103 protein-coding genes and 1 tRNA gene (2 of these 104 running past the window's edge) are annotated in these 112,734 nt (G+C 66.8%); 52 read left to right on the plus strand and 52 right to left on the minus strand.

Going from position 1 to position 112,734, the window contains the following annotated elements; genetic code table 11:
* Positions 1-1,833, minus strand: the 5' portion of a protein-coding gene (locus ACW9UR_RS07225) for a PhoX family protein (protein ID WP_458916288.1). 81 nt of this gene lie to the left of the window's left edge; only the first 1,833 of its 1,914 coding nucleotides appear in the window; the start codon lies at positions 1,831-1,833; its stop codon lies off the left edge, out of view.
* 259 nt (positions 1,834-2,092) lie between these two features.
* On the opposite strand from ACW9UR_RS07225, the gene gatB reads away from it, so the two are divergent.
* The gene (gene gatB, locus ACW9UR_RS07230; RefSeq protein WP_458916289.1) at positions 2,093-3,604 is read left to right on the plus strand and encodes an Asp-tRNA(Asn)/Glu-tRNA(Gln) amidotransferase subunit GatB; all 1,512 of its coding nucleotides are present in this window, start codon (positions 2,093-2,095) and stop codon (positions 3,602-3,604) included.
* A 79-nt stretch (positions 3,605-3,683) separates the two neighbouring features.
* Here the strand turns inward: gatB and ACW9UR_RS07235 are convergent, their stop codons facing one another.
* Positions 3,684-4,670, minus strand: a complete 987-nt coding sequence (locus ACW9UR_RS07235) for a sulfotransferase (protein ID WP_458916290.1) — start codon at positions 4,668-4,670, stop codon at positions 3,684-3,686.
* A 187-nt stretch (positions 4,671-4,857) separates the two neighbouring features.
* Positions 4,858-6,504 carry a Ppx/GppA phosphatase family protein gene (locus tag ACW9UR_RS07240; RefSeq protein ID WP_458916291.1) on the minus strand — a complete coding sequence of 549 codons (1,647 nt, stop codon included), beginning with the start codon at positions 6,502-6,504 and terminating at the stop codon, positions 4,858-4,860.
* Positions 6,505-6,517: 13 nt separating this feature from the next.
* Between ACW9UR_RS07240 and ACW9UR_RS07245 the strand changes: the two genes are divergently transcribed.
* On the plus strand, positions 6,518-7,081 hold the full coding sequence (locus ACW9UR_RS07245; RefSeq protein WP_458916292.1) for a hypothetical protein: 564 nt from the start codon (positions 6,518-6,520) through the stop codon (positions 7,079-7,081).
* A 1-nt stretch (position 7,082) separates the two neighbouring features.
* On the plus strand, positions 7,083-7,496 hold the full coding sequence (locus ACW9UR_RS07250; RefSeq protein WP_458916293.1) for a secondary thiamine-phosphate synthase enzyme YjbQ: 414 nt from the start codon (positions 7,083-7,085) through the stop codon (positions 7,494-7,496).
* Between the two features lie 4 nt (positions 7,497-7,500).
* Here the strand turns inward: ACW9UR_RS07250 and ACW9UR_RS07255 are convergent, their stop codons facing one another.
* Positions 7,501-7,971 carry a cupin domain-containing protein gene (locus tag ACW9UR_RS07255; protein ID WP_458916294.1) on the minus strand — a complete coding sequence of 157 codons (471 nt, stop codon included), beginning with the start codon at positions 7,969-7,971 and terminating at the stop codon, positions 7,501-7,503.
* Positions 7,972-8,153: 182 nt separating this feature from the next.
* On the opposite strand from ACW9UR_RS07255, the gene ACW9UR_RS07260 reads away from it, so the two are divergent.
* Positions 8,154-8,651 carry a hypothetical protein gene (locus ACW9UR_RS07260; RefSeq protein ID WP_458916295.1) on the plus strand — a complete coding sequence of 166 codons (498 nt, stop codon included), beginning with the start codon at positions 8,154-8,156 and terminating at the stop codon, positions 8,649-8,651.
* Here the strand turns inward: ACW9UR_RS07260 and ACW9UR_RS07265 are convergent, their stop codons facing one another.
* Positions 8,652-9,332, minus strand: coding sequence for an SDR family oxidoreductase (locus tag ACW9UR_RS07265; RefSeq protein ID WP_458916296.1), 681 nt, complete (start codon positions 9,330-9,332; stop codon positions 8,652-8,654).
* 174 nt (positions 9,333-9,506) lie between these two features.
* Between ACW9UR_RS07265 and nrdR the strand changes: the two genes are divergently transcribed.
* Positions 9,507-9,989: a transcriptional regulator NrdR gene (gene nrdR, locus ACW9UR_RS07270; protein ID WP_458916297.1), complete on the plus strand. Its 483-nt coding sequence runs from the start codon at positions 9,507-9,509 to the stop codon at positions 9,987-9,989.
* Positions 9,990-9,993: 4 nt separating this feature from the next.
* Positions 9,994-11,106, plus strand: coding sequence for a bifunctional diaminohydroxyphosphoribosylaminopyrimidine deaminase/5-amino-6-(5-phosphoribosylamino)uracil reductase RibD (gene ribD / locus ACW9UR_RS07275; RefSeq protein ID WP_458916298.1), 1,113 nt, complete (start codon positions 9,994-9,996; stop codon positions 11,104-11,106).
* A 72-nt stretch (positions 11,107-11,178) separates the two neighbouring features.
* Here the strand turns inward: ribD and ACW9UR_RS07280 are convergent, their stop codons facing one another.
* Both ACW9UR_RS07280 and ACW9UR_RS07285 read right to left on the minus strand, forming a co-directional pair.
* Complete coding sequence (locus tag ACW9UR_RS07280; RefSeq protein ID WP_458916299.1) at positions 11,179-11,955, minus strand: SseB family protein; 777 nt, start codon at positions 11,953-11,955, stop codon at positions 11,179-11,181.
* On the minus strand, positions 11,952-12,545 hold the full coding sequence (locus tag ACW9UR_RS07285) for a uracil-DNA glycosylase family protein (RefSeq protein WP_458917161.1): 594 nt from the start codon (positions 12,543-12,545) through the stop codon (positions 11,952-11,954). Before ACW9UR_RS07285 ends, ACW9UR_RS07280 begins: the two co-directional genes overlap by 4 nt.
* Positions 12,546-12,622: 77 nt before the next feature.
* On the opposite strand from ACW9UR_RS07285, the gene ACW9UR_RS07290 reads away from it, so the two are divergent.
* The 6 genes from ACW9UR_RS07290 (at position 12,623) to ACW9UR_RS07315 (ending at position 17,499) form a co-directional block, all read left to right on the plus strand.
* Positions 12,623-12,970 carry an ArsR/SmtB family transcription factor gene (locus ACW9UR_RS07290; RefSeq protein WP_458916300.1) on the plus strand — a complete coding sequence of 116 codons (348 nt, stop codon included), beginning with the start codon at positions 12,623-12,625 and terminating at the stop codon, positions 12,968-12,970.
* Positions 12,963-14,006, plus strand: coding sequence for a permease (locus ACW9UR_RS07295; RefSeq protein ID WP_458916301.1), 1,044 nt, complete (start codon positions 12,963-12,965; stop codon positions 14,004-14,006). The genes ACW9UR_RS07290 and ACW9UR_RS07295 overlap by 8 nt, the downstream gene beginning before the upstream one ends.
* A gap of 203 nt (positions 14,007-14,209) precedes the next feature.
* The gene (locus ACW9UR_RS07300) at positions 14,210-14,863 is read left to right on the plus strand and encodes an ABC transporter ATP-binding protein (protein ID WP_458916302.1); all 654 of its coding nucleotides are present in this window, start codon (positions 14,210-14,212) and stop codon (positions 14,861-14,863) included.
* A gap of 41 nt (positions 14,864-14,904) precedes the next feature.
* Positions 14,905-16,518, plus strand: a complete 1,614-nt coding sequence (locus ACW9UR_RS07305; RefSeq protein ID WP_458916303.1) for a capsule biosynthesis protein — start codon at positions 14,905-14,907, stop codon at positions 16,516-16,518.
* Complete coding sequence (kdsA, locus tag ACW9UR_RS07310) at positions 16,515-17,369, plus strand: 3-deoxy-8-phosphooctulonate synthase (RefSeq protein WP_458916304.1); 855 nt, start codon at positions 16,515-16,517, stop codon at positions 17,367-17,369. The genes ACW9UR_RS07305 and kdsA overlap by 4 nt, the downstream gene beginning before the upstream one ends.
* 55 nt (positions 17,370-17,424) lie before the next feature.
* Positions 17,425-17,499: transfer RNA gene (locus ACW9UR_RS07315), tRNA-Gln, on the plus strand.
* Between the two features lie 173 nt (positions 17,500-17,672).
* Here the strand turns inward: ACW9UR_RS07315 and ACW9UR_RS07320 are convergent.
* Positions 17,673-18,512, minus strand: a complete 840-nt coding sequence (locus ACW9UR_RS07320; protein WP_458916305.1) for an NAD-dependent epimerase/dehydratase family protein — start codon at positions 18,510-18,512, stop codon at positions 17,673-17,675.
* Positions 18,513-18,525: 13 nt separating this feature from the next.
* Positions 18,526-19,182, minus strand: a complete 657-nt coding sequence (locus tag ACW9UR_RS07325) for a GntR family transcriptional regulator (RefSeq protein ID WP_458916306.1) — start codon at positions 19,180-19,182, stop codon at positions 18,526-18,528.
* A 214-nt stretch (positions 19,183-19,396) separates the two neighbouring features.
* Here ACW9UR_RS07325 and ACW9UR_RS07330 point away from each other — a divergent pair, with 214 nt between their 5' ends.
* The 7 genes from ACW9UR_RS07330 to ACW9UR_RS07360 all read left to right on the plus strand — a co-directional run bounded on the left by ACW9UR_RS07330 (position 19,397) and on the right by ACW9UR_RS07360 (position 27,177).
* Entirely contained in the window at positions 19,397-20,887 is a 1,491-nt protein-coding gene (locus ACW9UR_RS07330; protein ID WP_458916307.1) for an extracellular solute-binding protein, read from the plus strand.
* Between the two features lie 67 nt (positions 20,888-20,954).
* Positions 20,955-21,926, plus strand: a complete 972-nt coding sequence (locus ACW9UR_RS07335) for a carbohydrate ABC transporter permease (protein WP_458916308.1) — start codon at positions 20,955-20,957, stop codon at positions 21,924-21,926.
* On the plus strand, positions 21,923-22,774 hold the full coding sequence (locus ACW9UR_RS07340) for a carbohydrate ABC transporter permease (RefSeq protein WP_458916309.1): 852 nt from the start codon (positions 21,923-21,925) through the stop codon (positions 22,772-22,774). The genes ACW9UR_RS07335 and ACW9UR_RS07340 overlap by 4 nt, the downstream gene beginning before the upstream one ends.
* Before the next feature lie 18 nt (positions 22,775-22,792).
* Positions 22,793-23,887 carry an ABC transporter ATP-binding protein gene (locus ACW9UR_RS07345; RefSeq protein WP_458916310.1) on the plus strand — a complete coding sequence of 365 codons (1,095 nt, stop codon included), beginning with the start codon at positions 22,793-22,795 and terminating at the stop codon, positions 23,885-23,887.
* Between the two features lie 107 nt (positions 23,888-23,994).
* Positions 23,995-25,194 carry a mandelate racemase/muconate lactonizing enzyme family protein gene (locus tag ACW9UR_RS07350; RefSeq protein ID WP_458916311.1) on the plus strand — a complete coding sequence of 400 codons (1,200 nt, stop codon included), beginning with the start codon at positions 23,995-23,997 and terminating at the stop codon, positions 25,192-25,194.
* Positions 25,191-25,934, plus strand: coding sequence for a ribonuclease activity regulator RraA (locus ACW9UR_RS07355; RefSeq protein WP_458916312.1), 744 nt, complete (start codon positions 25,191-25,193; stop codon positions 25,932-25,934). Before ACW9UR_RS07350 ends, ACW9UR_RS07355 begins: the two co-directional genes overlap by 4 nt.
* A gap of 43 nt (positions 25,935-25,977) precedes the next feature.
* Entirely contained in the window at positions 25,978-27,177 is a 1,200-nt protein-coding gene (locus ACW9UR_RS07360) for a mandelate racemase/muconate lactonizing enzyme family protein (RefSeq protein WP_458916313.1), read from the plus strand.
* Between the two features lie 206 nt (positions 27,178-27,383).
* On the opposite strand, the gene ACW9UR_RS07365 is transcribed toward ACW9UR_RS07360, so the two are convergent.
* The 11 genes from ACW9UR_RS07365 to ACW9UR_RS07415 form a co-directional block, all read right to left on the minus strand.
* Positions 27,384-28,514 (minus strand): serine hydrolase domain-containing protein, encoded by a 1,131-nt coding sequence (locus tag ACW9UR_RS07365; RefSeq protein ID WP_458916314.1) that lies wholly within the window; start codon positions 28,512-28,514, stop codon positions 27,384-27,386.
* Positions 28,515-28,637: 123 nt separating this feature from the next.
* Positions 28,638-29,522: a transglutaminase family protein gene (locus ACW9UR_RS07370; RefSeq protein ID WP_458916315.1), complete on the minus strand. Its 885-nt coding sequence runs from the start codon at positions 29,520-29,522 to the stop codon at positions 28,638-28,640.
* A gap of 10 nt (positions 29,523-29,532) precedes the next feature.
* Positions 29,533-31,929 (minus strand): circularly permuted type 2 ATP-grasp protein, encoded by a 2,397-nt coding sequence (locus ACW9UR_RS07375; RefSeq protein WP_458916316.1) that lies wholly within the window; start codon positions 31,927-31,929, stop codon positions 29,533-29,535.
* On the minus strand, positions 31,926-35,345 hold the full coding sequence (locus tag ACW9UR_RS07380; RefSeq protein WP_458916317.1) for a transglutaminase family protein: 3,420 nt from the start codon (positions 35,343-35,345) through the stop codon (positions 31,926-31,928). Before ACW9UR_RS07380 ends, ACW9UR_RS07375 begins: the two co-directional genes overlap by 4 nt.
* A 107-nt stretch (positions 35,346-35,452) precedes the next feature.
* Entirely contained in the window at positions 35,453-35,725 is a 273-nt protein-coding gene (locus tag ACW9UR_RS07385; protein ID WP_458916318.1) for an amphi-Trp domain-containing protein, read from the minus strand.
* Positions 35,726-35,740: 15 nt separating this feature from the next.
* Positions 35,741-37,045: a metallophosphoesterase family protein gene (locus tag ACW9UR_RS07390; protein WP_458916319.1), complete on the minus strand. Its 1,305-nt coding sequence runs from the start codon at positions 37,043-37,045 to the stop codon at positions 35,741-35,743.
* Positions 37,046-37,070: 25 nt separating this feature from the next.
* The gene (locus ACW9UR_RS07395; protein ID WP_458916320.1) at positions 37,071-37,754 is read right to left on the minus strand and encodes a histidine phosphatase family protein; all 684 of its coding nucleotides are present in this window, start codon (positions 37,752-37,754) and stop codon (positions 37,071-37,073) included.
* Positions 37,747-38,823: an HprK-related kinase B gene (locus ACW9UR_RS07400; protein ID WP_458916321.1), complete on the minus strand. Its 1,077-nt coding sequence runs from the start codon at positions 38,821-38,823 to the stop codon at positions 37,747-37,749. The genes ACW9UR_RS07395 and ACW9UR_RS07400 overlap by 8 nt, the downstream gene beginning before the upstream one ends.
* Entirely contained in the window at positions 38,820-39,701 is an 882-nt protein-coding gene (locus tag ACW9UR_RS07405) for a GAK system ATP-grasp enzyme (protein WP_458916322.1), read from the minus strand. The genes ACW9UR_RS07400 and ACW9UR_RS07405 overlap by 4 nt, the downstream gene beginning before the upstream one ends.
* A complete protein-coding gene (locus ACW9UR_RS07410) occupies positions 39,694-41,325 on the minus strand; it encodes a phosphotransferase (RefSeq protein WP_458916323.1) in 1,632 nt (543 codons plus the stop codon). Before ACW9UR_RS07410 ends, ACW9UR_RS07405 begins: the two co-directional genes overlap by 8 nt.
* A complete protein-coding gene (locus ACW9UR_RS07415; RefSeq protein WP_458916324.1) occupies positions 41,312-41,764 on the minus strand; it encodes an NUDIX domain-containing protein in 453 nt (150 codons plus the stop codon). Before ACW9UR_RS07415 ends, ACW9UR_RS07410 begins: the two co-directional genes overlap by 14 nt.
* 76 nt (positions 41,765-41,840) lie before the next feature.
* On the opposite strand from ACW9UR_RS07415, the gene ACW9UR_RS07420 reads away from it, so the two are divergent.
* The gene (locus tag ACW9UR_RS07420; protein ID WP_458916325.1) at positions 41,841-43,022 is read left to right on the plus strand and encodes a GAK system CofD-like protein; all 1,182 of its coding nucleotides are present in this window, start codon (positions 41,841-41,843) and stop codon (positions 43,020-43,022) included.
* Between the two features lie 10 nt (positions 43,023-43,032).
* Here ACW9UR_RS07420 and ACW9UR_RS07425 read toward each other — a convergent pair whose 3' ends face one another.
* Entirely contained in the window at positions 43,033-43,941 is a 909-nt protein-coding gene (locus tag ACW9UR_RS07425; RefSeq protein WP_458916326.1) for a LysR family transcriptional regulator, read from the minus strand.
* Between the two features lie 66 nt (positions 43,942-44,007).
* Here ACW9UR_RS07425 and ACW9UR_RS07430 point away from each other — a divergent pair, with 66 nt between their 5' ends.
* The 12 genes from ACW9UR_RS07430 (at position 44,008) to ACW9UR_RS07485 (ending at position 56,433) form a co-directional block, all read left to right on the plus strand.
* Complete coding sequence (locus tag ACW9UR_RS07430; RefSeq protein ID WP_458916327.1) at positions 44,008-45,009, plus strand: LLM class oxidoreductase; 1,002 nt, start codon at positions 44,008-44,010, stop codon at positions 45,007-45,009.
* Positions 45,010-45,194: 185 nt separating this feature from the next.
* Positions 45,195-46,655, plus strand: a complete 1,461-nt coding sequence (locus tag ACW9UR_RS07435; RefSeq protein ID WP_458916328.1) for an aminotransferase class V-fold PLP-dependent enzyme — start codon at positions 45,195-45,197, stop codon at positions 46,653-46,655.
* Positions 46,652-47,992, plus strand: a complete 1,341-nt coding sequence (locus ACW9UR_RS07440) for an MFS transporter (protein ID WP_458916329.1) — start codon at positions 46,652-46,654, stop codon at positions 47,990-47,992. The genes ACW9UR_RS07435 and ACW9UR_RS07440 overlap by 4 nt, the downstream gene beginning before the upstream one ends.
* 12 nt (positions 47,993-48,004) lie before the next feature.
* Positions 48,005-49,519, plus strand: coding sequence for an NAD(P)-binding domain-containing protein (locus ACW9UR_RS07445; protein ID WP_458916330.1), 1,515 nt, complete (start codon positions 48,005-48,007; stop codon positions 49,517-49,519).
* Positions 49,516-50,004, plus strand: a complete 489-nt coding sequence (locus tag ACW9UR_RS07450) for a hypothetical protein (RefSeq protein WP_458916331.1) — start codon at positions 49,516-49,518, stop codon at positions 50,002-50,004. The genes ACW9UR_RS07445 and ACW9UR_RS07450 overlap by 4 nt, the downstream gene beginning before the upstream one ends.
* Positions 50,004-50,591, plus strand: a complete 588-nt coding sequence (locus ACW9UR_RS07455; RefSeq protein WP_458916332.1) for a peroxidase-related enzyme — start codon at positions 50,004-50,006, stop codon at positions 50,589-50,591. Before ACW9UR_RS07450 ends, ACW9UR_RS07455 begins: the two co-directional genes overlap by 1 nt.
* Positions 50,588-51,694 carry an NAD/NADP octopine/nopaline dehydrogenase family protein gene (locus ACW9UR_RS07460; RefSeq protein ID WP_458916333.1) on the plus strand — a complete coding sequence of 369 codons (1,107 nt, stop codon included), beginning with the start codon at positions 50,588-50,590 and terminating at the stop codon, positions 51,692-51,694. Before ACW9UR_RS07455 ends, ACW9UR_RS07460 begins: the two co-directional genes overlap by 4 nt.
* A 71-nt stretch (positions 51,695-51,765) precedes the next feature.
* On the plus strand, positions 51,766-52,872 hold the full coding sequence (locus ACW9UR_RS07465; RefSeq protein WP_458916334.1) for an ABC transporter substrate-binding protein: 1,107 nt from the start codon (positions 51,766-51,768) through the stop codon (positions 52,870-52,872).
* Positions 52,873-52,963: 91 nt separating this feature from the next.
* Positions 52,964-53,962 (plus strand): ABC transporter permease, encoded by a 999-nt coding sequence (locus ACW9UR_RS07470; RefSeq protein ID WP_458916335.1) that lies wholly within the window; start codon positions 52,964-52,966, stop codon positions 53,960-53,962.
* The gene (locus tag ACW9UR_RS07475; RefSeq protein WP_458916336.1) at positions 53,959-54,744 is read left to right on the plus strand and encodes an ABC transporter permease; all 786 of its coding nucleotides are present in this window, start codon (positions 53,959-53,961) and stop codon (positions 54,742-54,744) included. Before ACW9UR_RS07470 ends, ACW9UR_RS07475 begins: the two co-directional genes overlap by 4 nt.
* Before the next feature lies 1 nt (position 54,745).
* Complete coding sequence (locus tag ACW9UR_RS07480) at positions 54,746-55,840, plus strand: ABC transporter ATP-binding protein (RefSeq protein WP_458916337.1); 1,095 nt, start codon at positions 54,746-54,748, stop codon at positions 55,838-55,840.
* A 101-nt stretch (positions 55,841-55,941) separates the two neighbouring features.
* The gene (locus ACW9UR_RS07485) at positions 55,942-56,433 is read left to right on the plus strand and encodes an ion channel (RefSeq protein ID WP_458916338.1); all 492 of its coding nucleotides are present in this window, start codon (positions 55,942-55,944) and stop codon (positions 56,431-56,433) included.
* A gap of 15 nt (positions 56,434-56,448) precedes the next feature.
* On the opposite strand, the gene ACW9UR_RS07490 is transcribed toward ACW9UR_RS07485, so the two are convergent.
* The 5 genes from ACW9UR_RS07490 to ACW9UR_RS07510 all read right to left on the minus strand — a co-directional run bounded on the left by ACW9UR_RS07490 (position 56,449) and on the right by ACW9UR_RS07510 (position 62,289).
* On the minus strand, positions 56,449-58,806 hold the full coding sequence (locus tag ACW9UR_RS07490) for a Tex family protein (protein WP_458916339.1): 2,358 nt from the start codon (positions 58,804-58,806) through the stop codon (positions 56,449-56,451).
* A 205-nt stretch (positions 58,807-59,011) separates the two neighbouring features.
* On the minus strand, positions 59,012-59,389 hold the full coding sequence (locus tag ACW9UR_RS07495; RefSeq protein ID WP_458916340.1) for a GFA family protein: 378 nt from the start codon (positions 59,387-59,389) through the stop codon (positions 59,012-59,014).
* Complete coding sequence (locus ACW9UR_RS07500) at positions 59,386-60,015, minus strand: 3-oxoacid CoA-transferase subunit B (protein ID WP_458916341.1); 630 nt, start codon at positions 60,013-60,015, stop codon at positions 59,386-59,388. The genes ACW9UR_RS07495 and ACW9UR_RS07500 overlap by 4 nt, the downstream gene beginning before the upstream one ends.
* Complete coding sequence (locus ACW9UR_RS07505; RefSeq protein WP_458916342.1) at positions 60,012-60,665, minus strand: CoA transferase subunit A; 654 nt, start codon at positions 60,663-60,665, stop codon at positions 60,012-60,014. The genes ACW9UR_RS07500 and ACW9UR_RS07505 overlap by 4 nt, the downstream gene beginning before the upstream one ends.
* 10 nt (positions 60,666-60,675) lie before the next feature.
* Positions 60,676-62,289, minus strand: a complete 1,614-nt coding sequence (locus tag ACW9UR_RS07510; protein WP_458916343.1) for an alkaline phosphatase family protein — start codon at positions 62,287-62,289, stop codon at positions 60,676-60,678.
* A 153-nt stretch (positions 62,290-62,442) separates the two neighbouring features.
* Between ACW9UR_RS07510 and ACW9UR_RS07515 the strand changes: the two genes are divergently transcribed.
* Positions 62,443-62,964 (plus strand): MarR family winged helix-turn-helix transcriptional regulator, encoded by a 522-nt coding sequence (locus tag ACW9UR_RS07515; RefSeq protein ID WP_458916344.1) that lies wholly within the window; start codon positions 62,443-62,445, stop codon positions 62,962-62,964.
* A 3-nt stretch (positions 62,965-62,967) separates the two neighbouring features.
* On the opposite strand, the gene ACW9UR_RS07520 is transcribed toward ACW9UR_RS07515, so the two are convergent.
* Genes ACW9UR_RS07520 through hppD form a run of 3 tightly spaced genes read right to left on the minus strand, consistent with a single transcriptional unit; the run spans position 62,968 to position 65,306 of the window.
* Positions 62,968-63,324 carry a Rieske (2Fe-2S) protein gene (locus ACW9UR_RS07520; protein WP_458916345.1) on the minus strand — a complete coding sequence of 119 codons (357 nt, stop codon included), beginning with the start codon at positions 63,322-63,324 and terminating at the stop codon, positions 62,968-62,970.
* A 15-nt stretch (positions 63,325-63,339) separates the two neighbouring features.
* On the minus strand, positions 63,340-64,203 hold the full coding sequence (phhA, locus tag ACW9UR_RS07525) for a phenylalanine 4-monooxygenase (protein ID WP_458916346.1): 864 nt from the start codon (positions 64,201-64,203) through the stop codon (positions 63,340-63,342).
* Positions 64,200-65,306, minus strand: coding sequence for a 4-hydroxyphenylpyruvate dioxygenase (hppD, locus tag ACW9UR_RS07530; RefSeq protein WP_458916347.1), 1,107 nt, complete (start codon positions 65,304-65,306; stop codon positions 64,200-64,202). The genes phhA and hppD overlap by 4 nt, the downstream gene beginning before the upstream one ends.
* 225 nt (positions 65,307-65,531) lie before the next feature.
* On the opposite strand from hppD, the gene ACW9UR_RS07535 reads away from it, so the two are divergent.
* Complete coding sequence (locus ACW9UR_RS07535; RefSeq protein ID WP_458916348.1) at positions 65,532-66,314, plus strand: TIM barrel protein; 783 nt, start codon at positions 65,532-65,534, stop codon at positions 66,312-66,314.
* Here the strand turns inward: ACW9UR_RS07535 and ACW9UR_RS07540 are convergent.
* From ACW9UR_RS07540 to ACW9UR_RS07555, 4 genes are all read right to left on the minus strand, one after another.
* A complete protein-coding gene (locus ACW9UR_RS07540) occupies positions 66,311-67,270 on the minus strand; it encodes an oligopeptide/dipeptide ABC transporter ATP-binding protein (protein ID WP_458916349.1) in 960 nt (319 codons plus the stop codon). The genes ACW9UR_RS07535 and ACW9UR_RS07540 overlap by 4 nt on opposite strands.
* Positions 67,267-69,153: a dipeptide/oligopeptide/nickel ABC transporter permease/ATP-binding protein gene (locus ACW9UR_RS07545; protein WP_458916350.1), complete on the minus strand. Its 1,887-nt coding sequence runs from the start codon at positions 69,151-69,153 to the stop codon at positions 67,267-67,269. The genes ACW9UR_RS07540 and ACW9UR_RS07545 overlap by 4 nt, the downstream gene beginning before the upstream one ends.
* Positions 69,150-70,097: an ABC transporter permease gene (locus tag ACW9UR_RS07550; protein WP_458916351.1), complete on the minus strand. Its 948-nt coding sequence runs from the start codon at positions 70,095-70,097 to the stop codon at positions 69,150-69,152. The genes ACW9UR_RS07545 and ACW9UR_RS07550 overlap by 4 nt, the downstream gene beginning before the upstream one ends.
* 76 nt (positions 70,098-70,173) lie before the next feature.
* Positions 70,174-71,757, minus strand: coding sequence for an ABC transporter substrate-binding protein (locus tag ACW9UR_RS07555; protein WP_458916352.1), 1,584 nt, complete (start codon positions 71,755-71,757; stop codon positions 70,174-70,176).
* Between the two features lie 100 nt (positions 71,758-71,857).
* Between ACW9UR_RS07555 and ACW9UR_RS07560 the strand changes: the two genes are divergently transcribed.
* Positions 71,858-72,535, plus strand: coding sequence for a DUF1028 domain-containing protein (locus ACW9UR_RS07560; protein WP_458916353.1), 678 nt, complete (start codon positions 71,858-71,860; stop codon positions 72,533-72,535).
* Between the two features lie 3 nt (positions 72,536-72,538).
* Here the strand turns inward: ACW9UR_RS07560 and ACW9UR_RS07565 are convergent, their stop codons facing one another.
* Positions 72,539-73,249, minus strand: a complete 711-nt coding sequence (locus ACW9UR_RS07565) for a FadR/GntR family transcriptional regulator (protein ID WP_458917162.1) — start codon at positions 73,247-73,249, stop codon at positions 72,539-72,541.
* Between the two features lie 114 nt (positions 73,250-73,363).
* Here ACW9UR_RS07565 and ACW9UR_RS07570 point away from each other — a divergent pair, with 114 nt between their 5' ends.
* Positions 73,364-74,596, plus strand: a complete 1,233-nt coding sequence (locus ACW9UR_RS07570) for a M20 family metallo-hydrolase (protein WP_458916354.1) — start codon at positions 73,364-73,366, stop codon at positions 74,594-74,596.
* A 3-nt stretch (positions 74,597-74,599) separates the two neighbouring features.
* Here ACW9UR_RS07570 and ACW9UR_RS07575 read toward each other — a convergent pair whose 3' ends face one another.
* The 9 genes from ACW9UR_RS07575 to ACW9UR_RS07615 form a co-directional block, all read right to left on the minus strand.
* Complete coding sequence (locus tag ACW9UR_RS07575) at positions 74,600-74,767, minus strand: hypothetical protein (protein ID WP_458916355.1); 168 nt, start codon at positions 74,765-74,767, stop codon at positions 74,600-74,602.
* 217 nt (positions 74,768-74,984) lie between these two features.
* A complete protein-coding gene (locus ACW9UR_RS07580) occupies positions 74,985-75,908 on the minus strand; it encodes a Gfo/Idh/MocA family protein (RefSeq protein ID WP_458916356.1) in 924 nt (307 codons plus the stop codon).
* 66 nt (positions 75,909-75,974) lie between these two features.
* Positions 75,975-77,033 (minus strand): DUF1513 domain-containing protein, encoded by a 1,059-nt coding sequence (locus ACW9UR_RS07585; protein ID WP_458916357.1) that lies wholly within the window; start codon positions 77,031-77,033, stop codon positions 75,975-75,977.
* A 1-nt stretch (position 77,034) separates the two neighbouring features.
* Positions 77,035-78,138, minus strand: coding sequence for an imelysin family protein (locus tag ACW9UR_RS07590; protein ID WP_458916358.1), 1,104 nt, complete (start codon positions 78,136-78,138; stop codon positions 77,035-77,037).
* Complete coding sequence (locus ACW9UR_RS07595; RefSeq protein WP_458917163.1) at positions 78,135-79,640, minus strand: di-heme oxidoreductase family protein; 1,506 nt, start codon at positions 79,638-79,640, stop codon at positions 78,135-78,137. The genes ACW9UR_RS07590 and ACW9UR_RS07595 overlap by 4 nt, the downstream gene beginning before the upstream one ends.
* Before the next feature lie 19 nt (positions 79,641-79,659).
* Positions 79,660-80,145, minus strand: coding sequence for a bacterioferritin (gene bfr, locus ACW9UR_RS07600; RefSeq protein WP_458916359.1), 486 nt, complete (start codon positions 80,143-80,145; stop codon positions 79,660-79,662).
* A 4-nt stretch (positions 80,146-80,149) separates the two neighbouring features.
* Positions 80,150-80,428: a (2Fe-2S)-binding protein gene (locus ACW9UR_RS07605; protein WP_458916360.1), complete on the minus strand. Its 279-nt coding sequence runs from the start codon at positions 80,426-80,428 to the stop codon at positions 80,150-80,152.
* Between the two features lie 52 nt (positions 80,429-80,480).
* Positions 80,481-81,749, minus strand: coding sequence for an imelysin family protein (locus ACW9UR_RS07610; RefSeq protein WP_458916361.1), 1,269 nt, complete (start codon positions 81,747-81,749; stop codon positions 80,481-80,483).
* 145 nt (positions 81,750-81,894) lie between these two features.
* The gene (locus ACW9UR_RS07615) at positions 81,895-83,451 is read right to left on the minus strand and encodes an alkaline phosphatase PhoX (protein WP_458916362.1); all 1,557 of its coding nucleotides are present in this window, start codon (positions 83,449-83,451) and stop codon (positions 81,895-81,897) included.
* A gap of 201 nt (positions 83,452-83,652) precedes the next feature.
* Between ACW9UR_RS07615 and ACW9UR_RS07620 the strand changes: the two genes are divergently transcribed.
* Positions 83,653-84,654, plus strand: coding sequence for a formylglycine-generating enzyme family protein (locus ACW9UR_RS07620; RefSeq protein WP_458916363.1), 1,002 nt, complete (start codon positions 83,653-83,655; stop codon positions 84,652-84,654).
* 24 nt (positions 84,655-84,678) lie between these two features.
* Here ACW9UR_RS07620 and ACW9UR_RS07625 read toward each other — a convergent pair whose 3' ends face one another.
* The gene (locus ACW9UR_RS07625) at positions 84,679-85,266 is read right to left on the minus strand and encodes a YdeI/OmpD-associated family protein (protein WP_458916364.1); all 588 of its coding nucleotides are present in this window, start codon (positions 85,264-85,266) and stop codon (positions 84,679-84,681) included.
* Positions 85,267-85,354: 88 nt separating this feature from the next.
* Positions 85,355-87,157, minus strand: a complete 1,803-nt coding sequence (locus ACW9UR_RS07630; RefSeq protein WP_458916365.1) for an IlvD/Edd family dehydratase — start codon at positions 87,155-87,157, stop codon at positions 85,355-85,357.
* A 254-nt stretch (positions 87,158-87,411) separates the two neighbouring features.
* Between ACW9UR_RS07630 and ACW9UR_RS07635 the strand changes: the two genes are divergently transcribed.
* Positions 87,412-88,305 (plus strand): MBL fold metallo-hydrolase, encoded by an 894-nt coding sequence (locus ACW9UR_RS07635; RefSeq protein ID WP_458916366.1) that lies wholly within the window; start codon positions 87,412-87,414, stop codon positions 88,303-88,305.
* Between the two features lie 21 nt (positions 88,306-88,326).
* On the opposite strand, the gene ACW9UR_RS07640 is transcribed toward ACW9UR_RS07635, so the two are convergent.
* Positions 88,327-89,010 (minus strand): type 1 glutamine amidotransferase domain-containing protein, encoded by a 684-nt coding sequence (locus ACW9UR_RS07640; RefSeq protein ID WP_458916367.1) that lies wholly within the window; start codon positions 89,008-89,010, stop codon positions 88,327-88,329.
* A gap of 224 nt (positions 89,011-89,234) precedes the next feature.
* On the opposite strand from ACW9UR_RS07640, the gene ACW9UR_RS07645 reads away from it, so the two are divergent.
* Together ACW9UR_RS07645 and ACW9UR_RS07650 are read left to right on the plus strand one after the other, a co-directional pair.
* Positions 89,235-90,215, plus strand: coding sequence for an ABC transporter substrate-binding protein (locus ACW9UR_RS07645; RefSeq protein WP_458916368.1), 981 nt, complete (start codon positions 89,235-89,237; stop codon positions 90,213-90,215).
* 4 nt (positions 90,216-90,219) lie between these two features.
* Positions 90,220-91,923 (plus strand): ABC transporter permease, encoded by a 1,704-nt coding sequence (locus ACW9UR_RS07650; protein WP_458916369.1) that lies wholly within the window; start codon positions 90,220-90,222, stop codon positions 91,921-91,923.
* On the opposite strand, the gene ACW9UR_RS07655 is transcribed toward ACW9UR_RS07650, so the two are convergent.
* The gene (locus tag ACW9UR_RS07655) at positions 91,920-92,951 is read right to left on the minus strand and encodes an ABC transporter ATP-binding protein (protein ID WP_458916370.1); all 1,032 of its coding nucleotides are present in this window, start codon (positions 92,949-92,951) and stop codon (positions 91,920-91,922) included. The genes ACW9UR_RS07650 and ACW9UR_RS07655 overlap by 4 nt on opposite strands.
* Before the next feature lie 94 nt (positions 92,952-93,045).
* A complete protein-coding gene (locus ACW9UR_RS07660) occupies positions 93,046-94,131 on the minus strand; it encodes an alpha/beta hydrolase (RefSeq protein WP_458916371.1) in 1,086 nt (361 codons plus the stop codon).
* A 135-nt stretch (positions 94,132-94,266) separates the two neighbouring features.
* Between ACW9UR_RS07660 and ACW9UR_RS07665 the strand changes: the two genes are divergently transcribed.
* The 10 genes from ACW9UR_RS07665 to ACW9UR_RS07710 all read left to right on the plus strand — a co-directional run bounded on the left by ACW9UR_RS07665 (position 94,267) and on the right by ACW9UR_RS07710 (position 107,426).
* Positions 94,267-95,295, plus strand: coding sequence for a LacI family DNA-binding transcriptional regulator (locus ACW9UR_RS07665; RefSeq protein WP_458916372.1), 1,029 nt, complete (start codon positions 94,267-94,269; stop codon positions 95,293-95,295).
* Positions 95,296-95,394: 99 nt separating this feature from the next.
* Positions 95,395-96,399, plus strand: a complete 1,005-nt coding sequence (locus ACW9UR_RS07670; RefSeq protein WP_458916373.1) for a hydroxyacid dehydrogenase — start codon at positions 95,395-95,397, stop codon at positions 96,397-96,399.
* A complete protein-coding gene (locus tag ACW9UR_RS07675; protein ID WP_458916374.1) occupies positions 96,396-97,202 on the plus strand; it encodes a sugar phosphate isomerase/epimerase family protein in 807 nt (268 codons plus the stop codon). Before ACW9UR_RS07670 ends, ACW9UR_RS07675 begins: the two co-directional genes overlap by 4 nt.
* 1 nt (position 97,203) lies before the next feature.
* Entirely contained in the window at positions 97,204-99,096 is a 1,893-nt protein-coding gene (locus tag ACW9UR_RS07680) for an ABC transporter substrate-binding protein (protein WP_458916375.1), read from the plus strand.
* A gap of 66 nt (positions 99,097-99,162) precedes the next feature.
* Complete coding sequence (locus ACW9UR_RS07685; RefSeq protein WP_458916376.1) at positions 99,163-100,155, plus strand: ABC transporter permease; 993 nt, start codon at positions 99,163-99,165, stop codon at positions 100,153-100,155.
* A gap of 14 nt (positions 100,156-100,169) precedes the next feature.
* A complete protein-coding gene (locus ACW9UR_RS07690; RefSeq protein WP_458916377.1) occupies positions 100,170-101,321 on the plus strand; it encodes an ABC transporter permease in 1,152 nt (383 codons plus the stop codon).
* 8 nt (positions 101,322-101,329) lie between these two features.
* Positions 101,330-103,012 (plus strand): ABC transporter ATP-binding protein, encoded by a 1,683-nt coding sequence (locus tag ACW9UR_RS07695; protein ID WP_458916378.1) that lies wholly within the window; start codon positions 101,330-101,332, stop codon positions 103,010-103,012.
* Positions 103,013-103,027: 15 nt separating this feature from the next.
* Positions 103,028-104,878: a DUF2264 domain-containing protein gene (locus ACW9UR_RS07700; RefSeq protein WP_458916379.1), complete on the plus strand. Its 1,851-nt coding sequence runs from the start codon at positions 103,028-103,030 to the stop codon at positions 104,876-104,878.
* A 198-nt stretch (positions 104,879-105,076) separates the two neighbouring features.
* Complete coding sequence (locus tag ACW9UR_RS07705; RefSeq protein WP_458916380.1) at positions 105,077-106,561, plus strand: SulP family inorganic anion transporter; 1,485 nt, start codon at positions 105,077-105,079, stop codon at positions 106,559-106,561.
* Positions 106,562-106,571: 10 nt separating this feature from the next.
* Positions 106,572-107,426, plus strand: coding sequence for a universal stress protein (locus ACW9UR_RS07710; RefSeq protein WP_458916381.1), 855 nt, complete (start codon positions 106,572-106,574; stop codon positions 107,424-107,426).
* A 122-nt stretch (positions 107,427-107,548) separates the two neighbouring features.
* On the opposite strand, the gene ACW9UR_RS07715 is transcribed toward ACW9UR_RS07710, so the two are convergent.
* Complete coding sequence (locus tag ACW9UR_RS07715; RefSeq protein ID WP_458916382.1) at positions 107,549-108,442, minus strand: AraC family transcriptional regulator; 894 nt, start codon at positions 108,440-108,442, stop codon at positions 107,549-107,551.
* A gap of 170 nt (positions 108,443-108,612) precedes the next feature.
* Here ACW9UR_RS07715 and ACW9UR_RS07720 point away from each other — a divergent pair, with 170 nt between their 5' ends.
* Positions 108,613-109,560 (plus strand): SDR family oxidoreductase, encoded by a 948-nt coding sequence (locus ACW9UR_RS07720; RefSeq protein ID WP_458916383.1) that lies wholly within the window; start codon positions 108,613-108,615, stop codon positions 109,558-109,560.
* A 107-nt stretch (positions 109,561-109,667) separates the two neighbouring features.
* Here the strand turns inward: ACW9UR_RS07720 and ACW9UR_RS07725 are convergent, their stop codons facing one another.
* Both ACW9UR_RS07725 and ACW9UR_RS07730 read right to left on the minus strand, forming a co-directional pair.
* On the minus strand, positions 109,668-110,573 hold the full coding sequence (locus ACW9UR_RS07725; RefSeq protein WP_458916384.1) for a pirin family protein: 906 nt from the start codon (positions 110,571-110,573) through the stop codon (positions 109,668-109,670).
* 106 nt (positions 110,574-110,679) lie between these two features.
* A complete protein-coding gene (locus ACW9UR_RS07730; RefSeq protein ID WP_458916385.1) occupies positions 110,680-110,973 on the minus strand; it encodes a hypothetical protein in 294 nt (97 codons plus the stop codon).
* A gap of 117 nt (positions 110,974-111,090) precedes the next feature.
* Here ACW9UR_RS07730 and ACW9UR_RS07735 point away from each other — a divergent pair, with 117 nt between their 5' ends.
* Positions 111,091-111,579: a hypothetical protein gene (locus ACW9UR_RS07735; RefSeq protein WP_458916386.1), complete on the plus strand. Its 489-nt coding sequence runs from the start codon at positions 111,091-111,093 to the stop codon at positions 111,577-111,579.
* Positions 111,580-111,665: 86 nt separating this feature from the next.
* Here the strand turns inward: ACW9UR_RS07735 and ACW9UR_RS07740 are convergent, their stop codons facing one another.
* Positions 111,666-112,734: the 3' portion of a Glu/Leu/Phe/Val family dehydrogenase gene (locus tag ACW9UR_RS07740; RefSeq protein WP_458916387.1), read on the minus strand. The gene runs 362 nt beyond the window's last position; 1,069 of the gene's 1,431 nt are visible here — the last part of the coding sequence; its start codon lies off the right edge, out of view; it ends in the stop codon at positions 111,666-111,668.

Genomic DNA, 112,734 nt, shown 5'->3' on the forward strand with positions numbered 1-112,734 from the left:
CGCGCCCGGGTGCTGAATGCCGACGAACATTGTGCGGCGGTCCGAAGACCAGCATATGCCGGTGACTTCCGAGCCGTTCGGGCCGGTCAGGAAGCGGCGGATCTCGCCCGTCACCGGGTCGCCCGCCAGCATCTGGTTGTTGCCCATGCCGGCGAAGTCGCCCTCGTTCGAATCGTCGCCGTCTGTCTGGATCCAGATCAGGCCGGTCGTATCGATGACCATGCCGTCGGGCGAGTTGAACAGGTTGCCCGCGTTGATGTTCTCGGTGCCGGCATAGGGGCCGTCCTTGTGAACTTCGGGGTTGCCGGCCATGACGTAGAGATCCCAGTCGAACGTGTCGGACGCATGGTTGCTTTCATGCGGCCGCCAGCGGACGATCTGGCCATAGTCGTTGGTCTCGCGCGGGTTCGGCGCGTTGACCTCCATCGCGTCGCCACCCGCGTTGGTCCGGATCGAACCGTCATCGTTCTTGGCGCCGCGGCGGCTGTTGTTGGTCAGGCAGCAATAGGCCTCGGTCGCGGTCGGGTTGACGGCGATCCACTCGGGCCGGTCCATCGTGGTGGCGCCGACGGCCGAAGCGGCGGTGCGGGTGAAGATCGCGATGTGCGCCGCGTCCATGCCGGTCGCTTCGGGGGTCAGCGCGACCCACTCGCCGGTCATGTCGTCGTTGAACTTCGCGACATAGAGCTGCCCTTCGCTCAGCAGCGTCGAGGTGTCGCCGCCCGGCACGTAGATGTCGCGGGACAGCCACTTGTACATGAACTCGCCACGCTCGTCGTCGCCCATGTAGACGACCACACGGCCATCCGGCGCCAGCGCGCATGCGGCGTTTTCATGCTTGAAACGGCCCAGCGCGGTGCGCTTGACCGGGGTCGAGGCAGCGTCGGTCGGGTCGATCTCGACGATATAGCCGGCGCGGTGCGGCTCGTTCGGCGTCTTCGAGACGTCGAACCGGGCGTCGAACTGGTGGTAGTTGTAGTCGAAGCCGGTCTCGTTGATGCCGTAGCGCTTGTAGCCGGCGGCGACGGTCTCGTCCTCGGGCAGGCCGGCGGTCGAGCCGAAGTAGCCGTTGAAGTTCTCTTCGCATGTCAGGTAGGTGCCCCAGGGCGTCCGGCCCGAGCCACAGTTGTTGAACGTACCAAGGCTCTCGGTGCCGGTCGGGTCGGCCTCGGTCTTCAGCAGGTCATGACCGGCGGCGGGGCCGTCGATGGTCATCGGGGTGTTGTGGTGGATGCGGCGATTGAACGGGCTGTCCACGACGACCGACCAGCCATCCTCGCCCTCGGCGATCTCGATGACCGACACGCCCTGCATGTTCTGCAGACGCAGCACGTCCCCGGCCGAGGTCGGCAGGCCGTCATCGGTGTGCGGCAGGTTGATGTCGTTGTTGGTGTACTCGCTGTTCACGACCAGGATCTCGCGGCCGCCGATGTTGAACAGCTCCATGCCGTCGGTGTTCTCGCCGAACACACGGTCCGAGCCTTCGGTCGGAACTCCGGTCGCCGGATCGAAGGCCGGCGCGTCCGAAAACAGCGCATCGCCCCAGCGCACAAGGGTCTTCCAGTTGTAGCCCTCGGGAACGTGCACGGTGCCGTCGGTCTGCGCGGCGATCTGCTGGAAGGCGAAACGATCGGCCTGCTGCGCGAGCGCGGTCGAGCCCTTCAGGAAGGCCGAGCCCATGACCGCCGCGCCCGAGCCGAACGCCAGCGTGCCGCCAAGGAAGCCCCGGCGCGAGATGGCACGCTCGACCACGCGGTCGAACTCCTGGACCTCGGGGCGCGGGAAATTGATCTCATCCCATTCATCGGCAGAGATTTTGCTGTGATCGGACATCTGTGGATTCCTGCTGGTTGGGCGCACGTCCCGAACCGGGCCGCGCGCAATCTGGCGGGCCGGACCCTAATGCGTGCCCGGCTACAGATTTGTGACACCCGGCGGACAGGTAGAATGTTCGTGAACGCCCCGCTCTCGGGCCAGTTTGCGCTTGACGCGGCGCCGCACCGCGCGCGACCGATCCCGGCAGGCGCCGCACCCCTTGCCGTTTGCGCGCCACCGCTCTAAACCCGCCCCGACGTATCGATACGGGGTTTCCATGACCGAGCTGTCCTACACCGAACCCAAGCCCAAGATGATCGCAGGCGCCCGCGAGGACTGGGAGCTGGTCATCGGCATGGAGGTGCACGCCCAGGTCAAGTCGACCGCCAAGCTGTTCTCGGGCGCCTCGACCGCCTTCGGGGCCGAGCCGAACACCAATGTCGCGCTGGTCGATGCCGCGATGCCCGGCATGCTGCCGGTGATCAACGAATTCTGCGTCGAGCAGGCGGTCCGCACCGGGCTGGGCCTGAAGGCCGAGATCAACCTCTTCAGCCAGTTCGACCGCAAGAACTACTTCTACCCGGACCTGCCGCAGGGCTACCAGATCAGCCAGCTCTACCACCCGATCGTGGGCGAGGGCGAGGTGATCGTCGACATGGAACCCGGCGTCGCCCGCCGCGTCCGGATCGAGCGCATCCACCTTGAGCAGGACGCCGGCAAGTCGATCCACGACATGGACCCGACCATGTCCTTCGTCGACCTGAACCGCACCGGCGTCGCGCTGATGGAGATCGTCTCGCGCCCCGACATCCGCGGCCCCGAAGAGGCCGCCGAGTATGTCCGCAAACTGCGCCAGATCCTGCGCTACCTCGACACTTGCGACGGCAACATGCAGGAAGGCTCGATGCGCGCCGACGTGAACGTCTCGGTCTGCCGCCCCGGCGACTACGAGAAATTCCGCGAGACCGGCGACTTCAGCCACCTCGGCACGCGCTGCGAGATCAAGAACATGAACTCGATGCGCTTCATCCAGCAGGCCATCGACTACGAGGCGCGCCGCCAGATCGCAATCATCGAGGATGGCGGCACCGTCGACCAGGAAACCCGCCTCTACGACCCGAACAAGGGCGAGACGCGGTCCATGCGCTCCAAGGAAGAGGCGCACGACTACCGCTATTTCCCCGATCCCGACCTGCTGCCGCTGACGATCCAGCAGTCCTGGGTCGACCAGATCAAGGCCTCCCTGCCCGAACTGCCCGACGCCAAGAAGGCCCGCTTCGTGCAGGACTACGGCATGACCGAATACGATGCCGGCGTGCTCACCGCCGAGACCGCCAACGCGGTCTTCTTCGAGGAAGTCGCAATGGGCCGCGACGGCAAGACCGCCGCGAACTGGGTCATCAACGAGCTTTTCGGCCGCCTGAACAAGGAAGGCCACGGCATCGGCGACAGCCCGGTCTCGGCCGCGCAGCTTGGCACGATCATCGACCTGATCGCCAAGGGCGACATCTCGGGCAAGATCGCCAAGGACCTGTTCGAGATTGTCTGGTCCGAAGGCGGCGACCCGGCGCAGATCGTCGAGGAGCGCGGCATGAAGCAGGTCACCGACACCGGCGCCATCGAGGCCGCCGTGGACGAGGTGATCGCCGCCAACCCCGACAAGGCCGAGCAGGCCAGGGAAAAGCCGTCCATGGCCGGCTGGTTCGTCGGTCAGGTGATGAAAGCCACCGGCGGCAAGGCCAACCCCAAGGCGGTGAACGAGATCATCCGCGCCAAGCTGGGGATCTGAGGGGGCCCGACGTCGATTCGGGACCCGAATGGCAGCGCGGTAGACCAAGCATCATACCGCGCGCGCCTACGGGGAGGGCTCACACGAACCAGTGTCGCAAATCCAACCCGGTCTGTGCCTCAATCCGGCTTCGCTCTCCGCGATATCTGTCCGCAAGTGCTTGCCGCGTTTCTGCCCGGAGAACCGGGGCCGGCCGGCCGCGACCTTCAAGCGCCTGCCGAAGCTTCGATCTCACCGCAGGCGGCACCATCGACTTCAGGCGGCTCTGGACCGCGCCGGGATGCCTCAGGCGATGTGACAACCAAGGACGGCGCGAGACCCGCGCCAGCCCGGCGGTGGCGTTGACCCGGTCGTTGCGGTCCAAGCGGCGTTGTTCCAGTCCGAGATGCGTCAAGATCCGCTGCCAGCAATCCCCCGGATCGGTCTGCAGGTCCCGGTAATCCAGAAACAGGATCTGGTCCCGCGGAAAGACGGCGAGATAGCGCTCGATCTGCGAGGCATAGTGCCCGTGGGTTGCATAGCCGAACCCCCAACTCCAGCCTTCGCGCAGTCGCCGATGTTCCAATTCGAGCCCGTCCTCGAACGTCTCGCCGGTCTCGAGGCTGTCCCGCACGTGATGCAGAAACTGCGAGAAAGCTCGCTCGACCGGATCCCGCAACAGGACGAGGATCCGCGCGTCGGGCCGCGCCTCCGCGATCCGCGCCGCGGCATTCTCATCCAGAAGATAGACCGGAGAAACATCGCCGGTTAGCCGGGGCCCGGGCAGTTCGTAGAGGTCGGCGTAAGCCCCTCGATGCACAGCGATATGCCTGACGTACTCCGGATCGTGCGGCCCGGCTGCGGGCACCGCCGAGCCCCCGGCATAGGCGAAATAGCCGGGCTCCTTCACCGCCGGCAGGAAGACGTCGGGATGCGTCTGCAGCCAGGAGTAGACGGCTGTCGTGCCAGCCTTTGCGGCACCGACAACGTAGAAGTCCGGGGCGAAATCTGTGCGGTCCATGGTGAGGAAGCATAGCGCGTCGCGGCGAAGGAAACGCGTGCGCAGCGGGATGGGTGTCCGCCTCATCCGGTGTCGACGCCACCCTTTCGGATAGGCGGGGTCGCCGCAAGGCCTGAGACGGGCCGGAAACTCGACGAAAAACTCGCCTCCAGCGGCATTTACGAAGTATTCACAAAGTTTTCACTTTAAATTTCATGAGCTTAAGGGGGTTTTCACGATGAAATCCCCTGATTTCACGCTGAAACCCGGTCCTTCAGTCCTCGGTCAGGACCACGTCGCCGGTCAGGTTCCGCAGGCTGGCCAGCGCCTTCAGCCGCCGGTCCACGGCTTCGCCCGCCAGCGCCCGCGCGGGGCCGCGCAGGGTCAGGACCAGCCGGTCGTCCTCGACCGAGAGCCCGGTGTTCTCCAGCGCCCCCGGCGCCGCGCCCGACAGCATCGCGCCCAGCCGGATCGCCTTGCCCAGTTCCTCGGCCCGCGCGCGCCGCTCTTCGGACAGCAGCGGCGTCAACTCGGGCAGCAGCCCGTGATCCGGCGTGCCCTTGTAGCGGTGCAGGATCGCGATCCCCAGGAATACCCGGCCCTCGTGATCGACGCCCGAAAGGTTGGCGCGGGTCACGGTCTCGAAGCAGACGTCGGCCCGGTAGTCCGGGTGCGCCCGCCAGGTGATGTCATGCAGATAGCAGGCCGCCCGGATCAGCCGCAGCGTCTCGTCGTCGGCCTCGCGGAACAGCGGCCGGACCCAGGCATGCAGCGCCGCGCCGAAACCGGGGAACCGCGCGCGGGTCATTTCCATGTGCCGCGCCGCCTCCAGCAGCGGATCGCGGGCCCGCAGGCTTTGCGGCATCCGCTCGTAGAGCATCCCCTCGCGCAGCCCGTAGGACGAGATCGCGATGCTGCCGGGCTTCGCCTCGGCGATCAGGGCCCGCAGCACCCGCGCCGCCAGCGGCACCAGTTCCAACCGCGCCGAGGAGGTATCGGTCAGTCCTTTCAGCGTGGGAACATCCTGGTCCACCGCCCAGTCGCAGGTCTCGATCAGCTGCTCGGGCGTCATCGAGTACTCGTGCAGCACCCGCAGCGGGTAATCCCGCCGCTCCATGTCGATCCGCGCGATCGCCCGCCACGAGCCGCCCACCAGGAAGATCCGCCCGGTGCCCGAGGCCTCAACCGCCGCGACGATCTTCTTGACCTCCTTGGCGATGGTCTTCTCGATCTGCTTGGTACTGCCAAGGTTCGACAATCGCAGAGGCCCGAGCGGCGAGGTCGCCGCCTTGCCCACGGTGCCCCGGTCGACCTGCGCCAGTTCCATCGAGGCGCCGCCGATATCGCAGACCACGCCGGTCGCCTGCGGCCAACCCAGCAACACGCCCTTGGCCGACAGCAACGCTTCTTCCTCGCCGCTTGCAACCTGCAACGCGAGGCCGGTCATCGCCTGGACGTCGCGGCAGAACTCCGGCCCGTCCTCGGCATCGCGTACCGCGGCAGTCGCGATGCCGGTCAGCGAGGACACCTGCATCGCCTCGGCCAGCGCCCCGAAGCGCCGCAGCGCGTTCATCGCGCGCACCCGCCCCTCGGGGTTCAGCCTGCCGGTTTCCTGCAGGCCCTTGCCGAGCCCGCAGAGGATCTTCTCGTTATAGAAATATGCCGGAGACCGGGCTACGCCGTCGAAGACGACCAGCCGGACCGAGTTCGAGCCCACGTCCACCACGCCCACGCGCCGCACGTCCTCGCCCTCGATCGGGGACCAGTCCGCCTTGGCGCGCCGGGCGAAGCCGTTCTCGGTGACCTTGCTGTCCGTCAGGGGTCCGCTCCCGTTTCGCTGGGCGCTCCATCTGAACACGGAACGTGCCGCTGTCAATGCGTCGCCCGCCGGAAGGCTTTGCAGGCCGCTCGGCTTCGGCATAGGGTCCGCCGCCATGAGCATGCCCCCCGACCCCAGCTTCACCCTCGCCATCGTCGCCTCGGCCGACGGGTTCATCGCCCGCGCCAAGGATCACCCGCCCTCCGACTGGGCCAGTCCCGAGGAACAGGCGGTCTTCTTCGCCGAAGTCGAGGCCGCCGACTGGGCGATCATGGGCCGACACACCCACGAGGCCGCCGACAAGCCCGAGCGGCGGCGGATCATCTTCTCGTCGCAGGCGGGCGCCGGAGACTGGCGTCGGCCAACCCAGCTCTGGCTGGACCCGGCAGGGCTGACCCCGGCGGCGCTGGCGCCGAAGGTCTCAGCGGTGCGCCCGCTGCGGGCCGGGCTGATCCTCGGCGGTACGGCGGTACACGACTGGTTTCACCATGCAAGGGCGATCCACAGGCTCAGCTTGACCATAGAGCCGGTACGCTTCGGAACGGGCCTGCCCATGCTTTCGGACCAGCCCGAGGCCGAGCCCGAGGCGATCTGGCACCGCGCCGGCTATCGCACTGTGGAAGAGCGTGCCCTGAACGCCCGGGGCACCCGCCTGCTGACCCTGGTTCCGGAGGCCTGAGATGCAGACCCGCCTGACCATCGAGACCCACGGCCCCGGCCTCTACGAATTCACCGACCAGGTCCGCACCGCCTGCGCGGGCATCTCCGAGGGCCTCGCGACGGTATTCGTGCAGCACACTTCCTGCGGGCTGCTGATCCAGGAGAACGCTGACCCGGACGTGCAGTCAGACCTCGAGGGCTTTTTCCGCCGGCTTGTACCGGACGCGGACGACGCCTCGATGCGCTGGTTGCGGCACACGCTGGAAGGGCCGGACGACATGCCAGCCCACATAAAGGCGGCACTGGTCCCGGTCTCGCTCCAGGTGCCGATTGCTGGGGGTCGCCCGCTACTGGGCACCTGGCAGGGCATCTATCTGTGGGAATTCCGCCACGCACCGCACCGGCGGCGCGTGGTGATCCACGTCTCGACCTGACGCGTCAGGCAGGCGCTCCTTCGGGCGGGACGATGGTCATTCCCTGCGCCTCGGCGACCGTCATCACCGCACCGACGTCGACCGGTTTCGGAGCTGGAAATTCGGTGGTCCCCGCAGGCACAGGCTCACCCGCCTCCGAGAAGAACCGGTCGTGCATCAGCCCCGGCGCATTCAGTATCAGCACCCGCCCTGGCGAGTCTGAGAGGCAGCGGAACGCATGCAGCGCGCCATCCGGGACCACGACCATCTCGCCCGGCCCGTGTCGCGTCTCGACGCCATCGATCATGAAGCCGAACTCCCCCTCCAGCACATAGAACGACTCCTGCTCGCCCTTGTGGTGGTTCGGAGGCGCGCCGGCCCCCGGTGCGGTCCGCGCCTCGACCACGGTGTACGCCCCGTTGGTCTCGTCGCTGAAGGCATGGAAGTGCAACAGGTTACCCAGCAGGTGAAAATCGCGGTGCCGCGCCTCGTTCATGATTACCCCTTTCCCAAAATCAGCATGTCGTTTACGATACCATTATCTCATGATGAGACTTGAGTCTCAAATTTTTTTTTCCGGAGACCGTCTTGGCACCACGCACCGCCCAGCGATACCGAACCAGAGCCGCGCTCCTGCAAGGCGCGAGGCAGGTACTTGCACACGGCGGGCACCTTACGGTGCCAGCAGCGGCCGAAGCGTCGGGTATTTCGCGGGCGACGGCCTACCGCTATTTCTCGGACGCGACCACGCTTGCCGCCGAGGCCGCGCTGGATCTGGCGGTCACACCAACCGAGGTTCTGCTCGAAGGCCTTGTCGCCCCGCGCGAGCGCGCGCACGCTATCCGGCGCTACTACCTCGGCTTCGCGGTCAAGAACGAGACCGCGTTCCGCGCATTCCTCGCGCGCACCATGCAGGACTGGCTGGACGCGCCGCCGGGCACCCGCCCCCAACTGCGCGGCGCACGGCGCATCCCGGCCTTCGAGACAGCACTGCTCAGCGAAAGGCCCCGGCTTGGAGCCGCGGCCTTCCGGCAGATGATCCTGTGTCTGACCGCCGCCACCGGGCTGGAACAGCACATCGCGCTGAGCGATGTCTGCGCGTTGGACCCGGAGGCCGCCGAGGCGGTTTCGGTCACGACGACAGATGCGATCCTCGACCGCTTCGGAGTGCGTTGATCAGCCCTCGGGGTTCGGCATCAGGTAGACCTCGCCAACGTTGACGTTGCCCGGCTGCTCGAGCGCGTAGACAACGCCGCGGGCGACATCCTCGGGGCGCAGGGCCTTCGGCTTGGCCTCGTCGAAGAAGGGCGTATCCACCATGCCCGGCGCGATCACCGTGCAGCGCCCACCCCACTCGCGCATCTCCTCCAGCAGGTTTGCGGCCCAGCCGTGGATGAACCACTTGGTCGCGCCATAGACCGACCCCTTGATCGTCGAGCGCCCCGCTCGGGAGCCGGTCACCAGGAACTGCCCCTTGGTCTTGCGCAGTTCCGGCATCGCCATTTTCGCCGTGACCAGCGCCCCCCAGAGGTTCACGTCCAGCATCTTGCGCCAGCCGTCCAGATCGCCGCACTCGGTCCCGGCAGAGCCCGCGCCCATGCCGGCGTTGGCGAAGGCCGCATCGAGGCGTCCGGTCCGCTCGACCAGCGCGGCGATGGCCTTCTCCTGCGCTTCCGGTTCGGTGACATCGCCGGGCAGCGCCACGCCCTTGTCGCCCAGTTCCTCGGCCAGCGCTTCCACCTTGTCCGCCGAGCGAGCGAACAGGCCGACTGTCCAGCCGGCCTCGGCCGCGGCGCGGGCAGTGGCGGCGCCAATGCCGCTGGACGCGCCGGTCAGAAACAATGTCTTGGTGGTCATGAAGAAACTCCTTTCGCGGTTCGCGCGGGCAGATAGCGCATATGGCGCGGCTGTCAGTGGTGTGGCCATTGTGTCAAATTGGCAAGTGATGCGGCCATGCCATGATGTAGTGGGTTTACGGTACAATCCCGCTAAGGCTAGATGCATTTTACTGGTGTTTGAGGGAGCCCGCTCATGCGTTGCCCGTTCTGCGGAAATGTGGATACCCAGGTGAAGGACTCGCGCCCGGCCGAGGATCACGTGGCGATCCGTCGGCGGCGCTATTGCCCGGCATGCGCGGGGCGTTTCACCACCTACGAACGCGTGCAACTGCGCGACCTTGTGGTGATCAAGAAACAGGGCAAGCGCGAGCCTTTCGACCGCGACAAGCTGGAACGCTCGATCCGTATCGCCCTGCAGAAGCGCCCGGTCGAGCCCGAGCGCATCGACCAGATGATTTCGGGCATCGTGCGACGGCTGGAAAGCATGGGCGACAGCGACGTGCCCTCGGACAAGATCGGCGAGATCGTGATGGAAACCCTGGCCCGGATCGACACCGTGGCCTACGTCCGCTTCGCCAGCGTCTACAAGAACTTCCAGGCAGCGGATGATTTCGAGGACTTCGTCTCGGAACTGCGCCCGCCCGCCGCCGCGACCGCCGACGACGACAAGTCCTGATCCGATGACCGAGGCCGACGCGCGCCATATGGACCGCGCGCTGGAACTGGCCGCGCGCGGGCTGGGGAACACTTGGCCCAACCCGTCGGTCGGCTGCGTTCTGGTGCAGGGCGACGAGGTCGTCGGCGAAGGCTGGACCCAGCCCGGCGGCCGCCCCCATGCCGAGGTCCACGCATTGGCGGATGCCGGACCCCGCGCCCGCGGCGCCACTGCTTATGTCACGCTCGAACCCTGCGCCCACCACGGTCGAACCGGCCCTTGTGCCGTGGCGCTGGCCGAGGCCGGGATCGCCCGCGTCGTCGTCGCGCTGGGCGATCCGGATCCGCGCGTCTCGGGGCGTGGGCTGAAGATCCTGCGCGACGCCGGGATCGCCGTCGAAACCGGGCTGCGCGCCGACGAGGCCGAGCGCCTGAACGCCGGCTTCCTGAACCGGGTCCGCACCGGCAAGCCGCGGGTGACACTGAAGCTCGCCAGCACGCTGGACGGTCGCATCGCGCTCGCCAACGGGCAGAGCCGCTGGATCACCGGGCCCGAGGCACGAGGCTTCGTCCACGGCCTGCGGGCCCGCTCCGATGCCGTGCTGATCGGTGCGGGAACGGCGCGTGCCGACAACCCGCGGCTCGACGTACGCGAGGGACACAAGACCCCGCGCCCGCCGGTGCGCATCGTCGCCGACCCAGGCCTGTCGCTGCCGCTGACGGGGCACCTTGCCGAAACCGCCGGGGAGCAGCCGCTTTGGCTGCTCCACAGCGGCCATGACCACGCACCGGCGCGGGCCGAGGCGCTGCGCGGGCTGGGCGCGGAACTCATCAAGGTGAAACGCGACAGGAATGGTGCGCTGGACCTGCACGCGGCACTCTCCGCGCTCGGCGACCGGGGCCTGACGTCGATCCTTTGCGAGGGCGGCGGACGACTAGCCGCCGGGCTGATCCACGAAGGCCTGGTCGACGAGTTGATCCTGATCACCGCCGGCAAGATCATCGGCGCCGAGGGCATTCCCAACGTCGGCCCGCTCGGCGCCACCGACCTTGGCCGCGTGCCCCATTTCCGCCCGGTCGAGCACCATCTGCTGGGCGAGGACATCCTCACCCGCTGGGAGCCGCACCCCGAAGGCTAGGCCCCGCCTTCCATTTTCCCCAAATATCCCCGCCGGAGGCCCCCGGCCGCCGCACGCGCGTGATCGGACAGATCAGCGCAGATTCGGCGGACGGTCCGGATCCGCACCCGGGATCGCGGGCGCGGCCTCGGGCAGGTCAAGCACCAGCGCGTGCGGCTCCATCCGCGCCAGCAACATTCCTTCGTCCAGGTAGACCAGGTCCAACGGCTGCTCGGCGAAACCGGCAAGTCCCAGCGCCTCGGCCAGGGCCGTACCGCAGGCGGCGCGAAACTCCTCGCCAACGCCTTCGAGCCCCAGAAGCGGGCCGCCGCCGCCGTCCACCCGCGCCGCATGGACCAGTAGTGCCCGGCGTGGGCGTCCCGGCAGGCGCGACAGGACCAAGGCCAGCACGTCGGTCAACCCGTCAGGCAGATCGCGCGGCGCGGCGATCCCCGCAATGTCGGCGGCGGGAACCTCGGCGGCGACCGAGGCGGCCTCGGCCAACCAGGCCATCGCCTCGGCAGGCAGCAACATGGCCGAAGGTGCTACCTCGAGATTCAGGCCAAGGCCCAACCCCTGCCCTGCCAGCAACTCGGCAAGATCCCGGCCGGGCAGCGTCGCCATGGCGGCGGGACCTTCCATGAACCCGGCCAGCCGCGCGGCACTATCGAAGGCCAGCACGATCGCCCCGGCCTCGCTTTCCACCGTCAGGGGGCGGACGCGGTCGCTACCCTGCTCCGGCTCGTCCTCAAGCACGACGGAAAGCTCCGATGCCGCCAGTGCGGCGAAGAAGGCGCGGCGCGCTGCCTCGGTCTCGTCGGCATCGATCATCCGGGCGTGCGCCCGGTCGAGGGCGGTCTCTGCGCTCATGCCAGAAGCTCCGTGATGCGGGTGCGGAGCCAGGGGACGACCTCGGCCTCGAACCAGGGGTGTTTCTTGAGCCAGCCGGTGTTGCGCCAGCTTGGGTGCGGCAGCGGCAGGACCTCGGGAAGGCTGTCGCGCCAGAGGGCGACCCGGTCCGAGACGCTCAGCTTGTCCTTCCAGTGCCATTTGTGGGCGTAACCGCCGATCAGCAGCGTCAGGCGGACCTGCGGCATCGCCTCCAAGGACCGCGCACGCCATGTCTTGGCGCAGATCGCGGGCGGCGGCAGGTCGCTGCCCTTGGCATCGTAGCCGGGAAAGCAGAAAGCCATCGGCAGGACGGCGACCTTTTCGCGATCGTAGAACACGTCCTCGCCGATCCCCATCCAGTCGCGCAGCCGTACGCCCGACGGATCGTCGAAAGGCCGCCCGCGCTCGTGCACCTTCATCCCCGGCGCCTGCCCCGCCACGAGGATCGGTGCTGTGGCCGACAGCCACGGCACCGGGCGCGGCTCATGCCCGGTCGCGGTGGCGGCGAACCGGTCGGCGCAGAGTCGGCAGGCATGGATCTGATCCGTGAGGCGGGAAAGCTCTTCCATTCCGCTCATGTAGACCTGCGCAAGGGTCGGAGCAAACCTCGCTTGACTCAATTTTATAATTATAGAAATATCGAAGAATGAATCAGGTAACCGACAAGATCATCGACCTGCCCCTCGCCGCACAGAGCTTTGCCGCCCTGGGGTCCGAGCAGAGGCTTTCCGTCCTTCAGGCACTTGTCGCAGCGGGCCCCGATGGGCTGGCCGCGGGCGTATTGGCGGAGCGTGTTGGCCTGGGGGCATCGACGCTGACGCACCACCTGCGCTTTCTGACCCAGTCCGGCCTGGTCCGGCAGGAAAAGCAGGGCCGCAGCGTCCGCTCGTTCGCGGATTTCGAGGCGGTGCAGCGGCTGTCGGCCTACCTTCTGCTCAACTGCTGTGCCGAGGCGCATGCCGCATGCAAACACCAGGAACACGACCATGACTGACATCGGCCTCCCGGCGCCGATCTCGCGCGGGCTGGCCCGGATCGACCGGGTCTGGCTGCTGATCGGGGCCATTCTTGCACTCGTCGCCATACTGACACCGGCTGACCTTGGCGGCGTGGTCGCCGACGCCTTCGGGTCTCTGGGGCATACGGCGATCTTCATCGCCTTCGCGGTCTCGGCGGTCGCCTACCTGCGCGCCACCGGTGCGGAGTCGCTGTTGGCCAAGGCATTCGAGGGCCGCGAAACCCGGATGATCCTGCTGGCGGCACTGGCCGGCGGGCTGGCGCCATTCTGTTCGTGCGAGGTGATCCCGTTCATCGCGGCGATGCTAGCCGTGGGCGCGCCCCTGTCGGCTGCGATGGCGTTCTGGCTTGCCTCGCCGCTGATGGACCCGGCGCAGTTCATGATCACCTCGGGGACGCTGGGGGTGGAGTTCGCCATTGCCAAGACTGTTGTCGCGATCTCACTGGGCCTGTTCGGCGGCTTCGCCACTCGCGCGCTTTCGACGACGGCCACGTTCGCGGACCCGCTGCGCGCCGGGCGCAAATCCGCCGGCGGGTGCTGCAGCAACAGTTGCGGCGCCCCGGACCTCGGCGGCAAGCCGGTCTGGCGGTTCTGGACCGAGGCCGATCGCCGCGCGACCTTCGCTGCCACGGCGCGAGAAAACGGCCTCTTCCTGCTGAAATGGCTCGCGCTTGCCTACGTTCTGGAGGCGCTCATGGTCCGACATATCCCGGCCGACTGGATCGCCTCGACCCTCGGCGGAGACGGACCCGGCACGATCCTGCTGGCAACGCTGGTCGGTGGTCCGGCCTATCTGAACGGCTATGCCGCGCCGGCACTTCTGGCCGGCTTCGTCGAGCAGGGCATGAGCCAGGGCGCCGCGATGGCCTTCGTGATCGCGGGCGGTGTCAGTTGCATCCCGGCGGCGGTCGCGGTCTGGGCGCTGGTCAAGCCGCGGGTCTTCGCGAGCTATATCGGCTTCGCGACCGTAGGAGCGCTGACAGCGGGGCTGATCTGGGGTGCCATCGCCTGATCGTTCTGCGAACGGGCGCAGCATCCCGCGCGCATGTACAACACTGCAATTGCCTGCCCTGCCCGGCGGGCAATTACGGTTTGTTTCCCCCGCGCTTGCAGGATAATGTGCGGCAGCACCGCAGAGCAGACCCGCAGCACGCGTTCGGGGCGGCAGCAGAGGAACGGCGAGAGACAGCGCCGAAAACGCGCGAACGGATCGAGATGATCGAATTCAGGAACGTCAGCAAGTCCTTCTGGACCGGGAAGACCCGCAAGGTCATCCTCGACCAGGCGAATTTCCAGGTCGAACTCGGCCGCAGTATGGGCATTCTCGCGCCGAACGGCACCGGCAAGACGACGATCATCAACATGATGGCCGGGCTCGAAAAGCCGGACGAGGGCAAGATCATCCGCACCTCGAAGATCTCGTTCCCGCTGGGTGTGGTCAGCGGCATCAACAAGTCCCAGTCCGCGCAGGAGAACGCGCGTTATATCGCACGGCTCTACGGGTTGGATCCGGACGAGGTTGAATCCTTCTGCCGCTATCTCTGCGACATCAAGGAATACTTCGAAATGCCCGTGGCGACCTACAGCCAGGGCATGCGGTCGCGCTTCATGTTTGCGCTCATGCTGAGCCTGGAGTTCGACATCTACCTGATCGACGAGGGCATGCCCTCGACGCTGGACGCCGAATTCAACCGGAAGGCAGGTGCGATCCTGCACGAGCGGCTGACGACGGCCACGGTGGTGATCGTCTCGCACTCGTCGAAGATCCTCGAACGCTATTGCAGCTCTGCCGCCGTATTGCGAAACGGACGCCTGCACATGTTCGACTCGCTGGCCGAAGCCAAGGCAATGTACAACTATGAAGACTGATCCGAGCCGCCTCGTCGTTCGCAACCGTACGGAGTATCCGCATGGCCGATGACGGCACCCCGTCGGACGACGGGCAGAAGCGCAAGTCCGACCGCAAGCGCCAGGGCCCGCTGGAGCCCACACCGGGCAACCTCGGGGCGCCGGTGCCAGAGTATGGCAAGGGCAAGGGCCAGCTCGACCTCGACGATCCCGAGAACCTTCCCGAGTATCTTGATCCGCACGGCCGGACGATCATGCCGCGCCACAAGCGGCAGGCGCTTCGCACAGCGCGCGAGATGAACCTGCAGCCGAAGGGGCACAATCATGCCATGCACCTGCTGGCGTCCCGCGGCGTGGAGTTCATCGGTGACGACAATTCGATGCTGAGCGTCGCTGACAAGGTCGGCAACGACCGTGGGGACCGGAACTTGCCCGTGCTTCAGGATCCCAACGACCACAACATGCTGGCCGAGCGGGCGAAATCGGGCCAGATGACCCCCTCGCCCGCGCAGGAAGCACGGGCCGAGCGCGAGATGTCGGTGGCCCGGATCCAGCGCGACCTCGTGCGGCGGCGGCGGCGCCGGCTGTTCGCGATGCTGTTGCGGCTGGCGGTCTTCGTCCTGCTGCCGACGGCGGTCGTTGGCTGGTACTATTTCAACATCGCTACCCCGATGTACGAGACCGAGTCCGAGTTCGTGATCCAGACGTCGGACAATCCTTCGGGCGGCGGCGGTTTTGGCGGCATCCTCGCCGGGACCGGCTTCGCCACCTCGCAGGACAGTATCGTGGTGCAGGGCTACCTTGGCTCGCGCGAGGCGTTCCAACGCCTGGACGCGGACCACGACTACATCCAGCATTTCCAGGACCCGCGGATCGACGACCTCCAGCGCCTGCCGGCGGACGCGACGCTCGACGAGGCCTACGAGTATTTCCGGACCAAGGTCGAGATCGGCTACGACCCGACCGAGGGAATTATCCGGATGACGGTGGTCGCCGCGACGCCCGAGGTCTCGCAGTCCTTCTCGGAGGCGCTGGTCGGCTATGCGGAAGAGCGCGTCGACGGCCTGACCCAGGAAGCCCGCGGCGACCAGCTGGAGACCGCGACCGAGAACTACCTGGAAGCCGAGGCGAAAATGCTCGAGGCCGAGCAGCGGGTCCTGGAGCTGCAGCAGCAGCGCGGCGTGCTGTCGGCGGATGTCGAACTGCAATCGCAGATGACGATCATCAACTCGCTGGAACTGGAGCTTGAGAACAAGCGCCTTGCCCTGCTCGAGATGAAGGACAACGCGCGCCCCAACGAAAGCCGCGTCGCCGTTCAGGAGAAGGAGATCGAGCGCCTCGAGGCTCGCATCCGAGAACTGCGCGGCGACCTGACCCAAACCAACGACAGCTCGGTCTCGCTGGCCCGGATCAGCGGCGAGCTGCGCATCGCCGAATCCGAACTCGCCACCCGGCACACCATCCTCCAGCAGGCGATCGCCTCGATGGAAACGGCGCGGCTCGAGGCTTCGCGCCAGGTGCGCTACCTGTCGATGGGCGTTGCCCCCGTGGCGCCGGTCGAACCGACCTATCCGCGCAAGATCGAGGGAACCATCCTCGCCTTCGTGCTGTTCGCGGGCATCTACATCCTGTGCTCGCTGACCGTTTCCATCCTGAGAGAACAGGTAAGCGTATGACGACTCCCGCCCAGACCGCCGTCGACATTCCCAATTCGAATGTCGTCTTCGGCAACGATTCCCCGCTGACGGTGATCGCCGGCCCCTGCCAGCTGGAAAGCCTCGAGCATGCCCTGATGATTGCGCGCCGCATGGCCGAGGCCTGCGCCGAGGCGGGCGCAGGGTTCGTCTTCAAAGCCAGCTACGACAAGGCCAACCGAACCTCGCTCAAGGGCAAGCGCGGCCTCGGGATGGAAAAGGGGCTCGAGATCCTGGCCGAGGTCCGTGCCCAGGTCGGTTGCCCCGTGCTGACCGACGTGCATGGACCCGATCAGTGCGCAGTGGCGGCCCAGTCGGCGGATATCCTGCAGATCCCCGCCTTCCTCTGCCGACAGACCGACCTGCTGCTGGCCGCCGGCGAGACCGGCGCGACGATCAACATCAAGAAGGGTCAGTTCCTGGCCCCCTGGGACATGGATCACGTCGCCGACAAGGTCGCCTCGACCGGCAACAAGCGCATCATCCTGACCGAGCGCGGCTCCAGCTTCGGTTACAACGCGCTGGTGGCGGACATGCGCGGCCTGCCCCGCATGGCACAGACCGGCTGGCCGGTGGTGATGGACGCGACCCATTCGGTGCAGCAGCCCGGCGGCCAGGGCGGCTCGTCAGGCGGCCAACGCGAGTTCGCGCCGGTGATGGCCCGCGCCGCCGTCAGCCTCGGCATCGCGGGGGTGTTCATCGAGACGCACGAGGATCCGGACAATGCACCTTCGGACGGGCCAAACATGATCCAGCTCGACCGCATGCCTGCCTTGGTTGCCTCGCTGATGAAATTCGACGCTCTGGCAAAGGCGGATCCACTGCGGATCTAAGCGTCTTTTTGGGGTTGCAGCGTCCCCCGGCCTGAGGCTAAACACACGCTGCTGCTGGGGTGTAGCCAAGCGGTAAGGCAGCGGTTTTTGGTACCGTGTACCGTAGGTTCGAATCCTACCACCCCAGCCACTTTGCTCAAGATTTCTGCCCCCTGTGACGGGATTGTAGTCTGCCGCATGGACAGACGGCGGCCTTCCTCGTGAAAGTGGTTCGCGGTGGACCTAGAGACCGCGACCTCTCAAAGGACCCTTGTTCCTTCAGCCATAGCCGTCCACCAACGCCATTCCAGTTTTCGCGTCCGATCAGGCTTGCGAGCCAACTGTATCCGGCAGCCGGTGGCTCCAGCCCAGCATCCGTTGCGCTTTCTCTGTCGAGAAGAAACTGTTGCGACCGGACAGATCGCCAGTGACCGGCACATGAGGCAAGTACTCTGCCGCGAGGTCCAGGCTGGGTCGGTGATGCACCGTATCGCGCGCGACGATGTAGAAGGCCTCGTGCCCGTCGAACGTGTATTCGAGAGATAGCAGGCAGGATCGGGCTGCTTCGTCGGTCAAGGTGTAGCCCCAGAGATGCTTGTCGGCGTCCTGCGGTCTGGGAACATAGTTCTCCACTGCCAGTTTTCGGTCGGGCACGGTGTAGTGGAATCTGAGGCTCGCGATCCGAGTGCCGTCGAAACGGCGGGCGATATTGTCCGCTTGAACTTCGCAGATCCATTTCGACAAGCTGTATGGGTCTTCCCCATAGTTGGGATGCGACTCATCGAGCGGGAAATAGTCGAACCGGGTGCGCCGTCCGAATGCCAGCCCGATCGCGTTAACGCTGGATGCCTGGCACATCCTGCGAATTCCATGATCCGCGGCCGCGCGCAACGCGTTGTAGCTCGTCACCACGTTCCGGTTGTGCACCACGTGATCCGGGTCCTTCCCCGGTGCCGGTATCGCCGCAAGGTGAACGAGCGCGTCGCACCCCCGCATCGCATCGTGAAGCGCGTCATAGTCGCCGCAATCCGCCGGTCGGAAATCCCCTTGCGGGGCCCGAGTGCCCGGCAGGTCGATCGCGACCACGTCATGTCCCTGATCGAGCGCCAGCTTCGCCACTGCCGAGCCAATTCGGCCGCAGGCGCCGGTAATCGCAATCCGCATTCGTATTCCCTGTTCAATTCATGTCGAGATAAAATCTGAGGGCGCGTCCGGCCCCGTCGATATGTCGCTGGATCACCTCGGTGGCGCGGGCCACGTCGTGGGCGCGAAACGCTGCGATCATTTCGTCATGTTCCTGGATGATTTCCTGGTGCCGAGTGCGGGTTAGGCCGTTCCGGCGGGTCAGGATGTTCAGCAGCCTGCGTTGGGTCATCCAGATCCGCACGGCCCGGTCATTGTAATGCTTGGTGACGATCGCAAGATGGAATTCCATGTCGATGGCAGTGAACTGCGGCTTGTCCATCGGCGGCACCGCCTTGAGCCGTTCCTGGATCGCCTCGACCTCGCGGATGTCCGCTTCGGTGCAGCGCTCGGCGAAACCTGCGACCAGGTGCGGCTCGATCACTGTGATCAACTCGTAGATGTTCTCAACCGCAGCGCGGTCGAGTTCGGTTATCGTCGCGCCACGGTTCAATTCGAAGCGGACGAGGCCCTCTCCCTCCATCCTCCGCAAGACTTCTCGGATCGGATTGATACTGGTTCCGTAGCGCTTGGCGATCTCGTGAATCCGAAGCCGCGTGCCGCTTCCGTAGGTCCCACGCGCGATGTCGTCCAGCAACTGACGGTACAGCGGAGAGTCCTCGTCGGTGTAATTTTCAGGTAGCGCGATCATCGCTGCTTCGCCTATTCCATTGACCGACCGCCAATGCGCCAAGGGGCGGCGCCTGTCAAATCCGCACAACTTCCGACTCCGCCGAACACCTGTTCTGCTCAGGGACCGGGTAACTCTTCACAGGTGGCTTCGTAGCCCAGAAACTCCTTGACAGGATTGCTAACTCCCATTTTGATGTATCAAAAATGTATTATAATTACAATGGGAGGAGTGAATGTTTACAATTAATGCTGCAAAGCAGCATAATCTGAAAGGTTTCGCCTGCGCCTTGCTGACATCCTCGGCGCTGGTCTTGCCGGGATCTGCCGTCGCGCAGGGGACGAAGACAGGGGTGGATCCGGAGACCTGGACGCCTGAGCATGTGATGAGCATCGCGGGCACGGAGACCGTGGATACCGCGGCGGAGTGCTCGCAGATCGTGCCGCTCGACTACGAGGGCAACGTCTCCTACTGGTACTACGGCACGACCGAGGCCAGCCCCGAGATAGATCGCCAGATGGAGCGGGCGTTCTTCGAGGCCTTCTCGGAGACCTATCCGAACATCGAGGTCGACGCGCAGAACATCAATTACAACGACCTGCTGAACAAGCTGCGCACTGCGGCGCTCGGCAACGCGGCCCCTATGGTGGCGCGCCTGCCAATCCTCTGGGGCTCGGAATTCGCCTCGAAGGGTCAACTGAGCGAGCTGAAGCCTGAAGATGTCGGCTACGACACCGCCGATTACTGGCCCGGAGCAATGAAGTCGGTCACGCTGAACGGCAAGACCTGGGGCATCCCGACCAACAACGAGACGATGGCCTTCATCTGGAACGCCGGCATTTTCGAGGAAGCCGGACTAGATCCGGAAAAGGCGCCGGAAACCTGGGATGACGTGATCGCCTACTCGAAGCAGATCAAGGAGAATACCGGCAAGAACGGCTATGGCCTGGTGGCCCGTGTCAACGCCGGCAACACGCCATTCCGCTTCATGCCGATGATGTGGGGCGAAGGTGGCGGCGCTCTCGACGAGGCCGATGCTGAGCCGACTTTGCAGGAAATCCAGATCAATACGCCTGGTGCCCGCAAGGCTGTGCAGAACTACTACGACATGTATGTTCGCGACAAATCGGTGCCCGTCTCGGCCCTGACCAACACCCAGACCGAGAACCAGGACCCGTTCCTGGCGAACGAGCTGGCGATGGTCATCGCGCACCCCAGTGAGTACGGCTACATGCTCGATCGTGCCAATGCGGCGACCGGCAGCGACAAGGAAGCGGCCATGGAGGTCGTGAACAACATGCGCTACGGCAAGATCCCGCGCGGGGCCGAGCGGCGCGCAGTGGTGTTCGGCGGCGGTAACGTCCATATGATGAACCCGGATCTCGTCGATGGCGAGATGGACCGCGAGGCGGCGCTGGCGCTGATCTGCTTCATGACCGGGCCGGAATGGTCGACGAAACTGCACTGGACCTCGTCGAACCCCGGCAACATCCGCGGTTTCCGGACCGAGGCGATGAAGGAGCGGCTCGACACCATCAAGTTCCTGGACGTGTCGACCTCGATGTTGCCCAGCGGCATCCCCTTCCCGGTAGTCGCGGAAAGCACCGAGATCATGAACATCATCATCCCGGAAATGCTTCAGAATGTGATGACCGAGAAGATGACGGTCGAAGAGGCGACGGCCGAAGCCGAGGAGCGCATCCAGAGCCTGCTTGACGGCATCTGACAGCACCCAAGCGAAAGCTGCCCGGCCGAACCCCGGCCGGGCACTCATTTCCCACGGAGAGATACTCGTGAGCAATACCGTCCCGGATGATCCAGGGGCCGGCTCCCTGCGCCCTGCCCGCCGCAATGACAGCCCCGGTCTTTTGGGCCGGATATGGCAGGGCCGTTGGGACTACATGTACATCGCGCCAGCCCTGATCGTGATGTTGGTGGTCATCGCCTACCCGATTTATTACACGATCGTTCTTTCATTCTACAAAACGCCACCAAGCCTCGCGATGTCCGACAAGATCTTCGTCGGCGTCGACAACTATGTGCGACTGCTGAAGTCGAGCAGCTTCCACGAAGTCACGATGAACACGCTGGTCTGGACGGTGTGGTCGACGTTCTTTGCAGTCGTTCTCGGCTTCGGCGCGGCCCTGGTTCTCAATCGGGAGTTCATGGGGCGCGGCCTGCTGCGCGGAATCCTTCTGGTCCCTTATGTCATCAGCGCCGTCGCGGCGTCCTATGTCTGGCGCTGGATCTATCACAGTGACCTCGGGGTGCTTGGCTCGGTGCTGATCCGGCTCGGGCTTACTGACGAGAAACTCAACCTTCTGGACAATGTCGACCGGGTGCTGCCGGCGCTGATCGTGGTCAATGTCTGGAAGGAGTTTCCCTTCGCGATGATCATGATCCTCGCCGGGCTTCAGACCGTGCCGGACCAGCTTTTGCGGGCGGCGCGGGTCGACGGTGCCGGTCCACTGAACCAGTTCATCCACGTCACGCTGCCGCATCTCAAGGGCGTGCTCATCATCACCGTCCTGCTGCTCTTCGTGGCGAACCTGAACCACTTCACCATTCCCTGGATCATGACGGGCGGCGGTCCTGCCGGGGCAAGCGACATCTGGATCACGCAGATCTACCAGATCGCCTTTGGCCGGATCCGCTTTGGTATCGCCAGCGCCTATTCGGTGATCCTGTTCGTCGTGATGGTGGTGATCGGCTACTTCTACGTCCGGGCGCTGACTGCGGGCGACGAACGCAGGAGGCAGTCATGAACAACAAGCGTATCGGCGGGTGGAGCGTCACCGGCTGGATCTTCCTGATCCTGCTGCTGCTCTTCTCGATCCTGCCCATGCTGTGGATGCTGATCACCTCGGTGAAGAGCCAGTTCGCCGCAATCCAGTATCCGCCCACGTTCATACCGGAGAACCCGACCCTCGAGCAGTACTATCGCCTCCTATCGCCGACGAGCGAGGTGGGGGGCCAATTCCTGCGCTACATGTGGAACTCGATCCTCGTCTCGACGCTGACGACGATCTTCGGGGTCGCGGTGGCGGTGCCGGCGGCCTATGCGTTTGCCCGGTTCCGCTTTCCGGGGCGGCAGGCGCTGTTCTTCTCGGTGCTCTTCCGCAACATGTTCCCGGCGGTGGTGTTCCTGATGCCGCTGTTCATCATGATGCGCTGGATGGGGCTGGTGAACTCCCATGCCTCGCTGGTCATCACCTACCTGACTTTCGGGCTGCCGCTGTCGATCTGGCTGCTGAAAGGGTTCTACGACAACATTCCCGTGGAGCTGGAGCAGGCGGCGCGCATGGATGGCTGCACGCGGTTCCAGGCGTTCTTCCTGATCGTGATGCCGCTCTCGGCGCCGGGCATCATTGCGACGGCGATCTACTCGTTCATCACCGCGTGGAACGAGTACGTATACGCGCTGACCTTTCTGAACAGCGACGAGAAGCTGACGCTGCCGGTCGGGCTGCAGCGCTTCTTCACGGAGTACGCGACCAACTGGCCGGGACTGATGGCAGCCTCGTTCATCATGAGCGTGCCGGTCGTCGTGATGTTCCTCATCCTCCAGAAATATTTCGTTCGTGCCCTGACCGAAGGCGCGGTGAAGGCATGACAATAGGCAGGACTTTCAATGGCGCAGGTTGAATTCATCAAGGTTGAGAAGAACTACGGGGCGTTCCAGGCGGTCAAGGACGTGTCCTTCACGGTCGGGGATGGCGAGTTCGTCGCGCTCGTCGGCCCCTCGGGCTGCGGCAAGACGACGACGCTGAACCTGATCGCGGGACTGCTGGAGATCAGCGGCGGTGAGATCCGGGTCGGCGGGCGGCAGATCAACGATCTGGACCCGAAGGACCGGGACATCGCGATGGTGTTCCAGAACTACGCGCTCTACCCGAACAAGACCGTGGCGCAGAACCTGGCCTTTCCCCTGCGGATGCGGAAGATCCCCAAGGCCGAGATCGCGAAGAAGGTCGACGACGCCGCGCGCCTGCTGGATATCACGCACCTGCTGGACCGCCGCCCCCGCGAGCTGTCGGGCGGCCAGCAGCAGCGTGTCGCGCTGGGGCGCGCGCTGGTGCGCGATCCGCAGGTCTTCCTGATGGACGAGCCGCTGTCGAACCTCGACGCAAAGCTGCGCGTGCAGATGCGGGCCGAGTTGAAGCGGTTCCACCAGGACCTGAACGCGACGGTCATCTACGTCACGCACGACCAGCTCGAGGCGATGACGATGGCCGACAAGATGGCCGTGATGAGCGGCGGCGTGCTCCAACAGTACGACGCGCCCGAGCGGGTGTTCGAGGAGCCAGCCAACGTCTTTGTCGCCGGCTTCGTCGGCAGTCCGGCGATGAACCTGCTGCCGGCAAAGCTCGTCGAGCGGGACGGCGCGGTCATTGCCACCGGCGACGGCTGGGAGCTGGCACTCGCCCCGCGCAACGTCGCGAGTGCGCGGCAGGCGCGCGGCGGCTCGGTGATCCTGGGCGCGCGGCACAGTAGCCTGATCCTGCACGAGCAGGCTGCGCCGGGCTGTATCGCAGCGAAGATCTACACGGTGGAGCCGACGGGGGATCTGACCTACGCACATGTCGAACTGGGCGGCCAGACCTTCGTGATCAGCACCGATCCCCAGCGCAAGATCACGGCCGACCAGCCTGTCTGGATCGAGTTCGACCAGGACCGGTTGCATCTATTCGACGCGGAAACCGAGCAGAGGCTGCCGCCCGGCTGAAAGCGACAGCCGGTTTCCGGCATTCAGGGACAAGAACCGCCCTCCGGCGGCAGGCAGTATTGTGGCCTGCCCGGTCGGTTAGGGCCCAACAGAACGGGATAGGGACCATGAAGATAATCGACGTGAAATGCGCGGTGATCGGGGACAACCCGATCATCCGGATCATCACCGACGCAGGCATCTCGGGCTATGGCGAGGGGGAGTATTTCAAGCCCTTCCTCAAGCCCTTCGTGCTGCATTTCAAGGATGCCATCGTCGGCGAGGACCCGACCGACGTCGAGCGTGTCATGATGCGGATCCGCCGCCGGGGCGCATTCAAGCCTTGGGGCGCGGCGATCAGCATGATCGAGCACGCGCTATGGGACATCGCCGGCAAGGCGGCTGGCGTGCCGGTCTACAAGCTGCTGGGCGGCAAGGTCCGGGACGAGGTCCGGGTCTACAACGGCGCGATCCGAACCGAGATGAAGGGCACCACGCCCGACGACTACGCCGACGCCGCACGGCAGATGAAGGCGCTGCCGCACGGATTCTCCTTCGTGAAGATGGGCGTCGCCTTTCACAGCCCGATGAAGGACCAGTTCCCGAATTTCCACTATGGCGAGACGCAGAAGCCCAACCCGTTCCACGGGTTCAACACCAGCGGCTTGCTGACCGAGCGCGGAATGGCGCACCTGATCGACTGCGTGGCCGCCGCGAAAGAGGTTCTGGGCGACGAGGTCGGGCTGGCGCTGGACTGCGGCCCCGGGTTCACGCCGATCGACGCGCTTCGCTTTGCCAAGGCGGTCGAGCCGTTCAACCTGATGTGGCTCGAGGACATGATCACCGGCGATTACACGCCCTGGGTCAACGCCGATGTCTATCGCGATGTCACGCACAACACGACGACGCCGATCCACACCGGCGAGCAGATCTATCTGCGGCAGAACTTCAAGGCGCTGATCGAGGGGCACGCGGTCAACGTCGTCGGCCCCGATCCCTGCGACGTGGGCGGGCTGGCCGAGATCAAGTGGATCGCCGAGTACGCCGATCTGCACGGCATCATGATGGCCCCGCACGGCACTGGCAACGGTCTGCTGGGCCTGGCGGCGCTGGTCCAGGTCAGCTGCACCATGCCGCTGAACTACATCGGGTTCGAGCTGCCCACCGGCCGGCCCGACTGGTGGTTCGACATCGTCGACGGCCTGCCGGACCCGCTGGTCAAGGACGGAATGATCCAGGTCTGGGACAGCCCCGGCATGGGCGTCGAACTGAACCGGGACAAGACCGAAAAGTATCTCAAGGAAGACGACAAGGATTTCTTCGAATGACCCACACGCCGGATATCACCCGCCCGGACCCGTCCGTGATCGAGGCCCTGCGCGGCATCGGCGCGGCGACCGCCAGCGCGGAACTGCACCGTCTGGGCATCAGGAACACGCATATCGAGGGCGTGACCACATGGACGCCGGGCAAGTCCATCGTTGGACCGGCGCTGACCCTCCAGTTCATGCCGATCCGCGAGGATGTCTACGAGGACAGCGAGTACAAGGACCCCGAGTCGCAGCTGCACCGTCACGCGCTCTATCATGCGCAGTCGGGCGACGTGGTGGTCGTGGACGCGCGTGGCAAGATGGACAGCGGCGTCTTCGGCGAGATGATGATGACCTATCTGCACGGCCGCGGCGGGCTGGGGGTCATCATCGACGGCTGCCTGCGCGACTGGCCGAACATCCAGGAGATCGACATCGGCTGCTGGATCAAGGGTGTCACGCCGAACTACCACACCCAGCGCAGCATCTTTCCCTATGCCGTCAACGTGCCGATCGCCTGCGGCGAATGTTACGTCGCGCCCGGTGACATCATCATCGCCGATGACGACGGCGCGGTGGTGGTGCCCATCGGCCATGTCGACAAGCTGCTGGGCCGGGCCAAGGGCCATGTCGAGTGGGAAGAATTCTCGCGCCAGAAGCTCAGTGAGGGCGGGGACCTGCGCCGCTATTACCCCATGCGGGAAGGCACCGACGCCTGGGCCGAGTACGAGGCCTGGAAGGCCGAGAACGGCAAGTAGGTAGCCTTCCCCCCGAACATCAAATCATGAAGAGGAATGCGCGGTGAAGATCACCGACCTGAAATGCGCGATCATCGCAAGCAGCCCCGTCATCCGCATCACCACCGACGAGGGCATCACCGGCTGGAGCCAGATCGAGACGCCCAAGCCCTATCTGCACCCCATCGTCCTGCAGTTGAAGGACTGGATCGTCGGGCAGGACCCGAGAAACGTCGAACGGGTGATGCGCCGGATCCGCGTGCGGGGCGGGTTCAAACCCTTCGGCTCGGCCGTCAGCGCCATCGAGCACGCGCTTTGGGACATCGCAGGCAAGGCGGCGAATGTGCCGGTCTATCGCCTGCTGGGCGGCAAGGTCCGCGACCAGGTGCGGACATACCGGACCCTCTATCACCATGAACTCGGCGTGGGGCACACACCCGAGGACTACGTGAAATGGGCCGAGTACGGAAAGTCGCTGCCCGAGGGCTTCCGGATGTTCAAGCTGCCGACCTCGTTCCACTCGTCGATGGTCCGCGACGTGCCGGATTTCTTCTACGGTGACGTGCAGCCCGACGCGCCGTTTCCCTATCCGCACAAGGGAGTGATCACCGAAGACGGCATGAGCCACGTGGTCGATTGCGTCACCGCCGCGAAGGAAACGCTCGGCAGCGGCTATGGTTTGGCGGTCGATGCAGGTCCCGGCTACATGCCGCAGGACGCGCTGAAATTCGCACGGGCGGTCGAAAAGCTGAACCTGCTGTGGATCGAGGACATGATCACCGGCGACTACTCGCCCTTCGTGAACCATGACGTCTATCGCGACGTGACCCACGCGACGACGACGCCGATCCACACCGGCGAGCAGATCTACCTCCGGCAGGGCTACAAGCATCTGATCGAGAGCCATGCGGTCAACGTGGTCGGCCCCGACCCCTGCGACGTCGGCGGTCTGGCCGAGATCAAATGGGTCGCGGAACACGCCGATCTGCACGGCATCGCGATCGCGCCGCACGGGACGGCGAACGGTATCTTCGGCCTTGCCGCCCTGGTGCAGGTCAGTGCGACGCTGCCGGACAACTTCATCGCTTTCGAGTATCCCGCCCGGTTCGAGCCGTTCTGGTACGACATCACCGAGGGCTTCGATGGGGTTCCGGTCCAAAATGGCCTGATCGACGTCCCCGACCGACCGGGACTGGGCTTGAACTTCATCGAAAAGGAAGCCAGGAAGCATCTCTCTGATGGCGACAGCGACTTTTTTGACTAACGCCGCAGGTTTGGTGGCTCGCGACTGGTCACAAAGAGCACGTTTCTCTTGTTGAACATCTCGATCCGTCGCACCCGAACAAGCCGGCATTCACGGTCAAGAAGCATTGTGCTCGTCATTGGCTTGCGCTGTCACGTTTTCAAGCCGAGAGGGGATGCGCGCCGAGCCCGATCCAGAGGCCGTGCAACAGTATCCCCCGGCCAACATCAGCGGGCGCCTTCCAAGTAGCCCTCGTTCAGCAATCCTTCCACTAGGTCGATGACGGCGCCGAGCCCGTCTCGCTCCAGTGCCACAGCGCAGACCACGGTGTGCAGCGCAGGTACGGCCCATGCTTCGAGCCCCCAGAAGCCTCCGTGTCCGTAGGCCTCGTGGCCGGCCAGATCCCGAACGAACAACCCCATGCGATAAGGGCTGCGGTCCGGGTGCCCTGGAGCTTCTGTCATCAGGGCAAGAGTTTCAGACGACGCGAAGACCTGTCCCGAAAACAGAGCAGCATAGTAGCGAGCGACATCTTCGACATGCCCGATCAGGCCACCTCCACCAAAGGCGTCAATACTGCCGTGAATGCCGAGAGTGTCCCGACCACCCATGTATTGGTGGGCGCGCTCAATCTGCCCTGCTCCGCCCGAGGGCTCGCCCTCCCATCGAAGATGCGTAAGTTCGAGGGCATCGAACCGGTTGAGTTCTCTGACCGCAGCGCCGAGGTATTTTCCCGTGACGCGTTCGACGATCTCGCCAAGCAGCAAGTAGCCGGTGTCCGAGTAGTGGAAGCCTTGCCCGGGTGCGCCGACCGGATCCGTATGCCGAACCATAAGTTCGAGTTGATCGGTGCGGGTCCAGGTTCGTCCCGGCTCTGCCAGAACAGCCCCCAGAAAAGCGTCAAGCTCGGAGTGGTCGTTCATACCGGACGCATGCATCAGGAGATGCCGGATCGTAATGGCGCCGATGTCGTAACCACCGCCAACCAGAATGCGGACATGTGGCTCGGACACCTGACCTAGTAGGGGCGCATCGAGGTCGACAGATCCTTCTTCCCAAAGCTTCAGCATGGCTGCAGCCACGAAGGTCTTGGTGATCGAGGCCAGGCGGACCGGGGTCTTTGGCGTCATGGCCCTGCCGTCAGGCGCGGCAGAACCCACGGCAGCCGACGCTATGCCCCCGTCGCGCAGCACTGCGACGGCATACCCAGGTATATCTGGATGATCGGCGAGCAGAGACTGAAGCCTCTGCCCTAGCGCGCCAACGCAGCCGTCGGGTTCGTCTCCAAAGGACGAGGTTTTGAATGCCGCAACAGAGGTTGAGGTGAACCCGCAAGTGTCAGCATGCTTCCGCGTCACGAGATGGCGCTCCTTCGAAAGGGGTTGAACATCTCCGCGCGTTCCAATTGGAGGGCAGAACCCACCCTTGGCTTCCTTACGCTCGTCGCAATCCGCGGAGAACCCGGCGGCAACCCTTATGCCTCACATCTCCCCCTCAGGGACAATATCCACGCTATGCTGGCTGTGTTGAACACCGGACGTGCGCAGCACGCCCTTGACCGGCGCCACGTCCGCGTAGTCCCGGCCATAGGCGACCGATATGTGGTCCTGCCCGACAAGGCATGCGTTTGTCGGATCGTACTCGATCCAGCCGGTTTCCGAGCCGCACCAGGCCGTCACCCAGGCGTGCATCGCGTCTGCCCCAGCAAGGCGTGGCTGGCCTGGCGGGGGAAGTGTCCTGAGGAACCCCGAGACATAGCCTGCGGGCACTCCCAGCGCCCTGAGTGCCGCGATCATGATGTGCGAAAAGTCCTGGCAGACGCCGTGCCGATTGGCGAAGGCGTCGGAGATCGGCGTGTGCACGTCGGTCGCTTCGGCGTCGAAGCTCATCTCGCCGTGCAGCGCCACGCCTACCGCCTGGACAATCTGCATCGCGGTCATGCCGGGGGCGCTCACGGCGCGTGCGAACTCGGCGATTGCTGCGTCCTGCGGCACGCGCACCGAGGCGGGCAGAAAATGATGCGGCGCCGCGGCACCTAGACCTCGATGCTGCGCGATCTCGGCGCCGAGCCCCGCAAGGCCCGGCGACAGATCGAGACTGGCGGCCGGGGCAAGCCGCTCGGCCTTCGCCGTCAGCAGCAACTCGATCCGGTCGATCGGCGCATGAAAGGCCAGCGCGGTCATCAGGTTACCGAAGAAATCCGTCGAGTCGTGACGCTCGCCCGGCAGCGGATCGACGGTGAGCTGCCGCGCCGAGACCACCTGCCGCCCGGGCAGATCGCAGGGCAACAGTCGCACCAGGGTCCGGGCGTGGTCCGACGGCGCGCCATAATCGTAGGCAATGGAGAGCTTTACATCGTAGCGCATCGACCGCCTCTCAGACCAGGTAACCCGCCGACAGGCGGTGCGAGATGTCGGTCAGCTTCTGGCGGATGTCCATCAGGCGCTCGGCCGTGATGTCGCCGGGGTCCGCGACGACCAGTTCGGTCTCCAGCGGCAGCAGTGCGCGCAGAACCGGCGATACCCGGCCCTCGACCCGGGCGAAGGGCAGGTCCTCGGCGATCTGCCGCATGGCGGTGACCTGGAAGCGGATGCTGCGCGGGTTGTGAGCGTCCAGCGCCAGCAGGTCGGTGACGGTCTCACGGGTGGGGTCGATCCGGTAGCGCCGCTGGTGCGTCGTCTTGCTGTCGCCGTACTCCAGCGCGGCATCGTAGAGGCCCGGGGCGCCGGTCTCTCCGGCGAAGGCAGTCAGCACCGCCGCCGCGCTGTCGGCCCGCTCGTTCGCGTAGCCGAAGGTCAGGAAGCGCCATGCCGAGGTGCGCTGCATGTTCTCGTGCACGAGACCCTTGAAGCCGGTGATCTTGCGTAGCAGAACGCCCAGCGCCCGCGCGCTGTCGTCGCCCGGACGCAGAGTGCCGGACATCTCCTCGAGACTGCTCGTCAGGTCGGCCAGCGCCGCCCAGCCATCGACCGAGAAGCGGTCCCGCACCTTTCCGGCGCTGGTCCGTGCAGCCCCAAGCGAGGGCTCCAGCGCATCCCGCATCGGGGCGGTAACATCGAGCGACAGCGCCGCGAGGAAATCGCCGATCTGCGCCAGCCGCTCGTCAAGGGCCCCGCCGGCTTCGGCCAGCCTGAGGTGATAGGCACGCAGCAGCCGGATCGCACCCTCGGTGCGTTCGACATAGCGCCCCAGCCAATAGAGGTTGTCGGCGGCTCGGCTGGGCAGAAAGCCGGTGTCCTCTCGGCGGACGTCCCCGGCGTCGAACAGCGTCTCCGACTGGGCCGGGCTGTCCCGCATCACCCACACGTCCGCGACCGAGCCGCCCTGCTGCATGGCCAGCGCTGTCGCGTCGCCGCCACGACCGATCCTCGCGTAGCCGCCGGGCAGGAAGATCCAGCCGGTCGCCGTACGTGCGGCGAAGACTCGGATGCTCATTGGGCGCGGCAGCAGGCGGCCGTCGACCCAGGCCGGTGTCGTCGAGAGCGTCGCAGCCTCCTGCCCCACCAGCCCGGAGGCGTTCGCGTCGATCCAGTCCGCCAGCGGCTGCCCTTGCGGCGTGCGGAAGGTTCCGCCCAGCGCCGCGCCTTCTCCGACGTCGAAAGGCAGCGCGCAGCTGAGCGCGTCGCCGATCAGCATCGCTTCGGCGTTGTCCTTGACGTAGGCCCGCTCGGTCGGCTGGCCGCACCACCAGGTGGCGATGTTCGGAAGTTTCAGCGGCTCGCCCAGCAGCACGTCGGCCAGCTTCGGCAAGAAGGCCATGAACGCCCGGGTTTCGAGGATGCCCGCGCCCAGCGCGTTGACCATGTTCACGTTCGACTGCCGGATCGCGTCGACCAGCCCTGGCGTGCCGATCTGCGAGCTCTCGTCCAACTCGAGCGGGTCCGCGTAAGCCGCATCGAGCCTGCGCCACAGCACCCCGACCGGCTGCGGTCCCGAGACCGTCCGGACCTGCACAGCGCCGTTCTTGACTATCAGATCCTCGCCCTCGAGCAGCGCCAGCCCCAGGTAGCGGGCGATGTAGGCATGTTCGAAATAAGTGTCATTGCCGGGTCCGGGCGTCAGGATCGCGGTCCTGCGCCTTTCTGCCCCCGGCAGCGCATCCATCGCGTCGCGAAAAGCCCGGAAGAACCCGGCAAGACGGCGGACGTTGGCACGAGGGAACGGCTCGGGGAAGACACGCGCTGTGGCCATCCGGTTCTCAAGCGCGAAGCCTGCGCCAGATGGAGCTTGAGCCCGGTCGCCCAGCACCAGCCAGGACCCGTCCGGGCTGCGCCCTATCTCGAAGGCCAGGAAGTGCAGAAAATGCCCCGAGGCCGGCGCTATGCCGACGAGCGCCCGGTGCCATTCCGGGTTCCGCGCGACAAGCTCTGCCGGTAAGTGCCCGTCCCGCACCAGCCGCGCCGGGCCGTAAAGGTCGGCGACGAGGCGCTCGAGCAGCTCGGCGCGCTGGGTCAGCCCTTCGCAGATCCCGGTCCATTCGTCCTCGCGCAGGAGCACGGGGATATGGCTGAGCGGCCAGTCGCGTTCCTGCTGCGCATCTGCGCTGTACTGCCGGTAGAACACGCCCGCATCGCGCAGGTACTGGTCGCCGTGCGCGAAATGCGTGGCAATGTCCTCGGGCGAGAGCTGCGCGAGCTGGTCGATGAACGGCGCCCAGACCGGGCGCATTCCGCCCGAAGCGTCGAACAACTCGTCGGCGACGCCCGCCCGTGGCTCATAGTCCGCGAGCAGCGCAGACAGCGTCTCAGGCAGATCGCGCACGGCTTCCGTCATGCCAGTCGGGCCGGACGGCGCAAGTCCAGCGTCATCGGGAACTCGGGATGCGGGATCTCGGTCACGGGGCTGTAAGCGCCGGTCGAATGGCCATGCGCCTCGAACCGGGCGAGCCGGCGGGCCTCGGCCTCGTTGCCGTTCACCGGGAAGGTGTCGTAGTTCCGCCCGCCCGGGTGCGCGACGTGATAGACGCAGCCGGCGATCGGCCGGCCGGTCCAGGTGTCATAGATATCGAACGTCAGCGGCGCACTGACCGGCAGGACCGGGTGCAGCGCCTCGGCAGGCTGCCAGGCCTTGAACCGGACGCCGCCGACGGTCGCGCCGGACGTGCCGGTTTCCGCAAGCGGTACGGGTCTGCGATTGCACATCACCTGGTATCGATCCTTGAACGCCGTCGTCATCTTCACCTGAAGCCGCTCTACGGAACTGTCGGTGTAGCGAACGGTTCCCCCGATGGCGCCAGTTTCACCGAGAACATGCCAGGGCTCCAGCGCCTGGCGCAGATCCAGGTGCACACCTTCGGCCTCGACCGCGCCGCAGAACGGGAAGCGGAACTCGGCCTGCGCCTCGTACCAGACCGGATCGAGCGCGAAGCCGTGATCGCCCAGATCCCGCAGCAGGGTCAGGAAATCCTCCCACAGGAAGTGCGGCAGCATGTATCGGTCGTGCAGCACCGTGCCCCAGCGCACCGGACGGCCCTCGACCGGATCGGCCCAGGCCCGCGCGATGATTGCCCTCAACAGAAGCTGCTGCGCTAGGTTCATGCGCGGATGCGGAGGCATCTCGAAGCCGCGGAACTCCACGAGGCCAAGCCGGCCGGTCGGCCCATCGGGCGAATAGAGCTTGTCGACGCAGATCTCGGCCCGGTGCGTGTTGCCGGTGACGTCCGTCAGCATGTTTCGCAGCAGCCGGTCGACCAGCCAGGGCGGCGGCGCTTCGCCCTGCCCCGGCTTCGGGATCTGAGAGAGCGCGATTTCAAGCTCGTAGAGCGTGTCGTGCCGTGCCTCGTCGATCCGCGGCGCCTGGCTGGTAGGTCCGATGAACAGGCCCGAGAACAGGTAGGACAGCGACGGATGCCGCTGCCACAGCAGGATCAGCGACTTGAGCAGATCCGGCCTGCGCAGGAACGGGCTGTCGTTCAGCGTCGCACCTCCGACGACGACGTGGTTGCCGCCCCCGGTGCCGGTATGCCGACCGTCGATCATGAACTTGTCGGCGCCAAGCCGGCAGTTTCGAGCTTCTTCGTAGATCGCCTCGGTGGTCGAGACGCAATCCTCCCAGCTGTGCGCGGGATGGATGTTCACCTCGATCACGCCGGGATCGGGGGCGACGCGGATCACGTTGAGCCGCGGGTCGTGCGGCGGCGTGTAGCCCTCGACATGCACCGGCACGCCCATCTCGGCGGCCGTCTCCTCGGCGGTTGCCAGCAGTTCCAGATAGTCCTCCAGCGTTTCGACCGGCGGCATGAAGATGCAGAGCCGACCGTCGCGCGGCTCGATGGCTAGTGCGGTGCGCACGGCGCCATCCGACGGGTCCGCGCCGCCCTGCAGCACCATCTCCTGACGATTGCCCGCCGAGTGCTGCCCCTGTTGTACCGGCTGCTCGTGCTCTGCACTGACCTCGGGCAGCATCGCCGCGCGCTCGGCGTCCTCTGCGGCCAGACGGTCGACCTCCTCCTGTACGGCCTTGCGGCGCCTCTCGGCGGCGGCGTCATGGAAATCCGGCAACTCGCCCACTGGGACCGAGGGGTCGGCCGTGTAGGTATAGGGATAGTTCGCAGGCGGGATATATGGCAGCGACCCCAAGGGCAGCCGGAAGCCCGCCGGGCTGTCGCCGGGCACCAGGAAGAGGTGCCCGCGCCGCGCCCGCCAAAGCTCCGACTGCCAACGCGGCCCGGTGGCCTTGCTCTGCCAGCGCTGGATCGGCAGTGCATAGCCGGCCGGCTTGTCGAGGCCCCGCCCGAAAACCCGCGCGAACCGCGCCCGCTCTTCCACGTCCTTCAGCTTGGGGTTCTCGGGCGACAGGTTGTCGGGGAGTTGCGCCTCCTTCAGCACCCACTCGGCAGGATCCTCGTAGACCGGCTGCGCGTGCTCTGGCGGCACGCCAAGACGCTCCGCCATCTGCTCCAGGAACTTGCCTGCTGTCTCGGCATCCGCCCCGGTCTTGCTGTCCTCCCGCGCGATCAGTTCCGGGTTCTTCCAGACCGGCTTGCCGTCCGTCCGCCAGTAGAGCGAGAATGTCCAGCGCGGCAGGCTCTCGCCCGGATACCATTTGCCCTGCCCGTAGTGCAGGAAACCGCCCGGCGCGAACCGGTCGCGCAGCCGCCGGATCAATTCGTCCGCCAACCCCCGCTTCATCGGCCCGACTGCGCCGGTGTTCCACTCAGCGCTCTCGAAATCGTCGATCGAGACGAAGGTCGGCTCGCCGCCCATGGTCAGCCGAACGTCGCCCTTCTTCAGCGCCGCATCCACCGCGCGCCCGGTCTCGTTCAGTTTGTCCCAGGCCTCGCCCGAGAACGGCTTGGTGATGCGCGGATGCTCGGAGACCCGCTCGACCTTCATGTCGAACCCGAACTCGGTCTCGGCAAAGGTCGCGGTGCCCGAGATCGGCGCGGCATTCTTGTAATGCGGCGTCGCGGCCAGCGGGATGTGGCTTTCGCCGGTCAGCAACCCCGAGGTCGGGTCCAGACCGATCCAGCCCGCGCCAGGGATATAGACCTCGACCCAGGCATGCAGGTCGGTGAAATCATGGTCGGTCCCCGATGGCCCGTCCAGTGCCTTCACGTCCGGCTTCAGCTGAATCAGGTAGCCCGAGACGAACCGTGCCGCAAAGCCCAGGTGGCGCAGGACCTGCACCAGCAGCCAGCTCGAGTCCCGGCATGAACCCGAGCCCTTCTCAAGCGTCTCCTCCGGGGTCTGCACACCGGGCTCCATACGGATCGTGTAGGTGATCTCCTGCGAGACGCGCGCGTTCAGGCCGACGAGGAAATCCACCGTCCGGGTCGTGTCGAACCCGATCGAGCCGATGAACTGCGCCAGCCGCGGGCCTTCTGCCTCGGGCGTCCGGTAGATCACCAGGTCGTCCTTCAGGTCGACCGGATAGTCGAAGGGCCACTCTTCGGCTGTTTCGTCGACGAAGAAGTCGAACGGGTTGTAGACCGTCATGTCGGCGACCAGGTCGACCTCGATCTTGAACTCGCACACCGGCTCGGGGAACACGAAGCGCGCCATCCAGTTGCCGTAGGGGTCCTGCTGGTGGTTCACGAAATGCCCGCCGGGCGAGACCTTCAGGCTGTGCGAGATCACCCGCGTGCGGCTGTGCGGTGCCGGTCTGAGCCGCACGATCTGCGGTGACAGGGTGACCGGGCGGTCATAACGATAGTGTGTAAGATGATAGAGGCTGGCGTAGATGGACATTCGGGACTTCCTGCTGGTGCAGTGCAATAAAGCGCACTATTGCAGCTTTCGACCGACCCGCACAGTGGCCAGTGTCCCTAGCTGATCTTCCGGCCCGGAACGCCGGATCAACTCTCGATACGGGGGGTGCCTTTCCTCGGTGCCGGGTGCGCCGGATCCGACCAAGTGACGCGCAGGCTGACTTCGGACTGGCCGTCCTCGCGTCCCCCCTTGATGCGTACGGTCATCAGTCCGCCGGTCTTCAGCACCAGTTCGTCATCGTCGTCGCCCAGCGTCAGCTCGCCCTTCGAGAACCCCTTGGCCAGCGCCGTCAGAAGGGTCTTGATGGATTTCGCGTCCTGAAGCGACTCGTGCTTGAAGCGCCCGTTCGAACCGGCCATGCGGTGCCTTTCGTCTCAGCTCATGCGATCCGGGGCGAAATGCTTGGCCCGCGGATAGTCCCGGCTCAGACCGATCACATCTCCGCTCGGCAAGATCAAGGTCGCACCGGCGCCGATCCCGTCGAGGCCCTCCAGCCGGCGCGAGGCGCGGTCCAGCGTCACGTCGCCTTCTAGGTGCAAAAGGCCGCATTTTGCGCGCAGCCGCTGGCCCTCGTGGTTGTTCACGTGCCCCTGCACGACCATGTGGATCCCCGCCCGGTGCAGCGCGGTGACACCGGCTTCCGTCAGATCGCCGTCCGAGGCGCGGTACTTGGTCCGCACAAGGTTCGCGAGCGGGCCGAAGTAGAACCCAAGCGAGGCCCGCGCACCTTCCGCGCGGTAGCGGGCATTGACCGCCTCGGGGCCGCCGGTTGCCAGCAACGCGCACATCGCGTCGCACAGACCCGCGTGAACGAAGAGGATCGAGCCACTCCGGCTGACCACGTCCATCCCGTCGTAGAACCAGGCATAGGCGCCGCCGGACTCGAAGAAGACCTCGTGGCATTTCAACGCGGCGGCCAGGATCTGCCGGTGGTTCAGGCCCGATCGGACGCACTCCCGGTCGAACTTCTCGAGCTTTTCCTCCAGCTTGCGAACTTCCCTGGCGATCACCGCCGGGCGCAGGTCCGCCCCTGCGGCGGCAGCGAAGCGGCTGGGCCAGTCGCGGCGCGGCAACAGCCGGTCGCGGCAGGCGGCGTCGTCCGGCAGGTCGGCCATGTCCTCGGCGGTGACGAACCGCTCGTAGACCTCACGCAGGGCGGGCAGGATCTTGCGCCCCATGCGCGCGAACAGATGCTCGTTCAGCGCCGAGCGCGGACCGCGCAACGCGGCAATCGCCATCCGCATCCGCAAGTCGTGGTTACCCGCAAGGATGTGCAGATCCGCCCCTGTCGCCCGCACCGCGCCCAGCGCATCAAGCAGCGCGAGGTTGCTCGGACCTTTGTCGAGGCTGTCGCCACCCAGGATGATCCGTGCCTGTCGCCCGAAACCGGTCAGCGTTATCCGCGCGCCATCGCGGCGGATCACTCCGGCGGCGATCAGCGAGCGCAGGAAGCCTTCGGCATCTGCATGAGGGTCGCTGACGAAGATCGTCGGGCGCTCGGGCCAGCGCCAACCGCCGTGGCGGCGGGCTCGGTCGAGACATTCCGAGATCTGCGGATGCGTCCCGGCGCCGGGCCAGGGCTCGATCTCGCGCGGCAGATCGGGCAGGCAGGCGTCCGCGTCGAACACCGGCGGCAGAAGATCGGCAGCAGAGCCGTGGCGATGGTAGGCGTGATCCAAGACGCGGCCTTTCGCTGGGGCCGGCTCAGTCGATCGGATCCTCCTTCGGGGCCCTCACCTTCCAGTCGCCGGCCAAGTGCAGCCATCTATCATGGGGTCCATGACAGAACAGTAACGGTTCGGCATGGTACATGGAGTAGCGGGCGATATCGTCACGGCTCAGCAGGCCCAGATGATGGCTGGCGTGACGGAAAGACGCGCCGTGGCCGACATGCACGGTCAGTAGGCCCGGCTCGGCGGTGGCCTGCAAGTGCCGCGCAACACGTGCCCCGGCCTCCATCAGGCTCTCCGCGCCTTCCAGCGGAAGGCGGTAGTCGCTGTCCGCCTTCCACCCTGCGGGCGGGACGTCGTAGCGGGGATCGTCGCGCAGCACGGCCTCGATCTCGGCGACGGTCAGATTGGCGGCACTGCCAAGGCCCCGCTCGGCCAGATCGGATGTCTCGGCGATACGCTGAACCGAATGCCCAAGCGCCGTCAGCCGGTCCGCGATCTCGGCGGCCGTCTGCCAGGCGCGCAACTGCCGCGAGCTGTGGATGAACGGCGCAAGACGCAGCCCGCGCTCGTCGATCATCCGGGCCAATGCCTCGGCCCCGGCCCGCGCCTGCGCGATGCCCTTCGACGTCAGGGCAAACGGCTGCCGGGCCGAGGGCACGCCAGCCCGCTGGTGGTAATCGCCGTGGCGCAACAGCGCGACATGGGCCTCAGCCATCGAAGATCCGCCGCCCCTCTGCCGCGAGCGCGTCGAAGTCGATCCGGCCCGAAACCTCGCAGACACGCACCGCCGCCAGCGCCTGCAGGTATGGCGCGGGATCGGGCGCGTTTCCGTTGGGCTCGAAGCTGCCGTCGGGGCGCTGATAGAAAGGCCCCGGGCTTTTCATGATTGCCGACAGCAGGTCCGGACGCGCGTCCAATGCGACCTCGGTCACGGAAGTCGGCGCGTCGCTGTCATGGCTCCAGTTCAGAACCCAGAAATCGGTCAGCGCGGCGGCATAGTGAACACGGCCGGGGCCATAGACCTCGGGGATCAGCAGGTCGTGCTTCTCTTCAAGCGACCAAAGCGCGTCGGCAGGCATCGCCAGAAGTTCCGCGCGGCGCGCAGGCGCCAGCATATCCTGTAGGCGCGGATTGCCGAGGATCGTACCGGGGTTGATGCGCGGATGCTTCGGAATACCCAGCATCCGCGGCGGCGCACCGGCCTGCACAAGGACACGGTCGTTCGAGACAAAGGACACACCGTCGACGTCCATCATCCGCAGGATCGAGGTCGACTTGCCGCCCCCCGAAAGCCCGGAAATCGCCAGCCCCCGCCCGTTTCCGGTTACCGCCGCCGCATGGCACAACTGCCAGCCTTCGCGCAGGCATGCGTTCAGGATCTGCGTGTTGATGAAGTTAATGACCGTGCTGACGTTCGCCTCGAGCGGACCCCAGGCGATCGCCGCTTCAGGGGCCTGCAGGAACGTCACCCCGCTGCGGACCTTGCGCACCAGCCGGGCGTCGTCGAGATCGCGAATGGCGTCCTTGCGCCCGCTCTTGCCGCCCTCGCGCAGCCAGTCGGTCCACTCCGGCTCGGGGGTCAACGTCTGTCCCGGCAGCAGCCGCACGGTGATCCCGCCGGGCGTATCGCTGAGCGCGTCCGCGAAATAGGCGACGAGTTCCGCCCGCAGCGTGCCGGGACAAAGCACCGAGACGCCGACATGCCCGACCGACAGGTGAAACGGCTCCGCCGCCTCGGCGGGGGTGAGGTCCAACCGGGCAAGCACATCCCCCGCACACCTCATGCCGACACCTCTGCCAGAACATGCTCGGCCACCAGCGCTGCGGCATCGATGCCGCAGCCCTTCTGCGCACCCGAGTAACCGCCGAAGGCCGAAACCTCGAACACGATCGGCCCATCTGGCGTCAGCGCAATATCGACCGTGGTGAAGGTCAGCCCGAACGGGGCCTGTGCCTTGCGGCCCAGCTCGATCAGCGCGGCGTCAGGCTCGAACGGGGCGTATCTGCCGCCCGAGTGGATCGTGGTGTTCCAACTATCCGTCTGGCTGACCCGCGCGTAGGTGCAGATATACTCACCGTTCAGGAACACCATGCCCAGATCATGGCCGGACAGATCGGCCTTCTTCTGGATGTACATCACCGGGTTCGCCGCCTTGAACGCGGCGATCTGCGCCTCGGCATCGGGTGCGTCGCGGTCCAGCAGCACCATGCCCCGCGCCTTGGTCGAGAACAGCGGCTTGAATACCGCCGAGCCGTAGCGCGCCAACGCATCGCGGGCGGCGGAAACATCCTCGGTGATCGTGGTCGGCGGCATCGGCACGCCGGCGGTCGACAGCGTGACCGTGCAGGCCAGCCGGTCCATCAGGCGCAGCACCCGATCGGCAGAGCTGAAGATCCGCACGCCGCGCGCCTCGGCAACGCGCAGCATCTCCAACCGGTCAAGTGCGTCGGGGCTGTAGTCCTCGGCCACCTTCTTCAGCACCAGCCCGTCAAGCGCCGCAAGGTCCACGCCGTCGCACAGCAGCGTCCCCGCCTCGAGGTCCAGCGTCACGCGGCTCATATCGATGACCTGCCGATAACCGGTGCGCGCGGCGAACGCTTCGGCCAGCGCTTCGGTCGACCATTTTCCTGGGGTGCCGATGACCCCGATCCTCTCAGTCACTGAACAGCATCCTTATGGGCAGTCTGAACCGCGGCTCCTTGCCCTTGGGCACGGCAAGCGCGGTTTCCAGGATATAGCGGGCCCGCAGCATCATGCGGCGCGCGTGTTTCTCGTCGACCACGAACCGTGTGGAACTGGCAAAGCTGCGCGCCAAGCCCAGCGCCAGCCGGTACTCGAAGGTCGGATCCTTCTCGCGGCGGGCAAACTTGGCGGCCGTGTCGTGCATGTCGATAGCGACCTGTGCGATCCGCGCCCGAGTGCCCGCGTCGAGCACCTGCAAACGGTAGTTCGAGACCATGAACACCGACACGTCCTGCACGTAATCCATGTAGCGCGAGCGGTGCAGGTCGATGAACCGGATCTTCTTCGCCCCAGCATCGTAGATCACGTTGTCGAGGTTGAAATCGCCGTGGATGTAGACCGAAAACGGCGCGGCCAGTTTCTCCTCGCGCCTCGCGGCGGCGCCCACAAGCGCGTCAAAGGCTTGCACGGCCACCCCGTTCACCGTCCGCGGCCCGTGATCGAAGCGCGGGTGCAGCCGGTAGACGTCCTTGATCCGCTTCGACAGCTGCTCCATCGCGCGCATCTCGGCGGGCTCGTCCGTGCGCGTCTGCCGCCAGATGTCCCGCACGGTCTTGTGCAGGGCCTTCTGCGCCGCCGCCAGGGCCGCATCGCTGCCGCCCAGAACGATGTCCTCGAACACCTCGCCGTCGAGATGCTCGATCAGCAACGCCGCCGAGGCGCCACGTTTTTCGTAAGACAGGATCTCGGGGGCGAGGCCGGGATAGACCGAGTTCCAGCTTTTCACCCCGACCCGCTCTTCTTTCACCTTGCGCCGGTCGCCGTCCTTGAACACCGCCGAGACCGTCTCGCCCTTGCGGTTGCTCATGCTGACCGACGAAATCGCGCTGCCCGAGCGGGTCTCGGCCAGCGGCTGCAGCTTGATGTCCTCGTCGCGGCCGACCCCGGCCAGCACGCTGCGCAAGGTGAAATAGCGCTCGAATTGCACCGACTGGCCGATGTTGATCGACAGGATCGCCTCGCTGATCGCCCGAAGCGCTTCGCCCATGCGGTGTATTTCGTTCAGCGCCAGCAGGCCGTAGGCAAGGTCCTCGGTGTGCCGGGTGCCCTGCATGTCGCGGGTGTAGGTGCGAAACAGACGGTCGTGGAAAACCTCCAGCTCGGCGCTCGACTGGCCGATCTGCACCGCCAGCTTGCTGTTGCCGGTCTGGAGCGCCTCGGAGATGCCGGCGACCGAGCCGCGCACCATCTTGACCGGCGCGACGTAGGCGTCCGCCCGCAGCAGCTTGCGCCGCTCGACCCGTTCGGCATGCTCCACTGCCCGTCGCGACAGCCGCGAGATGAGGTCGAGGTTGCGCGCGATCGTGTCCACGCCCTGCAACTGCAGCTGCCGGTCCTCGCCCTTCCTGCCGCGCATCATACCGGCAAGGCAGGCCTTGCGGACCCGGCCCGACAGGTTGTGCGCATAGCCCGCCCGCTGCACCAGCCGCAGCGCGGTCTCGCTCTCGGGTGCCCTGAAGTAATCGCGCAGCCGCGTCAGCTGGCCGTCGAGTTCGACCAGCAGGAAGGACATGTTCTCTTCGACGGCGTCAGGGAGTGGCACTGATCAGCTTTCCCAGATGGATCGGCGCCTCGGCCAGCGTGAGCGCACGGTCATAGCGCGGAAAGAACTGTCGTCCGGTCTCGGCCGGATCGGTCCAGATCGTCGCGACCTGCCGCTTGTCGGGCTTGGCCCCAAGGCTCGGCTTGTAGCTTTCAGGGACCGTGCAGGCGAACAGCGTCTCGGTCAGAAAGCGGGGCTTTGCGGGGTCGGTGCGCCAGACGTCGGCGACGTGCAGCACATCGTGGATATCGGGCTCGATGCCGATTTCCTCGAAGCACTCGCGCAGCAGGCATTCCTGCATCGTCTCGCCGACTTCCTGCCGGCCGCCGGGCAGGGTCAGGTAGCGCTTCCCGGCCTTCTTCTTGACCTGGACCAGGACCAGCGGCCCCTTGCGGATGACAGCGCGGACGGCGGGGCGTATGAAGGCGTCGGAAACCATGGCGCCTTATGCGCCGGGAATTGTGTAAGTTCAAAAACAGAATCGCATTTTTCGCCCGACCCGGACCGGACCTGCCATGACCAAGATACGGATCGAGCGCGAATTGCGCCTGCCCGACGACCTGCGGGTGAGCCGCGCACAAAGCACCCCGCACCTCGGCCCGCGCATCCTGTTTTTCAGTGGCGGTAGCGCGCTTAATGGCATCTCGCGGCAGCTGAAGCGCTACACGTTCAACTCGATGCACCTGATCACGCCCTTCGACAGCGGCGGCAGCTCGCAGATCCTGCGGCAGGCCTTCGACATGCCCGCCGTGGGGGACCTACGCAGCCGGCTGATGGCGCTGGCGGACGAGACGGTGCTGGGCCAGCCCGACGTCTACGCGCTCTTCAGCCACCGGCTGCCCAAGGACGCGCCCAACGACGAGCTGCGTGACCAGGTCGCGAGGATGATCGCCGGAAAGCACCCGCTGATCGACGCCATCGCCAAGCCGATGCGCCAGCTGATCCAGTCGCTTCTGGGCAGTTTCGCCGATGAGGTCCCCGAGGATTTCGAGTACCGCAACGCCAGCATCGGCAACCTGATCCTTGCGGGCGGCTACCTCAGCCACGGCCGCGCCTTGGAGCCGGTGCTGTTCCTGATGTCGAAGATGGTCGATGTGCGCGGCACCGTGCGGGCCGTGGTGGACGAGAACCTGCACCTCGGCGTCGATCTTGCCGACGGGCGGCAGATCGTCAGCCAGCGCCTGATCAGCGGCAAGGAGGCACCGCCCATCGACAGCCCGATCACGCGCTGCTTCATGAGCGACGGCAAGCACGAGTTGAAACCCTCGGACGCGCCCCTGCCGAAGCGAAACCGCAAACTGATCGAGCAGGCGGACGTGATCTGCTATCCGCCGGGCAGCCTCTATTCCAGCGTCATCGCCAACCTGCTGCCCGCCGGGGTTGGCAAGGCAGTCGCAAAACGCAGGGTGCCCAAGGTCTACCTGCCCAGCCTCGGCACCGACCCTGAAGCACTCGGCCACGACCTTTCCGACCAGATCGAGGCGCTGGTGACACCACTGCGCGCCGACGCGGGCGAAGAGACCGCCGCGGCGGATTTCGTGACCCATGTGCTTTGCGACGACGCCTGGTCCGATGCCGACTGCGCCCGCGTCATCAAGCGCCACGGGATCCCCTGCCACCGCCTGCCCCTTCGCGCGGCAGAAGCGCCAAAGTACGACCCCGCCGCCGTGGCGCAGATCCTCGTTTCGCTCGACTGAGCGCCTGCGGCTAGGCCCCGGACCAACCGGGACGGCGGCCCACCTTTTCGATCAGGAAGTCCATGAATACCCGCGTCTTCGCCGTCATCACGTTCGAGCGCGGATAGACCAGCCAAAGAACTGAACGATCGTTCACCTGATGGCCGGGCAGCACCCGGACCAGCTCTCCCGAGGCCAGTTCCCGCTCGACGTTCCACAGCGAGTTGATCGAGATCCCCGCCCCCGCGAGCGTCGCGATCCGCTGCGAGGCGCCGTCGTCAACGATTGTCACGCAGCGCATCTTCCCCGGATCCAGCGTCCATGTCGCGCCCTCGGCGTCGATCATCTCGCGCGGGGTCCGCTCCGCCCAGGCGATCAGTTGGTGGCCGTCCAGATCCTCGGGCCGTTCGGGCGCACCGTGGGCCGCAAGGTACGCCTTCGAGGCGCACAGGACACGCGCATCGTCCGCCAGCTTGCGCCCCTTTAGGCTGCTGTCTTCCAGCGGGCCGCTGCGCAGCGCCAAGTCGAAGCTCCCCTCAATCAGGTCGAAACGGGTGTCCGACAGCCGCAGGTCCAGCGTCATGCCGGGATAACGTTCGTGGAACTCCGGCAGCAGCGGCATGATGTAAAGCTGCGCGAAACTGCTGGGTGCGGCGAAGCGCAGGTTGCCCGTTGGCACGGCCTCCCCCTGGCCCAGCGCGGCAATCGCGGCATCCTCCTGCGCCAGGATCTCGCGCGCATAGGGCAGGAACTCGGCCCCTTCCAGCGACAGCCCGACCTTGCGCGTGGTGCGGTGCAGAAGCTCGGCACCCACGGTCTGCTCCAGCTTGGCCAGCCGTCCGCTTGCCACCGCCGGCGCCATGCCCAGCGTCCGCCCGGCGGCGCTGATGTTCAGCTTCTCGGCAGCAAGGACGAAAAGGCGCAGGCTCTCCGTGTCCATGATTATATCCGTATCCCGAATTTTCTTCCCGATTTTCTGCCGATTTTTCCCGCATCCGCAAGGGATATGTCCGCACTGAACCGCAACAACACCCGTGAAGCCGTTATGCTCCAGACAGCCGACAAGACATTCGCGCCGCTGAACCGCGGCTTCAACACAGTGTTCCGCCCGAACCGCCTGAGCGTTGGGTTCGTAGTCCCGATCGAGGCCTACCCCGGCAGCGCCGTGCCGCAGATGTCCGATCACCTCCGCAGGGTGCGGCGCGCCGAGGCGCTTGGCTTCTCGGCCGTCTGGCTGCGGGACGTGCCTTTCGACGTGCCCAGCTTCGGCGATGCAGGGCAACTGTTCGATCCGTTCACCTATCTCGGCTATCTTGCCGGGCAGACCTCGCGCATCGCACTGGGGGTCGCCAGCATCGTGCTGCCGCTGCGCCACCCGGCCCACGTCGCCAAGGCCGCCGCCAGCGCCGACGTCCTGTCGGACGGTCGCCTGATCCTTGGCGTCGCTTCCGGCGACCGCCCCGAGGAGTACCCCGCCACCAACCTGCCTTTCGAGGATCGCGGAACCCGCTTCCGCGACAGCTTCGACTATATCCGCCGCATGGCCGAGACCCGCCCGCGCTTCGGCAACGGCTTCGGCCAGCTTGATGGCAGTCTCGACATGCTACCCAAGCCCACCGGCAGCCGCCTGCCCCTGCTGGTCACCGGCAGCAGCCTTCAGGACCCCGAATGGGCCGCCCGCAACGCCGACGGCTGGATGACCTATCCGCGCCCACTGCAAGTGCAGGCTCAGGTCATCGCTGACTGGCAGGCCCGCGTCGCCGCCGCCGGAGAGCCGCCCAAACCGGTGCTCCAGCCGCTCTATATCGACCTTGCGCCCGAGGCCGACGCGCCCCCGACGCCGATCCACCTGGGTTTCCGCTCGGGCGTGAAGGCGCTCGGCCAGTATCTCGAGGCGGTGCAGCAGACCGGCGTGAACCACGTTGCTCTCAACCTGCGCTTCGCAAGCGGAGATGTTGACGAGACACTGGAACGGCTGGCGGAAGAGATCCTGCCCCGGTTCGCCTGACCAACCGGATTCGGGTCAGATCCTGCATGACTCTCCACTGAATGCACGATTTGACCCACTGGTTGGCGTTTTTGCCGCTCAAAGACTGAAACTTTTCACCCCGCAGCGCAATATTCGGGGAAGTCATTTGCCCCAGCCCAGGTCATCCTCACCGGATCGTTCAAGGATTGCCCCCCGGAGGATTGATGTCCCTGCTCGCCGAATTTTCCCGCAGCCTGGCTGGTCCCGACCCGGTCGCGACCCTGCGCGCCGGCCTGATTGGCGAGAGCGCGGTGATGGACGGTCCCTACGGACCGAAGCCACTGGTCTACGCGGACTATGTCGCCTCGGGCCGGGCGCTGGCGCAGGTCGAGGACTTCATGCGTGACCGCGTCCTGCCGTACTATGCCAACAGCCACACCGAAGCCTCCTATTGCGGAGCGTTCAGCACCCGTCTGCGCGAGGAAGGCCGCGCTGCCATCGCCCGGCTGGTCGGCGCGGGCGAGGGCTACAGCACGATCTTCACCGGCTCGGGGGCGACCAACGGGCTGAACCGCATCGTAGGCCTGCTGGACATTCCGGGCGTCATCGCTTCCGGCCAGCGCGCGGTGATCCTGGTCGGCCCCTACGAGCATCATTCCAACCTGCTGCCCTGGCGCGAATCCGGTGCCGAGGTTGTCGAGATCCCCGAGGCCGCAACCGGCGGCCCGGACATGGACGCTCTGCGCGACGCGCTCGAAGCGGCCAGCGGCGCTGCATTGGTCGTCGGGGCCTTCTCGGCAGCCTCGAACGTCACCGGGATCCTGACCGATACGCGCGCGGTCACGCGGCTTCTGAAGGCGCACGGCGCGCTGGCGATCTGGGACTACGCCTGCGGCGCACCCTATATCGCAATGGACATGGATAAGGGCACCGACGCACAGAAGGACGCCATCGTGTTCTCGGGCCACAAGTTCCCCGGCGGCCCTGGCGCCTCGGGCGTGACGGTGATCCGCGACGCCATCGCCCGCCGCGCCACGCCCACCCTCCCGGGCGGCGGCACCGTCAGCTTCGTCTCGCCCTGGGGCCACACTTACTCCGAAAGCCTGGCCCACCGCGAGGAAGGCGGCACGCCCAATGTCGTCGGCGACATCCGCGCGGCGCTGGTGATGCTGGCCAAGGACGCGATCGGTCAGGACCGGCTCGACGCCCGGCTGGCCGAGTTGCGCGCCCGCGCGTTGACCGTCTGGTCGCGCAACCCAAGGCTGGAAGTGCTCGGCTGCCCCGAAGCCCCGGCCCTGCCCATCTTCTCGTTCCGGGTCCGCGACGGCAAGGACGGCTACATCCACCACCAGTTCTTCACCCGTCTGCTGTCGGACCTGCACGGCATTCAGGCGCGCGGCGGCTGCGCCTGCGCCGGCAGCTACGCGCACCGGCTGCTGGGGCTCGACCGCGCAGCCTCGGACGCGACCTTCGCCGCTCTCGCAAAGGGCGAGGAAACCGAAAAGCCCGGATGGGTCCGGTTGAACCTCTCGGCCCTGATGAGCGATGAGAAGGCGGATTTCGTGATTTCACAGGTGGACGATCTTGCGCACCATGCCGCAAACTATCTATCCGATTACTATGTAGATATGACGACCGCACGTTTTGCGCCCCGCACCCCTGTACCGGAGATGATCGCCGAGTGAGCTCGCCCTTCCGTCACCCAGCCTTCCGCACCTTCTATGCCGCGCAGGTCCTGTCCCTGCTGGGCATCGGGCTGATGACGGTGTCGCTGTCGCTGAGCGCCTTCTCGTTCGGCGGCGTCGCGGCAGGGGGGTGGATCTTCGGCGGGCTGCTGGCGATCAAGATGATCGCCTATGTGCTCATCGCCCCGGTAGCCGAGACGCTGCTGGCGCCGCTGCCGCGCCGCGCGACGCTGGTCGCCATCGACGTCGTGAGGCTGGCGATGGTCGGGCTGATGGGGCTGGCAACCGCCCCGTGGCAGATCGGCCTGCTGGTCTTCCTGTTCTTCGCCGCCTCATCGGGGTTCACACCGCTCTTCCAGGCCACCCTGCCCGAGATGCTGCCAGAGGAAGAGACCTATACCAGCGCGCTGGGCTACTCGCGCGTGGCCTATACGTTGGAGGCGATCCTCAGCCCGATGATCGCCGCGCTCGCACTGACGCTGATCCCGACAAACGCGCTGTTCTTCCTGGCGGCGCTGGCCTTCCTCGGCTCGATGCTGGCGCTGGCTGCGACGGCGATGCCGGCCGCCCAGGCGGTGCGCAAGGCACCGTTCCTGAAGCGCGCCTCGAAGGGCATGACGATCTATTTCCGCACGCCCCGGCTGCGCGGGCTGTTCCTGCTGAACTTCGCCCTGTCGCTGGCGATGGCCTGGGTGATCGTGAACACGGTCGTCTACGCCGGCCTGCACCTGGGCGCGCCCGAGCGCTACTACACCCTGCTGATGAGCTGCTACGGCGGCGGGGCCGCCATCGCCGCGCTGATCGTGCCGAAGCTTCTAAAGAAGGGGTCCACCCGCAACGTGATGGCTGGCGGCGCCTACCTCTTCGCCGCGCTCGGCCTGCTACTACTCGCGCCGTTGCCACTTCCCGCGCTGGCGTTGCTTTGGGCGGGCTTCGGCGCAGCCTCGTCGATGTTGCTGACGCCCGGCGGGCTGGTGCTCGTCCGCTCCGCAGCGAGCGAGGATCGCCCGGCGATCTTCGCGGCGCAGTTCTCGCTGTCGCACGCGGGCTGGCTGGTCGCCTACCCGCTGGCCGGCTGGCTGGGTGCAGCGATGGACCCCGGCGCGGCGATGGCGGTGCTCAGCCTTCTCTCCGCGGCCGTCGCCACCTTCGCCCTGCGCGCGTGGCCTGCCGACGACCCGGCCGAGCAGACCCACAGCCACCCCGACCTTCCCCCCGATCACCCACATCTGCGCGCCCATCCGGCAAGCGGCGGCGCGCGGCGGCATGTCCATGCCTTCGTGATCGACGACCTGCACCGCGTCTGGCCGGGCCGCGCCACGGCGCAAGACGCCTGAGCCCCCCGACGCATGAAGACGCATGAAAAGGACCACCATCACGCCATGACGGACAGCACCTCTCCCCTGATCGACGGCAAGGGCCTTCCGGCGCTGGAAGCCCGCCTTCACGAGGATCTCAAGTTCCTCTGCTATCCCGGCAAGGACTGGGTGCCCGCCCGCGAGGTGGACGGCCAGCAGGTCGAGGATGTCGTCATCATCGGCGGCGGCATGTGCGGCCTCGTCGCCTGGCTCGGCCTGCGCACCGGGGGGCTGCACCGCATCCGCGTGCTGGACCGCTCTCCCACTGGGCTCGAGGGCCCCTGGCTGAACTACGCCCGGATGGAGACGCTGCGCTCGCCCAAGCAGCTGACCGGTCCCGCCTTCGGCCTCGGCCCGCTGACCTTCCAGGCCTGGTACCGCGCCCAGTTCGGCGCCGAGGCCTGGGAGAAGCTCGACAAGATCCCCCGCCCAATGTGGATGGACTACCTGCGCTGGTACCGCGATGCGCTGAACGTGCCGATCGAGAACGGCGTCTCGGTCGACCGGGTCGAGCCGCAGGGCGACATTCTGCGCCTGACGGTCTCGGGCGCGGCACAAGGCACGATCCTGACCCGCAAGCTGGTCATGGCGACGGGCCGCGACGGCACCGGCCGCCCGAACATCCCCGGCTTCATGCAGGGCCTGCCCCGGCACCTCTGGGCGCACAGCGCGGACGACATCGACTTCGACGGACTCAAAGGCAAGAAGGTCGCGGTGATCGGTGTCGGCGCCTCTGCCGTGGACAATGCAGCCGAGGCGCTTGAACATGGCGCGGCGGAAGTGCGCCACCTGATCCGTCGCCCCGAGATGCCGACGATCAACAAGATGATGGGCATCGGCAGCTTCGGCTTCACCTGCGGCTACGCGGAACTCTCGGACGAATGGCGCTGGCGCTTCATGCACTACAGCTTCGCCACCCAGACCCCGCCGCCGCACGGCTCGACCCTGCGGGTCAGCCGGCACCCGAACGCGCATTTCCACTTCGGCAAGGCCACCACTCGCGTGACCGAGGAAGGCACCGGCGTCCGCATCCACTTCGCCGACGGCACCAGCTACCTCGCGGATTTTCTGATCCTTGGCACCGGCTTCGTCACCGACCCCAAGCAGCGCGTCGAATTCGGCGAGGCGGCCGAGATGATCCAGCTCTGGCAGGACGTCTACACGCCCGCCGCGGACGAGGCCGACGCCGATCTGGGCCGGTTCCCCTATCTCAACCCCGACTTCACCTTCCGCGAGAAGGTGCCGGGACAGGCCCCCTGGCTGGCGAACGTCTACTGCTTCAACTACGGCGCGACGGCGAGCCTGGGCAAGGTCAGCGGCGACATTCCCGGCGTATCGGACGGGGCGGCGTGGCTAGCGCGCGAGATCGCGGCGAAGCTCTACGCCGAGGACGTCGATCAGCACTGGCAGGGGATGCAGGATTATGCGACCCCCGAGCTGACCGGAGAGGAATGGACGCCGACGGAACTGCCGTCGGAAGACGAGAAGAAAGGCAAGGTGGCGTGAGCGACATCTGGACGACAACCGCCGTCGCGGCGGGCGGCGCGGCCGAAGGCGGCCCCGCCTCGGGCGCGGTGACCCTGCGGGCGAACGTGATGGAAATGACCCAGACCGCCGAGGACGCGGTGCTGGCCCCCGCCGACCCCGGTGCCTGGCCACACGACCTGCGCGCCGCGCTGGCCGTCCGCATCGCCCGGCTGAACGCCGCCCCCGACGTCGCCGATCGCTACGCCGCGCGGATGCAGGGCAACGACTACGCCGCGCTCACCGACCCGGCCGAAACAGGCGAAGCGCTCGGCCTGTCGCATGTCGCCATCTTCATGGACAAGGTCGCCGCCAAGCCCCGCGACATCGCGGCCGAGGATATCTCGGTCCTTCAGACGGCGGGCGTCAGCGATGCCGACATCGTGCGCCTGTGCGAGCTGAACGCCTTTCTCGCCTATCAACTGCGACTGATCGCCGGGCTGAAACTGATGACGGGAGCGGTATGATGGCGAAGGTCGTGCACAAGTTCACCCGCAACGTGCCCCACTGGCAGCCGCGCGTGACCCCCGTGAACCTCGAAGAGGCAACCGAGGCGCAGCTGGAAGCGCTTCAGGTCACGCCCTCGAACACCAAGGTCTCCGACTACGTGTTGACGCTGGCCCATGACGTCGAGTCGCTGAAGGTGCGCTCGCCGCTCTTCAACGCGATCATGTACGACAAGGGCGGGCTGGGCCGCGCCGGGCGCGAGATCGGCGCGCTGGCCGCCTCGATGGTCAACCGCTGCATCTATTGCGCCGCCGTCCACGCCGCCCGCCACGCGCAAATGGAGAAAAGCACCGAACTGACCGACAAGCTGTTCGAGAAGGGCGAGAACGCCGACCTCGAACCGCGCGACCGGGCGATCTTCGACTTCGCCCGCAAACTCTCCGACTGCCCCTCGCAGGCCGATGCCGAAGACATGCAGGCGCTGCGCGACGCGGGGCTGGACGAGGACGAGATCCTCGACCTGATCCTGTCCGCATCCCTTTTCGGCTGGGCCAACCGGCTGATGCACGTCCTGGGCGATCCCGTCAGAACCGAGGTGGACGCATGAGCACCAAACAGATCCGCGTCGGCATCGCCGGCGCAGGCTCCATCGCCATGGCCAGCGCCGTACTGGTCGAGCGCAACGGCCACAAGGCGACGCTCTGGTCGCCCTCTGGCAAGGGCACGGCCGAGCTTGGCGGCGAGGGCGCGCTGGAAGCCGCCGGCGCGGTCGAGGGCCGCTTTTCGCCCGCCGTCGCCGATAGCGCTCAGGCACTGGCCGAGGGCGCGGACGTCATCCTGATCGCTCTGCCCGGCTATGGCCACAAGACGGTGATGGAGGCGCTTGCCCCCCACCTGCGCGAGGGCCAGCAGGTCGTCATCTCCTCCCATGCCTCGTTCGGCGCGCTCTACCTGGGCAAGCTGCTGGCGGATCGCGGCCTGACGCTGCCGATCACCGCCTGGGGCACCACCGCAGCCACCGGGCGGCGGCATTCGGGCACCCTCGTCAAGGTCAACACCGTGCGCGCCCGCGTCGACATGTGCACCGTCCCCGTGGACCGGCAAAACGAAGCGCTTACCACCTGCACGGCGCTCTTCGGCGAGGTCTTCGTGCCCCGCGACGGGCTGCTGGCGATCACGCTCTCGAACCTCAACCCGCAGAACCATATGGGTATTGCCCTGGGCAACATGACCCGGATGGAGCGCGGCGAGGACTGGAGCCAGGGCCAGAACGTCACCCCCAACGTCGGCCGCCTGCTGGAGCGCCTCGACGAGGAACGGCTGGCGATCGCTAAGGCGCTGGGGCTCGAGGTGAAAACCATCTTCGAGCACTTCCACCAATCCTTCCACGTGCCCGTCGCCTCGATCTCCGACATGAACCAGCAGATGCACGAGGAAGGCAACGGCGGCACCGGTCCGGCCACCGCTGACAGCCGCTACGTGACCGAGGATGTGCCCTACGGCTTGTGCCAGACGGTCGTGCTGGGTGAACTGGCGGGCCGCCCCGCAGTGCTGCACCAGGCCGGCGTCGACATCTTCTCGGCCATGTACGGGCGCGACTTCGCCGCCGAGAACACCCTTCTCGAAGCGCTGAACCTGCGCGACTATACGCTCGAGGACCTCGCCAATGCGGCCCGCACCGGCAGACTGCCGGAAAAGGCCGCGGCATGAATCGACAGGACCCGGCCGCAAGAGCCGGGAATACAAGATCCCCCGAAGACGACCAACAAGGAGTAACGACCATGTCCAAGCTGATCATCGACCGCCGCCGCTTCATCGGCACCGCGGCCGCCACCGCCGGTGCGCTGGCCGCCCCGACCTACATCCGGCCCGCCCGTGCCCAGGGCGGCGAGGTCAACGTCTGGACCTATGCCGACTTCGTCCCAGAGGACTTCAAGAAGCAGTTCGAGGCCGACACCGGCATCAAGGTCAACATCCGCCTCGTCGACGACCAGGGCAAGCAGTTCAACCTGCTGGCTGCCGAACAGCCGAACCCGACCGCCGACATCGTGACCGTCGCCGGTCACCGCTTCCTGCAGTTCATCGACAGCGAATTGCTAGCGCCGCTCGACACCGACCGGCTGTCGAACTGGGGCACGATCAACCCGGTCTACTCGGAAAGCGACTGGTCGACCATCAACGGCAACAAGTGGGGCGCACCGATCCTGTCCGGCATGGAAGTGCTGGCCTACAACACCGAGCGCGTGCCGGAAGAAGACACGAAAAGCTGGGAGCCGTTCTTCTCGGACAAATATGCCAAGCAGACCGCCTATGTGCTGCAGGACATGATGTCGATCGTCATGCTGATGCAGGGCCATGACGGCAACATGGTCGAGTACCTGAACGACCCGGACAAGGCGGCCGAGGTCGTCGCCCAGGCCCGCGACTTCCTGATCGAGAAGAAGCCGCTGGTCCGCAAGTACTACGACGGCGGCGCCGAGGTGCAGCAGATGTTCGTCAACCAGGACATCACCATGGCCTGCGCCTGGAACGGACCGATCGCGGCGCTGATGGCGGATGGCTTCCCGGTCGGCATGACCATCCCGAAAGAGGGCAGCTACGGCTTCGTCTACACCTACAACGTGGCCAATAACGCGCCCAATGCCGACAACGCCTACACCTTCCTCGACGCGATTCTGGCCTCGCCCGAGATCGGCGCGGCGATGACGGCGGCTTCGGGCTTCATCTCGACCTTCAAGGGCGCGGACCAGCACCTGACCGAGGCGCAGAAGGCGGCAAGCTCGTTCACCGAGGAAGAGCTGGCCGGCATGCGCTTCTTCCGCGCCGAGGCCAACGAGCTGAAATACGGCCTCGTCGATCCGGCGGTCGAGGCGATCAAGGCCGCCTGATCCCGCTACCCGGGAAATCACCCGGCGGCCCGGCTGATGTCGGGCCGCCGTCCCCCCGGTGGATTTCCGCAGTCCGGCAGAGGACACGCACATGACTGACCACGCCGCTCAGGCGAAGGCGGGACGCGACGTCCCGGCCAAAGACGACATCCAGGGCCGACCGACCTTCTGGGGCCGCGTCACCGGCAACGGCGCCTACCAGGCGCTGGTCTCGGCGATCTTCGCCAGCCCCCGGCGGCAGTTCCTGATCCTGGCGGCCTTTCCGCTGGTCTGGGTCGTGACCCAGCACCTCGGGCCGATGCTCCAGATGCTGAACGTCAGCCTGCTCAGCGCCTACCCGCTTGCCCCGGGCGAGGAAGCCACGCTGACCTTCGACAACTACCGCCGCTTCACCGCCGATGACGGGCTGTTCATGCAGCCGTTCTTCCGCACGCTGATCTACGGCGCGGTGCTGACCTTCGTGACGCTGCTCATCACCTATCCGGTGGCGTATTTCCTGGCCCGCCACGTCAAGCGCGACCGGCAACTCTCGCTGTTGCTGCTGCTGCTGATCCCGTTCTGGACCGGCGAGATCGTCCGCACCTACGCGATCATGATCCTGCTGGGCAACAACGGCGCGGTGAACCTGGCGCTGCAATGGCTGGGCCTGATCGAATGGCCGATCCCGTTCATGTACACGGGCTTCTCGGTCAGCGTCGGCCTGATCTACCTGACGGCGCTCTACATGCTGCTGCCGCTCTACTCCTCGCTGGAAAAGCTGCCCCGCAACTACACCGAGGCCGCCGCCGACCTGGGGGCGGGCGCCTGGACCCGGTTCCGCCGGATCACGCTGCCCCTGTCGCTCGAAGGCATCGGCTCGGGCTGCACGCTCGTGTTCCTGATCTCCATTGGCTACTACGGCACGCCGGTCCTGCTGGGCGGCCCGAACACCACGGTGTTCGCCGAAACCATCGCCGGCTTCTTCCACAACGCGGGCGACGAGTGGCCCACGGGCGCGGCCTTCGCCGTGATCATGTTCTTCACCGCCCTGGGACTGTCGGGGATCTTCACCCGCATCATCTCGGCTCTGCGCAAGGGGGACAGCAAATGACCCGCAATTCCCGCGTTCTGCTGTCGATCGTCTTCTGGGCCTTCGTGGTCTACCTGTTCGTGCCGCTGCTGCTGATGATCGTGATGGGCTTCAAGGACTCGAAGTTCATCGGCTTCCCGATCCAGAGCTGGACGCTCGAATGGTATCTGGGCGTGTTCGAGGATACCGAGGTCATCACGACCTTCTTCTACTCGCTGGCCATCGCCATCGCCTCGACCGCGATCTCGGTGGTCATGGGCACCTGGCTGGCGGTGCTGCTGACGGGCCGCAAGTTCCTGGGCCGCGGCGCGGTCTACGGGCTGATGATCCTGCCGGCGCTGGTGCCGGGGATCATCTCGGCCATCGCCTTCCGGATCTACGCCCGCCAACTGGGGATCGAACCCGGCATGGGCGCGATCATCTGGGCCCACGCGGTGCACAACGTGCCCTTCGTGACGCTGGTGGTCATGGCGCGCCTCTCGACACAGCCCAAAAGCTTCGCCGAGGCGGCCCGCGACCTGGGCGCCGACCCGCTGGTGACCTTCATCCGGATCACCCTGCCCTATCTGAAACCCGCGATCATCGGCGCCTCGGTGTTCTGCCTGCTGCTGTCCTTCGACGACTTCGTGCGGTCGTTCTTCCTGGGCAGCTACCAGCCGACGCTACCGGTTCTGATCTTCTCCAAGCTGCGCTCGGGCATGTCGCCGGAAATCAACGCGATCTCGACCATCGCTCTGATCCTCACGGCGGTGCTGGGCATCTGGGCCGAACGGTCCAGCCGGCGGATGAACAAGGAAAACTGACATGGCCGACACCAAAGACCCCATCGTCCGCCTCGACGGCATCTCGAAGCGCTTCGGCAAGACTACCGCGCTGCACGAACTGCACCTGAGCATCGCGCCGGGCGAGTTCGTGACCTTCCTCGGCCCGTCGGGCTGCGGCAAGTCGACAACCCTGCGCCTTCTGGGCGGGTTCGAGAAATCCGATACCGGGCGCATCCTGCTCGAAGGGCAGGATGTGACAACGCTTCCGCCCAACAAGCGCAACGTGAACATGGTGTTCCAGGACTACGCGATCTTCCCGCACATGACGGTCGCGCAGAACATGGCCTTCGGACTTGAGCTGAAGGGCATGGACCGCGCCTCGATCAACCGGCGTCTGAAGGAAATCATGTCCTTCCTGGAACTGGAGCCTTACGCGGACCGCTACGCCTCGCAGCTGTCGGGCGGGCAACGGCAGCGCGTGGCGCTGGCCCGCGCACTGGCCCCAGACCCGGCGCTGCTGCTGCTGGACGAGCCATTGGGCGCGCTCGACGCCAAGCTGCGCGGGCAGGTCCAGGTCGAGCTGAAGGCGATCCAGCGCCAGACCCACAAGACCTTCTTCTTCGTCACCCACGACCAGGACGAGGCGCTGACCATGTCCGACCGGATCGTGGTGATGAACGCGGGCCGTGTGGAACAGGACGGCACCCCCGAGGACCTCTATTTCCGCCCCGCCACCCGCTTCGTCGCCGAGTTCATCGGCGAGACCAACCTGATCGACGGCACCGTGCGTGGCATCGACCGCGACCGCTCCGAAGTGGTCATGGACTGGCGCGGGATCGAGCTGCGCGGCCAGGCCCCCTCGGGCGTGCCGACCGAGGGCCAGGACGTCACCGCCTCGCTGCGGCTGGAACGGCTCAGCTTCCACGAAGGCCGCCCCGACACGCCGAACGCCGTGCGCGGCCGGATCGTCAGCCGAACCTTCCTGGGCAGCCGCATGGCGGTGGATCTTCAGGTCGAGGACATGCCCGACGCCCGCCTGCGCGCCTTCACCGACCACGACACCACCTCGCGCGTCGGCGACGCCCCGGTCTGGATCGGCTGGGACAGCGAAAGCCTGTCGGTGCTGACACACTGATATCGGAGAGGGCCGCACCGCGCGGCCCCCGCCCCTCCCCTTGAAACCGATCCGCGCCCCGGGTCGTTGATCCCGCGACCGAAGCGGCAAAGGGGAATTGCATGGCCATCGTCATCGGCCTGGGGCTCGTGGCCGTCATGGGCCTCGCACATCATTTCAGCCTGCGCGTGCTCGAGCGGGTCAGCGGCTATGACCGTAACCAGCCCAACCGTACGATCCAAATCGTCTTTCTGGGCCTCTTGGGGATCCACCTGCTCGAGATCCTGGGCTGGGCCGCCGCCTACCGCCTGCTGCTGGAGCACCCCGCCTTCGACTGGCTGGGCGGACTGTCCGGCAGCTACAGCGGTTCGTGGAGCGACCTGGTCTATTTCTCGGGCATCCAGTTCACGACGCTCGGCTATACCGACATCAAGGCCGAGGGACCGATCCGGCTGGTGGCGCTGATGCAGTCGCTCGGCGGGTTCATGGTGCTGACCTGGTCGGCGACCTACATCTACTCGGCCTGGCAGCGGGCGTTTCGGCTCATCAACCGGCAGGAACAAGCGGACCGCGATCCGTGGGCGCGGCGGTCCGGTGCGGCACACCGCACCTGAGCCGCCCCCGGTCCGTCAGCCGCGCCGGTTCATCGCATCGCGCAACGCCGCACCCAGCGCGCCCTGACTGTCGCCGCTCGGCTTCGGGCCCCGGCCGTTGCCGCCGCGCGGCCCGCCCTTGGGCCCACCCTTGGACCCGCCTTTCGGCCCGCTGCCTGGCCGCCCCCGAGGACCAGCCTCGCGCCGGTCCTGCGCCGCCGAGGCGCCGCCGTCCTTGCGCATGGTCAGGCCGATCCGCTTGCGGGGAATGTCCACCTCGGTGACGGTGACCTTCACCACGTCGCCGGCCTTCACCACCTCGTGCGGGTCCTTCACGAAACGGTCCGCAAGCTGGCTGATATGCACCAGCCCGTCCTGGTGCACGCCGATGTCCACGAAAGCGCCGAAGGCGGCCACGTTGGTCACGGTCCCCTCCAGCACCATGCCGGGCTTGAGGTCGGTGATCTCCTCGACCCCGTCGGCGAAACTGGCGGTCTTGAAGCTCGGGCGCGGGTCGCGGCCCGGCTTTTCCAGCTCGGTCAGGATGTCGTGGACCGTAGGCAGGCCGAAGGTCTCGTCCACGAAATCCTCGGGGCGCAGGCCCTTCAGCGCCTTCTGGTCGCCCATGATCGAGCGGATGTCCCGCCCGCAGGCATCGACGATCCGCTGCGCCAGCCCGTAGGCCTCGGGGTGCACGGACGAGGCGTCCAGCGGCTCGGCCCCGTCGCGGATCCGCAGGAAGCCCGCGCATTGTTCGAAGGCACGCGGCCCCAGCCCCGCGACCTTCAGCAGGGCCTTGCGCGAGGGGTACGCCCCGACCGCGTCGCGGTGATCCACGATCGCCTGCGCCAGCGACGGACCAAGGCCCGAGACATGCGCCAGCAGGGGGGCGGAGGCCGTGTTCAGGTCCACGCCCACCGCGTTCACCGCGTCCTCGACCACCGCTTCCAGGGTCTGACCCAGGCGGCGTTGATCCACGTCATGCTGGTACTGGCCGACGCCGATGGACTTCGGCTCGATCTTCACCAGCTCGGCCAGCGGGTCCTGTAGTCGCCGCGCGATGGAGACCGCGCCACGCAGGCTGACGTCGAGATCCGGAAACTCCTTCGCCGCCAGTTCCGAGGCCGAGTAGACCGAGGCCCCCGCCTCGGAGACCACGACCTTGGTCGGCTTCGCCGTGCCTTCGGGCAGCAGGCGCAGGATGTCGGCGACCATGCGCTCGGTCTCGCGGCTGGCGGTTCCGTTGCCGATCGCGATCAGGTCAACGTTGTGACGGCGGATCAGCTCGATCACTTTGGCCTCGGTGCCGCGCAGGTCGTTTTTCGGCTGGAACGGATAAAGCGTCGCGGTCTCGACCAGCTTGCCGGTCGCATCGACCACCGCCGCCTTCACCCCGGTCCGAATGCCGGGATCGAGGCCCAGCGTCGCCCGCGCCCCCGCCGGGGCGGCCAGCAGCAGGTCTTTCAGGTTGCGGGCGAAGACGCCGATGGCCTCTTCGTGGGCACGCTTGCGCAGCTCGGCCATCAGGTCGACATACATCGACAGGCTCAGCTTGACGCGCCAGGTCCAGCCGGCAGCGGTGCGCAGCCAGCGGTCGCCGGGCCCGTCGCCCCGGATGCCGACCTGCGCGGCGACGATCTCTTCGGCGCGGGCGACTCCAGTCTCGGGGTCCGGGGCGATATCGACCGTCACCACCTCTTCCTTCGAGGCGCGCAGGATCGCCAGCGCCCGGTGCGAGGGGATGTCCGCCCACTTTTCGCGATGATCGAAATAGTCCGAGAATTTCGCCCCCGCCGCTTCCTTGCCCTCGATCACGCGTGCGGTGATGAACGCCTCGGCCCGCATGAAATCGCGCAGCCGGCCCAGCAGGTCCGCGCTTTCGGTTAGTTCTTCGGCCAGGATGTCCCGCGCGCCGTCGAGTGCGGCCTTCACCGTCTCGACCTGCTCGTTCAGATAGCCACCGGCAAGCGCCTCGGGTTCGGCCGTGCGGTCGTCCTGGATTGCGCGCAGCAAAGGCTCCAGCCCGTTCTCGCGGGCGATCATCGCCTTGGTGCGGCGCTTGGGCTTGTAGGGCAGGTAGATGTCTTCGAGCGTCGACTTGGTGTCCGCCTGATGGATCGAGCGCGCCAGCTCGTCCGTCAGTTTGCCCTGATCCTTGATCGACTGGAGGATCGTCGCGCGCCGGGCCTCGAGTTCGCGCAGATAGGACAGCCGGTCGGCCAGGGTCCGCAGCTGGGTGTCATCCAGCCCGCCGGTCGCTTCCTTGCGGTAGCGGGCCACGAAGGGCACCGTGGCGCCGCCGTCCAGCAGGTCCACGGCGGCGGTCACCTGGTTGGGGCGCGCGCCGATGGTCTCGGCGATATTGCGGGCGATGCGGTCGGCGGTGGCGTCCAAGGGGGCACTCCTGCAAAGGTCGGGTGCACCTGAATATCGCCCCGAGGGGCGAAGGCCAAGGGCGGCCCGGCAAGAGGGTGGGCACGAGAGCGGGTTTCAGCGTGAAAATCGGGGATTTCATCGTGAAAACCCCCTTAAGGCCATGATATGTAAAGTGAAAAGAGTGTGAAAACTTCGTTAACGCCCCACGGCAGGGCCGAAAACGCTATGTTCGGTCGCGCTCGTGGCGCTGCAATCCGGGGAAGTCGGGCAGCCAGGACTCGCGGCGGATCACCCATGTCTCGTAGCTGGGCACCAGCCGGTCGGGCGCATCGAGCGTGCCGAGATGCACTTCGGTCTCGCCGCCCGAGACCGCGAACACGGACGAGCCGCAGCGCGGGCAGAAATGCCGCCCCTCCCAGGATCGGGTCCGTCCGGTGACGCTGACCGCACCGGCGGGATAGATCGCCGCGGCGTAGAACACTGCGCCGTGGTGTTTTCGGCAATCCATGCAGTGACAGACAGTCACCCGGTCCGGCGCACCTTCGGCCACCAGTCGGACCTCGCCGCAGAGGCAGCCGCCGGTATGGCGTTCGGACTTCATGGGCCCAGCAGCGGCGCACCGGTGGCGGCGCGCACCGCCTCGGCGTCGTGGCCAGGCATGACCTCGACCAGCACCAGCCCCTCGGGCGTGGGGCGGATCACCGCCATTTCGGTCACGATCAGGTCCACGGGCCGGGTCGAGGTCAGCGGCAGCGCGGTTTCCTGTACAATCTTGGGCCGGCCCTTGTTCGTGTGCGTGGTCGCGACGATCACACGCCGCGCGCCGGTCACGAGGTCCATCGCCCCGCCCATCCCGGGGATCATCTTGCCCGGAATCATCCAGTTCGCCAGCAGGCCCTTGGCATCGACCTCCAGCGCGCCCAGCACGGTGACGTCGATATGCCCGCCCCGGATCAGCCCGAAACTCATGGCGCTGTCGATGGCGGCGGCGCCCGGCACGGCGGTGATGAACCCGCCGCCCGCGTCGGTCAGGTCCGGGTCCTCCATCCCCTCGGGTGGGCGAGCGCCCATGCCGATCACGCCATTCTCGGCTTGGAAGAAGACGCCGAAATCGGCGGGGATGTGGTTGGCGACGATGCTCGGCAGGCCGATGCCGAGGTTCACCAGGGTACCGGGACGGATCTCAGCAGCGACGCGGGCGGCGATGATGTCCTTCACGTCGGTCATGCGGCCCGTCCCAGGATGTGGTCGACCAGCGCGCCCGGCGTGCGGACCGCGTCCGGCGGGATCACCCCGACCGGTACGATATGCTCGGGCTCGGCGATCACCAGCTTGCCGGCCATCGCCATCACCGGATTGAAGTTCTGCGCGGTCAGGAAATACTCGAGATTGCCCACGTAGTCCGCCCGGCGCGCGGCGATCAGCGCGATATCGGCGCGCAGCGGGGTTTCCAGCAGGAAGCGTTTGCCCTCGACCTCGACCACCTGCTTGCCGTCCTCGACCGTGGTGCCGAGCCCCGTGGGCGTCAGCACGCCGCCAAGGCCCACGCCTGCCGCGCGGATCCGCTCGACCAGCGTGCCTTGGGGGACCAGCTCGACCTCCAGCTCTCCGGCGTTCATCTGCGCCTGCGTCTCGGGGTTCAGCCCGATGTGCGAGGCCACCAGCCGCCGCACCGCGCGGGCCGTGATCAGCTTGCCTATCCCCACCCCCGGCAGCGCGGTATCGTTGGCGATCACCGTCAGGTCGCGCCGCCCGCAGCTCACCAGCGCATCGATCAGCCGTTCGGGCGAGCCGACGCCCATAAAGCCGCCGATCATCACCGTCGCCCCGTCGGGCACAAGCGCCGCAAGCTCGGTCGCGCGAATTGCCGGTTTCATCCCCTGCCCCCTAGTTGCCGCTGCGCCCCTCGGCCAGCGCGGCGTCGAGTTCCGCCTGATCCCAGAACCCTATCACATAGCCGCGCCGCAGTTCGCCATCGGATCGCGCGGCCATTGCCGCATCGCTCATCGTGACCCGGTTGTGATGCCCGCGCGCCCAGGCGTTCATCGCCTCGGCCAGCCGGTCGCGCTGGTCCCCGTGGGCGGGGTCCGCGCCCAGGTCGGTCAACTCGTCCGGGTCGGTCTGAAGATCGTAGAGCATTGGGCGGAAGCCCTCGGCGTGGATGTATTTCCAGCGCCCATCGAAGACCATCACCATGCGGCAGTCCGCGACCGGCTGGTTCAGGATCTTCCGCGCGCGCCGCACCGAGTAGTCGTACTCGGCGAACGCATAACGCCGCCAGTCGGTCGCCTGCCCGCGCAGCAGCGGCAGCAGCGAGCGTCCCTCGAGGATGTGCGTCCTCGGCTCTCCGCCCGCCCAGTCGACGAAGGTCGGGGCAAGGTCGATCGCCTCGACGAGGTGGTCCATGACCTGGCCGCGCGTCGCGTCCGCCTCGGGCGTCGGGTCGACCACGATCATCGGGATCCGGGCCGAGGCGTCGTGGAACAGTTCCTTCTCGCCCAGCCAGTGATCCCCGAGATAGTCGCCGTGATCCGAGGTGAACACGATCAGCGTGTCCTTGCTTCGTCCGGTCTCGTCCATGAAGGCCATCAGCCGCCCGATCTGGTCGTCGATCTGAGCGATCAGCCCCATGTAGGCCGGGATCACCCGCTGCCGGACCTCGTCGCGGGTGAAGACCTTCGAGAAGGTCAGTTGGAAATAGGCCTCCAGCACCGGATGCGGGTCCGCGCGCTCGGCTTCGGAGCGGACCGGCGGCAGTACGTGCTCGGGTCCATACATGTCGTGATAGGGCGCGGGCACGATATAGGGCCAGTGCGGCTTGATGTAGCTGAGGTGCAGGCACCAGGGGCGGTCGCCTGCGTCCTCGATGAACTCCATAGCGCGGGTGGTCGTGTAGGGCGTTTCGCTGTCCGGCTCGGCCACGCGGGCGGGCTTGTCGGCATGTTCCATCAGCCAGCCCGAGAGGATCTCGCCGTCCGGCCCCTCGGCCGAGTTCGCCCACTGCTCCCACGGGTTCGGGCCGTCGAAACCCTTTGCACGCAGGTGGTCCTCGTAATGCGACGGGCGCTTGGGCTCGTCGTCGGGGTGCAGCCCGTCGAGCCGGTCCCAGACCTCAAAGCCGCATTCGGCGATGCGCTTGCCGATCCCCTCAGCCGGGTCGAGACCCAGGCGCCGCAGCCCCTCGATGTCCGCCGCCATGTGGGTCTTGCCGCAGAGCGCGGTGCGCAGGCCCAGCGGCTCCAGGTGGTCGCCTAGGGTCATCTCGCCGACGCGCAGAGGCACGTTGTTCCAGGTCGCGCCGTGCGAGCGCGGGTAGCGGCCGGTGTAAAAGCTCATCCGCGACGGGCCGCAGATCGGCGACTGGCAATAGGCGCGGTCGAAACGCACGCCCCGCGCGGCCAGCGCGTCGATGTTCGGCGTCTTCAGGTACGGGTGCCCGGCACAGCCGAGGAAATCCCAGCGCAACTGGTCGCACATGATGAAGAGGATATTGCGGGTCATTCGGGGCCTTCCTGTCTGCGCCAGCGCGCGGATCATGTGGTGTCCGGGATCAAGGCGCAACGCCCCTGCCGCCGGCCTTTGCCGCGCGCGCGCTCATGCGATACCGTCGCAGCGGGCGCACGGGCGCCTTCCCGATGGCGGCAAGGAACGGACATGGCCCTGATCGACGATCCCCAGCAGATGCTGCAGCGCCTCGAGTCCCTCGCCGAGCTGGAAAAACGCCTGTCCTTCCGCATCAGCCGCCTGTCGAAACTGCTGGACGGGCACGCGACCAAGTACCTGGCGCAGCACGGGCTCGGCCTGACCTGGTACCGGATCCTGATGGTGCTTGGCATCTTCGGCGAGACCACCGCCGCTGACCTCAGCCGTCTGATGGTAATCGACCGGGCACAGATCAGTCGGGCGGTCTCGGACCTGCTGGCGCGCGGCTTCCTGATCCAGCAGGAGGACCCAACGAACCGTCGCCGCAAGCTGCTGAACCTGACCGAGGCGGGCCGTGCGCTGCTGGCCGAGGTGCAGCCGCAACTGGAAGCGCGGCAGAAGGTGTTCGTGGACCTGCTGGAGGACAGCGAGCTGGAGGCGCTGCGCGGCGCCATTGACAAGATCTCGCGGCATCTGGCGATCGAGCTTGAGCAGCCGGACGCTGCCCCCTCGTCGCTGCCGCCGGGCGATTGAGCCTCAACCAGCGATCCGCACCTCTCCGCCTGAAAGGGTGACCGGCACCGGGACCAGCGCGCAGCCCTCGCCGTGCCCGTCGATCCCCTGCCCCGTGGCGGCGTCGAACCCCGCATCGTGGTTGGAGCAGAGCAGCGTCAGCCCGTCCGCCGACAGCACGTCCGACTTGCGCCAATCCAGAGGCAGGTACTGGTGCGGGCAAGCGTTGAAAAAGGCGACCAGACCAGTGGCGCCGCGCACCAGAAGCAATGGAAAACCGTCCAGCTCGACACCCAGTGTCCCTGAGGCGGGCAACGCGTCCTCAGCGCAGATCAACGTCCCCGGCTGCGGCGCACGCGGCAACCCGCGCCAGTCCTTCACGGCAGCCACCCTGCGTCAGCCCTTGACGAAATAGGCCAGCGTGCCGCGGGTCAGCACCGCATCGCCTGGCAGAAGCCGGTTCGGGGCGATGACCTCGGCCCTTTCCAGCCGGTCGTACAAAGGCCCGAAGTCGCTGTCGCAGGCCGCCAGAAGCGCCTCGAAACTGTCGATCACGAAATAGACCTGCTGAAAGTCGTCGATGATGTAATCGGTCCGCATCACCCGCTCCAGATCGAACCGGACACGGTGCGGCGAGGGATCCTCCAGCGCGAACACGCTTTCAGCGGTCGAGGACATGATCCCGGCGCCGAACAGGCGCAGCGCGCCCGCCTCCTCGATCAGGCCGAACTCGACCGTGTACCAGTAGAGTCGCGCCAGGTTTTTCAGCCGCCCTCGCGCCAACGCCCGCGCGCCAGCCTGCCCGTAGGCCTGCAGGTAGGCGGCATAAACCGGGTCGGCCAGCAGCGGGACATGACCGAAGATGTCGTGGAACACGTCCGGTTCCTCGATGTAGTCCAGCTCGGCTTCGGACCGGATGAACGCCCCCGCGGGGAAGCGCCGGTTGGCGAGGTGGTCGAAGAACACCTCGTCCGGGACCAGTCCGCGCACCGCGACGACGCGCCAGCCGGTCAGCGCCTCCAGCCGGTCCGAGAGCCGCCCCATGTGCGGGATCCCGCCCGAGGAAAGGCGCAGCGCCTTCACCGCCTGAAGGAAGGGCGCGCACGCGCGAGACGCCAGCACCTCGCCCGAGCGCGCGAACAGCCGGTCCCAGCGGTCGTGCTCTTCGGGCGTGTAGGCGTCCCATTGCTGGTCGATGGTGAAATCGGCCGCCTGGGGCGCATCATCGTAGCGATGCCTCGGGTCGGCCGCGAGGCTCACGCGTCGGCCTCCAGCACGCCGCGGGCGATCTGGTCCGCTTCGATGGACTCGAAGAGCGCCTTGAAATTGCCCTCGCCGAAGCCGTCGTCACCCTTGCGCTGGATGAATTCGAAGAAGATCGGCCCGATCACCGTCTGCGAGAAGATCTGCAGCAGCACCCGCGTGTTGCCGCCGTCCACCACGCCCTCGCCGTCGATCAGGATGCCGTGCTTCTTCAGCTTCTCGACCGGCTCGCCGTGGTCGGTCACCCGGTCGTGGCTCATGTCGTAATAGACCGGCGGCGGCGGCGGCATGAACTCGATGCCCTTGTCGGCGATCAGGTCGGTCGCGGTATAGATGTCCTCGGTGCCCACGGCGATGTGCTGGATGCCCTCGCCCTTGTATTCGCGCAGGTATTCCTCGATCTGGCTGTTCGCGTCGGCGCTTTCGTTGATCGGAATACGGATCTTGCCGTCCGGCGAGGTCAGCGCGCGGCTGAACAGGCCCGTCTGCTTGCCCTTGATGTCGAAGAAGCGGATCTCGCGGAAATTGAACGCCTTGGAATAGAAGTCGTACCAGGTGCTCATGTTGCCACGCTCGACGTTATGCGTGAGGTGGTCGATATAGTAGAAGCCCGCGCCCTCGGGCTTCGGGTCCGGCTCGCCCAGCCAGTCGAACTCGGCGTCGTAGCAGTTGCCGTCCGCGCCGTAGTTATCCACGAAATAGAGCAGCGAGCCGCCGATGCCGACCACCGCCGGCACGTCCAGGCTCTTGCCCGGCCCGGTGTACTCCTCGGCGCCATAGTCCAGCGCGCATTTCAGCGCGTGCTGCGCATCGACCACCCGCCAGGCCATCGCCGGGGCACAGGGGCCGTGGTCCTTGACGAACTGCGCGGCATGAGAGCCCGGCTCGCGGTTCACCAGGTAGTTGATGTTGCCTTGCCGGTAGAGCGAGATGTCGCGCGTCTTGTGCCGCGCCACCTCGGTATAGCCCATGCGGGTGAACAGGTCTTCCAGCTTCCCGGCCTCGGGATGCGCGAATTCGACGAACTCGAACCCGTCGGTCCCGGCGATGTTCGCGCTGTCGATCTTCGCTTTCGGTGCGTCGTGCGGAAACGGTCCCATAAGGAGCCTCCCTCGATTGCCGGCAGGGGTTACGTGCCCACCCGTGCCGCCCGTCGATTGTCCCGGCCCGCGGGGTGCCGACTCGCGGGTCGGTCACAGGGGGAATCTGTTCCCATAATGATGCCTTGTCAACATTTCAGGTGCCCTCGCAACCTTGAGCGCCAGACTTGCGCCGCACGCCCGCAGGCCCCTAGGGTGCGCCGAAACTCCAGGAAAGCCGCACCCATGACCCAGTCCTTGACCCTTGCCGCCTGCGCCGAGATGCTCTGGCCCGACCGTCCCATCGACTGGCGCTGCAAGCGGCTGGACGAGATGGGCTTCGCGGTCGGCCTGTGGAACTGGCCTGCGCATGATCTTGATGCGCTGGAGCGCTCGGGCGCGCGCTTTGGCGTCATGAACGGCGTGCTGCGTGGCGGGCTGACCGATGCCGACAGCGCCGCGGCCCTGCTGGACAGCGCCCGCGAAAGCGTCGCCGTAGGCAAGCGCCTGAACGTCGAGCGGCTGAACCTGACGCCTGTGGTGTTGGCCAAGGGCGGCAGGCCCGAGCGGCCCATCGAGACCGTGACCGGCGCGATGTGGATGTGCGCCCGCGACACGCTGGAACGGCTCGCCGACCTGGCCGAGGCCGAGGGCGTGGTCTTCGCCCTCGAGAACCTGAACACCGAGGTCGACCACCCCGGCGTGCCCTTCGCCCGGGCGGCGGACACGCTGGCGCTGGTCCGGGCCGTGGACCGGCCGGGGCTGAAGATGAACCTCGACCTCTATCACGTGCAGATCGGCGAGGGTCAGCTGATCGAGACCTGTCGCCGCGCCCTGCCCTGGATCGGCGAGATCCAGGTCGCCGACGTGCCCGGACGGCACGAGCCTGGCACTGGCGAGGTGAACTGGCCCGCCGTCGCGCGGGCGCTGCACGGCATGGGCTACACCGGCACCGTGACGATGGAGGCACGGCCCTCAGGCGATACGGAAACCGCGCTGGAGGCATTCCGCGCAGCGTTCACGGTCTAGTCGGTCAGCGGGTGGAAACAGGCGGCCTCGGTCCGGCCCGCGCCCGCCTCCAGCACCGGCACCTCGGCGCGGCAACGCTCGGTCGCGCGCGGGCAGCGGGCGGCGAAGGCACAGCCCGGCGGCGGGTTCAGCGGATCCGGCAGTTCAGTGCCCTTGGCCTCGGGCGCTTTCAGCGCGCGTCCCACGACCGGGGCGCTGTCAGCCAGCAGTTTCGTGTAGGGATGGCGGGGCGCGCGGAACACCTCTTCGGCGGGCCCGAGTTCCACGACCGAGCCGAAGTAGAGCACTGCGATCCGGTCCGAGACCGCTTCGACCACGGCGAGATCATGGCTGATGAACAGGTAGGTCAGCCCGAACTTGCGCTTCAGGTCCGCCAGCAGGTTGAGCACCTGCGCCTGCACCGAGACGTCCAGCGCCGAGACTGGCTCGTCCAGGATCAGGATCCGCGCGGCCGCCGCCAGTGCCCGCGCGATGCCGATCCGCTGAGCCTGCCCGCCCGAGAACTCGTGCGGGTAGCGGTCCAGGAATTCCTCGCGCAGATTGACGCTGGCGAACAGCTCGGCGATCCGCGCGGCCCGCGCCTTGCGGTCCATGCCGTGCAGGTGCCTGAGCGGCGCTTCCATGATCTGCCGGATCGTCTTGCGCGGGTTCAGCGACGAGATCGGGTCCTGGAAGACATACTGGATGCGCCGCCCGAAAGCCGCCGGATCGGCGGTGTCGAGCGCCGCGCCCTCGATCTCGATACTGCCGGTCGAAGGCTCGATCAGCCCCACCAGCATCCGCGCCAGCGTTGTCTTGCCGCAGCCGCTCTCACCGACGATGCCAAGGGTCTCGCCACTCTCGACGGTCAGCGTGACCGGATGCACGGCACGAACGCCCGCGCGCGGGCGGCCAAGCAGGGTGCGCCCCACTGGAAAGGTCTTGGAGAGGGCGTCGAGACGCAGCGCGGCGGTCATTCGGCAACCTCCCGGTTGGCGGTGTTCTCGGGGTAGAGGCAGCGCACCGCACGCTGGCCGTCGCCGCGCAAAGCGATCTCGCCCTTTCGGCAGTCCGACTGCACCTTGTGGCAGCGCTCGGCGAAGGCGCAGCCCTCGGGCAGGCGGTCAACGGCGGGCGGCAGGCCGGGGATCGCCTCCAGCCGCCGCTTGCCCTCGCCCAGCTCCGGCACGCAGGCGATCAGCCGCGCGGTATAGGGATGCCGGGGCGCGCCCAGCACGTCCGCCGTCGGCCCCTCCTCGACGATGCGGCCCGCGTACATAACCGCGACCCAGTCGCAGAGCTGCCCGACCACGCCGAAATCATGGGTGATGAACACGATCGCCAGCCCCCGGTCGCGGCGCAGATCGTCGAGCAGCGCGAGGATTTGCGCCTGCACGGTCACATCCAGCGCAGTTGTCGGCTCGTCGGCGATGATCACGTCTGGGTCGTTCGCCAGCGCCATCGCGATGCCGACGCGCTGACGCATACCGCCCGACAACTCGTGCGGGTAATCGCGCACCCGGCTTTCGGGGTTGGGAATCCGCACCGCGCGCAACAGCTCCACTGCTTTCGCCCGGCCCTCGCCGGCCGAGATCGGCCGGTGCGCCCGGATCGCCTCGATCAGCTGGTCGCCGACGCGATAGAGCGGGTGCAGCGTCGAGAGCGGGTCCTGAAAGATATAGGCCACCCGTCGCCCGCGCAGATCCCGCAAGTGTCGATAAGGCGCGCCGATCAGATCCTGCCCCGCGAAGCGCACCGCGCCCCCGGTGATGGCCCCCGGCGGCGAGGCGACCAGCCCCATCACCGAAAGCGCCGTGACCGACTTGCCCGAGCCGCTTTCACCGATGATGCCCAGGCACTCGCCCGGTTTCACGGCCAGATCGACGCCACCAACGGCGCGGTAGACCCTATCCTTGACGTGGAACTGCGTCTGCAGACCCTCGATCGAAAGAATGCCCTCGGCCTTTGGCTCCGGCACCGGTTCGCGCCGGTCCACAAGCGTCGCCGCCATCGGCCGCGACAGCGCCCCCGACTTCAGGCGCGGATCCAGCGCGTCGCGCACCCCGTCGCCCAGCAGGTTTATCGACATGACGATGACCAGGATCATCAGCCCCGGCACCACCGAGGTATGCGGGTTGGTGATCAGCGCCGAGCGCGCCTCGCCCAACATCGAGCCGAGGTCCGCCTGCGGCGGCTGCGACCCGAGGCCCAGGAACGACAGACCCGCCGTTTCCAGGATCATCCAGCCCACCGTCGTCGACATGGCGATGACGATCACCGGGATCACGTTGGGCACGATCTCGGTCAGGATGATCCGTGCGGTGGACATGCCCGACAAGCGCGCGGCATCGACGAACTCCTTGTGGGCGATGCCCACGGTCACGCCCCGGATGTTCCGCGCGAAGAACGGGATGTTGACGGCGGCGACCGCGATCAGCGCGTTGAACAGACCCGGCCCCAGCGCCGCGACGATGGCCAGTGCCAGCAGGATGTACGGAAACGCCATCAGCATGTCGACGCCGCGCATGATCAGGTTGTCGGTGCGGCCCCCGAAGAAGCCCGCGACGACACCGATCGCGGCGCCCCCAACCGCCGCGATCAGCGCCGCCGCGAACCCGACTGCCAGCGACAGCCGGGTCCCCCACAGCAGGCGCGAGAGCAGGTCTCGCCCCAGGTGATCGGTGCCCAGCAGCGCGCCTTCCGAAAACGGCCGCTTGAACCGGTCCGCCGTGCTGGTCACGTCCGGATCGGCCAGTGGCAGCAGCGGCGTCACCAGCGCCAGCAGGACCACCAGCAGCAACACGATGCCCCCCGCCAGCGCCAGCCGGTTGCGGGCCAGCAGCTTCAGGAAGGCGCTCATGTCTTGATTCTCGGGTCGAGCATGGTCTGCGCCACGTCGACCACGATGTTGAACAGCACATAGCAGGCGGCGACGAAGACCACCCCGCCCTGCACCAGCAGGATGTCCCGCGTCAGGATCGCATCGACCAGCATCCGGCCCACGCCGGGCCACTGGAAGACGATCTCGATATAGACGGCCCCCGACAGCACGAAGCCCGCCTGGATGCCGAGAACCGGGATGATCGAGACCATCGCCGCCTTCAGCGCGTGCCGCCAGATCACCCCGCGCTCGCGCACGCCCTTGGCCCGTGCGGTTCGGATGTAGTCCTGCCGCAGCACCTCGAGCATCGCCGAGCGTGACAGCCGCGCGATCACCCCCGTCGCCACGACCGCCAGCGCGATGGCAGGCAGCGTAAGGTGGCTCAGCAGCGCCGCGAGGTTCCGATCCCCATAGATCGGCCACATGCCCGAAACCGGGAACCAGCGCAGGTTCACCGAGAACAGCAGGATCATCATCATCCCAAGGAAGAAGGACGGGATCGAAATGCCCAGCAGCACCGCGAAGGTGATCGCCTTGTCGCCCCAGCCGTACTGGTTCGCCGCCGAGACCACGCCCGCCGCGATGCCCAGCAGCGCACACAGCACGAAGGCGGTGCCGGCCAGGATGAGCGTCGCGTTGAACCGCTCCAGCACCTCGTCCAGAACCGGCCGGTTCAGCGAGAACGAGGTGCCGAAATCGCCCTGCAGCATGTTGCCGAGCCAGATGAAATACTGCTGCACCAGCGGCTTGTCCAAGCCGAGGTCGCGGTTCAGCTTCTCGACGTTTTCAGGGGTCGCGTAGGAGCCGAGGATCGCCGTCGCCGGATCGCCGGGGATCAACGCCATTATGAGGAAAACGATGACCGTGATCCCCAGCAGCACGGGGATCGCCGAAAGCAGACGCTTCAGGATGTAGCCGGTCATCGGTCCTCTTCATCTGCCGCGGATGTGCGGCGGCGGCAACCCGGCGCCCGTTGGCGGGGCGACGGTGAACGGTCGTTCAGTTCTTCGCAACGTCGTCCAGCAGCAGGAAGAACGAAGGCTGCAGGCTGAAATTCTCGACCCGGTCGCTGGTCACGGCGTTCTGCTTCCAGTTCGCGACGAACACCCAGGGCGCATCCTCCTGCACGATTTCCTGCATCTGCTTGTAGAGCCCGGCGCGCTCCTCCTGGTCCGTCGAAACGCGGGCTTGCTCCAGCAGCGCGTCGACGTCCGGGTTCGAGTAGTAGCCCGAGTTGAAGCCGCCCGCGTCAGGCCAGGCCTCGGTCCGCAGCGCGAGATAGGGCAGCGTGTCCGGATCGTTGGTCATCCACGCCATCTCGGCCATGTCGGCCTTGCCTTCCAGCCCCGGATTCACCTCGCCCAGGAAGGTGTTCCACTCGTAGGTCTCGATGCTGACGTCGAAGCCCACGGCCTCTAGGTCCGCCTGGATCGCGGTGCCCATCGCCACCGGGTCCAGCATCCCCGAGCCACCCTCGGTGACATAGAATGTGAGCTCGGCCCCCTCGGCCCCGGCCTCGGCGATCAGTTCCTTTGCCTTCTCGGGGTCATAGGGATAGGGCTCAAGCGTCTCGTTGTAGGCCCAGGCAAAGGCCGGAGGGGTCGGACCGGCGGCGACCTCGGCGGTGCCCTCCAGCACGTCGTTCACGATGGCGGCCTTGTTGACCGCGTAGTTCGCCGCCTGCCGCACGCGCTTGTCGGCGAACGGGCCTTCCTTGGCGTTGAGGATAAGGAACCAGACGTGCGGCCCGGCCTGCTCGTGCACGGTGAACTGGTCGCCCTGGAACTCCGACAGCGAGACCGGCGGCACCTCGACCATCAGGTCGATGCCGCCCGCCAGCATTTCGGCGGTGCGGGTGTTGGCGTCGGTGATCGGGCGGAACACGACGGCCTGAAGCTCCGGTGCGCCGTCCCAGTAGTCCGGATTGCCCTCGACCACGACCGCCTCGTTCGAGCGCCACTCGGCGAACTTGAACGCCCCGGTGCCGGACGGGTTGCGCCCGAACTCGGCTCCGTGTTGCTCGACCGCGGCGGGCGAGACGATCAGGCCGGTCGGATAGGCCAGGTTCGACAGGAACGGCGCATAGGGCGCGTTCAGCGTGAACTTCACGGTCAGCGGGTCGACCGCCTCGACGGACTCGACCGCCGAGAAGAAGAAGGCCAGCGGGAACGGGCCGGTGTCGTGATAGGGGTGATCCTCGTTCAGCATCCGCTCGAAGTTGAAGACCACCGCGTCGGCGTTGAACGCGCTGCCGTCGTGGAACGTCACGCCCTCGCGCAAGGTGAACGTGTACTCGGTGCCGTCGTCGCTGATCTCCCAGCCGGTGGCCAGCGCCGGTTCGACCTCGAGCGTGCCGTCCTTGTAGCGCACCAGCCCGTCGTAGACGTTCATCAGGATGCGGAAATCGTTCACCGCCGTCACCGCCGCCGGGTCCAGCGCCTTCGGTTCTGCGATCTGGCCGACGATCAGCACGCCCGGAGGCGTCTGCGCAAGCGCGCCGGTCGCACCGCCGAGCGCGAGGCTCAGCGCGGTTCCCGCGACCAGAAGGCCGCGCCGGGTCATTCCAATGGGGGACTTCAGCATCTCACCTCTCCTGTGCCGTTTTCGGCAATTTATCATGATAAATTGAATGAGGCCAAATTTTCATGATAAATTCAACCCGCAACCCAAGGGAGCCGGGGAAATGACGATCTCGATTCTGGCCTTTGACCGAAAAACAGGCAGTTACGGGGGTGCCGCCACCACCGGCGCTCTGTGCGTCGGGGGCTGGGTGCTGCGCGGAGACCCCGAATCGGGCCTGTCGGCCTCACAAGGCTCGCTGCCCAGCACGCTCTGGGGGACCGCCGTGCTGGAGCAGATGCGGGCGGGCACTCCCGCCGAACAAGCCGTCGCCGCCGTCACCACGCCCGACGCTGGGCGCGCGCACCGCCAGCTGGCAGCGCTCGACCCCAAGGGCGGCACCGGGCATTTCACCGGCGCCGACAGCATCCCCGCCGCCGCCGCCCGCACCGCCACGGATATGGTGGTCGCCGGCAACCTGCTGTCCTCGGAATCGGTGCTCGACGCCTGCCTGCAAGGCTACCTGGACGCGCAAGGCACGCTCTCCGAGCGCCTGCTGGCCGCCCTGCGCGCCGCCTCGGACGCCGGAGGTGACAGCCGCGGCCTGCTGTCCGCCGCACTGCTGGTCGTGAATCGCGCCGCGCCGCCGCTGACCCTGCGCATCGACCATTCGCAGACCCCGCTCGCCGATCTGGCCGAACTGCACCGCCTTGCCACCACCGGCGCCTATGCCGACTGGGCGCGGCTGGTCCCGACCCTCGACGAACCCGAGCGCGCCGAGCCGTGGCAGGCACCCACCTGAGCCTCAGCCGATGAAACGCTTCATCACCACGGCTTCCTGGTCCTCCATCAGATCCCGCGCCATTCCCATGTGCGAGGCCATGACCTGCCGCGCGGTCTCGGCATCGCCGCGCTCCAGCGCGTCCAGCAGGTCCTGCTGATGCCGACGTCCGCGCGCCCACAGCTCGTGGTTCGGCGTGGTGTAGAGCCGCTTGTAGACCGTCAGATCCGCCAGGATCTGCGCCATGAAACCGATGAAGAATCCCAGCAGCGCATTGTCCGCGAACTCGGCCAGCCGCGCGTGGAAGGCCAGCGAGTCGACATGCTGCGCGCGCTCTTCCTCGGCATCGGCGGCGGGTTCGGCATAGCGCGCCATGATCGCCCGAAGCTCGCCGATCTGCTCGGGCGAGAGCTTGCCCGCCAGCGTCGCGGCGAGTTCCGGCTCCAGCGCGATCCGCACCTGATAGATGTCGGCAATGGTGATGTTGCGGAAGTAGAAATAGTTCCCCAGCAGCGCATGTGCCCGGTCCTTCGAGACCGCGCCCACGAAACTGCCGCCGCCCGGCCCGGTCTTGGTCTCGACCAGCCCCTGCGCCTGCAGGATCCGCATCGCCTCGCGGATCGTGCCCTTGGACATCTGGAAGCGCGCGATCAACTCGGCCTCGCCCGGCAGCCGGTCGCCGGGGTGCAGCCCCTGCTCCACCACCCAGTCCTTGATCGCTTCGGCCACGCGCACCGGCCGCGACTTGCGCGGAGCGCGCCCGCCGGGGCCCGCGCTGTCCAGTGTCGTCGCCGCCATGTCGCGCCCCGTCCGTTCTGAAATGCCGTCTCCGCAGGAAACCCATTCATCATGATAAATTCAAGTGCCCCCGCCGACGGAGATACCGCCGCGACCCGGTTGGAGCGTATCGCCAAGGCTTCGGCGGTCGGTCCCGGCGTCACCCGCCTGCCCTACACGCCCGAGCATTCGGCCGCGCTGGACCAGATCCGCGCGTGGATGCAGGACGCCGGGCTGGAGCCCCGGCTCGACGCCGCCGGCACGCTGATCGGGCGCACGACGGGCGATCCGGCGCGGCCCGCGTTGCTGCTGGGCTCGCATCAGGACAGTGTGCGGCAGGGCGGCGCCTTCGACGGGATCATGGGCGTGGCGCTGGCCTGCCTTACAGCAAAGCGGCTGCAAGGCGCGGACCTGCCCTTCGCGCTCGAGGTGCTGGCCTTCGCCGACGAGGAAGGCGTGCGCTTCCCGACGGCACTCATCGCCCCCCGCGCGCTGGCGGGCACGCTGCCAGCCGATGCGCTGGCGATGACCGATGCGGAAGGCGTGCCGATGGTCGAGGCGATGCGCCGCTTCGGCCTGACGCCCGAGGATATCCCGGCGCTGCGCCGCGATCCTGCCAGCGTGGTTGGCTATCTCGAGGCCCACATCGAGCAGGGCCCGGTTCTGGAACGCGAGAACCTGCCGCTGGGCGTCGTCATCGCGATCTGCGGCATCGCCCGCTATGCTGTCACCTTCACCGGCGAGACCGGCCACGCGGGTACCCTGCCAATGCAGGGCCGCCGTGACGCTCTGGTCGCCGCGTCCGAATTCATCGCCGAGGTCCACGACCGCGCCGCCGCCCTGCCCGAGTTGCGCGCGACCGTCGGCCAGATCTCCATCGCACCGAACGTCGTCAATGCGGTGCCCTCCCGCGCCGAGTTGACGCTGGAGGTCCGCGCCCCCGAAGACGCCACCCGAGAGGCTTTCGAGGCCGACGCGCAGGCGCTGGCCAAGATTCTCGAAGAGCGGCGCGGTGTCGGCGTAACCGTGACCCGCACCTACGCCCAGCCCGCCACCGCCTGCGACGCGCGGCTGCGCGCCTGCCTGAGCGATGCCATTCAGGCCACGGGGCAGCGCCCGCTGGCCCTGCCTTCGGGCGCCACGCACGACGCGTCGGCAATGGCGGATCTCTGTCCGGTCGGAATGCTGTTCGTCCGCTGCCGGGACGGCGTCAGCCACCGCCCCGAGGAATATGCCGCGCCCGGGGACATGGACGCGGCGGTCACGGCGCTTGTTGGCGCGATCGAGCGGCTCGCCTGCGCCTGAGCGCTACTTGCCCTCGGCCTCGGCAAGCTCCACGTCGAGCAGCGCCTTCTCGTGCTTCAGCTGCTCCATCACCACCGGGTCCGGGAACTGGTGACGTTCCATCTCGGCCAGTTTCGCGGCCACTTCCTTCTGCTTCTCCTTCAGGTGCTCCAGGCTCTGCGCTTCGGTCATCGAAATCACTCCTCGACAGCGCGGCCCCAACTGGCCGCTTCCCCCCTCAAGGAAGTGCGCTTTGGCGCGCCGGCAAGGGCGCGTAATCCCGTGCCGAAGGCGCCGCGCTGGACCGTTAACGAAGTTTTCAGAAAGTTTTCAGGATATATCTCATGGGCTTAAGGGGGTTTTCACGATGAAAACCCCCGATTTCACGCCGATTGCACGGTGAAACAGCTCAGTCCTCGAAGGCCTCGACCACCCGCCGCTCGCCCAGCGCGAACGCGTCCGCGACGTGGATCATCGGGCTGTAATCGGTATCGCTCTCGCCCCCGTCCATCAGCTCGGCCATACGGGTATAGAGGCGCGGATACTCGTGATCCCCGGCGGTCTCGACCAGCTTGCCGTCGATCAGCAGTTCCGAGCCCCCTTTCTTCAGGCTCAGCGTCCCGCCCTCGGTCTCGACATCGATATCCCAGGTCTGCGGCCCGGTCTGCCGCCAGTCGAACACCGCCGAGACGTCGGCCCCCTGCGGGTGGCGGAAGGACAGCTCTGCCGCAATCGGCGTGCCCTTGTTCTCGGGGAAGTCCAGCACCGCCTTTTCTACATGCACGGGCTGCGGCAGGATCTTGGTCAGGATCGACAGCGCGTTGATCCCCGGATCGAAGACGCCAAGGCCGCCCGGCTGCCAGATCCACTCCTGCCCCGGATGCCAGTGCCGCACGTCCTCTTTCCAAGTGATCCGCAGCGAGGTCAGCCTGCGGTCCCTCAGCCAGTCCCGCGCCGCATCGACCTGCGCCGCCTCGCGGCTGTGCCACGTCGCGAAGATCGAGACGCCTGCCTCGTCCGCCAGCCGGCGCAGCTCGAAGCACTCGGCCACGGTCGCACCCGGCGGCTTTTCCATCATGACATGCTTGCGCGCTGCAATCGCTTCGGCGGCATAGTCGAACCGCGCGGCAGGCGGCATGCACAGCGAGACCACCTCGACCTCGGGATGCGCGGCCAGCATCTCGGCTTGCGTCGCATAGGTCGGCACGCCCTCGACCTCGGCGTTGCGGCTGACGGCGGCGACCAGTTCGAACCTGTCCGAGCCTTCGATCGACGGGATATGCTGGGTCCGGGCGATCTTGCCGACGGACACGAGCGCGAGCTTGTAGGCCATGAGTTCCTCCCCTGCCTCGTTGGGTTGCAGAGGAGTTAGCACCAAGCGGCGGGCCGCGCCACCGGATCAGATCGCGACCAGGTGGTTGTCCCAGGTCAGGTCGGGCGCGGCCGCGACCTGCCGCAGCCCCGCGCTGCCGCCCATCGCCAGCCCGCCTTCCACGGTGACGGCAAATCCCTCGCCCAGCCGCGCGACCCCCGAGGCAAGCGCAAGGTCCCGCCCCGGCAGCGGCGCGCCTGTGCGCCCGTCGAAGAAGATCACGTGCCCACCTTTCGGGCCGGTCACAGCGATTTCCGCCCCATCCGCCGACACCGCGATCGAACCCGCATACTGCTTTAGCCGCGCGGTTTCGGGGTGATCGAGATAGGCCAGCGCCTCGCCCCGCCGGTGCGCCGCCAGCAGCGGCACCTGCTCCAGCGGATTGCCCTGCCATTGCAGCGCGGCGACGATGCGTCCCGAGCCGTCGACGTCGATATGCCGGATCGAGTTCAACCGCTGATCCTCGGGCGCCCCGACCTGCTCGACGATCGCTCCTTCAGGCGACAGGTACGTCAGGTTCGGCCGCATGGTCGGCAGGTTCAGCTTGGCGCGCTCGAAATCAGGGTGGGTCTGGATGCCGCCGTTCGCCACGGCGAAACCGCCGCCCGGCAGGCGGATCATCTCGTGCGGGCCGATCCCGCCCGACGGCACGTCATCCACACGCTTGTAGCCGTCGCGGGCATCCCACACGCCGATCCGGCCATCGGGCACGTCAAAGGCATTCTCGGTCGTCAGCAGCATGCTGCCGTCGGCGGTATAGGCACCGTGACCGTAGAAATGCCGCCCCTCGGGCGCGTCGAGCCTGCCGATCTCGGCCCCGCTGGCGCAGTCGAGGATCACCGCGAACCGGCCCGGTCGGCGGGCGAAAGCGACGGCCTCGGCCCGGTGTGGGTGGGCGGCGGCGGCGTGGCCCCGGCCCGGAACGGGGATGCGGAACAGCTCCTCCCCCTCGGCGGTCAGGCCGACGAGGAAGGTCGCGTTGCGCGCATCCGAAGCGGCACTCAGGTATTTCGGTGCGCCCGCCTCGGCCCAGGCAGGCGCGGCAAGAATGGCGGCGGATCCGGCCAGAAAATGACGGCGGCGCATCTCAGTCCCCATCCGCTGCGCTGAACCCGGTATCGACCCCGAGGTTCGGGCCGATGTCGCGGGCCATTTCCAGCTGCAAGGCGTGCACCTTGGTCTGCAGCCCCTCGACCCGTACCCGGCTTTCGGGCGCGGCCACGGCGTCCTTGATCGGCTCGCCGATCCGGTCGAGCCGGTCGTGGGTCTGGCCGATCACCTTCAGTACCCAGGCCCGGTCGGGCTCGCGCACGTCACCGGCGAACCCGTCCTCGATCATCTCGGCGATGCCGGTCAACTGGGCGTGGATGATCGCCTCGGTCAGGCCGGACCGCCAGGCCTCGGCCCGCGTTGGGAAGGGCCGGTCGAAGGTGCCGAGTGGCCGCGCCAGCCGCTGGTCGGCGATCCGGGTCAGCCCGAAATCAAGCGCGGTATAGAGCGTCTTGGTGAACTCCGATGCATCGAGATAGACCGGGTTCTCGGGCCCCGCAGCGCGGGCGAGGTCCGCCCAGCCGCCATCCGCGAACCAGCCGTCGTAGAGCTCGCCCGCCAGCCGGTCGAGGTTGCCCGAGATGCCCACCACCGCCGGGCAGGCCGGGGCCTCGGTGAACAGCAGCATTTCCAGCGCTGGAAGGCCCTGGGCGGCTGCGGAACCCGCAGCGACCACCGCCGGATCTGCCTGCTCCTCGGGCGTCTTCGACAGCAGGTCCCGCAGGCCCCGGTTCACGAAACCCTTCTTGTCCGGCCAGAAGTTCACCGTCAGCGCCGCGCCGGTCTGCTCGACCGGGCCGAACTGATAGCTGTCGAGCGGCGCCCAGGCGATCCACGCTTCGGAAAAGGCGGTGCGCAGGTCCTCTTCCGATGCCTCGCCCGCGCAATGCGCCTGAGCGGTGTCGTAAAGCACGCCGGTTGCGTCGCGGAAACCGCCGAACTGGCGCTCCAGCACCTCGAGCGCCCGGCGGCGGATGTTCTCGTGCTTCACCACGCCTCGCCCCGGCGCCCAGTAGGGCAGACCGGTTTCGGGATGCACGTTGTTCAGCGGCACGCCGGGGGCGGCCTTGTTCTGCACCTGCGCGGGGGCCGTCCCTGCCAGCAGGCAGAGGGCCAGAACGGTGACGGGGCGAAGGATCATAGGGACTCCAGGAATGCGATGAGGGCGTCGCGGTCCTCGGGGGGCATCATGCGCACGGTCTCGCGCGCGGCTTCGGCCTCGCCGCCATGCCAGAGGATAGCCTCCAGCAGGGACCGGGCGCGGCCGTCGTGCAGAAAGTAGGTGTGGCCGCTGACGGTCTCGGTCATGCCGATCCCCCAGAGCGGCGCGGTGCGCCATTCGCGGCCCTTCGCCTGCCACTCGGGGCGGCCGTCGGCCAGCCGCTCGCCCATGTCATGCAGCAACATGTCGGTATAGGGCCAGATCAGCTGGAAGCTCTGCTCGGGCTGATCGTCCAGTCGGTGGGTCACGAATTTCGGAGTGTGGCAGGACGTGCAGCCGGTGCTGTAGAACAGCTCCTTGCCGCGCAGCACCTGCGGATCGTCAAGGTCGCGCCGCTCGGGCACGGCCAGGTTGCGTGAGTAGAAGGTCACGAGGTCCAGCACCTCCGAGGGCACTTCCAGCTCCTCGTCCGTGCCGGTGCGCCCATCCGGGGCGGTGCGGCAGTCGGTCTGGGTCTCGGAACACTCGCCCCAGTGTGCGGGCGTCAACGGGGTCGACAGGCCCATGTCGCCCAGAAAGGCCCCGGCGGATTGTTCCTTGATCGTCGGCGCACCCGCCTTGTGGCCGAAGCGGCCCAGCATCCACTGCTCGAACTCGGTGGACCAGACGCGGTTGGGACGGCCGGAAATGCCGTCACCGTCGGCATCGTCCGGGTCGGCCAGCGCGAGGATGTCCGCTTCCGGCACGGCCTCAAGCAGGCCGAGGCCGATCATCTGCGGCGCGACGCGGGGCGAAAGCTGGGTCTCGGGGTGCAGCGGCCCATAGGCCGGGTCGGCGATGCTGTAGGTCGGCTTGCGCAGCTCGATCACCTCGCCGCCCGCGAGTTCGACGGGGACAGGCGTGTAGCTGACGGCCATCCGCCCCTCGGCCGAGACCCCGGCGATGGACTTGTCCTGGAGCTGGGTGCCATAGGTCGGCTCCGGCGCGTTGGCGAGGTATTCCAGCACCTCGGCGCCAAGATCGCTGGCCGTATCGGGAACAGAGAGGCGCAGGAACATCGACACGCCCGTATCCCCGCCATCCTCGGGCGGATGGCCCCGGCCGTCCTTGATGTGGCAGCGCTGGCAGGCGCGGGCGTTGTAGAGCGGGCCAAGCCCGTCGCTGGAGAGCGTGGACGAGGGCGCTGTCACCCAGAGCTTCTTGAAGAACCCGTTGCCGACCTTGAAGTCCAGCTCCCGCTCGAACGGGATGTTGGCCGAGGGGAACGAGAACGCGTCGCGGGTGCCGATCCCGGTCTTGGTCGCGGCGCCGGCCGGGCGCGCCTCGAACTTCTCGGAGGCGGTGAAGTCCTGCGCGGGTGCGGTGACCGGGCCGATGCGCGCGGCCTCGGCATCGGTGCGCGGGACGATGCTCAGGTGCGGCTCGCCCCAGCCGGGGTTGTCCGCCCCCGTATCCGCAGCGGCAGACGCCGCGGACAGCAGGGCGAGCGTCAGGAGAAGGCTATTCGGCCTCGTCCGCCGAGGCGGCGTTGAGCTGGGCGTAGCGTTCCGCCCCGATGTTGGCAAACAGGTCAAGCTGGGTTTCCAGATAGTCGATGTGGCCTTCTTCGTCGGCGATCAGCTCTTCGAAGAGGTTCTTGCTGACATAGTCGCCAACCTTCTCGCAGTGCTCGCGGGCCTCGATGTAGAGGGTCCGCGCCTCATGCTCGGCGGCAAGGTCGGCGTCGAGGGTTTCCTTGGCGTTCTGCCCGATCCGCAGCGGGTCGAGCTTCTGCAGGTTCGGGTGGCCTTCGAGGAAGATGATCCGGTCGATCAGCTTGTCCGCATGGTGCATCTCCTCGATGCTTTCCTCGCGGGACTTGGCGGCCATCTTCTTCAGGCCCCAGTCGGCCTGCAGGCGGTAGTGCAGCCAGTACTGGTTGACGGCGGTCAGCTCGCTGCGCAGCGCCGCGTTCAGGTATTCGATGACCTTCTTGTCGCCCTTCATGATCCTACTCCCTGCCGGTGAGGCTGCGCAGGCCGCGCAGCTCGGTTGGTACGTCTTGCCCGGCATCATGGCGGGCGACAGAGGGGTTGGAAACCCGGAGGTTGGGGTTGGCGCGCATGGTCTCAAGAAACAGCGGCAGGCAGCCGCCGCAGTCGGCGCTGGTGCCGAGCGCGCGATAGAGCTTGCCCGGCGTGATCACCGTGTCGGGGTCGGCGGCGCGCATCCAGTCCACGGCGGCGTGGATGTCGCGGTCGCTGATGTTCCGGCAATGGCAGACGATCATGTCACCCTCGCTAGTGGCGGCGGGACGGCACTCCGCCCCGCCGGATCGCGTGTTACTGGAAGACCGCTTCGGGGTCGTCCAGGCTGTCCGACCCCTCGACCGTCACGCCTTCGAGGCCGACGACCTGCACCGCGCGCTCGATGTTGCGGGTCTGGGCGACCAGCGCGTCGATGGCGGACTGGATCAGCGCCTCGCCCTCGGCGTTTCCGGCAGCGAGCATCTGGTCATAGGCCATGCCGGCCTCGGCGGTGGACTTGATGGCCCCCAGCGCGATCATCGTCTCATTCAGGTCGGCACGCAGGTTGGCGGCCAGTTCGGGGTCGCGTTCGGCGACCACCTCCTGCAGCGACGGGCCCTCGATGACCGAGCCGTCGATGCGAACGTAGCGGCCGGTGTAGACGTTCCGCATGCCCAGCCCGTCATAGTAGTGGCTGTTGTGCGTGTTGTCCGAGAAGCAGTCGTGCTCTTCCTCGGGATCGTGCAGCAGGATGCCCAGCTTCATGCGTTCGCCTGCCTGCTCGCCATAGGACAGCGAGCCGAGGCCGGTGAAGGCCATGACCAGACCGGCGGTCGGATCGGCAGTCACGTCGGTGCGGCCCTGCCCGCCCTCGGACCAGAGCGCGACAGCGTCCTGAAGGTCGGCGATCAGCAGATCGGTCGCGGCGACAAGGTACTGCGCGCGGCGGTCGCAATTGCCGTTGGTGCAGTTCGCGGTGTCGAAATCACTCGCGGGGCGATTGCCTGCGCCAGCCTCGGTGCCGTTCAGATCCTGGCCCCACAGCAGGAATTCGATGGCGTGATAGCCAGTGGCGACATTGGCCTCGATCCCGTCCAGCTCGTGCAGTTCCTGCAGCAGCGCGGGCGTGATCTCGGCGGCGTCGAGCGTGGTGCCCGAGATCTCGACCGAGGCGTTGGCGACGATGTTCGCCAGCGAATACGGGTTCTCATCATTACCGCCGAACAGCGGGTCGACATAGTCGATCAGCCCCTCGTCCAGGGGCCAGGCGTTGACCTTGCCTTCCCATTCGTCGACCACCGGGTTGCCGAAGCGGAACGCCTCGGTCTGCTGGTAGGGCACACGGGCCTCGATCCAGGCAGCCTTGGCGGCGGCGAGGGTCTCGGCGCTCGGTGCATCGACCAGGGCCTGCACCGCCTCGCGCAGCGCCTCGGCCAGGGTCAGGCTGTCCTCGTAACCGGCCTGCGCGATGTCGGCGTAATTCTCCAGAACGGCGGCGGGCTCGGCGGCCTGCGCGGCACCGGCAAAAGCGCCAAGCGCTGTCGTGGTCAGGATCAGGCGACGCAGGGTCGTGGGCAGGGTCATTGGGTTCCTCGTCGTTGGACAGGGTCGGATCGCTCCGCTCCCTATACCAGATGGAATTTGTCGGAAAAGGGATTTCCGACAAAACCAGTCGAAAATTGTGAAAGGGGGCGCGGACGCCCCCTTCCTTGCGGAGTGCCGTGGCGGATCAGCTCGAGGTCGGGCGCGACCAGATCCACAGGGCGTTGTTTTCGTGGCTGCCGGTGTCCTCGCCGATCAGCACGTCGCCATTGGCGCGAACCAGGATGTTGTCCGGGTTGGCGATCGAGTCGACCGGGCACATCTCGGTTGCGGCGTCATAGCCGTGACCGGCGACGACCGGCTCCATGCGCGAGACGTTGAAATCGGCGTCCAGTTCCATCTCGTAGACGACGCCGCAGAGGTTCTCGGTCAGCTGGATGTCGCCCTCGCCGTCCGACATGCCTTTGCCGATCTCGGACATCGCCATGTACATGAACGGAACCGAGCCGTCGGCAGCGCCGACGAGGTTGATGTTCACGCCTTCCATCTTGCGGAATTCGGCGGTCGCACCCTTGGCGGCAGCGGCCTTGCGGCTTTCGAGGAAGGCCACGCGGTCGTCGGCGGCTTCGCCGTTGACCCAGGCGGTGACGTCGGCGTCGGTGATGTAGTTCGACTCGCCGGCGGCGAAGTCGTCCAGCGTGATGCCGTCGTACTCGCGGACCCAGGCTTCGATCTCGTCGTTCGAGCCGTGGGCCAGCTCGATCCATTCGATGCCGAAGCCGGTCTCGGCCGGATCGTCGCCTTCGTCCTGGGTGACCTTGGCAGCATAGAGCGTGCCGGCGGTCAGGTCGCCCGCGGTGTCGGCGACAAACTTGAAGAAGACGACATCGGTGCCGTCATCCGACAGGTAGGCGGTCTTCTGGTCGGGCATCACCACGGCGTTCTCGTGGCTGAAACGGCCCATGGCGAACATCTTCACCGGGGTGGCGGTTTCGGCCGGGTCGGTGACCTCGACGATGTAGCCGTAGTCGTAGGGGTTCGGATACGCGTCCTCGCCCAGGTACGACGCCAGCATCTTGTTGTCGTCGATGTACTTGTACTCGGGGTTGTTCCAGTCGGCGGTGTCGTCGAAGTACAGCTCTTCCGAGGTCAGCGGCGTGCCCCAGGGCGAGACGGTGCCGAAACAGTTCACCCAGGTGCCGCCGACAGCCGAGAAGTCCACCATCATGGTGTCCTCGACCGACCACATGCCGTCTTCGGCGCGGGTCAGCTTGGCGCGCGACATGCCGCCCGGACGGTTTTCCCAGTTGGTGAACAGGTAGCCCTCGTTCTCGCCGGTCGGGATGTAGCCGTTGAAGTCCGGATCGTTCGAGACCAGCAGATCCTCGCCCGCGCGCGAGCGGATGATCGAGCCCTCGTCGCCTTCGGACAGCAGGATCTGGTAATCGCCTAGGGTCGACTTGACCACCTTTTTGTCGGCGTCCTCGGTCAGCGGCTCGAGCGCGTCTGCGGACCAGTTGACGTTCGAGATCACGCCGACGACGGCCTTGGCAAACTCGTTGCCCAGATCGCTGTCCGGGTGCTGCATGTTCAGGAACAGGTCATCGCCGCTTTCGTAGAGGCCGGTGATCTCGGCGCCCAGCGGCGCGGTCAGGACCATCTTCGGGCCATCGGCCAGAACGGGGCCGGCAAGGACGGTGCTGCCCAGAAGCAGCGTGGACAGGATGGTTTTACGGACAGACATAGGGACCTCCAGGGGATTTGGCTGGTGACGGACGGCCGCCACGGGCTGGACGCGCCTTCGGGACCAGCACGCCGTCCGGCTTTTCCATCACGCGTGCGTGAACCGGACGTTACCGCTCGATGTCAGTTTTGCGACAATTGCCCTGCCCTTGCGTCCGCGCCCCCGCTGGCGCAAGACAAAGGGGACCGCCAAGGAGGTTCCATGTCCGACACCGCCGCTCCTGCCGACGCCAAGCCCAGTTGCTGCGCGCCCCGGGCCTCTGCCGGGTCTGGAACCGCCGCGCCGGAGTATGCCGGTTTCGCCGCAGCCGCCGATGCGATCGAACCAGCCGCCGCCGAAATCCGCAGCGAGCTGCTTGCCAGACTGGTCGAGATCCCGGGCGGATTCTTCGACATGGGCGCGCGCAAGCCTAATTACCCCGACGATTTCGAGGGGCCTGTGCGCAAGGTCCATATCTCGGCCTTCAAGGCCGCGCCTTTCACCGTCACGGTGGCCGAGTTCGCGCGCTTCGTCGAGGCGACAGGCTACCGGACCGTCGCCGAGACCGAGGGCTGGTCCTTCGTCTTCCACCTGCTGCTCGAGGATCCGTCGGCCTATACCCAGCATCCGCCGCAAACGCCGTGGTGGCGGCAGGTCCACGGCGCGACATGGGCCGCGCCCGAGGGGCCGGGCACCACGACCGAGGGGCGCGAAAACCACCCCGTCACCCATGTCTGCTGGTTCGATGCCATTGCTTATTGCCGCTGGGCGGGCCTGCGCCTGCTGACCGAGGCGGAATGGGAGAAGGCCGCGCGCGGCGGTCTGGCGCACAAGAAATACCCCTGGGGGAACGTGCTGGAGCCCGGCGGGCAGCATCGCTGCAACATCTGGCAGGGCAACTTCCCGAACGAGAACACCGAGGCCGACGGCTACCTCGGTACCGCACCGGTCGATGCGTTCGAGCCGAACGGCCTTGGCATGTGGAACATGACCGGCAATGTCTGGGAATGGTGCAACGACTGGTTCGGCCCCGGAGAGCCGCCGCGCAAGCTGCCGCCGCGCGATCCGCAGGGCCCCGAGACAGGCAACGCCCGCGTGATCCGGGGCGGCTCGTTCCTGTGCCATCACTCCTATTGCGTGCGCTACCATGTGCATTCGCGGTCGCGGAACACTCCGGACAGCACCAGCAGCAACACCGGGTTCCGGGTGGCGGCAAGCGTTTGATCTGAAGTGCAGAGTGCAGCGCGACTAACGGTCGTGCATGTCTTTCCCTACCAGGATCCGCGGCGCGTGCTTTTCCACCCGCCTCGCCCGCGTTTCGGACTGCTTCGCGTCCGAAATGTGCAGCACATAGCCGCGCTGCCGCCCCGGCGTCAGGGCCTCGAAGGCGGTGCGGAACGCAGGGTCGTCCTCCAGCTTCGCCTGTAGCTCCTCGGGGTAGACCAGCGCGCGTTTGGCCTTGAAGTCGACCTTCAGCCCGGCTTTTTGGACGGCGATCGCACTTTCGATGATCGCCCGCAGAGCATCCTCCTGTGCGTCGATCCCGGCGACGCTGCGGAACCGCATCTGCCGCGCCGCCTGCGAGTTCTTGCCCGGTGCGACCAGCAGACCTTCGGGATCGTCGATCAGCGCGCCTTTCAGGAACCCCAGCCCCGCATAGTCCTTCATCGCATGCAGGATCACCACGTTGCCGCCGTCATGAGTATAGCAGGGCTGACGCCACTTCAGCTCTTCGGTTAGCGGATATTCCAGCAGGATCGCGCGCAGGCGCCGCTGTTCCTCGGGCCAGAGCTTTGCCTTGTCGAAATAGGGGTCGAGGCGTCGGGCTTCGGTCATGGGATGAAGCCTAGCCAAAGAAAAAGCGCGCCGCCAAGGGGCGACGCGCGATCCGTTGAGTGTCGGCAGGCCGAAGCCCGCCGACCGCTCAGTGGTTGTTGCGCGGAATGCCCTTGCCCGCGACGTCCTTGTAGGCGTCGGCGCCGCGCAGGATCATGCCGTCGGCCAGCGGCTCGACCTTCTCGCGGAAGATCTCCTGCCACGGGGTCTGGCTGGGCGGCGACTGGTAGCCGCCGCTGGCCTCCAGTTCCTTCCGGCGCGCGGCCAGTTCGGCCTCGTCCAGCAGCACGTCCACCCGCGCCTTCTTCAAGTCGATGCGGATCTTGTCGCCGTCGCGCAGCAGCGCGAGGTTGCCGCCGTCCGCCGCCTCGGGCGAGGCGTTCAGGATCGAGGGCGAGCCCGAAGTGCCCGACTGCCGACCGTCACCGATGCACGGCAGCGAGTGCACGCCGCGTTTCAGCAGCTCGCCCGAGGGGCGCATGTTCACCACCTCGGCGCCGCCGGGATAGCCCTTGGGACCGGCGCCGCGCATCACCAGCACCGAGTTCTCGGTGACGCCGGTGGCCGGATCGTCGATCCGGTGGTGGAAATCCTCGGGGCCGTCGAAGACCACGACATTGCCCTCGAACGCCTCGGGATCGTCGGGGTTCGACAGGTACCGGGTGCGGAACTCTTCCGAGATCACCGAGGTTTTCAGGATCGCGCTGTCGAACAGGTTCCCGGTCATGTTCAGGAACCCGGCCGAAGGCAGCATCGCCGTGTCGACCGAGCGGATCACGTCCGGGCTGATCGAACGCTTCTCGCCGCAGTTCTCGCCCATCGACTTGCCGTTGACGGTCAGCGCGCCGGGGTTCGGCAGCATCCCTGCGGCCATCAGCTCGCCCACGACGGCAGGCACGCCGCCCGCGCGGTGGTAATCCTCGCCCAGGTACTCGCCTGCGGGCTGGAGGTTGGTCAGCAGCGGCACGTCATGGCCGATGCGGGTCCAGTCGTCGTTGTTCAGCTCGACGCCAAGGTGCTTGGCGACCGCGTTCAGGTGGATCGGCGCGTTGGTCGAGCCACCCAGCGCCGAGCATACTGCGACGGCGTTCTCGAACGCCTCGCGGGTCATCACGTCGGACGGGCGCAGGTTTTCCCACACCATGTCGACAATGCGCTGACCGGTGTGATAGGCGATCTGCCCCCGCTCGCGGTAGGGCGCGGGGATCGCCGCCGAGCCCGGCAGCTGCATGCCCAGCGCCTCGGCCAGCGAGTTCATCGTGGTCGCGGTGCCCATCGTGTTGCAGTAGCCGACCGAAGGGGTCGAGGTCGCGACAAGTTCAAGGAAGCCGCGGTCGTCGATCTCGCCGGCGGCCAACAGTTCACGCGCTTTCCAGACGATGGTGCCCGAGCCGGTGCGCTCGCCCTTGTGCCAGCCATTCAGCATCGGGCCGACCGACAGCGCGATCGAGGGGATGTTCACCGTCGCCGCCGCCATCAGCAGCGCGGGCGTGGTCTTGTCACAGCCGATCATCAGCACCACGCCGTCGATCGGATAGCCGTAGAGCGACTCGACACAGGACAGGTACGCAAGGTTGCGGTCCAGCATCGCCGTCGGGCGCTTGCCGGTCTCCTGGATCGGGTGCACCGGGAACTCGATGCAGGTGCCGCCAGCGGCGGTGATGCCGTCGCGAACGCGCTTGGCCAGTTCCATGTGGTGCCGGTTGCAGGGCGACAGGTCCGAGCCGGTCTGCGCGATACCGATGATCGGCTTGCGCTCGGCCAGTTCCTCCATCGTCAGGCCGTAGTTGAGGTAGCGCTCGAGATAGAGCGCCGTCATCTCGGGATCGTCAGGGTTGTTGAACCACTTGCGCGAACGCAGGTCCTCCGGCTTGACGGGCTTGTCGGTCATGTCGTCTCCTCCGAAACTCTTTCAGGGCAATGCGGGCAGAGGTCAGACCTCTGCACGGCCGCCGGCCCTGTCGGCGCAGCCAATGCGTGCCGCCCCTTAATGCCGTGCCGCGCGGGCGGATGCCAACGGTTTATCGTGGATTTTTGTACCGAAGCGCGCAGATCTGCCGCACGAGACCCCGTCGCGGCCCCATTGAAAGCGCGCCGGGGTTGGCGGACAATCACAACGAAACCGGAGCAACAGGGGGGCCGGACATGAACTATCCCGTGGACATGAGCGTGACGCCGCAGGTCGAAGCCTTTTTCGACCCCGAGACGAACACCATCAGCTATGTCGTGAAGGACCCGGGCTCGGAGGCCTGCGCGGTGATCGATTCGGTGATGGACATCGACTACGCCGCCGGGAAGATCGCCTTTGCGCACGCCGACCGGATGATCGCCTACATCCGCGACAACGGGCTCAAGCTGGAGTGGATCATCGAGACCCACGTGCACGCCGATCACCTGTCCGCCGCGCCTTATATCCAGGACCAGCTCGGTGGAAAGATCGGCATCGGCGAAAAGATCTGCGTCGTTCAGGACGTCTTCGGCAAGATCTTCAACGAGGGCACCGAGTTCCAGCGCGACGGCAGCCAGTTCGACCGACTATTCAAGGACGGCGACACCTACAAGGTCGGCGGGTTGGAGGCTTTCGCCATGTACACGCCTGGCCACACCCCAGCCTGCATGACCCACGTGATGGGCAACGCAGCTTTCGTGGGCGACACGCTGTTCATGCCCGATGGCGGCTCGGCGCGGGCGGATTTCCCGGGCGGCGATGCCGGGGAGCTCTACGATTCGATCCAGAAGGTGCTGACACTGCCGGACGAGATGCGGCTGTTCATGTGCCACGACTACGGCCCCGGCGGGCGCGACATCCAGTGGGAGACTACCGTCGCCGAAGAGAGGGCGAACAACATCCACGTCGGCCACGGCACCAGCCGCGACGAGTTCATCAAGATGCGGACCGAGCGCGACGCGACGCTGAAGATGCCGAAGCTCATTATCCCGTCGCTTCAGGTGAACATGCGCGCCGGAGAGGTTCCGACGGACGACCAGGGGAACCCTGTCCTCAAGGTCCCCCTGACCGGCCTGCAGCCCCGCGACTGAGCGCGGGGCCGCGCACAGCCGTCAGCCCAACGCCTTCAGCACCAGATCGGCGGCAGGGCCCGACGAGGCGGGGTTCTGCCCCGTCACCAGCTTGCCGTCGGCGACCGCATGCGGCTGCCAGTCAGCCACGCCGTCGAACTCGGCGCCCAGCTCGCGCAGGCGGGTCTCCAGAAGGAAAGGCACCACGTCGGCAAGGCCCACGGCGTTCTCTTCGCTGTCGGTGAAGGCGGCGACCTTGCGACCCTTGACCACCGGCTCGCCCTTGGCGTCACGGAAGTTCACGAAGGCTGCCGGGCCGTGGCAGACCGAGGCGACGACCTTGCCGGCCTCCCACGCGTCGCGCAGGAACGCGGCCAGCGCGTCGCTTTCCGCCAGATCCCACATCGCGCCGTGGCCGCCGGGAATGTAGACGGCATCGACGCTCTCGGGCGTGAAGTCTGACAGCTTCGCGGGCGCGTTCAGCGCCGACTGCGCCGCGTCATCGCCGCGGAACCGGGTGACGGACTCGGGCGCATCCGCGCCGGTCTCGTCCGAGTTCGGGTCGATCGGGATCGCGCTGCCGTCCAGGGTCGCGACATGGACGTCGTGGCCCGCGTCGGTGAAGGCGTAGTAGGGCGTCGCCAGTTCCTCGTACCAGACGCCGGTTTTCTTGCCGGTCTCGCCCATCGCTTCATGGGCGGTCGAGAGGATCAGGATCTTGGCCATTGCGGTTCTCCATTCATTTGATCGTTCACGTCTGCCCCTCGTTCCGGGGCGCCGGTTGCCCACCTAATTCCCCTGTCCGCGTTTTGATCCCCCCGCCCCCATCACAGCCGCGCGAGCGACGCCGGGTCTTCAAAACCCGAACCTTCAACAAAGCGTCACACGTGACTGATAGGCCGCTGTCCGCGCAGGGCCGCCGGTCCTGCCCGATTGACAGGAGTTTCCCCATGACCCGCATCTTCGCGCTCGCCGCGACCGCCGTGCTGATGGGCACGACCGCGATGGCCCAGGACGTGTCCGGCAAACTGGTGCTCTATACCTCGCAGCCCAACGAGGACGCGCAGCAGACCGTCGACGCCTTCACCGCCAAATACCCCGAGGTCGAGGTCGAGTGGTTCCGCGACGGCACCACCAAGGTGATGGCCAAACTGCTGGCCGAGTTCGAGGCCGGTGCGCCGCAGGCCGACGTTCTGCTGATCGCCGACATGGTCACGATGGAAGGGCTCGAAGCCGAAGGGCGCCTGATGCCCTATGCCGATGCCGACACCTCGGCTTACGATCCGGCGCTGATGGACGACGAAGGCCACTATTTCTCGACCAAACTGATCACCACCGGCATCGTCTACAACACCGGCGCCGAGATGGTCCCGACCTCCTACAAGGACCTGCTGAAGCCGGAAGCCAAGGACAAGCTGGCGATGCCCTCGCCGCTGACCTCGGGCGCAGCGACGATCCACATGGCCGCGCTGACCGCCGACGAAGACCTCGGCTGGGAGTTCTACGAAGGCCTCGCCGAACAGGGCGCCAACCCGCAGGGCGGCAACGGCGGCACCTACAAGGCCATCGCCGGCGGCGAGAAGCTCTACGGGTTCGTCGTCGACTACCTGCCGATCCGTGAAAAGCTGAACGGCGCCCCGGTCGAGTTCGTGTTCCCCGAGGAAGGCGTCTCGGCTGTGACCGAACCCGCCGCGATCCTGTCGAGCGCACAGAACCCGGATGCCGCCAAGGCGTTCATCGACTTCCTGCTGTCGGTCGAGGGCCAGGAGCTGGCCGCCGCCCAGGGCTACCTGCCCGCGCATCCGGACGTGGCCGGCCCCGAAGGCTTCCCCGGCCGTGACCAGATCAAGCTGATCGACTTCGACCCGGCGAAGGCGCTGGCCGACGACATGGCCAACAAGCAGCGCTTCTCCGAGATCTTCGGCGACTGACATCTTGATCCGCAAAGCCCTGCGCGGCGAGGGGCTGACCCTCGCCGCGCTTCTTCTGTTTGCCGCCCTCGTCTACGGCCTGCCGCTGGGCCTGCTGACGCGCGTGGGCCTGGGCGGGGCCGAGGGACCGTCGCTGGTGCCGCTGCTGGACGCCCTGACCGAAGGCTCGGTGCAGCGCGCGTTCCGGCGCAGCCTGGAAAGCGCCGCGGTCTCGGCCTTCGGGTCGCTGGTGATCGGCACCGCGCTGGCGCTGGCCATCGGCTTGACCGACCTGCGGGCGAAGGGCCTGTTCGTCTTCCTTCTGCTGCTGCCGATGATGATCCCGCCGCATGTGACCGCGATCGCGTGGATCCAGGCGCTCGGCCCGGGCAGCCCGGTGCTGGGCTGGCTGGGGATCGCGCCCGAGATCGGCTCCACCCACCCACTTTACTCCGGCGGCGGGGTGATGTTGCTGCTCACGCTCCAACACATGCCGCTGGTGCTGCTGGTGGTGCTCGCCGCCCTGCGCGCCCTGCCCCGCGAGGTGTCCGAGGCCGCGCGCCTCGCCGGGGCCAGGCCGATCCGCGTGCTGCGCCGGATCGTTCTGCCGATCTTGAGACCGACGCTCATCACCGGTTTCGCGCTGGCCTTCGTCTCGGCGCTCGGCAATTTCGGCATCCCCGCGCTGCTGGGCATCCCGGCGCGCTACACCACGCTGCCGGTGCTGATCTGGCGCAGGCTCTCCAGCTTTGGGCCGTCGGTACTGACGGATGTCGCGGTGATCTCGCTGATCGTCGCGCTGCTGGCCGTCGCGGCGTTGCTGCTGCAACGGCTGCTGCAGGCCCGCGCGGCGACGCTGTCCGGCCCACCGCAGCCGCCGCTGAGGATCACTCTCGGCCGCTGGCGTCCCCTGGCCGAGGCCGCCGTGGCGCTCTACGTGCTGGCGACGCTGGCGCTGCCGATGGCCGCACTGCTGGCGACGGCGCTGGTCAAGACCTACGGCCTGCCGCTGACCGCCGAGACCCTGACCTGGGAGAATTTCGCGCAAGTCCTGTTGCACCAGGACGTGACGCTGCGCGCCTTCGCCAACTCGACGCTGGTCGCGGGACTGGCGGCGCTGCTGCTGGCGGGACTGGCGGTGGTGCTGTCCTACTATCTCGACCGGCGCAGGCACCGGGCGGCGCGGCACGCCTCGGGCGCGGTGCTGGCACTGGCGGACGTCGCCTATGCGATACCTGGGCTGGTGATCTCCATCGCCTTCATCCTGGCGTTCCTCAGGCCGCTGCCGGTCCTGGGGGTCTCGCTCTACAACACGCTCTGGATCATCGGGCTGGCCTATGTCTGCGCCTTCTTCGCCGTCGCGTTGAAGCCGGTGGCGGCGGCGCAGGCGGCGCTGGACCCGGCGCTGGACGACGCGGCGCGGGTTGCGGGCGCGGACTTCGGCCGACGGATGCGCCGAATCTACCTGCCACTGGCCGCCCCGGCCGCCGCCAGCGGCGCGATCCTCGTGTTCCTGACCGCCTACAACGAGGTGACGGTATCGGCCCTGCTCTGGTCCACCGGGAACGAGACCATCGGCACCACGATCTTCAACTACGAGGATGGCGGCTACACCACGCTCGCCGCCGCCATGTCGGCGGTCACGGTCGCAGCGACGCTGGTGCTGATGGCAATGCTGCACGTCGCGGGCCGCCGCCTGCCGCCCGGCGTGGTGCCCTGGCGGGTCTAGGCTTCGGGCAGCACCCAGGCGCTTGAGAGCGACAGCGGCACCAACTCGCCCACGCGCAGCGGGCGGGGGCTGGCAACGGGTAGCGTCTCGTCCAGCCCTTCGACGGCAATCCGTCCCTCCCAAACGCCACCGCGATAGTCGGCGGAGGCGACACGGCCCTGCACGTCCCCGTCGCCAAGCCGCACATCGCCCGGACGGAGCACCGCTTCCACCCGCCCCTCGCGCCCGGCGCAGACCGGGGCTTCCAGCGGGCCGAGGCGCAGCACCGGTCCGGCATTGGTCCGGGCACGAATGGCCGAGACAACGGCGGCACGGCCGATGAACCGCGCGACCTCGGCGCTGACAGGGCGGTCGTGGATCTCTTCGGGCGTTCCAACCTGCAGGAAGCGCCCGCCCTGCATCACGGCGATCCGGCTGGCGAGCGCCATCGCCTCGCGCTGGTCATGGGTGATGTAGACCGTCGTCGCCCCGGCTGCCGTGTGGAACCGCGCCAATTCATCTTCCATCAGCCCCCGCAGATGCGGGTCGAGGTTCGCCAGCGGCTCGTCCATCAGAACGGTCTGCGCCCCGCCCGCCAGGCAGCGCGCCAGCGCCACCCGCTGCCGCTGCCCGCCCGAAAGCGCGGCGGGCTGGCGGTCGGCGAAAGGCTCCAGCGCCACAGTCTTCAGATGCGCCATCGCCTCGGCCCGTGCCTTCGTGCGGCTGGCCCCGGCGGTCTCGATCGGGAACGCGACGTTGTCGAGCACGCTCATGTGTGGCCAGAGCGCGTAGGACTGGAACACGAACCCGGTGCGACGCTCTTCGGGTGCGACATGCACGCCGCCGCCCGAGACCACCGCGCCATCCAGCGCAATCTCGCCGCCGTCGAGCCGGTCCAGCCCCGCGATCAGGCGCAGCAGCGTGGACTTGCCGCAGCCCGAGGGACCAAGCACCACGAAGAACTCGCCGGTCGCGATCTCGACCTCAGCGCCGTCGACCGCAGCCGCGTCGCCGAACCGCTTGACCGCCTTGCGTATCCCGACCGACATGCGCCCTCCATCCTTGCCGGAGGCCTGTGTGCCCCGCCGCCCCGTCAGCGGCAAGCGGCAGCGAGCGTTGTCACGAAAACTTCGCAGCAGCGGCTCAGGGACCGCCGATCACCAGTCCGACGGCCTGCCCCTCGGACACGATCCGCACCGGCAGGCTCGGCGGCACGGGCGTGTCCAGCGCCAGCGTCCGGTTCTGCTCCAGTCCCGACAGAAGGGTGATCAGAGCGGGCGAAGTCACGGCGGTAAGATGGTTCACCGATCCGGGCACCGCCGCGCCGGTGGTGTCGATGACGGTCACATCCAGCGCCGAAAGCGTCTGCAGGTTCTCCACCGCACCGAGCCGGGTCTCGCTCTGCGAGATCCATCGCGACAGCAGCAGCGCCCGGTCCGCGCGGGACGAGATGATGATGAACGGCTGAGGCAGGTCCCCGATGGAGGCCGCCTGTGCCCGGAACACGTCGATGTCGATGTCCGGCGAGATCAACACGACGCCCGACAGCGAGGACCACAGGCCCTGTCCGCGCAGCGCCTTCTGCCGCAGGGCCTCGACCAGCAGTTGCGAGCCCAACGAATGAGCCACCAGCAGCACCCGGCCGGCTCCCGCCGCCTGCACCCGGTCGATCAGCTGCTCCAGCCCGTCGCGCGCGAAGAGCACGCTGTCCCGATCATAAAGGTAGTCTGTCGCGCGCGCCGCCGACGGCCAGCTGTAGAGCACCGGCACCGCCTGCGCGCCGAAGTCGTGCACGACTTGCGTGAAACGGTAGAGCGCCTCGGCGTGGTTGGTGTTGTAACCGTGGACGAAGATCACCGCCTCTGACGTGGGCGCGGCGCGCAGCCGGTCGCGCAACAACCGGTCAAAGCCTGCGTCCGATCCCGCGATCTCTGCCCGGGTGACGACGAAATCCTCCTGCGGGTCAGGGGTACCGTCAGGCCAGGAAACGCTGCCCGGCATGTGGCTGGGCGGCACCGAAACCGTGAAGGCACCGAAGCCAAGCCCCTGCCCGCGATCCGCGCCGTAGAACAGGCCCGCCGGCTCGCGGGCGCGCGGGCTGGCGACAAGGATCTCGTGTCGGGTCGCCTCGGGTGGGGATTGCACGAAGCTCAACTGGCCGCGCGGCTCGCAACCGGTCAACAGCAGCGCCGCGACGATACCCAGCAGTTTGCCCCGGCCCCAGCCCATGCAACTCCCCTTCCCGCGCAGCCTGACCCAGCTGGCGGGTGCGGGCAACCACCCCAAGAGCCGCGGACGAAAGATTTTCCGCAAGCCATGCAATTTTTGCATTGGTCTTTCCAAACGGCACGTTAAACTGCCGTCATGCAGAGAACCCGCAAGAAAACCCGCCCCGGACAAAGCGATATCGCCGACGCGCTGGGCATCTCGGTCAGCACCGTCAGCCGCGCGCTGGCGGACAGCCCGGCGATCAACGACGACATCAAGTCCCGGGTGCAGGAGGTGGCGCAGCAGATCGGCTATCCGATCCGCCAATCGCCGCGGGTCGAACAGTTCGAGCGGATCTCGATCCTTACCTCGCTGGGAGCACTGAACGACAGCCGCAGTTCGATCTATGCCGCGATGATCGAAGGGATCCGCAGCGTTGCGCCGCGCGTCAGCGGCAAGGTCGACTCCTCGATCACCCGCTCTCGCACGTTCCATGATCAGAAGCTCGACGCCAGTTTCGGGCCCCGCACCGGCTGCATCTTCCTGGGCGTGGTCCCCACAGCGGAAGTCGCCGCCGATATCGTCGAACGGGGCATTCCGGCGGTGGTCGCAAACGGCGTCGACCAGGAATACCTGATCGACTCCATCGCCCCCGCGAACTTTGGCGGCGCCCGGCTGATGGGCCGCCACTTGACCAGCATGGGGCATAATAATTTCCTGTACCTTCAAGGCATTGGACGCACCACGCTGGAGCGGCGCTTTGACGGGTTCCGGCAGCACGTGGAAAGCAGCGGGGGCAGGATCACCGCGACCTTCGGCGAAGGCGGCAGCTTCGACGAAGCACTGTTCGAACGCTTCACCACCTGGCTGAAAACCGAGCGGGGCGACGCAACGGCGCTGTTTTGCTTCAACGATGGCGCCGCCGCCTGGGCGCTCGAGGCCGTGCGCGCGATCGGACTTTCGGTTCCGGGTGATCTTTCCATTGTCGGCTTCGATGACATGCCGATCGCCGCGATGACCGCCCCACCGCTCACGACCTTCCGAATCGACTGGGAAGGACTGGGTGAGCAGACGATCGACCTTCTGCACCAGCGATTGCACCAACCGCAGCGCCCCGTGCAGTTCCTTCAGGTCGGCGGAACGCTGGTTCCGCGTGACAGCGTGCGTGATCTGAACGGGAGCTGAGCAAAACGCATTGCGCAAGTTTTGCAATTTTTTCTGTCTTGCAAAATTATTCTCAAGATGGCTAGATATACCCGTGAAGCGACGACGGGATTCGACAAGTTGGCAAAAATTGCAATTCTCATGCCCGAGGCGACGCACCGCCGCCAGATGACCCCAGCCCATATGGAGCGGCTGGGACAGCTGGCGGGTCCGGACGGTCTGCTGCGCCACGAGACGCTCGACGCCCTTATCGCCGACCCTGCCGCCGCCGAAGTCGCGGTCATCGTCACAGGCTGGGGCGCCCCACGGATCGACGGCGCGGCCCGCCGCGCCCTGCCCGCGCTGCGCCTTGTCGCCCATAGCGCCGGGACGCTGAAGTTCATCCTGGATCCGGCCCTGTTCGATACCGGCGTGCGCGCGACCAGCGCCGCAAAGGCCAACGCCGTTCCGGTGGCCGAATTCACGCTGTCCTGGATCCTGCGCTGGAACAAGCGCCTGCCGCAGTTCGAGGCCGCCTACAAGCGCTCCCCGTCCTGCCACGCCACCCGCGGCGAGGCGCCGTGGGACGATATCGGAAACCTCGGCAAAAGCGTCGGCGTGATCGGTGCCTCGAAGGTCGGGCGCAAGCTCATGCAACTCTTGCAGGGCTTCGACCTGGAGGTTCTGCTCTACGATCCCCTGCTGCCGTCCGCCGAATTCGCCGCACTGGGCGCGAAACGCGTCGATCTGACCGGGGCGATGTCCGCCGATATCGTCTCGATCAACGCGCCGCTGCTGCCCGAGACCCGGCACATGATCGGCGCGGCGCAACTGGCCGCGATGCAGGACGGCGCGCTTCTGATCAACACCGCACGCGGCGGGCTGCTCGATCACGACGCCCTGCTGGCGGAGCTGCAATCGGGCCGGATCAGTGCCGTGCTCGACGTCACCGAACCCGAGCCGCTGCCCGAGGATTCGCCCTTCCTCGCGCTCGACAACTGCTGGATCACGCCGCATGTCGCCGGCTCGCTGGGCACCGAGATCCACCGCATGACCGACAGCATGATCGCCGAGGTCGCGCTGTTCCTTTCCGAAGGCCGCCTTCGTCACGAAGTCGGGCCGGCCAACTGGGCCACAGCAGCATGACGCATCCGCCGTTCCTCCCAGGCCTCTGCTCGGTCACCTTCCGCCAGCTTGCCCCTGAAAAGGTCGCAAGCCTGGTGCAAGGGGCCGGGCTGAGCGCCGTGGAATGGGGCATGGACGTGCACATGCCGCCGGGCGACCTGGCCAACGCGCGCACCCTGAAAGCGCTATGTGCCAACCTCGGGCTGATCACGCCCACCGCCGGCAGTTACCTGCGCTGCGACAGTGCTGACGAGGACCCTTCCCCCGTGCTGGACGCCGCCGCCGAACTGGGCGCGCGCTGCATCCGCATCTGGGCCGGACGGCAAGGCAGCGCCGAGGCCGAGGACCGCGCCGCCATCGTCGCCACGATCCGCAGCCATTGCGAGGCCGCCGCCGCGCGCGGCCTGGTACTGGGGCTGGAATATCACCGCAACACGCTGACCGACACGCCCGAGAGCGCCGCGCGGCTACTGGCCGAGGTCGATCACCCCGCTCTCGTCACCTATTGGCAGCCCCGCGGCGACGGCACGCGCGGCGCGATGGCGGATGAAATTCCCCAGCTTTCTCCGCACCTTGCGCATCTGCACGTGTTTCACTGGCGCGACTACAAGGACCGGCTGCCGCTGGCCGAGGGCCGTGCGCTCTGGGCCGAGCGCTTCACGGCCGCCGCCGCGACGCCGAACCCGGATGCCGGCCCGCGCTGTGCCTTTCTCGAATTCGTCCGCGGCGACGATCCCGATGCTTTCCGGGAAGATGCCGCAACCCTGACCGGCCTGCTGAACGACATGGCCGAGACCAAGATCAAGATCTCAACGGGAGGATAGAATGACCAAACATATCGGACGGCTCTGCTTGAGCACGGCCGTGCTGGCGCTGACCGCCGGCGCGCCCGCGCTGGCGAACGGCTACACCCAGGCGCCCATGCTTGCCGCCAAGGTCGAGGCGGGCGAACTGCCCCCGGTCGAAGAGCGGATGCCAGCCGAACCGCTGCAGCTCGAGGCGCCCGAGGTCGGCACCTACGGCGGCACCTGGCGCTCGACGCTCAAGGGCAATAACGACGAAGGCTGGATCCGCCGCTCGGCGAACTACGAGCCACTGGTCAGCTACACCTTCAACTGGGACGGCGTCGTGCCCAACATCGCCAAGTCTTGGGACGTGAACGAGGATGCAACGCAGTTCACCTTCCATCTGCGCGAGGGCCACAAGTGGTCCGACGGCACGCCCTTCACCGCCGAGGACGTGGTCTTCGCGATCAACGAAGTGATCAACCGCGACGACTTCCCGGGCGAACGCCCGCCCGCGCTGCTGGGCGCCACTGCATCGGCCCCCGACGCGCAGACCGTGGTGATCGACCTGCCCGCGCCGCATTCGCTGTTCCTCGAGCAGATGGCCTCGGTCGCCGGGCCGCAAGTCGTGCACATGCAAAAGGCGTTCTGCTCGCAGTTCCACCCGGACCACAACCCGGATGCCGAGAAGAACGCGACTGACGCGGGCCTCTCGGGTTGGGGCGAGGCGATGATGCTGAACTGCGGCGTGCGCCGGAACCGCAACGCCGAGCGTCCGACGCTGGCCGCGTGGGTCCAGCAGGTCGACTATGACGGCATCAACACGCCCATCACCTTCGAACGGAACCCCTACTACTTCAAGGTCGACCAGGAGGGGAACCAGCTGCCCTATATCGACAACCTGTCGATGACCCAGGTCGAGGACGCCAACTCGATCGTGCTGATGGGCATTGCCGGCGAGATCGACTTCACCAACCGCCACATCGACAACGTGGCGAACAAGCCGGTCTTCTTCGATAACCAGGAGAAGGGCGACTACCGGATCTACGACACGACCGTCGCGGACATGAACACGGCGATCATCCAGCTGAACCTGAACTACGAAGACGACGGGTTCCGCGAGCTGTTCCAGAACAAGGACTTCCGCATCGCGCTCTCGCACGGCATCGACCGGCAGGAGATCATCGACGTGGTCTATGCGGGACTGGGCGAGCCCTACCAGTCCGCGCCGCGCCCCGAGTCGCCGTTCTACGACGAGGAACTGGCCAAGCAGTACACCGAGTGGGATCCGGACCTCGCCAACCAGATGCTGGACGACATCGGCCTGACCGAGCGCAATGACGAAGGCATCCGCCTGCTGCCCGACGGCCGCCCGATCTCGATCCGGATCGACACGACGACCGATCTCGGGACCTATCTCGACATTCTCGAGCTGGTCGCCCTGCACTGGGAGGAGATCGGTATCGACCTCGACGTGCGCAAGGCCGAGCGGTCCTATGTCTACGAGCAGAAGGACAACAACCGCCACATGGCCCATGTCTGGAAGGGCGACGGCGGCCTTGGCGACGCCATGCTCGACAGCCGCTACTACGTCCCGATGCACGACGAGAGCGCCTTTGCTCTGAATTGGGCGATGAACTGGAAGGATCCGAACAACGCCAACCGCGAGGACCCGCCGGAAGCGGTCGCCGAGCAGCTGGACCTCTACAAGAAGATGTACGAGGCCGCCGATCCGGCCGAACGTGACGAGCTGTTCCGCCAGGTGCTCGAGATCACCAAGGACCAGTTCTACACAATCGGTGTCTCGCTGCCGCCGAGTTCCTACGGGATCGCATCCAACGCGATGGGCAACATCCCCGAGAACCAGCCGCACGCGTGGATCTATCCGAACCCCGGCCCGATGAACACGTCGCTGCTGTTCAAACGCCAGTAAGACCGAAAACCCGAGGGCGGCCCGCAACGCGCGGGCCGCCCCGCCCAATGGGCTTCAGGGGGACCTATGCTCCAGTTCATCGCGAACCGCATCCTGACGATGATCGGCATGACGCTCGTGCTGTCCTTCGTCTGCTTCTTCATCATCCAGCTGCCACCCGGCGACGTGATCTCGGCCTATGCGGCGGAACTTGCCGCGTCCGGCGACAGCTCGGGCGGCCAGATGGAGGAGATGCTCCGCGAACGCTACGGCCTGAACCAGCCCTTCGTCGTGCAGTACCTCAAATGGCTGCGGAACCTGCTGGTCGGTGACCTCGGCTACAGCTTCAACCTGTCCAAGCCCGTCGCCGAGATCATCGAGAGCCGCATCGGCATCTCGCTTCTGGTCGAGATGCTGGCGATCACCGTGCTCTGGGCCATCGCCGTGCCCATCGGTATCTATTCCGCCGTGCGCCGCTACTCGGTCGGCGACATGTTCGCCACCGTCTTCGGCTTTATCGGCCTTGCCGTCCCGAACTTCCTGCTGGCGCTGCTGATCATGTACCTCGTTTACGTGTTCACCGGTACGGCGGTCGAGGGCCTGTTCTCGGCCGAATACGCCAACGCCCGCTGGTCGCTGGGCCGCATCCTCGATTTCCTTTCCCACGTCTGGATCCCGGTCGTCGTCATCGCCACCGGGGGCGCCGCGCCGATCATCCGCGTGCTGCGAGCCAACCTTCTGGACGAGCTGAACAAACCCTATGTCGTCACCGCCCGCGCCAAGGGCATGAAGGAAAGCCGCATGATCATGCGCTACCCGGTGCGTGTCGCAATGATCCCGCTGGTCGCCACCGTCGGCTGGGTGCTGCCGACGATCATCTCCAGCTCGATCGTCACCGCCATCGTGCTGAACCTGCCGACGCTCTCGCCGATCCTGCTGCGCTCGCTCCTGAGCCAGGACATGCACCTCGCCGGCGCGCTGATCCTCTTCATGGGCATCCTGACGCTGGTCGGCACGCTGATCTCGGACCTGCTGCTGGCCTGGATCGACCCCCGCATACGCACCGGAATGGCGACATGAGCCGGGACGAGAACATGACACAGACAAATACCGCAGATTTCGAGTTCGAAGCCCCCACGCCCCTTGCCGTCTCGGGGACCGAGACGCAGGCCCAGCTGATCTGGCGCGCCTTCCGCGCGCACAAGCTGGCGATGGTCTCCATGGTGGTCCTCGGACTGCTCTACTTCATCGCGCTTTTCGCCGAGTTTCTGGCGCCGAACGATCCGCACGAAGTCAACGCGCGCTACACCTACGCGCCGCCGCAGGCGATCCACCTGATCGACCGGAACGAGGACGGCGGCTGGGCCTTCCGCCCGCACGTCCTTGGCTACAAGGTCGAGGTCGACCAGGTCGCCCTGCGCCGCAGTTTCGTCCCGGACCCCGAGAAGAAGTTCTACATCCACCTTTTCCCCAAAACCCACGAGACGAAGATGTGGGGCCTGTTCACCATCGACCGCCACCTGATCGGCGTCGATGGCCGGCGAGAAGTGCTGTTCCTGATGGGCTCGGACCGGCTGGGCCGGGACCTGCTGTCGCGGCTGATCTACGGCGCGCGGATCACCCTCTCCATCGGCCTTGCGGGCATCTTCATCAGCCTGCTGCTGGGCGTCATCATCGGCGGCGTCTCGGGTTACTACGGCGGTCTGGTGGACAACGTGATCCAACGCGTGATCGAGTTCATCCGCTCGATCCCACCGATACCCTTGTGGATGGGCTTCGCCGCAGCCCTGCCCCGCGACTGGACGGCACTGCAGAACTATTTCGCGATCACCCTGATCCTGTCGCTGATCGGCTGGACAGAGCTTGCCCGCGTGGTCCGAAGTCGCTTCCTGTCACTCAAGTCCGAGGACTACGTATCCGCTGCGCGGCTCGACGGGGCCGGAGACTTCCGGATCATCTGGCGGCACATGCTGCCGGCCTTCACCAGCCACATCATCGCCACCGCGACGCTCGCGATCCCCGGCATGATCCTGGCCGAGACCGCGCTCAGCTTCCTGGGCCTCGGCCTGCAAAGCCCGGTCATCTCCTGGGGCGTGCTGCTGCAGGAGGCGCAGAACCTGCGCGCCCTGGCCGACGCGCCCTGGCTGCTGTTCCCCGGCGCTTTCATCGTGGTGACGATCCTGGCGATGAACTTCCTTGGCGACGGCCTGCGCGACGCGGCCGATCCCTATGGCGACACGCAGTGAGGCCGAAGATGGAAAAACCCGTTCTGCAAGTCAGCAATCTCTCGGTCGGCTTCTCGATCCGCAGCCACACGACCGACGTGGTCCACGGCGTCAGCTTCGACCTGCACCGGGGTGAGACGCTCTGCGTCGTGGGCGAGAGCGGCTCGGGCAAGTCCGTCACCGCCCGCGCCCTGATGCGGATCTGCAAACCCGGCAAGATCACCGGCGGGCGGATCCTGCTGAACGGCCCCGAGGGCACGGTCGACATCACCGCGCTCGACGACAATGACGACCGGATGCGCGCAATCCGCGGCGACCGGATCGGCATGGTTTTCCAGGAACCGATGAGCTCGCTCTCGCCGGTCCACACCATCGGCGACCAGATCACCGAGACGATCCTCCTGCACCGCGACATGACCGATGCCGAGGCCCGCGCCGAAGCGATCGAGAGCCTGCGCCGCGTGCAGATCCCCGACCCCGAGACCGCCATCGACAAGTACAGTTTCGAGTTCTCGGGCGGGATGCGCCAGCGCGCGATGATCGCAATGGCGCTGGCCTGCCAGCCGGAAATTCTGATCGCGGACGAACCGACGACCGCGCTCGACGTGACCACGCAGGCGGAAATCCTGCGGCTGCTCAAGCGCCTTCAGGCGGAACTGGGCATGGCGGTCATCTTCATCACACACGACATGGGCGTGGTCGCCGAAATCGCCGACCGCGTCGCGGTGATGTATCACGGCAAACTGGTCGAGCTTGGCCCATCGCGGCAGGTGTTCCACGACCCGGAGGCGGCCTATACCAAGCACCTGATCGGCGCCTCCTCGCGCTTTTCGATCGCGGGGGATCACGACCGCGGCGGCACCCTGCCCCCGGCGGCGCCGAAACCGCTGCTCGAAGTGCGCGACCTGGACCTGACCTTCCGCAAGACAACCGGGTTCATCCGCCGCCGCACCAAGGAATTCCACGCGCTGAAGAAGGTGTCCTTCACCCTGCACGAGGGCGAGAACCTTGGCATCGTCGGCGAGTCCGGCTCGGGCAAGACCACGCTCGTCCGCGCCCTCGTCGGCCTGCTGAACGCCGACAGCGGCAGCGCGATGTACCAGTCCAAGGACGGCCGCAGCTTCGATCTGCTGGAGCCGGGCGCACTGCGCGGCGCGGGCCTGAACCGCGAGATCCGCATGGTCTTCCAGGACCCGTTCTCGTCGCTCAACCCGCGCATGACGGTCGAGCAGATCATCGCGGAACCCCTGATCCTCGAAGGCCGCCTGTCGCGCAAGGAGATCCGCGACAAGGCCGCCTACCTTCTGAACCGCGTGGGCCTGCCGCAAGCGATGCTGACCCGCTATCCGCACGCGTTCTCGGGCGGGCAGCGGCAGCGCATCTCGATCGCGCGCTCGCTGGCGGTCGATCCGCGCCTGATCATCGCGGACGAGGCAACCTCGGCGCTGGACGGCTCGATCCGCTCGCAGATCCTGGACCTGCTCTTCGACCTGCAGACCGAGCTTGGCCTCAGCTACATCTTCGTCGGGCACGATCTGGGCGTGGTCCGCTATTTCTGCGACCGCATCGCCGTCATGCACAAGGGCGAGCTGGTCGAGATCGACGACGCCGCCCGCATCTGCCAGCAGCCCACCCGCGACTACACCCGCAACCTGATCGCCGCCGTTCCTGGCACTGATCCGGACAACCGCCGCCTGATAGCGGCAGAATAAGACTAGGGAGACCCCATGAACCCGCTCGCGGACAACCCGCTTCGCACGCGCGACGATTTCGCCCGCTCGGCCGTCCAGCTGTGGCAGCCGCTCAAGCCCTATTTCAGCCCCGGCAAGGCGCGCGTCGACCTCGGCCTGCCCTCCGCGCATTTCACCCGAACCGCCGCCGAGCTCGAGGGCTTCTCCCGCCCGCTGTTCGGCCTGGCCCCGCTGGTGGCGGGCGGCCTGCCCTTCGATGACTGGGACATGTTCCGTGAGGGCTATATCAACGGCACCGACCCGGACCACCCGGAATACTGGGGCACGTTCGAGGACCGCGACCAACGCCTTGTCGAAAGCGCCGCGATCGGGTTCGGCTTGGTATTCGCCAAGGAAAAGCTGTGGGATCCCCTGACGGACGCGCAGAAAGAGAACGTCGCCAACTGGCTGAAGTTCTGCCAGACGCGCAAGACCGCCGACAACAACTGGCACTTCTTCCACGTCTTCGGCAGCCTCGGCCTCGAGGCCGTCGGCGTCGAGCATGACCTGACAGTGCGCCGCGACGCGCTCGACCGGCTGGAAAGCTTCTATATCGACGAAGGCTGGTACGCGGATGGCGAGGCCCGCCGCTTCGACCACTACATCCCCTTCGCCATGCACTTCTACGGGCTGATCTATTCAAAGCTCGCCAAGGGCGACGAGGAGCGCTGCCAGCGCTTCCGCGACCGCGCGCGCCAGTTCGCGCAGGAATTCCAGCACTGGTTCGACGCCGAGGGCGCGTCGCTGGCCTTTGGCCGCTCGATGACCTACCGCTTCGCGCAGGCCTCGTTCTGGGCCGGGCTCGCCTTCGCCGACGTCGAGGCGCTGCCCTGGGGCCAGATCAGGGGCCTCTGGGCGCGCAACATGCGCTGGTGGGGCAAGCGGAACTACTTCGACCGCGACGGCGTGATGCCGGTGGGCTACGCCTACCCCAACCTGCACATGTGCGAGATCTACAACTCGCCCGGCTCGCCATATTGGGCGATGAAGGCCTACCTTACCCTCGCCCTGCCCGAGAGCCACCCGTTCTGGCAGGCCGAGGAAGAGGACAAGGTCGAAACCGACGCGCTGATGCGCTCGCGGGTCGCCGGGATGCTGGGCTTCGAGGCCGGCGGCAGCCGCGTGATGCTGTCGTCCTGCAACGAGATGCGGATGCCGCTGCGCGGCGGGGCCGAGAAATACGGCAAGTTCGCCTATTCGACCGCCTTCGGCTTCTCGATGGACGCCGACCGGCGCGGCTTCCAGCAGAACCCGTTCGACAACATGCTGGCGCTATCCCGCGACGGGGCCGAGTTCTTCATCCGCTGCGAATTCGCCGAGGCGCGGATCGGCGACGACTGGCTCTGGTCGAAATGGCAGCCCGACGACGACATCACCGTCGAGACCTGGCTGATCGCCCGCGCGCCCTGGCACATCCGGGCCCACAAGGTGACAACCGCGCGGCCCCTGCTGACCACCGAGGGCGGCTTCGCCATCGAGCGCACCGACGCGGGCCTCGCCCGCCAGGGCACCCGCCCGACCGTGGCCGAAGCGATCACCAAGTCGCACGCCAGTCTTGCGGCGGACCTCTCGCCGCAGCGCCGGACGGCCAGGTTGCGCGAGAAGGTGCACCCGAACTCGTCGCTCTACTTCCCGCAGACCCATGTACCGCACCTGGAGGCCGCGCTTCAGCCCGGCACGACCTGGCTGATCGGCGCATTCGCCGCCAGCACCAGCCCGGCGGATGCCGACAGATGGCTGGCCGCGATCCCCGATGCCCCCTCCCCCGATCAGCTCGAGGCCGCCCGTGATACCGGCGAGCGCATCCTCGGCCTGAAGTTCCGCGAGGCCGAACGAAGGTTCGCCTGAGCGACGGCGCCGCGCGCGACACTCTCTCCCCGCGCGCGGCGCTTCCTTCCCGAGCTTGGCAATCGCGCCGCACCGCAGTATAGCGGCTGCGAGACCGGGTACCCTTGCGGCACGCCGGGCATTCGCCCATTCCGCCGCCCCTTCCGGACAGACAATCACGCACGCGCGCCAAATCGCCGGCGCAGGAACGGGATCGCCATGTTTTCACTTCACGCCTATCGCCAACAATGGTTCGGCAACATTCGCGCCGACCTGCTGTCGGGCCTCGTCGTCGCCCTTGCCCTGATCCCCGAGGCGATCGCCTTCTCGCTGATTGCCGGGGTCGACCCCAAAATCGGCCTCTACGCCTCGTTCTCGATCGCGGTGATCACGGCGATCACCGGCGGGCGTCCGGGGATGATCTCGGCCGCGACAGCGGCGACGGCGGTACTGATGGTGACGCTGGTCAAGGACCACGGGCTGCAATACCTGCTGGCGACGACGGTGCTGGCGGGCCTGCTCCAGATCGGCGCGGGCTTCCTGAAGCTGGGCCAGGTGATGCGCTTCGTCTCGCGCTCGGTGATGACGGGCTTCGTCAACGCGCTGGCGATCCTGATCTTCATGGCGCAACTGCCCGAGTTGATCGGCGTGCCCTGGCTGACCTATCCGCTGACCGCCGCAGCGCTGGCGATCATCTACCTGTTCCCCTACCTCACCCGCGCGATCCCCTCGCCGCTGGTGGCGATCATCGTGCTTACGGCGGCCTCGATGGCCTTCGGCTGGGACGTGCGCACCGTCGGAGACATGGGCGCGCTGCCCGACACGCTGCCGGTCTTCCTGATCCCCGACGTGCCGCTGACCTTCGAGACGCTGCAGATCATCTTCCCCTACGCGGTCGCCGTGGCGGTCGTGGGCCTGCTCGAAAGCCTGATGACGCAGAACCTGATCGACGATCTGACCGACACCACCTCGGACCGCAACCAGGAGTGCATAGGCCAGGGCCTCGCGAACCTCGGCACCGGCTTCATCGGCGGCATGGCGGGCTGCGCGATGATCGGCCAGTCGATGATCAACGTGAAATCCGGCGGGCGCGGGCGGTTGTCGTCCTTCACCGCCGGCACGGTGCTGCTGTTCCTGGTGGTGGTACTGGGCGACCTGGTCGCGCAGATCCCGATGCCCGCGCTGGTGGGGATCATGATCATGGTTTCGATCGGGACCTTCTCGTGGTCGTCGATCAAGACACTGCAGACGCACCCGAAATCCTCGTCCGTGGTGATGCTGGCGACGGTGATCGTCACCGTCTACACCCACAACCTCGCGCTAGGCGTGCTGACCGGCGTGCTGCTCTCGGGCATCTTCTTCGCCGGCAAGATCGCGCAGCTCTTCCGCGTCGAGAGTACGCTGTCGGACGACGGCCGCACCCGCACCTACACGATCATCGGCCAGCTCTTCTTCGCCTCGGCCGAGGATTTCATGAAGTCCTTCGACTTCAAGGAAGCCGCCGAAACCGTGGTCATCGACGTCAGCCGCGCGCACATCTGGGACATCTCGTCTGTTGCGGCCTTGGACATGGCCGTGCTCAAGTTCCGCCGTGACGGCGCGACGGTGGAGCTGAAGGGCATGAACGAGGCCTCGGCCACCATCGTCGACCGTCTGGGCGAGCACGACAAGCCCGGCGCGATGGACAAGCTGCTGGCGCACTAGGGAGAGCATGATGACCGACAAGATGATGGCGCTGATCGACGGCTCCGACTATTCGCGCAGCGTCTGCGAACACGCCGCCTGGATCGCGGGCCGCACAGGGCTTGCGGTGGAACTGGTCCATGTCCTCGGCCGGCGCGAGACCGGCGGCAAGGGCGACCTGTCCGGCGCGATCTCGCTCGGCGCCCGCACCGCCCTGCTCGAGGAACTCTCCAAGCTCGACGAGCAGCGCGCCCAGCTGATCACCCGCCGGGGCCGTATGATCCTCGACGATGCGCGGGCGATCCTGACCGAGGCCGGTGTGGCCAAAGCCACCGTCAACCTGCGCCACGGCGATCTGCTGGAAACGCTCTCGGACCTCGAACCCCAGGCCGAGATGGTTCTGATCGGCAAGCGCGGCGAGGCGGCGGATTTCGCCAAGGGCCACCTCGGCTCGAACCTCGAGCGTGTCGTGCGCAGCACCCGCAAGCCGCTTTTCGTCGCCAACCGCGCCTTCAAACCAATCAAGCGCGTGCTGATCGCCTATGACGGCGGCCCGGCGGCGATGAAGGCCATCGACCATGTCTCGCGGAACAAGCTGTTCCAGGGCCTCGAAGTCCGCATCGTCACGGTCGGAAAATCCGGGACTGCAGCTGAACGCGGCCTCGCGGATGCCAAGGCCGCACTGGCCGCTGGCGGTATCACAGCCGATACCGCGTTGCTGCCGGGCCAGCCCGAACAGGTTCTCGGCCCGCTGGTCGAGGACGAGGGCTTCGACATGGTCGTCATGGGCGCCTACGGCCAGGGCCGGCTGCACCACCTCTTCCTGGGTTCGACCACGACCGAGATGATCCGCGCCTGCAAGGTACCGCTGCTGCTCCTGCACTGACGGGGATATCCCGCGCCGAGACCACGATACTCCGAGAGCCATGCCCGCCAGGCATGGCTCTCGACGTGAGTCGCCCTTGCGGGCGTCCGCGCAAGCGCCGTAGCTGAAACGCCCCGTCCCGCTCACACCACCCCGGACGGCAGATGCTGAGCGTCGCTCCACTGCCTCGGCGACTGCCCGTACAGGCGCTTGAACTCCCGGCTGAACTGCGACGGGCTGACATAGCCCACGTCCATCGCCGCTTCATTCACCGTCATGCCCCCGGCGATCTTCATCGCGGCGCTGTTGAGGCGCATCGACTTCACGAACTGGATCGGGGACATGGTCGTGGCCTGCTTGAACTTCCGGTGGAACACGGCGCGGCTCATGCCTGCCCGCGCGGCCATCTCGTCAATGGATACCGGCGCGGTCAGGTCGGACGAGACATGCATGATCGATCGGGCGATCGCATTGCCCGCGCCAAAGGCCTGCCGCGCGAAGGCCCCGGCCTCGCCCTTCAGAACCGCATAGTACAGCTCGCGCAGACGCGAAGCGCCAAGCACGGCACAGTCGGTCGGGCTCTCTCCCAACTGCAGCAGCCGCAGCAGCGCGTCCGAGAACGGCTCCTCCCAGCGCGCCAGCCTGATACCCTGTGCGTCCACCCCGGCCTTCGCCGCCGGAAGACTGCCCCCTGCACTCTCCATCTCCAGCGCCAGTTCGGCCATTACCCGAGGCTCGAGCGCGATATAGACGCCATAAAGCGGGTTCTCGGGCGACGCGGCGGGCGTCCCCGCCTCGACCGGCATCGACATCGGGCAACACATGTACCGGCTGTCGTCATACACATACCGCGCCCCGTCCAGCACCGCTTCCTTTGCCCCGCTCACGATGGCGATGACGCTGGGCTCATAGACCGCCGGCGCACAGGGCACCGGCGCGGTCGCGCGAAACAGTTTCACGCCCGCCACACCGGTCTCGACCAGCCCGTCGCGGTGGATCCGGGCCTCGATAAGCTGCTTGATCCGTTCCTTGCTCATGTCGCCAATCTAGAACCGCGCACTCGGCCACGGCAACCACGTTGATACGATCAGGCAAGTATTCGCGACGATCTCGTATGTTTCCGCGCATAGGCGAGATTTATCTACACACCCAGCAATGCAACCCAAGCCCGCGCGGCCCCACCGCCGACATGTGACGGAGCACGATCATGACAGACACTCAATTCGGACCCAAGGGCTGGACGCCCGAACGCCTCGGCTCTCTCGTAGGCAAGACCTTCGTCATCACCGGCGCGAATGCCGGCGCGGGCTTTCAGGCCGCGCGCATCCTGCTTTCGAAGGGCGCGAAAGTGGTGATGCTCAACCGCAGCGCCGAGAAGTCGGTCGCCGCCATCGAAGAGCTCCGCACGGAGCTTGGCGCCGATGCCGACGTCAGCTTCGTCCGCATGGACCTCGCCGATCTTGCCAGCGTGCGCGCGGCGGCGTCGAACGTGCTGCAGACGGTCCCGAAAATCGACGCGCTGATCTGCAACGCCGCCATCGCGCAGGTGCCGACACAGAAATTCACCAAGGACGGTTTCGAAAGCCAGCTCGGCACCAACCACTACGGGCATTTCGTCCTCTGCGGGATGCTCTTCGAGCGCATCGAGCAGTCCAGTGGACGCATCGTCGTCGTCGCCAGCCTCGGCTACAAGATGGGGCTCAGAACCATCCAGTTCGACGACATGAACTGGGACAGGGCCTATCGCGCCAATCCCGCCTACAGCCAGAGCAAGCTGGCCCAGATGATGTTCGCCTATGAACTTCAGGACCGGGTGAAAGCGGCGGACAGGAACGTCGAGGTCTATGTCTGCCACCCCGGATCCTCCGCCACCTCGCTCATCAAGACCAGCGGCGGCCTGGGCACGCGGATCATGTTCGGCCTCATGACCCTGTCGCCGATGGTTCAATCGGCCGAGAAAGGCGCGTATTCGGAGGTCATGTGCGCAACCGAAGACGGGCTTGAGCAACGCGCCCTCTACGGCCCCACCGGCCGCATGGAATGGGTCGGCCCGGTCGGCAGGGGGACGCTGGAGCCCTATGCCTACGACAAACCCGTCATGGTCAGGCTCTGGGACCGGTCCGAAAAGGAAACCGGCTTCAGCTGGACCCTCTGACCCAACCCGGTCCCGCGAGCGCGCCGCAGGAAATGGCGCCCGCCTTCCATGTTCCCCAAATATCCCCGCCGGAGGCACGCGCCGCCCGCCAGGGCGGCGCGCTCCCTTCAAGCCTTTATGAAGGTGCCGTTCTGCAGGTCGCGCATCGCCTGCATCAGCTCTTCGCGGGTGTTCATCACGATCGGGCCGTGCCAGGCCACCGGCTCGCGGATCGGCTTGCCCGTCACCAGCAGGAAGCGGATCCCCTCCGGCCCCGCCTGCACGGTGATCTCGTCCCCGGTGTCGAACCGCACCAGCGTCCTGTTCCCGGTCAGGTCGCGGATGTTCAGCTCTTGCCCCCGGTACTCCTTCTCGACCTTCACCCCCACCGGGTTCGAGGCATCGCGAAACGTCCCAGAACCGGCAAAGACATAGGCAAACGCGTTGGCATAGGCGTCCACCGGCAACGAGCGGCGCACGTTCGGCGGTACGCTCACGTCCAGGTACATCGGTTCGGCGGCGATCCCGTCGACAGGACCCTTCTGCCCCCAGAACTCGCCGGTGATGACCCGCACCGAGGTGCCGTCATCCTCGACCACGACAGGGATGTCGCTGCCCTGGATGTCCTGGTAGCGCGGCGTCGTCATCTTGTGCGCCGAGGGCAGGTTCGCCCACAGCTGGAAACCGTGCATCTGACCAACCGTGTTCCCGCGCGGCATCTCCTGGTGGAGGATGCCGCTGCCGGCCGTCATCCACTGCACGCTGCCCGGCCCCAGAAGGCCCTTGTTGCCGAGGCTGTCCGAATGCTCGACCTCGCCTTCCAGCACGTAGGTGATCGTCTCAATGCCTCGGTGCGGGTGCCAGGGAAAGCCCTTGGCATAAGCGGCCGGATCGTCGTTGCGGAAATCGTCCAGCAGCAGGAACGGATCGGCCTCGGTCGGATCGCCGAAGCCGAAGACGCGGTGCAGGTGAACGCCCGCCCCCTCGATGGCGGGCTGGGCGCGGGTCTCGGATTTCACGGGTCTGAAGGACATGGCCTTCCTCCTTTCGGAAAATCGGTTTCCCGGAATATGGGCCCGTGCCCGGGTCCGGGCCAGCGCATCCGCCGAACAGGATTGTTGCCGAAGCGGGAACGATGCCTCAGGTAATGCGGTCCCGGTCCGGGCCCTCGCCGATGCGGACCAGCGCGTAGCGGACGACCAGCCCGCCTGCCAGAAGCGCCAGAAGGTGCCCAAGCGCCTCGGCCCCGTCCGCGCCATATCCGCCTGCATTCATCAGCCGGTCCGCCGCCAGAGCCAGTGCGGCGGCGTAGACAGCGAAGCCCATGCCCAGAAGCAGACCCAGGATCACCCGCGCCGGCGCGTGCAGCACAGGCGGCAGCCAGGCCGGCATTTCCGTCCCGATCCGCACCCGTGCCTTGCGATTCCGCGCCATGTCAGCCTCCGCCGCCCGTTTCCGGTCCAGCAACACCATAGCATTCCGGCAAAGCCGTGACATCACCCGCGCACAGCCCCCCTTCCGCTCGGGCCGCGGCTGGCGTAAGAGCGCAACATGTCTCAGACCGACGACGTCATCGCCATTCTCCGCGTCTCGCAAGGCCGACGGATCTTCAGCTTCGCGGTCCAGGTCGCGCTCGGCCTGCTGTTGGTATGGGTCGCACTGACCATGCCCGAGCGACAGCTCGTGATCCAGGGCCTGCTGCTGCTTCTCGGCCTCGGCGCGCTCTGGCAGGCGCTGGCGGTCTGGCGCGCCACCGGAACCGACGTTGTTCTGACCCGGACCGGGCTGCACGACAGCACCGGCCGCACCATCGCAAGGCTCGACCACATCGAGAACGTCCAGCGCGGCGCCTTCGCCTTCAAACCCTCCAACGGCTTCTCGCTGAAGCTGACCGAGCCCGCACCCCGTGCCTGGGTACCCGGTGTCTGGTGGAGGCTCGGCACCCGCGTCGGCATCGGCGGCGCGACCTCGGGCAAGGCGGCGAAACAGATGGCCGACGTGATCGCCCTGATGAAGGCCGGCCACTTCCCCGAGGACTGACCCGAAGGCACCCGCCTTCCACTTTCCGCAAATATCCCCGCCGGAGGCCCCCGCCGCAGCCCGCGCCGCGCCGGGGGAAACAGGCCCTACAGCCCCTTCGACTGGTAGCTCAGCGCCACCCGTTCGATCGAGACCAGATAGGCCGCCGTCCGCAGATCCTCGACGTCCTGCCGGGTGTGCCAGACCTCGCGCATCGCCTGGTAGGCACCGCGCATCGTGTCGTCCAGCCCCGAGCGCACCAGCTCCAGCTCGCCCGCGCCGCGCAGGTACTTGGCGCGGAAGTCCTTGCCCAGTTCCCAGGCCAGGTCGTGGCTTTTCGACAACCGGTCCAGTTCGTCGACCAGCAGCATGTGCCGCGCTTCCTCCTGCCGGCGCTGCATCCGGCCGAAGCGGATGTGGCTGAGGTTTTTCACCCACTCGAAATAGCTGACCGTCACGCCGCCCGCGTTGGCATACATGTCGGGGATGATGATGCAGCCGCGCTTGCGCAGGATCTCGTCGGCGCCGGCGGTGATCGGACCGTTCGCCGCCTCGATGATCAGCGGAGATTTGATCCGCTCGGCGTTCTCCATGTTGATGACGCCTTCCAGCGCCGCCGGGACCAGGATGTCGCAGGAATATTCCAGCACTTCCGAGCCATGCTCGACGAAAGTCGCGCCCTCGAAACCGCGCACGCCGCCGGTCTCGGCCATGTGCAGGCGTAGGGCGGCGATATTGATGCCGCCTTCGTTGACCACCGCGCCGTCGCGCTCGATCACGCCGGTGATCACCGCGCCGTCGTCTTCCGACAGGAACAGCGCCGCGTGATAGCCCACGTTGCCGAGCCCCTGCACGATCACCCGCTTGCCGTCGAGCTTGCCGTCCAGACCTGCCGCAGCCACGTCCTCGGGGTGGCGAAAGAATTCCTGCAGCGCGTATTGCACGCCGCGGCCCGTCGCCTCGGTCCGGCCCTGGATGCCGCCCGCGTGGGTCGGCTTGCCAGTGACACACGCGCTTGAGTTGATGTCCGTGGTGTTCATCCGCCGGTACTGGTCGGCGATCCAGGCCATCTCGCGCTCGCCGGTGCCCATGTCCGGGGCGGGCACGTTCTGCGCGGGGTGGATCAGGTCGCGCTTGATCAGCTCATAGGCGAAGCGGCGGGTGATCTGCTCCAAC

Source organism: Halovulum sp. GXIMD14794 (assembly GCF_054457455.1).

What these genes read in the sequence shown, in the direction of transcription:
- ACW9UR_RS07685 (WP_458916376.1), top strand. Translation starts at nt 99,163, where the DNA reads ATGCTCCAGTTCATCGCGAACCGCATCCTGACGATGATCGGCATGACG.
- ACW9UR_RS07265 (WP_458916296.1), bottom strand. Translation starts at nt 9,332, where the DNA reads ATGACCACCAAGACATTGTTTCTGACCGGCGCGTCCAGCGGCATTGGC.
- ACW9UR_RS07430 (WP_458916327.1), top strand. Translation starts at nt 44,008, where the DNA reads ATGTCCGCACTGAACCGCAACAACACCCGTGAAGCCGTTATGCTCCAG.
- ACW9UR_RS07730 (WP_458916385.1), bottom strand. Translation starts at nt 110,973, where the DNA reads ATGGCGCGGAATCGCAAGGCACGGGTGCGGATCGGGACGGAAATGCCG.
- ACW9UR_RS07620 (WP_458916363.1), top strand. Translation starts at nt 83,653, where the DNA reads ATGTCCGACACCGCCGCTCCTGCCGACGCCAAGCCCAGTTGCTGCGCG.
- ACW9UR_RS07465 (WP_458916334.1), top strand. Translation starts at nt 51,766, where the DNA reads ATGTCCAAGCTGATCATCGACCGCCGCCGCTTCATCGGCACCGCGGCC.
- ACW9UR_RS07550 (WP_458916351.1), bottom strand. Translation starts at nt 70,097, where the DNA reads ATGACCGGCTACATCCTGAAGCGTCTGCTTTCGGCGATCCCCGTGCTG.
- ACW9UR_RS07680 (WP_458916375.1), top strand. Translation starts at nt 97,204, where the DNA reads ATGACCAAACATATCGGACGGCTCTGCTTGAGCACGGCCGTGCTGGCG.
- ACW9UR_RS07470 (WP_458916335.1), top strand. Translation starts at nt 52,964, where the DNA reads ATGACTGACCACGCCGCTCAGGCGAAGGCGGGACGCGACGTCCCGGCC.
- ACW9UR_RS07705 (WP_458916380.1), top strand. Translation starts at nt 105,077, where the DNA reads ATGTTTTCACTTCACGCCTATCGCCAACAATGGTTCGGCAACATTCGC.
- ACW9UR_RS07345 (WP_458916310.1), top strand. Translation starts at nt 22,793, where the DNA reads ATGGCGCAGGTTGAATTCATCAAGGTTGAGAAGAACTACGGGGCGTTC.
- ACW9UR_RS07625 (WP_458916364.1), bottom strand. Translation starts at nt 85,266, where the DNA reads ATGACCGAAGCCCGACGCCTCGACCCCTATTTCGACAAGGCAAAGCTC.
- ACW9UR_RS07295 (WP_458916301.1), top strand. Translation starts at nt 12,963, where the DNA reads ATGACTGACATCGGCCTCCCGGCGCCGATCTCGCGCGGGCTGGCCCGG.
- ACW9UR_RS07500 (WP_458916341.1), bottom strand. Translation starts at nt 60,015, where the DNA reads ATGACCGACGTGAAGGACATCATCGCCGCCCGCGTCGCTGCTGAGATC.
- ACW9UR_RS07615 (WP_458916362.1), bottom strand. Translation starts at nt 83,451, where the DNA reads ATGTCTGTCCGTAAAACCATCCTGTCCACGCTGCTTCTGGGCAGCACC.
- ACW9UR_RS07710 (WP_458916381.1), top strand. Translation starts at nt 106,572, where the DNA reads ATGACCGACAAGATGATGGCGCTGATCGACGGCTCCGACTATTCGCGC.
- ACW9UR_RS07445 (WP_458916330.1), top strand. Translation starts at nt 48,005, where the DNA reads ATGAAGACGCATGAAAAGGACCACCATCACGCCATGACGGACAGCACC.
- ACW9UR_RS07340 (WP_458916309.1), top strand. Translation starts at nt 21,923, where the DNA reads ATGAACAACAAGCGTATCGGCGGGTGGAGCGTCACCGGCTGGATCTTC.
- ACW9UR_RS07290 (WP_458916300.1), top strand. Translation starts at nt 12,623, where the DNA reads ATGAATCAGGTAACCGACAAGATCATCGACCTGCCCCTCGCCGCACAG.
- ACW9UR_RS07580 (WP_458916356.1), bottom strand. Translation starts at nt 75,908, where the DNA reads ATGGCCTACAAGCTCGCGCTCGTGTCCGTCGGCAAGATCGCCCGGACC.
- ACW9UR_RS07660 (WP_458916371.1), bottom strand. Translation starts at nt 94,131, where the DNA reads ATGGGCTGGGGCCGGGGCAAACTGCTGGGTATCGTCGCGGCGCTGCTG.
- ACW9UR_RS07640 (WP_458916367.1), bottom strand. Translation starts at nt 89,010, where the DNA reads ATGGCCAAGATCCTGATCCTCTCGACCGCCCATGAAGCGATGGGCGAG.
- ACW9UR_RS07725 (WP_458916384.1), bottom strand. Translation starts at nt 110,573, where the DNA reads ATGTCCTTCAGACCCGTGAAATCCGAGACCCGCGCCCAGCCCGCCATC.
- ACW9UR_RS07285 (WP_458917161.1), bottom strand. Translation starts at nt 12,545, where the DNA reads ATGGAAGAGCTTTCCCGCCTCACGGATCAGATCCATGCCTGCCGACTC.
- hppD (WP_458916347.1), bottom strand. Translation starts at nt 65,306, where the DNA reads ATGGGACCGTTTCCGCACGACGCACCGAAAGCGAAGATCGACAGCGCG.
- ACW9UR_RS07385 (WP_458916318.1), bottom strand. Translation starts at nt 35,725, where the DNA reads ATGGCCGGTTCGAACGGGCGCTTCAAGCACGAGTCGCTTCAGGACGCG.
- ribD (WP_458916298.1), top strand. Translation starts at nt 9,994, where the DNA reads ATGACCGAGGCCGACGCGCGCCATATGGACCGCGCGCTGGAACTGGCC.
- ACW9UR_RS07485 (WP_458916338.1), top strand. Translation starts at nt 55,942, where the DNA reads ATGGCCATCGTCATCGGCCTGGGGCTCGTGGCCGTCATGGGCCTCGCA.
- ACW9UR_RS07545 (WP_458916350.1), bottom strand. Translation starts at nt 69,153, where the DNA reads ATGAGCGCCTTCCTGAAGCTGCTGGCCCGCAACCGGCTGGCGCTGGCG.
- ACW9UR_RS07735 (WP_458916386.1), top strand. Translation starts at nt 111,091, where the DNA reads ATGTCTCAGACCGACGACGTCATCGCCATTCTCCGCGTCTCGCAAGGC.
- ACW9UR_RS07300 (WP_458916302.1), top strand. Translation starts at nt 14,210, where the DNA reads ATGATCGAATTCAGGAACGTCAGCAAGTCCTTCTGGACCGGGAAGACC.
- ACW9UR_RS07320 (WP_458916305.1), bottom strand. Translation starts at nt 18,512, where the DNA reads ATGCGGATTGCGATTACCGGCGCCTGCGGCCGAATTGGCTCGGCAGTG.
- ACW9UR_RS07630 (WP_458916365.1), bottom strand. Translation starts at nt 87,157, where the DNA reads ATGACCGACAAGCCCGTCAAGCCGGAGGACCTGCGTTCGCGCAAGTGG.
- ACW9UR_RS07325 (WP_458916306.1), bottom strand. Translation starts at nt 19,182, where the DNA reads ATGATCGCGCTACCTGAAAATTACACCGACGAGGACTCTCCGCTGTAC.
- ACW9UR_RS07245 (WP_458916292.1), top strand. Translation starts at nt 6,518, where the DNA reads ATGAGCATGCCCCCCGACCCCAGCTTCACCCTCGCCATCGTCGCCTCG.
- ACW9UR_RS07655 (WP_458916370.1), bottom strand. Translation starts at nt 92,951, where the DNA reads ATGTCGGTCGGGATACGCAAGGCGGTCAAGCGGTTCGGCGACGCGGCT.
- ACW9UR_RS07510 (WP_458916343.1), bottom strand. Translation starts at nt 62,289, where the DNA reads ATGACCCGCAATATCCTCTTCATCATGTGCGACCAGTTGCGCTGGGAT.
- ACW9UR_RS07495 (WP_458916340.1), bottom strand. Translation starts at nt 59,389, where the DNA reads ATGAAGTCCGAACGCCATACCGGCGGCTGCCTCTGCGGCGAGGTCCGA.
- ACW9UR_RS07720 (WP_458916383.1), top strand. Translation starts at nt 108,613, where the DNA reads ATGACAGACACTCAATTCGGACCCAAGGGCTGGACGCCCGAACGCCTC.
- ACW9UR_RS07505 (WP_458916342.1), bottom strand. Translation starts at nt 60,665, where the DNA reads ATGAAACCGGCAATTCGCGCGACCGAGCTTGCGGCGCTTGTGCCCGAC.
- ACW9UR_RS07420 (WP_458916325.1), top strand. Translation starts at nt 41,841, where the DNA reads ATGACCAAGATACGGATCGAGCGCGAATTGCGCCTGCCCGACGACCTG.
- nrdR (WP_458916297.1), top strand. Translation starts at nt 9,507, where the DNA reads ATGCGTTGCCCGTTCTGCGGAAATGTGGATACCCAGGTGAAGGACTCG.
- ACW9UR_RS07435 (WP_458916328.1), top strand. Translation starts at nt 45,195, where the DNA reads ATGTCCCTGCTCGCCGAATTTTCCCGCAGCCTGGCTGGTCCCGACCCG.
- ACW9UR_RS07305 (WP_458916303.1), top strand. Translation starts at nt 14,905, where the DNA reads ATGGCCGATGACGGCACCCCGTCGGACGACGGGCAGAAGCGCAAGTCC.
- ACW9UR_RS07460 (WP_458916333.1), top strand. Translation starts at nt 50,588, where the DNA reads ATGAGCACCAAACAGATCCGCGTCGGCATCGCCGGCGCAGGCTCCATC.
- ACW9UR_RS07330 (WP_458916307.1), top strand. Translation starts at nt 19,397, where the DNA reads ATGTTTACAATTAATGCTGCAAAGCAGCATAATCTGAAAGGTTTCGCC.
- ACW9UR_RS07515 (WP_458916344.1), top strand. Translation starts at nt 62,443, where the DNA reads ATGGCCCTGATCGACGATCCCCAGCAGATGCTGCAGCGCCTCGAGTCC.
- ACW9UR_RS07695 (WP_458916378.1), top strand. Translation starts at nt 101,330, where the DNA reads ATGGAAAAACCCGTTCTGCAAGTCAGCAATCTCTCGGTCGGCTTCTCG.
- ACW9UR_RS07255 (WP_458916294.1), bottom strand. Translation starts at nt 7,971, where the DNA reads ATGAACGAGGCGCGGCACCGCGATTTTCACCTGCTGGGTAACCTGTTG.
- ACW9UR_RS07350 (WP_458916311.1), top strand. Translation starts at nt 23,995, where the DNA reads ATGAAGATAATCGACGTGAAATGCGCGGTGATCGGGGACAACCCGATC.
- ACW9UR_RS07610 (WP_458916361.1), bottom strand. Translation starts at nt 81,749, where the DNA reads ATGACCCTGCCCACGACCCTGCGTCGCCTGATCCTGACCACGACAGCG.
- ACW9UR_RS07380 (WP_458916317.1), bottom strand. Translation starts at nt 35,345, where the DNA reads ATGTCCATCTACGCCAGCCTCTATCATCTTACACACTATCGTTATGAC.
- ACW9UR_RS07480 (WP_458916337.1), top strand. Translation starts at nt 54,746, where the DNA reads ATGGCCGACACCAAAGACCCCATCGTCCGCCTCGACGGCATCTCGAAG.
- ACW9UR_RS07355 (WP_458916312.1), top strand. Translation starts at nt 25,191, where the DNA reads ATGACCCACACGCCGGATATCACCCGCCCGGACCCGTCCGTGATCGAG.
- ACW9UR_RS07235 (WP_458916290.1), bottom strand. Translation starts at nt 4,670, where the DNA reads ATGAGGCGGACACCCATCCCGCTGCGCACGCGTTTCCTTCGCCGCGAC.
- ACW9UR_RS07560 (WP_458916353.1), top strand. Translation starts at nt 71,858, where the DNA reads ATGACGATCTCGATTCTGGCCTTTGACCGAAAAACAGGCAGTTACGGG.
- ACW9UR_RS07370 (WP_458916315.1), bottom strand. Translation starts at nt 29,522, where the DNA reads ATGCGCTACGATGTAAAGCTCTCCATTGCCTACGATTATGGCGCGCCG.
- gatB (WP_458916289.1), top strand. Translation starts at nt 2,093, where the DNA reads ATGACCGAGCTGTCCTACACCGAACCCAAGCCCAAGATGATCGCAGGC.
- ACW9UR_RS07590 (WP_458916358.1), bottom strand. Translation starts at nt 78,138, where the DNA reads ATGATCCTTCGCCCCGTCACCGTTCTGGCCCTCTGCCTGCTGGCAGGG.
- ACW9UR_RS07400 (WP_458916321.1), bottom strand. Translation starts at nt 38,823, where the DNA reads ATGAGGTGTGCGGGGGATGTGCTTGCCCGGTTGGACCTCACCCCCGCC.
- ACW9UR_RS07570 (WP_458916354.1), top strand. Translation starts at nt 73,364, where the DNA reads ATGATAAATTCAAGTGCCCCCGCCGACGGAGATACCGCCGCGACCCGG.
- ACW9UR_RS07700 (WP_458916379.1), top strand. Translation starts at nt 103,028, where the DNA reads ATGAACCCGCTCGCGGACAACCCGCTTCGCACGCGCGACGATTTCGCC.
- ACW9UR_RS07535 (WP_458916348.1), top strand. Translation starts at nt 65,532, where the DNA reads ATGACCCAGTCCTTGACCCTTGCCGCCTGCGCCGAGATGCTCTGGCCC.
- ACW9UR_RS07555 (WP_458916352.1), bottom strand. Translation starts at nt 71,757, where the DNA reads ATGCTGAAGTCCCCCATTGGAATGACCCGGCGCGGCCTTCTGGTCGCG.
- ACW9UR_RS07415 (WP_458916324.1), bottom strand. Translation starts at nt 41,764, where the DNA reads ATGGTTTCCGACGCCTTCATACGCCCCGCCGTCCGCGCTGTCATCCGC.
- ACW9UR_RS07425 (WP_458916326.1), bottom strand. Translation starts at nt 43,941, where the DNA reads ATGGACACGGAGAGCCTGCGCCTTTTCGTCCTTGCTGCCGAGAAGCTG.
- ACW9UR_RS07455 (WP_458916332.1), top strand. Translation starts at nt 50,004, where the DNA reads ATGGCGAAGGTCGTGCACAAGTTCACCCGCAACGTGCCCCACTGGCAG.
- ACW9UR_RS07715 (WP_458916382.1), bottom strand. Translation starts at nt 108,442, where the DNA reads ATGAGCAAGGAACGGATCAAGCAGCTTATCGAGGCCCGGATCCACCGC.
- ACW9UR_RS07240 (WP_458916291.1), bottom strand. Translation starts at nt 6,504, where the DNA reads ATGCCGAAGCCGAGCGGCCTGCAAAGCCTTCCGGCGGGCGACGCATTG.
- ACW9UR_RS07675 (WP_458916374.1), top strand. Translation starts at nt 96,396, where the DNA reads ATGACGCATCCGCCGTTCCTCCCAGGCCTCTGCTCGGTCACCTTCCGC.
- bfr (WP_458916359.1), bottom strand. Translation starts at nt 80,145, where the DNA reads ATGAAGGGCGACAAGAAGGTCATCGAATACCTGAACGCGGCGCTGCGC.
- ACW9UR_RS07635 (WP_458916366.1), top strand. Translation starts at nt 87,412, where the DNA reads ATGAACTATCCCGTGGACATGAGCGTGACGCCGCAGGTCGAAGCCTTT.
- ACW9UR_RS07665 (WP_458916372.1), top strand. Translation starts at nt 94,267, where the DNA reads ATGCAGAGAACCCGCAAGAAAACCCGCCCCGGACAAAGCGATATCGCC.
- ACW9UR_RS07575 (WP_458916355.1), bottom strand. Translation starts at nt 74,767, where the DNA reads ATGACCGAAGCGCAGAGCCTGGAGCACCTGAAGGAGAAGCAGAAGGAA.
- ACW9UR_RS07475 (WP_458916336.1), top strand. Translation starts at nt 53,959, where the DNA reads ATGACCCGCAATTCCCGCGTTCTGCTGTCGATCGTCTTCTGGGCCTTC.
- ACW9UR_RS07690 (WP_458916377.1), top strand. Translation starts at nt 100,170, where the DNA reads ATGACACAGACAAATACCGCAGATTTCGAGTTCGAAGCCCCCACGCCC.
- ACW9UR_RS07585 (WP_458916357.1), bottom strand. Translation starts at nt 77,033, where the DNA reads ATGCGCCGCCGTCATTTTCTGGCCGGATCCGCCGCCATTCTTGCCGCG.
- ACW9UR_RS07280 (WP_458916299.1), bottom strand. Translation starts at nt 11,955, where the DNA reads ATGAGCGCAGAGACCGCCCTCGACCGGGCGCACGCCCGGATGATCGAT.
- kdsA (WP_458916304.1), top strand. Translation starts at nt 16,515, where the DNA reads ATGACGACTCCCGCCCAGACCGCCGTCGACATTCCCAATTCGAATGTC.
- ACW9UR_RS07605 (WP_458916360.1), bottom strand. Translation starts at nt 80,428, where the DNA reads ATGATCGTCTGCCATTGCCGGAACATCAGCGACCGCGACATCCACGCC.
- ACW9UR_RS07375 (WP_458916316.1), bottom strand. Translation starts at nt 31,929, where the DNA reads ATGACGGAAGCCGTGCGCGATCTGCCTGAGACGCTGTCTGCGCTGCTC.
- ACW9UR_RS07645 (WP_458916368.1), top strand. Translation starts at nt 89,235, where the DNA reads ATGACCCGCATCTTCGCGCTCGCCGCGACCGCCGTGCTGATGGGCACG.
- ACW9UR_RS07540 (WP_458916349.1), bottom strand. Translation starts at nt 67,270, where the DNA reads ATGACCGCCGCGCTGCGTCTCGACGCCCTCTCCAAGACCTTTCCAGTG.
- ACW9UR_RS07250 (WP_458916293.1), top strand. Translation starts at nt 7,083, where the DNA reads ATGCAGACCCGCCTGACCATCGAGACCCACGGCCCCGGCCTCTACGAA.
- ACW9UR_RS07395 (WP_458916320.1), bottom strand. Translation starts at nt 37,754, where the DNA reads ATGGCTGAGGCCCATGTCGCGCTGTTGCGCCACGGCGATTACCACCAG.